The sequence below is a fragment of the Variovorax sp. HW608 genome (genome assembly GCF_900090195.1).
In the GTDB taxonomy this organism is placed as follows: Bacteria; Pseudomonadota; Gammaproteobacteria; order Burkholderiales; family Burkholderiaceae_C; genus Variovorax.
Genome location: NZ_LT607803.1, coordinates 4,289,225 through 4,401,424, shown reverse-complemented (window position 1 = coordinate 4,401,424; position 112,200 = coordinate 4,289,225). Strand labels below are relative to the sequence as shown.

107 protein-coding genes and 5 pseudogenes (2 of these 112 only partly in view) are annotated in these 112,200 nt (G+C 64.9%); 38 read left to right on the top strand and 74 right to left on the bottom strand.

Going from position 1 to position 112,200, the window contains the following annotated elements:
• The 14 genes from VAR608DRAFT_RS20705 to VAR608DRAFT_RS20640 all read right to left on the bottom strand — a co-directional run.
• Positions 1–914 carry the 5' portion of an arginine deiminase gene (locus tag VAR608DRAFT_RS20705; RefSeq protein ID WP_443082961.1) on the bottom strand. Its footprint begins 277 nt before the window's first position, so the window shows 914 of its 1,191 coding nt (coding positions 1–914); the start codon lies at positions 912–914; its stop codon lies off the left edge, out of view.
• Positions 915–1,015: 101 nt separating this feature from the next.
• Entirely contained in the window at positions 1,016–2,437 is a 1,422-nt protein-coding gene (locus tag VAR608DRAFT_RS20700) for a basic amino acid/polyamine antiporter (protein ID WP_088955765.1), read from the bottom strand.
• Between the two features lie 132 nt (positions 2,438–2,569).
• On the bottom strand, positions 2,570–3,919 hold the full coding sequence (locus VAR608DRAFT_RS20695) for a tetratricopeptide repeat protein (RefSeq protein ID WP_088955764.1): 1,350 nt from the start codon (positions 3,917–3,919) through the stop codon (positions 2,570–2,572).
• A 91-nt stretch (positions 3,920–4,010) separates the two neighbouring features.
• Positions 4,011–5,057: an AI-2E family transporter gene (locus VAR608DRAFT_RS20690; RefSeq protein ID WP_088955763.1), complete on the bottom strand. Its 1,047-nt coding sequence runs from the start codon at positions 5,055–5,057 to the stop codon at positions 4,011–4,013.
• Positions 5,058–5,178: 121 nt separating this feature from the next.
• Positions 5,179–5,784: a glutathione S-transferase gene (locus VAR608DRAFT_RS20685; protein WP_088955762.1), complete on the bottom strand. Its 606-nt coding sequence runs from the start codon at positions 5,782–5,784 to the stop codon at positions 5,179–5,181.
• Positions 5,785–5,814: 30 nt separating this feature from the next.
• A complete protein-coding gene (locus VAR608DRAFT_RS20680) occupies positions 5,815–7,515 on the bottom strand; it encodes an FAD-dependent oxidoreductase (protein ID WP_088955761.1) in 1,701 nt (566 codons plus the stop codon).
• On the bottom strand, positions 7,512–8,240 hold the full coding sequence (locus VAR608DRAFT_RS20675; protein WP_088955760.1) for an SDR family NAD(P)-dependent oxidoreductase: 729 nt from the start codon (positions 8,238–8,240) through the stop codon (positions 7,512–7,514). Before VAR608DRAFT_RS20675 ends, VAR608DRAFT_RS20680 begins: the two co-directional genes overlap by 4 nt.
• Positions 8,241–8,252: 12 nt before the next feature.
• On the bottom strand, positions 8,253–9,005 hold the full coding sequence (locus tag VAR608DRAFT_RS20670) for an SDR family NAD(P)-dependent oxidoreductase (RefSeq protein WP_088955759.1): 753 nt from the start codon (positions 9,003–9,005) through the stop codon (positions 8,253–8,255).
• A gap of 25 nt (positions 9,006–9,030) precedes the next feature.
• A complete protein-coding gene (locus VAR608DRAFT_RS20665) occupies positions 9,031–9,747 on the bottom strand; it encodes an ABC transporter ATP-binding protein (RefSeq protein ID WP_172843884.1) in 717 nt (238 codons plus the stop codon).
• The gene (locus VAR608DRAFT_RS20660) at positions 9,740–10,504 is read right to left on the bottom strand and encodes an ABC transporter ATP-binding protein (RefSeq protein WP_088955758.1); all 765 of its coding nucleotides are present in this window, start codon (positions 10,502–10,504) and stop codon (positions 9,740–9,742) included. Before VAR608DRAFT_RS20660 ends, VAR608DRAFT_RS20665 begins: the two co-directional genes overlap by 8 nt.
• On the bottom strand, positions 10,501–11,475 hold the full coding sequence (locus VAR608DRAFT_RS20655; RefSeq protein ID WP_088955757.1) for a branched-chain amino acid ABC transporter permease: 975 nt from the start codon (positions 11,473–11,475) through the stop codon (positions 10,501–10,503). Before VAR608DRAFT_RS20655 ends, VAR608DRAFT_RS20660 begins: the two co-directional genes overlap by 4 nt.
• On the bottom strand, positions 11,472–12,371 hold the full coding sequence (locus VAR608DRAFT_RS20650; RefSeq protein ID WP_088955756.1) for a branched-chain amino acid ABC transporter permease: 900 nt from the start codon (positions 12,369–12,371) through the stop codon (positions 11,472–11,474). Before VAR608DRAFT_RS20650 ends, VAR608DRAFT_RS20655 begins: the two co-directional genes overlap by 4 nt.
• Positions 12,372–12,406: 35 nt before the next feature.
• Complete coding sequence (locus tag VAR608DRAFT_RS20645; RefSeq protein ID WP_088955755.1) at positions 12,407–13,615, bottom strand: ABC transporter substrate-binding protein; 1,209 nt, start codon at positions 13,613–13,615, stop codon at positions 12,407–12,409.
• A gap of 67 nt (positions 13,616–13,682) precedes the next feature.
• Positions 13,683–14,456 carry an SDR family NAD(P)-dependent oxidoreductase gene (locus VAR608DRAFT_RS20640; protein ID WP_088955754.1) on the bottom strand — a complete coding sequence of 258 codons (774 nt, stop codon included), beginning with the start codon at positions 14,454–14,456 and terminating at the stop codon, positions 13,683–13,685.
• 153 nt (positions 14,457–14,609) lie between these two features.
• Between VAR608DRAFT_RS20640 and VAR608DRAFT_RS20635 the strand changes: the two genes are divergently transcribed.
• Positions 14,610–15,278 carry a GntR family transcriptional regulator gene (locus VAR608DRAFT_RS20635; protein WP_088955753.1) on the top strand — a complete coding sequence of 223 codons (669 nt, stop codon included), beginning with the start codon at positions 14,610–14,612 and terminating at the stop codon, positions 15,276–15,278.
• Between the two features lie 18 nt (positions 15,279–15,296).
• Here VAR608DRAFT_RS20635 and VAR608DRAFT_RS20630 read toward each other — a convergent pair whose 3' ends face one another.
• Both VAR608DRAFT_RS20630 and VAR608DRAFT_RS20625 read right to left on the bottom strand, forming a co-directional pair.
• On the bottom strand, positions 15,297–15,968 hold the full coding sequence (locus tag VAR608DRAFT_RS20630; protein WP_088955752.1) for an aromatic-ring-hydroxylating dioxygenase subunit beta: 672 nt from the start codon (positions 15,966–15,968) through the stop codon (positions 15,297–15,299).
• Between the two features lie 10 nt (positions 15,969–15,978).
• Entirely contained in the window at positions 15,979–17,280 is a 1,302-nt protein-coding gene (locus VAR608DRAFT_RS20625) for an aromatic ring-hydroxylating oxygenase subunit alpha (RefSeq protein WP_088955751.1), read from the bottom strand.
• Positions 17,281–17,421: 141 nt separating this feature from the next.
• Between VAR608DRAFT_RS20625 and VAR608DRAFT_RS20620 the strand changes: the two genes are divergently transcribed.
• Entirely contained in the window at positions 17,422–18,126 is a 705-nt protein-coding gene (locus tag VAR608DRAFT_RS20620) for a Crp/Fnr family transcriptional regulator (protein WP_088955750.1), read from the top strand.
• Between the two features lie 6 nt (positions 18,127–18,132).
• Here the strand turns inward: VAR608DRAFT_RS20620 and VAR608DRAFT_RS20615 are convergent, their stop codons facing one another.
• From VAR608DRAFT_RS20615 to VAR608DRAFT_RS20585, 7 genes are all read right to left on the bottom strand, one after another.
• Positions 18,133–19,104, bottom strand: coding sequence for a cation diffusion facilitator family transporter (locus VAR608DRAFT_RS20615; protein ID WP_088955749.1), 972 nt, complete (start codon positions 19,102–19,104; stop codon positions 18,133–18,135).
• A gap of 88 nt (positions 19,105–19,192) precedes the next feature.
• Positions 19,193–20,773, bottom strand: a complete 1,581-nt coding sequence (locus tag VAR608DRAFT_RS20610) for a hybrid sensor histidine kinase/response regulator (protein ID WP_088955748.1) — start codon at positions 20,771–20,773, stop codon at positions 19,193–19,195.
• Positions 20,770–22,218: an ATPase domain-containing protein gene (locus VAR608DRAFT_RS20605; protein ID WP_088958881.1), complete on the bottom strand. Its 1,449-nt coding sequence runs from the start codon at positions 22,216–22,218 to the stop codon at positions 20,770–20,772. The genes VAR608DRAFT_RS20610 and VAR608DRAFT_RS20605 overlap by 4 nt, the downstream gene beginning before the upstream one ends.
• Before the next feature lie 183 nt (positions 22,219–22,401).
• Positions 22,402–23,211 (bottom strand): hypothetical protein, encoded by an 810-nt coding sequence (locus VAR608DRAFT_RS20600; RefSeq protein WP_157731073.1) that lies wholly within the window; start codon positions 23,209–23,211, stop codon positions 22,402–22,404.
• A gap of 156 nt (positions 23,212–23,367) precedes the next feature.
• On the bottom strand, positions 23,368–24,411 hold the full coding sequence (locus VAR608DRAFT_RS20595; protein WP_231972910.1) for a Bug family tripartite tricarboxylate transporter substrate binding protein: 1,044 nt from the start codon (positions 24,409–24,411) through the stop codon (positions 23,368–23,370).
• 29 nt (positions 24,412–24,440) lie between these two features.
• Complete coding sequence (locus tag VAR608DRAFT_RS20590; protein ID WP_088955745.1) at positions 24,441–25,607, bottom strand: acyl-CoA dehydrogenase family protein; 1,167 nt, start codon at positions 25,605–25,607, stop codon at positions 24,441–24,443.
• A 27-nt stretch (positions 25,608–25,634) separates the two neighbouring features.
• Positions 25,635–26,879, bottom strand: coding sequence for a CaiB/BaiF CoA transferase family protein (locus VAR608DRAFT_RS20585; RefSeq protein WP_088955744.1), 1,245 nt, complete (start codon positions 26,877–26,879; stop codon positions 25,635–25,637).
• A 90-nt stretch (positions 26,880–26,969) separates the two neighbouring features.
• Between VAR608DRAFT_RS20585 and VAR608DRAFT_RS20580 the strand changes: the two genes are divergently transcribed.
• Positions 26,970–27,920, top strand: a complete 951-nt coding sequence (locus tag VAR608DRAFT_RS20580; protein ID WP_088955743.1) for a LysR family transcriptional regulator — start codon at positions 26,970–26,972, stop codon at positions 27,918–27,920.
• A 36-nt stretch (positions 27,921–27,956) separates the two neighbouring features.
• Here the strand turns inward: VAR608DRAFT_RS20580 and ppk2 are convergent, their stop codons facing one another.
• Both ppk2 and VAR608DRAFT_RS20570 read right to left on the bottom strand, forming a co-directional pair.
• Positions 27,957–28,754: a polyphosphate kinase 2 gene (gene ppk2 / locus VAR608DRAFT_RS20575; protein WP_088955742.1), complete on the bottom strand. Its 798-nt coding sequence runs from the start codon at positions 28,752–28,754 to the stop codon at positions 27,957–27,959.
• 87 nt (positions 28,755–28,841) lie between these two features.
• The gene (locus VAR608DRAFT_RS20570) at positions 28,842–29,309 is read right to left on the bottom strand and encodes a hypothetical protein (RefSeq protein ID WP_088955741.1); all 468 of its coding nucleotides are present in this window, start codon (positions 29,307–29,309) and stop codon (positions 28,842–28,844) included.
• A 215-nt stretch (positions 29,310–29,524) separates the two neighbouring features.
• Here VAR608DRAFT_RS20570 and VAR608DRAFT_RS20565 point away from each other — a divergent pair, with 215 nt between their 5' ends.
• From VAR608DRAFT_RS20565 to VAR608DRAFT_RS20510, 12 genes are all read left to right on the top strand, one after another.
• Positions 29,525–29,791: a heavy-metal-associated domain-containing protein gene (locus VAR608DRAFT_RS20565; RefSeq protein ID WP_088955740.1), complete on the top strand. Its 267-nt coding sequence runs from the start codon at positions 29,525–29,527 to the stop codon at positions 29,789–29,791.
• 25 nt (positions 29,792–29,816) lie between these two features.
• On the top strand, positions 29,817–30,068 hold the full coding sequence (locus VAR608DRAFT_RS20560; RefSeq protein ID WP_088955739.1) for a DUF2933 domain-containing protein: 252 nt from the start codon (positions 29,817–29,819) through the stop codon (positions 30,066–30,068).
• Between the two features lies 1 nt (position 30,069).
• Entirely contained in the window at positions 30,070–30,366 is a 297-nt protein-coding gene (locus VAR608DRAFT_RS20555; RefSeq protein ID WP_088955738.1) for a hypothetical protein, read from the top strand.
• Between the two features lie 68 nt (positions 30,367–30,434).
• Positions 30,435–30,788 (top strand): hypothetical protein, encoded by a 354-nt coding sequence (locus VAR608DRAFT_RS20550; RefSeq protein WP_231972909.1) that lies wholly within the window; start codon positions 30,435–30,437, stop codon positions 30,786–30,788.
• Positions 30,789–30,910: 122 nt separating this feature from the next.
• Complete coding sequence (locus VAR608DRAFT_RS20545; protein WP_088955736.1) at positions 30,911–31,360, top strand: MerR family DNA-binding protein; 450 nt, start codon at positions 30,911–30,913, stop codon at positions 31,358–31,360.
• Positions 31,361–31,534: 174 nt separating this feature from the next.
• The gene (locus tag VAR608DRAFT_RS20540) at positions 31,535–33,679 is read left to right on the top strand and encodes a copper-transporting P-type ATPase (protein ID WP_231972908.1); all 2,145 of its coding nucleotides are present in this window, start codon (positions 31,535–31,537) and stop codon (positions 33,677–33,679) included.
• 46 nt (positions 33,680–33,725) lie between these two features.
• On the top strand, positions 33,726–34,109 hold the full coding sequence (locus VAR608DRAFT_RS20535; RefSeq protein ID WP_088955735.1) for a hypothetical protein: 384 nt from the start codon (positions 33,726–33,728) through the stop codon (positions 34,107–34,109).
• A 126-nt stretch (positions 34,110–34,235) separates the two neighbouring features.
• On the top strand, positions 34,236–36,023 hold the full coding sequence (locus VAR608DRAFT_RS20530) for a copper resistance system multicopper oxidase (protein WP_088955734.1): 1,788 nt from the start codon (positions 34,236–34,238) through the stop codon (positions 36,021–36,023).
• Between the two features lie 8 nt (positions 36,024–36,031).
• Positions 36,032–36,934: a copper resistance protein B gene (locus VAR608DRAFT_RS20525; RefSeq protein WP_172843883.1), complete on the top strand. Its 903-nt coding sequence runs from the start codon at positions 36,032–36,034 to the stop codon at positions 36,932–36,934.
• Between the two features lie 52 nt (positions 36,935–36,986).
• The gene (gene copC / locus VAR608DRAFT_RS20520; protein WP_088955733.1) at positions 36,987–37,373 is read left to right on the top strand and encodes a copper homeostasis periplasmic binding protein CopC; all 387 of its coding nucleotides are present in this window, start codon (positions 36,987–36,989) and stop codon (positions 37,371–37,373) included.
• A 7-nt stretch (positions 37,374–37,380) separates the two neighbouring features.
• On the top strand, positions 37,381–38,301 hold the full coding sequence (gene copD, locus VAR608DRAFT_RS20515) for a copper homeostasis membrane protein CopD (protein WP_088955732.1): 921 nt from the start codon (positions 37,381–37,383) through the stop codon (positions 38,299–38,301).
• A 58-nt stretch (positions 38,302–38,359) separates the two neighbouring features.
• Positions 38,360–38,788, top strand: coding sequence for a universal stress protein (locus VAR608DRAFT_RS20510; protein ID WP_088955731.1), 429 nt, complete (start codon positions 38,360–38,362; stop codon positions 38,786–38,788).
• 25 nt (positions 38,789–38,813) lie between these two features.
• Here VAR608DRAFT_RS20510 and VAR608DRAFT_RS20505 read toward each other — a convergent pair whose 3' ends face one another.
• Positions 38,814–39,776, bottom strand: a complete 963-nt coding sequence (locus VAR608DRAFT_RS20505) for a LysR family transcriptional regulator (RefSeq protein ID WP_088955730.1) — start codon at positions 39,774–39,776, stop codon at positions 38,814–38,816.
• A gap of 100 nt (positions 39,777–39,876) precedes the next feature.
• Between VAR608DRAFT_RS20505 and VAR608DRAFT_RS20500 the strand changes: the two genes are divergently transcribed.
• The 3 genes from VAR608DRAFT_RS20500 to VAR608DRAFT_RS20490 all read left to right on the top strand — a co-directional run bounded on the left by VAR608DRAFT_RS20500 (position 39,877) and on the right by VAR608DRAFT_RS20490 (position 42,739).
• On the top strand, positions 39,877–41,106 hold the full coding sequence (locus VAR608DRAFT_RS20500; protein ID WP_088955729.1) for a M20 aminoacylase family protein: 1,230 nt from the start codon (positions 39,877–39,879) through the stop codon (positions 41,104–41,106).
• A 37-nt stretch (positions 41,107–41,143) separates the two neighbouring features.
• Positions 41,144–42,136, top strand: a complete 993-nt coding sequence (locus tag VAR608DRAFT_RS20495) for a Bug family tripartite tricarboxylate transporter substrate binding protein (protein ID WP_088955728.1) — start codon at positions 41,144–41,146, stop codon at positions 42,134–42,136.
• Between the two features lie 183 nt (positions 42,137–42,319).
• Entirely contained in the window at positions 42,320–42,739 is a 420-nt protein-coding gene (locus VAR608DRAFT_RS20490; protein WP_088955727.1) for a hypothetical protein, read from the top strand.
• A gap of 57 nt (positions 42,740–42,796) precedes the next feature.
• On the opposite strand, the gene VAR608DRAFT_RS20485 is transcribed toward VAR608DRAFT_RS20490, so the two are convergent.
• Both VAR608DRAFT_RS20485 and VAR608DRAFT_RS20480 read right to left on the bottom strand, forming a co-directional pair.
• Positions 42,797–43,126 carry a hypothetical protein gene (locus VAR608DRAFT_RS20485; RefSeq protein WP_157731071.1) on the bottom strand — a complete coding sequence of 110 codons (330 nt, stop codon included), beginning with the start codon at positions 43,124–43,126 and terminating at the stop codon, positions 42,797–42,799.
• Positions 43,127–43,207: 81 nt separating this feature from the next.
• Positions 43,208–43,483, bottom strand: coding sequence for an MFS transporter (locus VAR608DRAFT_RS20480; RefSeq protein WP_157731070.1), 276 nt, complete (start codon positions 43,481–43,483; stop codon positions 43,208–43,210).
• Between the two features lie 165 nt (positions 43,484–43,648).
• Here VAR608DRAFT_RS20480 and VAR608DRAFT_RS20475 point away from each other — a divergent pair, with 165 nt between their 5' ends.
• The 3 genes from VAR608DRAFT_RS20475 (at position 43,649) to VAR608DRAFT_RS20465 (ending at position 47,537) form a co-directional block, all read left to right on the top strand.
• Positions 43,649–44,533 carry a LysR substrate-binding domain-containing protein gene (locus tag VAR608DRAFT_RS20475; protein ID WP_088955724.1) on the top strand — a complete coding sequence of 295 codons (885 nt, stop codon included), beginning with the start codon at positions 43,649–43,651 and terminating at the stop codon, positions 44,531–44,533.
• Between the two features lie 169 nt (positions 44,534–44,702).
• A complete protein-coding gene (locus VAR608DRAFT_RS20470; RefSeq protein ID WP_088955723.1) occupies positions 44,703–46,364 on the top strand; it encodes an L-lactate permease in 1,662 nt (553 codons plus the stop codon).
• A gap of 18 nt (positions 46,365–46,382) precedes the next feature.
• On the top strand, positions 46,383–47,537 hold the full coding sequence (locus VAR608DRAFT_RS20465; RefSeq protein WP_088955722.1) for an alpha-hydroxy acid oxidase: 1,155 nt from the start codon (positions 46,383–46,385) through the stop codon (positions 47,535–47,537).
• A gap of 709 nt (positions 47,538–48,246) precedes the next feature.
• On the opposite strand, the pseudogene VAR608DRAFT_RS20460 reads toward VAR608DRAFT_RS20465, so the two are convergent.
• The 16 genes and pseudogenes from VAR608DRAFT_RS20460 to VAR608DRAFT_RS20385 form a co-directional block, all read right to left on the bottom strand.
• Positions 48,247–48,707 (bottom strand): annotated as a pseudogene (locus VAR608DRAFT_RS20460) (acyl-CoA dehydrogenase family protein); the annotation flags it as partial.
• Between the two features lie 34 nt (positions 48,708–48,741).
• The gene (locus tag VAR608DRAFT_RS20455) at positions 48,742–50,214 is read right to left on the bottom strand and encodes an NAD-dependent succinate-semialdehyde dehydrogenase (RefSeq protein WP_088955721.1); all 1,473 of its coding nucleotides are present in this window, start codon (positions 50,212–50,214) and stop codon (positions 48,742–48,744) included.
• 23 nt (positions 50,215–50,237) lie between these two features.
• Positions 50,238–51,326: a tartrate dehydrogenase gene (locus VAR608DRAFT_RS20450; protein ID WP_088955720.1), complete on the bottom strand. Its 1,089-nt coding sequence runs from the start codon at positions 51,324–51,326 to the stop codon at positions 50,238–50,240.
• A gap of 23 nt (positions 51,327–51,349) precedes the next feature.
• Complete coding sequence (locus VAR608DRAFT_RS20445) at positions 51,350–51,790, bottom strand: hypothetical protein (protein WP_088955719.1); 441 nt, start codon at positions 51,788–51,790, stop codon at positions 51,350–51,352.
• A gap of 18 nt (positions 51,791–51,808) precedes the next feature.
• Positions 51,809–53,521 carry a phytoene desaturase family protein gene (locus VAR608DRAFT_RS20440; RefSeq protein WP_088955718.1) on the bottom strand — a complete coding sequence of 571 codons (1,713 nt, stop codon included), beginning with the start codon at positions 53,519–53,521 and terminating at the stop codon, positions 51,809–51,811.
• A 13-nt stretch (positions 53,522–53,534) separates the two neighbouring features.
• On the bottom strand, positions 53,535–54,875 hold the full coding sequence (locus VAR608DRAFT_RS20435) for an aspartate aminotransferase family protein (RefSeq protein ID WP_443082960.1): 1,341 nt from the start codon (positions 54,873–54,875) through the stop codon (positions 53,535–53,537).
• A 2-nt stretch (positions 54,876–54,877) separates the two neighbouring features.
• Positions 54,878–55,951, bottom strand: coding sequence for a phosphotransferase (locus tag VAR608DRAFT_RS20430; protein WP_157731069.1), 1,074 nt, complete (start codon positions 55,949–55,951; stop codon positions 54,878–54,880).
• An 8-nt stretch (positions 55,952–55,959) separates the two neighbouring features.
• The gene (locus VAR608DRAFT_RS20425) at positions 55,960–57,375 is read right to left on the bottom strand and encodes a gamma-aminobutyraldehyde dehydrogenase (RefSeq protein ID WP_197700398.1); all 1,416 of its coding nucleotides are present in this window, start codon (positions 57,373–57,375) and stop codon (positions 55,960–55,962) included.
• A gap of 129 nt (positions 57,376–57,504) precedes the next feature.
• Complete coding sequence (gene ggt / locus VAR608DRAFT_RS20420; RefSeq protein WP_172843882.1) at positions 57,505–59,100, bottom strand: gamma-glutamyltransferase; 1,596 nt, start codon at positions 59,098–59,100, stop codon at positions 57,505–57,507.
• Positions 59,101–59,134: 34 nt separating this feature from the next.
• Entirely contained in the window at positions 59,135–60,001 is an 867-nt protein-coding gene (locus VAR608DRAFT_RS20415; protein WP_157731068.1) for a carbon-nitrogen hydrolase family protein, read from the bottom strand.
• Positions 60,002–60,067: 66 nt separating this feature from the next.
• Complete coding sequence (locus VAR608DRAFT_RS20410) at positions 60,068–61,510, bottom strand: amidase (protein ID WP_088955713.1); 1,443 nt, start codon at positions 61,508–61,510, stop codon at positions 60,068–60,070.
• Positions 61,507–63,207: an ABC transporter ATP-binding protein gene (locus VAR608DRAFT_RS20405; RefSeq protein ID WP_088955712.1), complete on the bottom strand. Its 1,701-nt coding sequence runs from the start codon at positions 63,205–63,207 to the stop codon at positions 61,507–61,509. Before VAR608DRAFT_RS20405 ends, VAR608DRAFT_RS20410 begins: the two co-directional genes overlap by 4 nt.
• Positions 63,204–64,094 (bottom strand): ABC transporter permease, encoded by an 891-nt coding sequence (locus tag VAR608DRAFT_RS20400; RefSeq protein ID WP_088955711.1) that lies wholly within the window; start codon positions 64,092–64,094, stop codon positions 63,204–63,206. Before VAR608DRAFT_RS20400 ends, VAR608DRAFT_RS20405 begins: the two co-directional genes overlap by 4 nt.
• Positions 64,094–65,035, bottom strand: coding sequence for an ABC transporter permease (locus tag VAR608DRAFT_RS20395; RefSeq protein WP_088955710.1), 942 nt, complete (start codon positions 65,033–65,035; stop codon positions 64,094–64,096). The genes VAR608DRAFT_RS20400 and VAR608DRAFT_RS20395 overlap by 1 nt, the downstream gene beginning before the upstream one ends.
• Positions 65,036–65,163: 128 nt before the next feature.
• Positions 65,164–66,726, bottom strand: a complete 1,563-nt coding sequence (locus tag VAR608DRAFT_RS20390) for an ABC transporter substrate-binding protein (RefSeq protein WP_197700397.1) — start codon at positions 66,724–66,726, stop codon at positions 65,164–65,166.
• Between the two features lie 75 nt (positions 66,727–66,801).
• Positions 66,802–67,587, bottom strand: a complete 786-nt coding sequence (locus VAR608DRAFT_RS20385) for an IclR family transcriptional regulator (protein WP_088955708.1) — start codon at positions 67,585–67,587, stop codon at positions 66,802–66,804.
• Between the two features lie 354 nt (positions 67,588–67,941).
• Between VAR608DRAFT_RS20385 and VAR608DRAFT_RS20380 the strand changes: the two are divergent.
• Together VAR608DRAFT_RS20380 and VAR608DRAFT_RS20375 are read left to right on the top strand one after the other, a co-directional pair.
• A pseudogene (locus VAR608DRAFT_RS20380) lies at positions 67,942–68,525 on the top strand (electron transfer flavoprotein subunit alpha/FixB family protein); the annotation flags it as partial.
• Between the two features lie 255 nt (positions 68,526–68,780).
• Positions 68,781–69,206, top strand: a complete 426-nt coding sequence (locus VAR608DRAFT_RS20375; RefSeq protein ID WP_088955707.1) for a hypothetical protein — start codon at positions 68,781–68,783, stop codon at positions 69,204–69,206.
• On the opposite strand, the gene VAR608DRAFT_RS20370 is transcribed toward VAR608DRAFT_RS20375, so the two are convergent.
• From VAR608DRAFT_RS20370 to VAR608DRAFT_RS20365, 3 genes are read right to left on the bottom strand one after another with little or no spacing between them, the layout of a single operon-like run.
• Entirely contained in the window at positions 69,203–69,613 is a 411-nt protein-coding gene (locus VAR608DRAFT_RS20370) for a DoxX family protein (RefSeq protein ID WP_088955706.1), read from the bottom strand. The two genes, VAR608DRAFT_RS20375 and VAR608DRAFT_RS20370, sit on opposite strands and share 4 nt — an antisense overlap.
• 24 nt (positions 69,614–69,637) lie before the next feature.
• Entirely contained in the window at positions 69,638–69,820 is a 183-nt protein-coding gene (locus VAR608DRAFT_RS38580; protein WP_443082959.1) for a TniB family NTP-binding protein, read from the bottom strand.
• A gap of 39 nt (positions 69,821–69,859) precedes the next feature.
• Positions 69,860–71,740: a tannase/feruloyl esterase family alpha/beta hydrolase gene (locus VAR608DRAFT_RS20365; protein WP_088955705.1), complete on the bottom strand. Its 1,881-nt coding sequence runs from the start codon at positions 71,738–71,740 to the stop codon at positions 69,860–69,862.
• 246 nt (positions 71,741–71,986) lie between these two features.
• Between VAR608DRAFT_RS20365 and VAR608DRAFT_RS20360 the strand changes: the two genes are divergently transcribed.
• The 6 genes and pseudogenes from VAR608DRAFT_RS20360 (at position 71,987) to VAR608DRAFT_RS20340 (ending at position 75,982) form a co-directional block, all read left to right on the top strand.
• Positions 71,987–72,469, top strand: a complete 483-nt coding sequence (locus VAR608DRAFT_RS20360) for a MarR family winged helix-turn-helix transcriptional regulator (RefSeq protein WP_231972907.1) — start codon at positions 71,987–71,989, stop codon at positions 72,467–72,469.
• A 19-nt stretch (positions 72,470–72,488) separates the two neighbouring features.
• A pseudogene (locus VAR608DRAFT_RS37170) lies at positions 72,489–72,617 on the top strand (ATP-binding protein); the annotation flags it as partial.
• Positions 72,618–72,966: 349 nt separating this feature from the next.
• On the top strand, positions 72,967–73,383 hold the full coding sequence (gene tnpA, locus VAR608DRAFT_RS20355) for an IS66-like element accessory protein TnpA (protein WP_088952445.1): 417 nt from the start codon (positions 72,967–72,969) through the stop codon (positions 73,381–73,383).
• Complete coding sequence (gene tnpB / locus VAR608DRAFT_RS20350; protein ID WP_088952444.1) at positions 73,380–73,727, top strand: IS66 family insertion sequence element accessory protein TnpB; 348 nt, start codon at positions 73,380–73,382, stop codon at positions 73,725–73,727. The genes tnpA and tnpB overlap by 4 nt, the downstream gene beginning before the upstream one ends.
• A 67-nt stretch (positions 73,728–73,794) precedes the next feature.
• Positions 73,795–75,426: an IS66 family transposase gene (gene tnpC, locus VAR608DRAFT_RS20345; protein WP_088952443.1), complete on the top strand. Its 1,632-nt coding sequence runs from the start codon at positions 73,795–73,797 to the stop codon at positions 75,424–75,426.
• A gap of 61 nt (positions 75,427–75,487) precedes the next feature.
• Positions 75,488–75,982, top strand: coding sequence for a hypothetical protein (locus tag VAR608DRAFT_RS20340; protein ID WP_231972906.1), 495 nt, complete (start codon positions 75,488–75,490; stop codon positions 75,980–75,982).
• Positions 75,983–76,084: 102 nt separating this feature from the next.
• On the opposite strand, the pseudogene VAR608DRAFT_RS38080 reads toward VAR608DRAFT_RS20340, so the two are convergent.
• From VAR608DRAFT_RS38080 to VAR608DRAFT_RS20320, 4 genes and pseudogenes are all read right to left on the bottom strand, one after another.
• Positions 76,085–76,243: pseudogene (locus VAR608DRAFT_RS38080) on the bottom strand (IS110 family transposase); the annotation flags it as partial.
• Between the two features lie 79 nt (positions 76,244–76,322).
• Complete coding sequence (locus VAR608DRAFT_RS20330) at positions 76,323–77,558, bottom strand: CaiB/BaiF CoA transferase family protein (protein ID WP_231972905.1); 1,236 nt, start codon at positions 77,556–77,558, stop codon at positions 76,323–76,325.
• Between the two features lie 204 nt (positions 77,559–77,762).
• Complete coding sequence (locus VAR608DRAFT_RS20325; protein ID WP_088955701.1) at positions 77,763–78,737, bottom strand: Bug family tripartite tricarboxylate transporter substrate binding protein; 975 nt, start codon at positions 78,735–78,737, stop codon at positions 77,763–77,765.
• A gap of 33 nt (positions 78,738–78,770) precedes the next feature.
• Positions 78,771–80,318, bottom strand: coding sequence for a carotenoid oxygenase family protein (locus tag VAR608DRAFT_RS20320; protein WP_157731067.1), 1,548 nt, complete (start codon positions 80,316–80,318; stop codon positions 78,771–78,773).
• A gap of 397 nt (positions 80,319–80,715) precedes the next feature.
• Here VAR608DRAFT_RS20320 and VAR608DRAFT_RS20315 point away from each other — a divergent pair, with 397 nt between their 5' ends.
• A complete protein-coding gene (locus VAR608DRAFT_RS20315; protein WP_088955699.1) occupies positions 80,716–81,492 on the top strand; it encodes a FadR/GntR family transcriptional regulator in 777 nt (258 codons plus the stop codon).
• 10 nt (positions 81,493–81,502) lie between these two features.
• Here VAR608DRAFT_RS20315 and VAR608DRAFT_RS20310 read toward each other — a convergent pair whose 3' ends face one another.
• The 3 genes from VAR608DRAFT_RS20310 to gcvA all read right to left on the bottom strand — a co-directional run bounded on the left by VAR608DRAFT_RS20310 (position 81,503) and on the right by gcvA (position 84,466).
• Positions 81,503–82,657 (bottom strand): acyl-CoA dehydrogenase family protein, encoded by a 1,155-nt coding sequence (locus VAR608DRAFT_RS20310; protein ID WP_088955698.1) that lies wholly within the window; start codon positions 82,655–82,657, stop codon positions 81,503–81,505.
• A 92-nt stretch (positions 82,658–82,749) separates the two neighbouring features.
• Complete coding sequence (locus VAR608DRAFT_RS20305) at positions 82,750–83,193, bottom strand: hotdog fold thioesterase (protein ID WP_088955697.1); 444 nt, start codon at positions 83,191–83,193, stop codon at positions 82,750–82,752.
• 313 nt (positions 83,194–83,506) lie between these two features.
• Positions 83,507–84,466, bottom strand: coding sequence for a transcriptional regulator GcvA (gcvA, locus tag VAR608DRAFT_RS20300; RefSeq protein WP_157731066.1), 960 nt, complete (start codon positions 84,464–84,466; stop codon positions 83,507–83,509).
• 241 nt (positions 84,467–84,707) lie between these two features.
• Between gcvA and VAR608DRAFT_RS20295 the strand changes: the two genes are divergently transcribed.
• The 8 genes from VAR608DRAFT_RS20295 to VAR608DRAFT_RS37165 all read left to right on the top strand — a co-directional run bounded on the left by VAR608DRAFT_RS20295 (position 84,708) and on the right by VAR608DRAFT_RS37165 (position 92,439).
• Positions 84,708–85,598: an FAD binding domain-containing protein gene (locus VAR608DRAFT_RS20295; RefSeq protein ID WP_088955695.1), complete on the top strand. Its 891-nt coding sequence runs from the start codon at positions 84,708–84,710 to the stop codon at positions 85,596–85,598.
• A gap of 20 nt (positions 85,599–85,618) precedes the next feature.
• The gene (locus tag VAR608DRAFT_RS20290) at positions 85,619–86,143 is read left to right on the top strand and encodes a (2Fe-2S)-binding protein (protein WP_088955694.1); all 525 of its coding nucleotides are present in this window, start codon (positions 85,619–85,621) and stop codon (positions 86,141–86,143) included.
• On the top strand, positions 86,136–88,553 hold the full coding sequence (locus VAR608DRAFT_RS20285) for a xanthine dehydrogenase family protein molybdopterin-binding subunit (protein WP_088955693.1): 2,418 nt from the start codon (positions 86,136–86,138) through the stop codon (positions 88,551–88,553). The genes VAR608DRAFT_RS20290 and VAR608DRAFT_RS20285 overlap by 8 nt, the downstream gene beginning before the upstream one ends.
• On the top strand, positions 88,550–89,374 hold the full coding sequence (locus VAR608DRAFT_RS20280; RefSeq protein ID WP_157731065.1) for an alpha/beta fold hydrolase: 825 nt from the start codon (positions 88,550–88,552) through the stop codon (positions 89,372–89,374). Before VAR608DRAFT_RS20285 ends, VAR608DRAFT_RS20280 begins: the two co-directional genes overlap by 4 nt.
• A gap of 32 nt (positions 89,375–89,406) precedes the next feature.
• Entirely contained in the window at positions 89,407–90,141 is a 735-nt protein-coding gene (locus tag VAR608DRAFT_RS20275) for an enoyl-CoA hydratase/isomerase family protein (RefSeq protein WP_088955691.1), read from the top strand.
• Between the two features lie 7 nt (positions 90,142–90,148).
• On the top strand, positions 90,149–90,853 hold the full coding sequence (locus VAR608DRAFT_RS20270; protein WP_088955690.1) for an SRPBCC family protein: 705 nt from the start codon (positions 90,149–90,151) through the stop codon (positions 90,851–90,853).
• Between the two features lie 44 nt (positions 90,854–90,897).
• Complete coding sequence (locus tag VAR608DRAFT_RS20265) at positions 90,898–91,884, top strand: Bug family tripartite tricarboxylate transporter substrate binding protein (RefSeq protein WP_088955689.1); 987 nt, start codon at positions 90,898–90,900, stop codon at positions 91,882–91,884.
• 351 nt (positions 91,885–92,235) lie between these two features.
• Positions 92,236–92,439: an H-NS family nucleoid-associated regulatory protein gene (locus VAR608DRAFT_RS37165; protein ID WP_157731064.1), complete on the top strand. Its 204-nt coding sequence runs from the start codon at positions 92,236–92,238 to the stop codon at positions 92,437–92,439.
• A 622-nt stretch (positions 92,440–93,061) separates the two neighbouring features.
• Here VAR608DRAFT_RS37165 and VAR608DRAFT_RS20255 read toward each other — a convergent pair.
• The 20 genes and pseudogenes from VAR608DRAFT_RS20255 to VAR608DRAFT_RS20160 form a co-directional block, all read right to left on the bottom strand.
• Positions 93,062–93,271: a hypothetical protein gene (locus tag VAR608DRAFT_RS20255; protein ID WP_088955687.1), complete on the bottom strand. Its 210-nt coding sequence runs from the start codon at positions 93,269–93,271 to the stop codon at positions 93,062–93,064.
• A gap of 484 nt (positions 93,272–93,755) precedes the next feature.
• Positions 93,756–94,592, bottom strand: coding sequence for an enoyl-CoA hydratase-related protein (locus tag VAR608DRAFT_RS20250; protein ID WP_088955686.1), 837 nt, complete (start codon positions 94,590–94,592; stop codon positions 93,756–93,758).
• A 581-nt stretch (positions 94,593–95,173) separates the two neighbouring features.
• A complete protein-coding gene (locus VAR608DRAFT_RS20245) occupies positions 95,174–96,307 on the bottom strand; it encodes a CaiB/BaiF CoA transferase family protein (protein WP_088955685.1) in 1,134 nt (377 codons plus the stop codon).
• A 2-nt stretch (positions 96,308–96,309) separates the two neighbouring features.
• Positions 96,310–97,275 carry a Bug family tripartite tricarboxylate transporter substrate binding protein gene (locus tag VAR608DRAFT_RS20240; protein ID WP_088955684.1) on the bottom strand — a complete coding sequence of 322 codons (966 nt, stop codon included), beginning with the start codon at positions 97,273–97,275 and terminating at the stop codon, positions 96,310–96,312.
• A 285-nt stretch (positions 97,276–97,560) separates the two neighbouring features.
• Complete coding sequence (locus VAR608DRAFT_RS20235; protein WP_172843880.1) at positions 97,561–98,496, bottom strand: LysR substrate-binding domain-containing protein; 936 nt, start codon at positions 98,494–98,496, stop codon at positions 97,561–97,563.
• 216 nt (positions 98,497–98,712) lie between these two features.
• Positions 98,713–98,760, bottom strand: a pseudogene (locus VAR608DRAFT_RS38070) (hypothetical protein); the annotation flags it as partial.
• Positions 98,761–98,892: 132 nt separating this feature from the next.
• Positions 98,893–99,837: an SDR family NAD(P)-dependent oxidoreductase gene (locus VAR608DRAFT_RS20225; protein ID WP_172843879.1), complete on the bottom strand. Its 945-nt coding sequence runs from the start codon at positions 99,835–99,837 to the stop codon at positions 98,893–98,895.
• 29 nt (positions 99,838–99,866) lie between these two features.
• On the bottom strand, positions 99,867–100,661 hold the full coding sequence (locus VAR608DRAFT_RS20220; protein ID WP_088955682.1) for an enoyl-CoA hydratase/isomerase family protein: 795 nt from the start codon (positions 100,659–100,661) through the stop codon (positions 99,867–99,869).
• Positions 100,658–101,086, bottom strand: a complete 429-nt coding sequence (locus VAR608DRAFT_RS20215; RefSeq protein WP_088955681.1) for a MaoC/PaaZ C-terminal domain-containing protein — start codon at positions 101,084–101,086, stop codon at positions 100,658–100,660. Before VAR608DRAFT_RS20215 ends, VAR608DRAFT_RS20220 begins: the two co-directional genes overlap by 4 nt.
• Positions 101,083–101,541 carry a MaoC family dehydratase N-terminal domain-containing protein gene (locus tag VAR608DRAFT_RS20210; protein ID WP_088955680.1) on the bottom strand — a complete coding sequence of 153 codons (459 nt, stop codon included), beginning with the start codon at positions 101,539–101,541 and terminating at the stop codon, positions 101,083–101,085. Before VAR608DRAFT_RS20210 ends, VAR608DRAFT_RS20215 begins: the two co-directional genes overlap by 4 nt.
• Before the next feature lie 10 nt (positions 101,542–101,551).
• The gene (locus VAR608DRAFT_RS20205) at positions 101,552–102,745 is read right to left on the bottom strand and encodes a lipid-transfer protein (protein ID WP_088955679.1); all 1,194 of its coding nucleotides are present in this window, start codon (positions 102,743–102,745) and stop codon (positions 101,552–101,554) included.
• A gap of 34 nt (positions 102,746–102,779) precedes the next feature.
• Complete coding sequence (locus VAR608DRAFT_RS20200) at positions 102,780–104,327, bottom strand: class I adenylate-forming enzyme family protein (RefSeq protein WP_088955678.1); 1,548 nt, start codon at positions 104,325–104,327, stop codon at positions 102,780–102,782.
• Positions 104,328–104,332: 5 nt separating this feature from the next.
• Entirely contained in the window at positions 104,333–105,334 is a 1,002-nt protein-coding gene (locus VAR608DRAFT_RS20195) for a Bug family tripartite tricarboxylate transporter substrate binding protein (RefSeq protein WP_157731063.1), read from the bottom strand.
• A gap of 127 nt (positions 105,335–105,461) precedes the next feature.
• A complete protein-coding gene (locus tag VAR608DRAFT_RS20190) occupies positions 105,462–106,556 on the bottom strand; it encodes a thiolase C-terminal domain-containing protein (RefSeq protein WP_231972904.1) in 1,095 nt (364 codons plus the stop codon).
• Between the two features lie 9 nt (positions 106,557–106,565).
• Entirely contained in the window at positions 106,566–106,970 is a 405-nt protein-coding gene (locus tag VAR608DRAFT_RS20185; RefSeq protein WP_088955677.1) for a hypothetical protein, read from the bottom strand.
• A gap of 36 nt (positions 106,971–107,006) precedes the next feature.
• Positions 107,007–107,843 (bottom strand): SDR family oxidoreductase, encoded by an 837-nt coding sequence (locus VAR608DRAFT_RS20180; RefSeq protein WP_088955676.1) that lies wholly within the window; start codon positions 107,841–107,843, stop codon positions 107,007–107,009.
• Between the two features lie 18 nt (positions 107,844–107,861).
• The gene (locus VAR608DRAFT_RS20175) at positions 107,862–108,728 is read right to left on the bottom strand and encodes an SDR family NAD(P)-dependent oxidoreductase (RefSeq protein ID WP_088955675.1); all 867 of its coding nucleotides are present in this window, start codon (positions 108,726–108,728) and stop codon (positions 107,862–107,864) included.
• Positions 108,729–108,731: 3 nt separating this feature from the next.
• Positions 108,732–109,931 (bottom strand): cytochrome P450, encoded by a 1,200-nt coding sequence (locus VAR608DRAFT_RS20170; protein WP_088955674.1) that lies wholly within the window; start codon positions 109,929–109,931, stop codon positions 108,732–108,734.
• Positions 109,932–109,962: 31 nt separating this feature from the next.
• Positions 109,963–111,480, bottom strand: a complete 1,518-nt coding sequence (locus VAR608DRAFT_RS20165) for an aldehyde dehydrogenase (protein WP_088955673.1) — start codon at positions 111,478–111,480, stop codon at positions 109,963–109,965.
• On the bottom strand, positions 111,477–112,200 hold the 3' portion of the coding sequence (locus VAR608DRAFT_RS20160) for an NAD(P)/FAD-dependent oxidoreductase (RefSeq protein ID WP_197700396.1). It continues 554 nt past the right edge of the window; the window shows 724 of its 1,278 coding nt (coding positions 555–1,278); its start codon lies beyond the right edge, outside the window — the gene reads right to left on this strand; its stop codon occupies positions 111,477–111,479. Before VAR608DRAFT_RS20160 ends, VAR608DRAFT_RS20165 begins: the two co-directional genes overlap by 4 nt.

Here is a 112,200-nt window from a genome sequence, read left to right as displayed (position 1 = left end):
TCGACGAAGGGCTTGTTCTCATTGCGCAGCTCGACCCCGCTCGCGTGCTCGCTCGGGTAGTACGAGAAGGTGCTGGTCTTGTTCATGAAGTCCGGCGCGAGCAGCACGCAGTCGCGGTCGGCGAAGGTGAACACCGTGTCCAGGTGCATCGCGGCACGGATCTTGGGCATCGCCGCGACGATCACGCGCTCTGCAGCGCCCTTCTCGAAGAGCGTGGCGGCGAGCTGGCTGATCGCCTGGCGCGAGGTGCGCTCGCTCATGCCGATGAGGACGACGCCCTTGCCGATCGGCATCACGTCGCCGCCCTCCAGCGTGGCCAGGCCATGGTCCTGCGTCGGATCGCCCCACCAGACGTTGACCTTGCCGGCGAAGTCGGGATGGAAGCGGTAGATCGAGGTGGTGAGGATGGTTTCCTCGTGCCGCGCGGGCCAGTAGAGCGGATTGAGCGTCACGCCGCCGTAGATCCAGCAGGTGGTGTCGCGCGTGTAGAGCGTGTTGGGCAGCGGCGGCAGCAGGTACTCGGTGCCGCCCGCGGCCTCCTTCGCGACCTTGAGCGCCTGACCGCCATGGGCCTCGGGGAAGTCATGGGTCGAAAGGCCGCCGATCAGCGTCTCGGCGAGGTCGCGATGGCTCAGCCCTTCGAGGTAGCTGCGCAGCTCGTCGATGAAGCCCAGGCCCACCTGGTTGGGCACCACCTGGTTGTCGAGGATCCACTTCTTGCCCTCGGGCACGGCCACCGTCTCGGCAAGCAGGTTGTGCATCTCGACGACTTCCACGCCGCGGTCGCGCATCTTGGTGACGAAGTCGAAGTGGTCGCGCTTGGCGTTCTCGACCCACAGCACGTCGTCGAAGAGCAGTTCGTCGCAGTTGCTCGGCGTCAGTCGCTGATGGGCACGCCCGGGGGCGCACACCATGACCTTGCGCAGTTGCCCGACTTCGGAGTGGACGCCGAACTCGCTCGTCCTGGTCTTGCTGGTCGCACTCGCACTTGCCTTGGCCATGGTGTGTCTCCTGTTCAGATGGTGATGGCGCCCGTGGCGAGGCCGAAGAGGCCCACGAGCGCACCGATGACGACGACGATGAGGATGACCCAGTCGATCGCTGCGAACACCGGCTTGCCCTGCTCGCGCCGCGCCCAGATGTAAAGGACCGTGCCCGGTGCATACAGCACGGCGGCCAGCAGGATGAACTTGAGGCCGCCCGCCCAGATCATGAAGACGGTGTAGATGATCGCCAGCGCCGCGATGACGAGGTCGCGCCCGCGCTCCTGCGGGCGCACCTGGTAGCTCTCGCCGCGCTTGGACAGCAGGAAGCCGTAGGCGGCCACGAAGAGATACGGAATCAGCGACATCGCGCTCGTGAGGTTCAGCATCAGCGCGAAGGCGTCGCGCGACCAGTAGGTCGTGATGACGATCAGCTGCACGATGGCGTTGGTCAGCCACAGCGCATTGGCCGGCACCCGGTTGGCGTTCTCGCGCGCGAAGACGGCCGGCATGTCGCGGGTCCGGGCGGCGGTGAACATCACTTCGGCGCAGATCAGCGACCAGGCCAGGTACGCCCCCAGCACCGAGACGATCAGCCCCAGGCTCACGAACACCGCGCCCCAGTGGCCCACCACCGCTTCGAGCACCGCGGCCATCGAGGGCTGGCGCATGCCGGCGATGTCCGCGCGCTGCAGCACCGCATAGGGCAGCATCGTCACCAGCACCATCAGGCCGGTGACGCCGATGAAGCCCATGATGGTGGCCCGGCCCACGTCCGAGCGCTCCTTCGCATAGCGCGAATAGACGCTGGCGCCCTCGATGCCGATGAAGACGAAGACCGTCACCAGCATGGTGGCGCGCACCTGCTCGAAGATGCCGCCCGTGAGGTCGCCCCCGTAGAGGTTGGCCTCGAACAGCTCGCCCCTGAAGGCGAAGGCCAGGATGACGATGAACACCAGGATCGGGATGATCTTGGCGAAGGTGACGATCGTGTTGATGAAGGCCGCCTGCTGCACGCCCTTGAGGATCATGAAGTGAAACAGCCAGATGCCGATGGAGGCCACGACGATGGCCACCACGGTGTTGCCGTCGCCGAAGACGGGGAAGAACGCCCCCAGCGTGGACTTGATGAGCACCCAGTAGGAGACGTTGCCGATGCAGCTGCTGATCCAGTAGCCGAAGGCCGAGAGAAAGCCCGGGTAGTCGCCGAAGCCGGCCTTGGCATAGGCGAAGACGCCGGCGTCGAGCTCGGGCTTGCGCTCGGCCAGGGACTGGAAGACGCGCGCCAGCATGTACATGCCGGTGCCCGCGACGATCCACGCGATGACCGCGCCCAACGGTCCGGTCGCAGCCGCGAAGGTGCGCGGCAGCGAGAAGATCCCTGCGCCCACCATCCCGCCCACCACCATCGCGGTGAGCTGCATGCGGGACATCTTTTGCTCTGTGGAAGCCATCCGATCCTCGCTCCGTCGTTGTGGTGAATGGCGCAGCGGGCGACATTCGCGGATCAGCATCAGACCCGGCTGAAAGCTTGTCAAGCGAGCACGAGATCGAGATGAATCGGCCTTTCGATGACTCGAAGCGCCCTAAAAACTCTTGCGCACGTTGACCCAGAACTCGGTCGAGCTGTAGTTGAAGCCGATCGCATTGCTCTGGTCGCGGATCCACAGCAGTTCGGGCCTGAGGGTCCAGGTGGGCACGAATTCCCACACCAGGTAGGCACCGGCTTCGTAGAGGTTGTCGCGCCGGCGCAGAAACACGGTGTTGTCGACTGTGTCCGGATGAAAGTGGATGTTGTCCGAGGCGTAGAAGTCGCGCTCCCACCACGCGAAGCCGCCCCAGCTCAGGGTCTTGTTCACCGTGAAGTCGAGCGCGGCAGTGGCGCCGAACACGTTGGAATCGCCATCGGGCCGGCTGGTCGCGTAGTTGCGCCCGGCATGGCCGGTGAGCGAGAAGCTGCCCACGCCGTCCATGAACGAATTCACCCAGCCGGCCGACACCAGCGCAGTGGTGCGGCTCAACGCGCGCTCGCGGCCCTCGGGATATCTGCGGCGGCGGATGTCGCCACCGAAGCTGAACTGGTTGTCCGGGTCGTAGCGCATCCGCAAGTCGGCGAAGATCGAGACGTCGTTGCGGTAGTTGCCGTCGCCGCGGTAGCTGGTGCGGCCCCTGAAGCCCGCCGAGAGGTTGTTCTCGCCGAATGCCTTGCTGCCCGCGAGCCGCCAGCGCAGGTCCTGATCGCTGCGGCTGTCCGAGTTGTCGTAATGGCGGTAGCGCAGATCCAGCGTGCCGTCGATCGCATAGCCGTTCTGCAGCGCGTAGTTGAAGCCGCCACCGGCGCGCGCGTTGTAGAAGGTGTCGCGGCGGTCGCCGCCGCCCAGCGCGTTGGTGCCGACCGTCTCGTTCACGCGGTACTGGCCGATGCCCGTCTCCGCATAGCCGAAGCCCGACAACGGCTTGTCGTCGTCGAGTGTCTGCCGCGCCGCCTGGTCGTAGACCTGGGCCTGCGAGCGCACGTCGGGCGGCAGGTTCTCGAAACGCAGCACGGTCTCGAACTCGATCTTCGCCTCCGCGTATTCGCCGAGCGCAAAGTACGAGCGGCCGAGGCCCAGGTGCGCGGCGACGAAGTCGGGGCGCGCGGCAAGACTGCGCTGGAACAGCGCCTTGGCCTTCCCGGGCTGCTGCGTGCCGAGCGCGGCACGGCCCATGAGGTAGCTGAATTCGGCATCGCCCGCACGGGTGCTCTCGAACGGCGAGAGCAGGCCATAGGCGTCCTGGTACTTGCCCTCGCGCACGAGTTGCCGTGCACGCGCAATGTCGGGATCGGCAGCGAAGACCGCGTTCGCAAACAACACCGACGTCAGGATGAAGACCTGCATGGCAGGCCGCCACGGCAAGCGCGCGACGCGGCGGCGTGCCATACGGGTTTCGATCATCTCGACTGCCTCCTCGGGTCTTGCGACACCACCCGACGCGCCGCATTTAACACGCGGCCCGCTCTGCGTGCAACGCGAACGAAGAAGAGTGCTAGGGCCTTCCGCTTTGCGACAGCAGCACCGCCACCGGCCGCGTGCCCGGGAACTCCGAGAAGATGATGGTGAGCATCGCCGTGATCGGCACCGCGAGGAACGCGCCCGCCACGCCCCACAGCGCCACCCACACCGCGAGGCTCACGAGGATCGCGAAGGGACTGAGGTTCAGCGAGTTCCCCATGATGTAGGGGTCGAGGAAGTTGCCGATCGCGAACTGCACCACCGTGAGCCACAGCATGATCGACAGCACATGGTTGGCGTCGCCGAACTGCGCCATCGCCATCGCGCCGGGCAGCAGCACGCTCAGCACCGAGCCGATGTAGGGCACGTAGTTCAAGAGCGCGATCACCACGGCCCAGAACGGCGCGAACTCCAGCCCCATGATGCGCATGATCACCCAGCTCAGCGCGCCGAGCAGCACACCCAGCAGCGTCTTGAGCGCCAGATAGGCGCCGACCCGCGCGTTGATGTCGGCGATCACCTGCCTGATGCGCTGCGCATGCTGCGGGCTCTGCGCGATCGCGTTGATCTTGGCCTCCAGGTGGCCTCGTTCGACCAGCAGGAAGCACGCATACAGCGCCACCACCACCACGCTGGCCACCAGCGACGACACCGATGACAAGGCCGAACCGACGATGCGCTGGATGCTCACCTGCGCGAACAGGTCGCGCCGCAGCGTGGTCCAGGTGGGCTCGGATTCGAAGCGCAGCCACACCGCCACCTTCTGCACCGCGGCGAGCAGCGACTCCTGGTAGCGCGGCGCCTGCGCGATCACGCTGTCCTTGTTGGCGATGAGGGTGTAGACCACCAGGCACAGGCCGAAGGCGATGATGAACACCGACAGTAGCGAGATGACCCACTGCGGCAGCTTCGCCCCCACCACCGGGATGCTCCGGATCAGCCGCGCGATGCCGAGGATCACGTACACCACGAAGACGCTGAACATGATCGGCACGAAGACGTCGCGCCCGACGTAGAACACCCACCCGATCATCAGCGCAATGGCGGTGCCATACACGAAGGTTTGGAATCGGTGATCCATCTTGGACGCGGCTCCTCGGGTTGTGCGTCGGCATGCGACGGGGCCCGATCTTATGCGCGTTGCGTGTCGCGCCGGCGGCAACGCACGCGAGGGAGGCGAACGCCTCCCTTGTCTCAAAGGATCAAAGCGACCAGCTCGCGCCCAGCGAAGGACGCTTGCGCGCTTCCTCGTACCACGCGGCGACCTTCGGCCGTGCCGCGCGCCAGTCGAAGTCGGGGAAGCGCAGGTCCAGGTACCAGAGCGCGCAGGCGACCGCGATGAGCCCGATGTGGAGCGGGCCGCCGAGGAGCGCCGGTTCGGCTTCGAGATGATCGAGCGAGGTCGTTGCCTTGTCGAGCTGGCCCGCGCGCCAGTCGGCCCAGCGCAGTTCCTCGGGCCGCGCGACGTCCTCGTAGCGCGCGAGCAGCGCGGCGTCGAGGATGCCGTCGCCGAGCGACTGCAGCGTCAGCGCGCGCCAGCGGTCCGCGCCGGCGGCGGGGAACAGGCTCCCCTTCGCGAGGTCGTCGAGGTACTCGCAGATCACGCGGCTGTCGTAGAGCACGAGCCCATCGTCGGTGATGAAGGTCGGCACCTTGCCCAGCGGGTTCTTCGCGATGATCTCGCGGTCGCGCGTGACCGGGTTGGCGTTGGACGGCAGCAGCCGCACGCGACCGTCGAGGCCGAGTTCATGCGCGGCGACGAGGCACTTGCGCACGTAGGGCGAGGTGGGAGAAAAGTAGATCTGCATGATGAAGCTCCAGATTTGCCGTGAACGGATTCAGAGCGCCGCGCCCGCCGCATGCCTTCCTGCGACCCAGCCGAAGGTGAGCGCGGGCCCGAGCGTGATGCCCGGCGCCGGATACTGGCCGCCCATCACCGAATGCATGTCGTTGCCGGCCATGTAGAGGCCCGGGATGGGCTGGCCGCTGGTGTCCAGCGCCTGCGCATTCTCGTTGCAGGCGATGGCGCACGCGGTGCCGATGTCGCCCGCGTAGACCTTCACCGCGTAGAACGGCCCGTTGCCAAGCGGGCCGAGGCAGGCATTGGGTCGGTGGTCGGGATCGCCGAGGTACTGGTTGTAGGCGGTGCCGCCCTTGCCGAAGTCCTCGTCCACGCCCGTGTCCGCGAACTGGTTGAAGCGCTGCGCCGATTGCGCGAGCCCCTTCGCGTCGATTTTCAACTGCGCGGCCAGCTGGTCCAGCGTGCCGGCCTTGTGGAGATAGCCCGCGCGCACCAGATGCTCGCGCGGCCGTCCGCCCGGCAGCGCGAGGCCCAGGCCCCAGCGTTCGATGAAGTCGTGGTCGCACACGAGGAAGGCCGGCAGCGTCGGCACGGTCTGGTTCGAGCGGTACATCGCCAGCACGAACTCGTGGTACGAGGTGGATTCGTTGACGAAGCGCTTGCCCGCCGCGTTGACCGCCATCAGGCCAGGCTTCGCGCGGTCCCACACCAGATGCGGATAGCGCACCTGCGTGCCGTCGGGCTTCTCGAGGATCGACACCGGCGCCCAGAAGGCCGGGCTCGCATGCCCGGTGCCGAGCGCCGCGCCAGCCTGCATCGCGATCACGATGCCATCGCCCCGGTTGCCCGCGGGCGACATCGACCACGGCCCGGTGGGCTGCGGATAGGTCTGCTTGCGCAGCGCCTCGTTCCACGGAAAGCCGCCGGTCGCGACGACCACGCCGCAGCGCGCCTGCACGTTCACCGGCTTGCCGCCCCGCAGCACCGCGACGCCCGTGGCGCGGCCATTCTCGACATGGATGCGCTGCAGCGGCGTGTTGAGCCAGTAGGGAATCTTGCGATCGAGCACGCTGCGGAACAGCCGCGCCGCCAGTGCATTGCCGAGCACCAGCCGCGTCCCCCGGTGGTAGCCCGAGAGCCGGTCGCCGAAGAAGCGCAGCACCAGCTTCATGCCCTCGCGCCACGAGGCGAACGACTTCGTGACCGCGAGCAGATGCTTGGCGTCGGTCATCGTGATCATCATCCCGCCGAGCACCATGAACTCGGGCAGCGGATCGCGCAGTTCGCGGAAGGCCTCCTTGCCGAGCAGGCGGCCGTCGAACATCAGCGGATCGAGCGAGCGCCCGCCCAGCGCCGCGCCTTCGCGGTCCGGGTAGTAGTCGGGCGAATAGCTGCGCGCGAGCAGCTTCACATGCGTGTTCTTCTCGAAGAAGTCGACCGCCTCCGCGCAATGCCGCAGGAAGGCCTGCTGCATCGCGACCGGCGAGGCATCGCCGACCGTGTTGCGCAGGTAGGTCGTGACTTTCTCGTGCGTATCGGGGTGGCCGACCTGGGCCGTCTGAGCATTGAGCGGCGCCCAGACCGCACCGCCCGAGATCGCGGTGGAGCCGCCCATGCGATCGGTCTTCTCGACCAGCAGCACGCTGCGTCCCGCGAAGCTCGCGGCGAGCGCAGCGGCCATGCCGCCGGTGCCGGCGCCGATCACGACGAGGTCGTAGGTCTCGCTCCAGTCCGTCATGCGCCCGACCCGCCCAGCGATTTGCCGCCGTCGACGAACAGCACCTGCCCGGTGATGAAGCCGGTCTGCGGCGAGACCAGGAAGGAGACGGCCTGCGCGATGTCCTCGGGACGGCCGGCCTTGCTCGTGGGCTGCAGCGCGAGCTGCGCCGCCAGCCGCTCGGGCGTGAGCGCGCGCAGGATCGGCGTGTCGATCAGCCCCGGCGCGATCGCGTTGACGAGGATGCCGCGCGGCGCCAGTTCCATCGCGCTGGCGCGTGTGTAGCCGACGATCGCTGCCTTCGAGGCCACGTAGTGCGGATGGTTCTTCGCGCCGAGGTAGGCGCGCGAGGCGATGTTCACGATGCGGCCGCCATCGGCCATGGTCTTCGCGACCTCCTGCGTGAGCGTCGCGGCCGCGATCAGGTTGACTTCGTAGGCGCGGCGGAAGTCGGCATTGCTCACTTCGAGGAACTTGCGCTCGTCGAAGATGCCGGCGTTGTTGACCAGCGCGCTCACCGGCGGCAGCGAGCGCACCAGCGCGCGCACCGCGTCTTCGTCGGTGAGGTCGAGCACCTGGCAGCGCACGCTGAGCCCCATGCCCGCGAGGCGCGCGGTCTCGCGCTGCGCGAGTGCCGCATCGCGGTCCACCATCACCGCATCGAAGCCGTCGCGCGCGAGGCGCTCGACGATCGCGAGGCCCATGCCGCTCGCGCCACCGGTGATCAAGGCAATCGGTTTGCTCATGTTTTGCGCTCCTCAGGCCGACAGGAAGCCGCCATCCACCGGCAGCACCACACCGTTCACATAGCTGGCCATCGGCGAACAGAGGAACACCACCGGCCCGACGATCTCCTCGACCTCGCCGCCGCGCGCCATCGGCACGCGGTGCATGTACCAGTCGGTGCCGCCGGGCACCGCGAGTTGCGGCGCGACCATCTCGGTCAGCATCAGCCCCGGCGCCACCGCATTGGTGCGCACGCCGAAAGGCGCGAGATCGCGCGCCAGCGCCTGCGTCAGCGAGCGCACCGCGCCCTTCGATGCGATGTAGCCCGCCGACGAGATGCCGCTGACGAAGGCGACGATCGACGACAGGTTGACGATGCAGCCGCGCGTCTCCTTGAGCTGGGGCACGAAGGCATGCGTGACGTTGAACAGGCCCTGCAGGTTCACGTCGATCAGCCGGTCCCACACCTCGGGCGCCTGTTCGTCGTCGATGCGCGAGCGTGCCGAGATGCCGGCGTTGTTCACCAGGATGTCGATCGCGCCGAAGCGCTCGCCCACCTGCGCCGCGAAGGCGCGCACGGCCGCGCGCTCGGTCACGTCGATCGCGAGCGGCCAAGCCTCGCCGCCCGCGGCGGTGATCGCATCGGCCGTGCGCGTCGCGCTTTCCAGCTGGATGTCGGCCACGATCACCCGCGCACCTTCGCGCGCGAAGCCGGCGGCGATCGCGCCGCCCAGCCCGCCGCCGGCGCCGGTGACCAGCGCCAGCTTGTCTTTCAGCAGTTCCATGGGGTTTCTCTGTGAGGAAGGGGATTCAGACGCCGAGGTAGGCGCGGCGGACTGCGGGGTCATCCATCAGTTGCTTCGATGGCCCTTGCACGCTGATCTCGCCGTTCTCGAGGATGTAGGCGTAGTCGGCCACCGCGAGCGCGAGCCGCACGTCCTGCTCGACCAGGAGGATGGTCAGGCCGCGTTCGCGGTTGAGCTTCCGGATCGCCTCGAAGATCTGCTCCACCAAGAGCGGCGACAGGCCCATCGAGGGCTCGTCGAACATGATCATGCGCGGACGCGCCATCAGCGCGCGGCCGATGGCGAGCATCTGCTGCTCGCCGCCCGAGAGCGTGGAGGCCTTCTGCTCGCGCCGCTCCTTCAGGCGCGGGAACATCGCGTAGACCTGCTCGAAGTCCTCGGCCGCCTCGCGCCGGTTGCCGCGCAGGTAGGCGCCGAGCTCGAGGTTCTCCTCGACGCTCATGTCCTTGAAGACCTGCCGGCCTTCGGGCACCTGCACCAGCCCCTTGGCGACGATCTGGTCGGAATGCAGCCGCGCGATCGACTGGCCTTCGAACAGCACCTCGCCGCGCGCCTCGACGAGGCGCGAGATCGCGTTGAGCGTGGTGCTCTTGCCCGCGCCGTTGCTGCCCAGGAGCGCGACGATGCCGCCCTGGGGCACCGCGAGCGAGACATTGGAAAGCGCCTGGATGGCGCCATACGAGGCGCTCACGCCCCGCAGTTCGAGCAGGTTGTCAGACACGGGCGGCTCCCTTGCCCAGGTAGGCTTCGATGACCCTCGGGTCCTGGCCGATCTCCTGCGGCGTGCCTTCCGCGAGCTTCTGGCCGAAGGACATCACGGTGATGCGATCGGAAATGGACATCACGAGCTGCATCACGTGCTCGACCAGCAGCACGGTGATGCCGTCGCGCCGCGACAGTTCGGTCAGGAGCTTGTCGAGGTGCTCGATGTCGGCATTGCGCAGACCGGCGGCCGGCTCGTCGAGCAGCAGCAGGCGCGGCTTGAGCGCGAGCGCGCGTGCAATCTCCAGCAGCTTCTGGTGGCCGAAGTCGAGCTCCTTCGCGCGGGTCATGCGGTCGTGCGTGAGGCCGACGCGCTCGATCAGGCTGTCGACCAGGTCGCGCGTCTGGCCGTCCGGCCGGCGCAGCAGCTTGCCCAGCGTGTTGGCGCTGTGCGCATGGCAGCCGAGCAGCACGTTCTCCCACACGCTCAGCTCGCCGAACAGTTCGAGGTTCTGGAAGGTGCGCGCGACGCCGAGGCCGGCCATCTGCGCCGGACGGTGGTTCGACACGTCCTGCCCGTCGAGATGGATGCGGCCCGAATTCGGCTGGTAGTAGCGCGAGATGCAGTTGAAGGTGGTCGATTTGCCCGCGCCGTTCGGCCCGATCAGCGCGTGGATGCTGCCGCGCCGGACCTGGAACGAGAGGTCGCTGACCGCGGTGAGGCCACCGAACTTGACCGTGATGCCCGAGACGTCGAGAAAGGGCGTCTGGCTCATTGCGCGGTCCTCCGCACGGCGGGCTGCTGGACAGGCGGCGCAGCGGCCGGTGCACGCCGCGAACGGTCCGCGAACAGCCCGCGCGGCTTGAACATCATGAAGCCCATGAGGATCACGCCGTAGATGATTTCCTGGATCGAGAGCGCCTGCCGCAGCAGTTCGGAGATCAGCCCGAAGACGATCGCGCCGGCAACCGCGCCGCGCACCGAGCCGATGCCGCCGACCACCACCATCGTGAGCACGAGGATCGTGGTCTGGAAGCCCAGGCTCTCGGGATGGATGAACGAGACGAACAGCGTGTACATGCCGCCCGCGATGCCCGCGAAGGCCGCCGAGACCGCGAACGCGCTCTGCTTCATCGCCTTGACGTCGATGCCCATCGCCATCGCGGCGACGTCGCTTTCGCGCACCGCGCGCAGCGACGCGCCGTACTGCGAGCGCGACAGCGCCACCGTGGCCCAGAGCATCAGCGCCGCAATGAGCACGACGAAGGGGTAAGCCTGGAGGTCGTTCGTGAGCTTGTAGCCGAACAGCTCGGCCGGCTGCATGCGCATGCCGTTCGATCCGCCGGTGACGTTCTCCCAGTTGAGGAACACCCACTGCATCGCCTCGCCGAAGGCGAAGGTCGCGAGCGCAAGATAGATGTCGCGCATGCGCAGCGCCAGCAGGCCGATGATGTAGCCGAGCAGCGCCGACAGGACGCCGCCCGCGATGATCGAGACGATGAACGGCGGATGCCACGCGGCATTGATGAGGCCGGCCGTGTAGATGCCGATGCCGTAGAACGCGGTGTGCGAGAGCGCGAACTGTCCCGCCTCGCCGATCACCACGTGCATGCCCAGCGAGAGCACGACGAACACCATCAGCAGGTTCGCGATGTAGAGCACGTAGCCCGACACGGTGAACGGCAACACCAGCAGGACCACGGCGCCGAGCAGCAGGGCCCAGCGGTCGGGATTCATGGACTTCATACCTTCTTGACCTGCAATGCGCCGCCGAGGATCCCTTGCGGACGGGCGATGAGCGTGACCAGGATCGCGAGGAAGGGCGCGACCACGATCGCGTTGGTGGAGATGAAGAGCCCCACGAGGTTCTCGATCACGCCGACGATGAGGCCGCCGAGCACCGCGCCCGGCAGGCTGTTGAAGCCGCCGACGATCGCCGCGGCGTAGGCCAGGATCGCGATGTGCGCGATGTCCGGCGTGATCAGGATCTTGGGCGTGATGAGCAGCGCAGCGAGCGCCGAGATCAGCCCCGACAGCGCCCACACCATCATGCGGATGCGCGAGAGCCGGATGCCCACGATCTGCGCCGCGCGCGGGTTCATGCCGACCGCCCGCATCGCCTTGCCGATGCGGGTCTTGTTGAACATCAGGTAGATCAGCAGCATCGTCACGACCGAGGTCGCGAAGATCGCGATGTCCAGCCAGGTCAGCGCGGCGTCGCCGATCAGCACCGGGTCGCTCGGAAAGAGCGAGGGCAGCGAGCGCGGCGTATCGCCGAGGCCGGTCTGGCGCACCAGCCCCTTGAGCGCATAGGCGAGGCCGAGCGTGGCGATCACGAACTGCACGCCGACGCCCTTCGATTGCGTGACGCGCTCCATCACCACGCGCTGGAACAGCGCCGCCAGCGCAGCGACCGCAACCAGCGTCAGCGGGATCACCAGCGCATACGAGAGATTCGCCGCCAGCAGCATCAGCGCGATGTAGCCGCCGGCCATGAAGATCTCGCCCTGCGCGAAGTTCGGCACGTCGGTGGTCTTGAACACCGCCACGATGGCGATGGCCAGCAGCGCGTACACGCTGCCCGTGACCAGGCCCGACAACACGCCCTGCTGCAGGAAGAGCCAGATGTCAGAGAGAGTCATGGTTCACACGCGAGCGGCCGCCGGCCGCCCGCCGCTCACTTGGGCTGCTGGTAGGTCCACTGGCTGGCGTAGGTGCCGGGCACCAGCGTCTTGTTCTCGCCGTCGAACTTCAGGTAGATCGCCGACTTCTGGCCCGCATGGTCCGCCGCGGTGAGCACGATCGGTCCGGCCATCACGCCGGTGTCGATCTTCGTCTGCGCGAGCGCGGTGAGGAACTTCTCGCGCGTCAGCTGCGGGCCGGCCGCCTTCAGCGCATCGACCACCACCATCGCGGGCGGGATGCCATAGGGCATGTAGGTCTGCGGATAGCCGGGCTTGGCGGCCAGCTCGGGGTAGTAGCTCTTGTACATGTCGTAGACCCACTTGAGCTTCGGGCCACCGGGCACGTCGGCCAGCACTTCCTGGATGTAGACGTTCTTGAAGGCTTCCTTGTTGCCGACGTTCTCCACCAGCTGCCTGAGGTCGGCGGTACCGTTGACGCCGATCACGATCGGCTTGTTCCAGCCCAGCTCCTGCGCCTTCTTCACCAGCAGGCCGACCGGGCGCGCATAGGTGGTGATGAGCAGCACGTCCGGGTTGGCAGCGCGGATCTTGAGCATCGGCGCCGTGACGTCGGTGAGGTTCGGGTTGATCGACTGCACCTGCAGGTCGACGCCGAGCTTCTTGGCCTGGAACTGCGCGGCCTCGAGGTTCCAGCCGCCGTAGGCGTCGTCGTGGTTGATGTAGCCGATCTTCTTGCCCTTGAGGTGCTCGGCCGCGAACTGCACCATCGAGCCGCCCACCGCACGCTGCGAGATCGAGAACGCGCCGTAGATGTACTTCGACGGCGGATACAGCGCGCCGTCGCCCGAGGCGTTGAGCATCACGAAGGGGATCTGCTCGCGCTCGACGTACTCGCGCGCACCGACCACCGCCGCAGAACAAGAGCCGCCGTTGAGCGCGAACACCTTGTCCTGCTCGGTGAGCTTCTTGACCGCGGCCAGCAGGTCGTTGGCGTTGCAGCGGTCGTCCTCGACCACGAGCTCGATCTTGCGGCCGTTGACGCCGCCTTCCTTGTTGACCTTGTCGTAGTACATCTTGGCCGCGTTCATCACGTCGAAGCCATAGGCCATCGAGTTGCCGGACAAGGGGCCGAACAGGCCGATCCTGATGGTCTTGTCGGTCACGCCGGGCTCGCCCTGGGCGTGCGCGGCGCAAAGGGCCAGCACGCAGGCGGCGGCGGCGAAGGTGCGAAGGAATTTCATGTTGTCTCCTGTGGGTCCTGTGGGCTGTGATTCGATTTGCAAAGGGATGGCGGGCCGGCGCGCGGCCTCACTGCATGCGGTAGCCGCCGTTCACGTCGATGACGTTGCCGGTGATGTACTCCGCCGCCGGCGAGACGAGGTAGGCCACTGCCGCCGCCACGTCGTCGACCCGGCCGACACGGCCCAGGGGGATGTTCTGCGCCGCCGCCGCGAGCGCGCCGCTGCTGGTGACGGTGGCGCGCAGCATGTCGGTGTCGATCAGCCCCGGCGCGATCACGTTGGCCGTGATGCGAAGGTGCGCCGATTCGCGCGCGAAGGCCTTCGCGTAGCCGTGCACCGCCGCCTTCGCGCCGATGTAGGCCGCGCTGGAGCGGTAGCCGCCCAGTTGGGCCGCGACCGAACCGAAGAAGACCACCCGGCCCTGCGCGAGCGGATTCGCCTCGCGGCGGCGCAGGTATTCACGGCTGCACAGGAAGGCGCCGCGGGTGTTCACCGCGAAGCTGCGCTCCCATGTATCCATGCTCATGTCCTTGATCAGCGGACGCTCGCCGTTCGGCAGGATCAGGAGGCCGGCCACGCAGACCAGCACCGCGACCGGGCCGTGGGCGGCTTCGACCCGCTCGAAAAGGCCGATCACGGCGGCTTCGTCGGCCACGTCCACCGTCTCCGCGGCGTGGCCCGCGCCGAGTTCCCGGGCGACGCGCGCCGCGTTGTCGCCATCGATGTCCGCCACCACCACGCGCAGCCCCTGGCTGGCGAGCTGCCGGCAGACCGCCTCGCCGATGCCACGGCCGCCGCCGGTGACCAGCGCGAGGCGCCGTTCCTTGCTGTCCTGACTCATCTTTGATGTGGCTCCGTTTGACTCGGCGCAATGCCGCTTTGATGGCCATTATGTATACATGATATGCCTCAATCTCTGGGGTTTACCCTGGAATCGGCCATTTCATGGCACGCATGTATACTTGCAGGCACTGCAGACGGAGGAAAACGAGACGTGCAAACGCTGTCCCAACAGGTCACCGAGACGGTGCGCGACTGGATCCTTCACGGCCGTTTCCAGGCCGGGGAGCGCATCGAGGAAATTCCGCTGGGCGAGGTGCTGGGGGTGTCACGCACCCCCGTGCGCGCGGCGCTCGCCACGCTGGCCAACGAGGGCCTGATCGTCCACCAGCCCAAGCGCGGCTACGTGGTGCGCGAGTTCGAACTCGACGACATCCTTGCCGCCTACGAGGTGCGCGCGGTGCTCGAGGGGCTGGCCTGCCGCAGCGCCGCGCAGCGCGGCCTGAGCGACGAGCAGGCGCGCATCGTGCTCGACTGCCTCGCCACCGGCGACCGCATCCTCTCGGGCGGCGCGCTGAATCCCGACGAGCACGAGCCCTACCAGAAGATGAACGTGGACCTGCACAACACGCTGCTCGCGGCCGCCGCGAACCCGTGGCTGGGGCGCTTCGCGGAGCAGGCCCACAACATCCCCTACGCCTCCGACCGCATCGTGCTGTGGGACGTGGAATACGGCGTGATCCTGCGCTCGCATGGCGACCACCACCGCATCGTCGAGGCGGTGCTGGCGCGCGATGCCGCCCGTGCCGAGCAGCTCATGCGCGAGCATGTCTACTACGCGGGCGTGATCTTCAAGAACAACTTCGAGCGGCGGAAGAAGTAGCGCCAGGGCGTGCTCACCCTACACCCAGATCTGCAGCACGTAGTCGAAGGGCGCCTGGCCGTTGAACAGGTCGACCCGCTGTAGCACGATGCGCAGCGCGCCGCCGGCATCGCGCCCCAGCGTGTGCCGGTAGGTGCCGCCGAAGTGCCGCACCGCGTCGCGGCGCAGCTCCATCATGTGGAAGCGCGAACGGACCTGGACGGTTCCGCCGTCCACCGATTCGATCGCGACGTTGCCGACGATGTGATTGGTCTCCCACATCGGCGCCTGCGACCACGCATTGGGATGCGAGACGCGGCCCTTGCGGATCTCCATCATCAGCTTGTCTTCGGCGAAGATCGAGGGCGAGCCTTCCCACTCGGTCTGCTCGGGCGCGGCGGGCATCCAGTAGATGCCGCGCTCGTCGAACAGGTCCATCCACGCCTGCCAGAGTTTGCGGTCGAGCAGCTCGGCCTGCAGGTAGAGCAGCTGCTCGACTTCGCGCTGCAGGTCGTTGCCGGCGACGAGGCCGGCGCGCGGCAACTCGGTGGCCGAAGGCAGCGGTGCGCGCGGCGAATGGTCGGGCGCCAGCGCCTGTGCACCAGTCGGCGCATCGCCGGTGCCGCCCTCGATCACCACGTCCTGGGCGAGCAGGTGTTCGAAGTCCGGCCCGGCATCGGGAATCGCGGAGGAGGTCTTGCGTGCGGTCATGGCCTTCTCCTCACTCGGCCGACAGGTAGGTCGACCAGGCGCGGAACTGGCTGCGCATCACCGCCTCGGAGGTGCCGTGGTTCGAATAGGTCACGCCGCCCTCCTCGCGGTCGTCGCCGAAGTAGCGGTGGAAGCTGACCCAGTCGCCGCCGTTGGATTGAAGTCCCCATTGGCCCTTGGTCCAGTTCTCGAGGTCGTCGGCATTGATCATCGTGGCCGGCGAGTTCACGAGGTTGTAGTACCAGAGGCTGCGGCGGTAGATCGCCTCGGGCGCCCCCTTCAGGCGGAAGTGCCAGATTTCCGAGAGCGTCTTGTCCGGCGAGATGGGCCTCAGGCAGCGCAACTGCTGCAGCGGCGACTGCACCGAGAGGTACGGATAGACCAGCACATGATGGATGCTGCGCGAGAGATATTCCTCCGCCCGCTGCTCGCCGTAGGCCTCTTTGAGCAGCGCCTCGTGTGCGAGCGTGTCCGGGTCCTGAGGGCGCAGCCCCATGTAGGCCTTGAGGATGCCGTGGCCGTGCGGGAAGTTGATGGTCTGCACCGAGTTCCACTGCTCGAAGCTCGACGCGAAGGCCGAGAGGTAGTGGTAGTACAGCGGCACCTTCTCCTGCTGCGCTTTCAGCCGCTTCTCCACGCGCCCCGCCGCGATGCCGGTCGACTGGTGCGTGACCGAGGGATGCAGCGCATCGAGCTGGTTCTCCATGAAGAACTTCCAGTTCGAATGCTGGATCACGCGGTGGCAGATCGGCACCACCTCGACCTCGCCGACCGGCGAGCGGTCGCACATGTCGTCGAAGGCGACCTTCGCCTCGCCGAGGAATTCCATCAGTGCCGGCCCGTCCTGGGCGAGGCTGGCGAAGACGAAGCCTCGGTAGCTGTCGACCCGCGCCGCCGGCTTCACGCCGCAGTCCGGGTTGTCGCGCGTCATGCGCGTGCCCTCGTAGCCCTGCGCGAGCGGGATCGCGCGCACCGAGCCATCGAGATGGAAGCTCCAGGCGTGGTAGGAGCACACGATGCTGCTGCCGGTGTTGCCCTTGAGATTGCCCACGAGCTGCACGCCGCGATGCGGGCAGCGGTTGTAGAGCACCCGCACCGAGCCGTCCTGCTGCCGCACCATGACCATCGGCTGGCGGCCGATGGTCACCGCGTAGTAGTCGCCGGGCCTGGGCACCTGCGAGACGTGGCCGCAGTAGACCCAGGTGCGCTCCCAGATCTTCTCCATCTCGGCATCGAAGATCGCCGGATCGGTGTAGACGGTCTTGTGGACCCGGTCGGGTTCGACCAGCGCGTTCAGATCGAAGTTCTTCATCGTGCCTGTCCTTTGTGGTGGCCGGGTCCGACCGGACCGGGAACGCAGTTTGCTCCCGGCACGGCGTGGGATGTCCCTGATTTACCCTCACGGCGCCGCCTCGATACGCTACGCTTTCGCCCGGCCGACACAAGGAGCCCCATGTCCTCCATCGCACTGCTCGACACCGCGCTCACCGCGCTCTACAAGGCGCTGGAGACGCCCGTCGGCATCGTCGCACTCGTTTCGGCGGGCATTGCCGGGGCGCTGGTCATCGTCAGCGCCTTCGTCAAGACCATGATCCCGCTGCGCTGCCTGGCGGTGGGCGGCAACCTGGGTTTCCTGATCTATGGCGCGCTGCATCCCTCGTTCATCATGGTGCTGCTGCACGGCACGATGCTGCCGATCAACCTCTACCGCACGGCCGAAATGGTGCGCCTCACGCGCCGCGTGCGGGCCTCGGCCGACTCCAGCGACCTCTCGGGCGTCTGGCTGCGGCCCTACATGCGCAAGAAGCGGCTGCGCAAGAACGGCGTGCTCTTCCACAAGGGCGACGAGGCCACGCACCTGTATTTCCTCGCGGAGGGGCAGATCGAGTTCGTGGAGATCGGCGAAGTCATGGACTCCGGGCGCCTGTTCGGCGAGATCGCCTTCTTCGCACCCAACAAGCGCCGCACCCTCACCGCGCGCTGCGTCACGCCCTGCACCGTGCTGCAGATCGACGAGAACACCTTCCGCCAGCTCTACTTCCAGAACCCGGCATTCGGCTTCGAGGTGGTGAAGCTCGTGGCCGGCCGGCTGCTGGCGGACCGGCAGCGGCTGGAGCAGCAGCTTGCCTCGGCCGAGGCGCACCCGCCCACGGCCTGAACGCGCTCAGCGCAGGCGCTCCCTTTCCTCCGGCGTCGCCAGCGCCACGATCGCGCGGGCCACGGACTTGTGCTCCATGATGCGCGTCTCCAGCGTGTGGAGGATGCGCGCGAGCGTCGCCTGGTCGTGTTCGCCCGCGATCACCACGCGCACCACCACGATCAGCCGGTCGGGCCCGACGAACTCCGCGAAGAAGAAAGTCACGCGCTCCACCAGCGGCTGGGCCTCCAGCGCCTTCACCGCCGCCGCGCTGTGTTCCTGCGAGAGCGGCATGCCCGCGAGGTAGTGCCGGTTGACGTTGATGAGGAACAGGCCCGCCACGCCCATCAGCACGCCGATCAGCATCGAGCCCGCCGCGTCGTACGCGACCTGCCCGGTCACCTGGTGCAGCGCCATGCCCATCGCGGCCACCGCGAGACCGACGAGCGCGATGAAGTCGCCGGTCACGACGGCGCGCAGTTGTGTATCCGAGGTGTCGAACACATGCTTGAACACGCCGAGGTCACGCTCGGCGGCCCGCTCGCGCACGAAGCGGATCGCCTGCATGAACGACACGAACTGCAGCCCGAACGACAGCGCGATCACGATGTAGCCGAAGCGGTAGTCGGTGCTCGCGTCCGGCAGGTCCAGCTGCCTGAGGCCGCGCCAGAAGCCCACCTGCGCGCCCACCACGAACATGCCGATCGAGGCGAACAGCGACCACACGTACGACTCGCGCCCATGGCCCAGCGGATGCCCGGTGTCGGCCGGCCGGCGCGCGGCGAGGTAGGCGGCGATGAGGAAGATCTCGGTCACCGTCGAGACCCACGAATGGACCGCCTCCGCCGACATCGAGGCCGAGCTGGTGTACATCGCGGCTGCCGTCTTGCCGATCGCCATCAGCGCGCCGGTGGTGAGCGCAACCGCAGCCGCGCGCGCCTGCCCGGGTGCGGGCGCATCGGTGCCGAGGCGGCGATGGAAACGGCTGAAGGTCCTCATCGCCGCGGGCTGGAGGACGAAAGGCAGGGAACGAGGCGCATGGACCCGATCCTCGCATCAATCCCCGCGGATTGCCCGCCGGGGCTCGTCAAGGCGTGGGCACCCTCTCGCGGCGGCCAGCGGGCCGCCCGTTCTTCAGCAGCGTCATGAATTCGGGCAGGTTCAAGGGCTTGAGCAGGTGGTAATCGAAGCCCGCCGCCGCGATGCGTTCGCGGTCGCCGGACTGTCCCCAGCCGGTGAGCGCAACGAGCAGCAGCGCATCGCTCCACGGTTCGGCGCGCAGGCGGCGGGCCAGCTCGCAGCCGTCCATGGCCGGCATGCCGATGTCCAGCACCGCGATTGCCGGCCTCGTCTCGCGCGCGATCCTGAGTGCTTCCTGACCGCTGTAGGCCACGAAGGGTGTCGCGCCCAGCGATCCCAGCAGATCCGCGAGGCTGTCGGCGGCATCGTGGTTGTCGTCGACCACGAGCAGCGTGCCCTGGAGCACGGACAGCGCCCCGTCCCGCGCGATGCGCGCCGGCCGGTCGGGGACTTGCGCCAGCCGCGCGAGCGGCAGCCGCACGGTGAAGGTCGCCCCGCGGCCCAGGCCGTCGCTCGCCGCCTCGATGCTGCCGCCGTGCAGCTCCACCAGGCTCCTGACCAGCGTGAGGCCGATGCCCAGGCCGCCCTGCGCGGCCTTGGCGGTCCCGCTGACCTGGACGAACATGTCGAAGATCGACTGCAGCATGTCGGGCGCGATGCCGGTGCCGGTGTCGATGACCTGCACCACCGCCTGCTGGCCCTCCTGCCGCGCGATCACGCTGACCTTGCCGGGCGCCGGCGAGTACTTCGCCGCGTTGTTGAGCAGGTTCGAGAACACCTGCGTCAGGCGCACGGCGTCGCCGCGCACCACCAGCGGCACCGGCGACAGGTCCAGCACCAGCTCGTGGCCGCCGCGCTCGACCAGCGGCCGGCTCAGCTCGACCGCCTCGTCGATCACCGCATCGAGCGGCACCTGCGCCAGCTTCAGGGCGATCTTGCCGCGCGTGATGCGCGACACCTCCATGAGATCGTCCACCAGGCGCACCATGTGGTCCACCTGGCGGGTCATGAGCTCGTAGTACCTGCCGGCTTCCCCGGGCGGCGGCTTCTTGCGCGCGAGCAGCGACAGCGCGGTGCTCAGCGGCGCGAGCGGATTGCGCAGCTCGTGCGCCAAGGTGGCGAGGAACTCGGTCTTGCGCTGGTCCGCTTCGCGCAGGCCATCGAGCAGGCTGCGCAGCTCGTACTGGCGGCGCCGCGCGCGCAAGGCGGTGCGCAGCGCGCTCACCAGCGCCGACACGCGCATCGGCCGCTCGATCACCGTGACGTTGGCGAACTCCTCCATCGCATTGGCGATCGCGCGCGAGTCGGCGCCCTGCCGCGCCAGCACGAGCACGGGCACGTCGGACCAGGGCGGCTGCAGGGCCAGCGCCACGGCCAGCTCGGTCGCGGCCGCCTCGCCGATCGCCTCCTCCGCGAGCATGACGGCGCCGGCGCCGCGCGACAGCTCTTCCACCAGCGCCGGCATGTCGTCGCAAGCATGGGCTTCGAGGCCCGCGCGCTTCAGCACCGCCTGCGCCAGCCGCGCATCCCGCGAGGTCGCGGTGCGCAGGAGGATGCGCTCGTTGCACGCCGGCGCGCCTGTGCTCATGATGTGGGCGGCGCCTTGTCGACAAAAACCGGAACGCCGGTGAGGATGCCGCGGAAGTTGCGCAGCGGCTCGCCGATGCGGATGCCGTCGCGGCCCAGCGTCAGGGCGCGGATCGTCCGCTCGTGCGCGCCGCCGCGCTTCTTGACGACGGATATGGCCTGCCGCACTTCGCCATGGACCTCGAAATAGCGCAGCAGCACCACCGCGTCCGCGAGGTAGCTCGCATCGACCGGCGTCTGCATCTGGGCGCCGATCAGTCCCTGCTGCGCGCCGACCAGCATCGTCGCCACGCCGCTTTGGCCGAGGAAGGTCAGGAGCTCGTGGAGCTGCACGATGAGAAAGCGTTCGTCGGGCATCGCGTTCAGGTAGCCGTTGAGGCTGTCGATCACGATCACTGTCGCATCGAACTCCGTTACCGCCGTGCGAATCTCGTGGACGAACTCGCCCGGCGACAGCTCGGCCGGGTCGACCTGCCGCACGCGGATATGGCCCGAGTCGATGAAGGGCCCGAGGTCCATGCCCAGGCCCTCGCAGCGCGTTCGCAAGGTGCCGATGCTCTCGTCGAAGATGAACAGCGCGGCATGCTCGCCGCGCCGCGCGGCCGTCACAGCGAACTGCACCGCCATGCTGGACTTGCCCGTGCCCGGCGCGCCGACGAAGAGCGTGCTGGTGCCCTTCTCGATGCCGCCGCCCAGCAACTCGTCGAGCGCGGCCAATCCGCTGGGAATGCGCGTCTGCTCGAGCGGCTGCGTGTGCTCCGAGGCCACGAGGCGCGGAAAGACCTGCAGCCCGCCGCGCACGATCTTGAAGTCGTGGTAGCCGCCACGAATCTCCCTGCCGCGGTACTTGGTGACCACGAGCCGGCGCCGCGAGGCGCCGTAGTCGGGATTGACCACCTCCAGGCGGATCACCGCGTGCGCGATGCTCTGCACCTGCAGGTCCTGCTCGGTGGCGGTGAGGTCGTCGAGCAGCAGCACCGTGCACTGGCGGCCGGCGAAGAAGTGCTTGAGCGCGAGGAGCTGCCGCCGGTAGCGCAGCGATCCGCCCGCCAGCAGCCGCAGCTCCGACAGCGAATCGAAGACCACGCGGGTCGGCTTGATCTCGTCGACCTCGGCCAGGATGCGCATCGTGGTCTCGCTGAGCTCGACTTCGGAGGGATGGAACATCGTGTACTGGTCGTCGGGCACGAGGGCCTCTTCCGTCGGCAGCATCTCGCGCACCTCGATGCCGTCCAGGCCCCAGCCGTGCGAGCGCGCCACATCGGCCAGTTCGGTCGCGCTTTCGGACAGCGTGATGTAGAGCGCGCGCTCGCCTCGCGCCGCCCCTTCGCGCAGGAACTGGATCGCCAGCGTCGTCTTGCCGGCGCCGGGCGCGCCTTCCACCAGGTAGAGGCGTTCGGCGCTGAGTCCGCCGCCCAGGACGTCGTCGAGGCCGGGCACGCCCATCTGCAGCAGCGGGATCGTCGGTTGGAGGTCATCGGGCTCGGACAAGGCAGGGTCCTTTCCTCGGATGCAACACCAGACAAATAGCATGCGCGACGCGCGCCGAACATTCGCGCGATGTTGTTGAGTGGCGTAAGGCGGCTCCTACGTCTTTGGTTTGCCAGGGAAATCCCGCCTGCGCCGTCTTCAGGCCACGGCGGTCGAGTAGCGCGCGAGCAGCGCCTGCACCTGGGTCTCGACTTCGTCGAAGCGCGCGATCGCCTCTTCGCGCTCCACGCGCAGGCGGCGCAGGCGCTGGCTGGCTTCCGACCACATCCGGTTTTCGCCCTCGTCGGCCAGGAAGCGCAGCGGAAAGCGCACGGTGCGGGTGGCGACGCGCGACCCGGCCCGACGCGCCCGGCGTTCGACGACGGCGACGAGCTCGTCGCCCTCGACGCGGCAGGCGAAGAGCGCGTCGCGCGTGGGGTCGAGCGGCCGGAAGCGCGTGTCGTAGTGCTCGCCGTTGCCGGCCGCCAGCCATTGCGGGCGGAACAGCTCGCGATGCATCCGCATGCGGCCGAAGAGCTTGGCGCCCAGCCAGTCCAGCAGCTCATCGGAGTACCTTCGCGCAGCAGCGCTTCGGTATTCGCCTTCGGAGCGGCCGGGCGGCTCATGCCGCTTCGCGCTGCTGGCGCTGCCCTTGCCGCGCAGGCGGTCGAGTTCCAGCAAGCGGTCCATGAAGGCGGAAGCCTCGAGGCCCTCTGCCTTCGGCAGCACCGGGCGGCTCGCCGCCAGGGCGCGCGAGAACGGCGCCTGCGACTTCGTCGGCGGCCACTCGGTGCCCGCCCGCAGATGCGCGTGCAAGGCACTGCGCGCGGACGGCGGCCGGGCCGGCGTCGTGGCCGCCGGGGTCCGCCGGAGGCGCGACGCCCGCGCGAAGAGCCAGCCCTCGCCCATCAGGAACCTCAGCAGGCTCCTCGGACCGGCAACTGTCGTTTCAGAAGAAGCATTCGGCATGCGCAACATCCTCTCTCCATCAGCTTTCCCGGGCCCCGGGGGGCCCGCCATCGATGAGAGCTAGGCTATCCGAACGTGCCCGAAACGAATTGGGCGAGCTTCGATGGAAAGACCGCTCGGTTCGAGCAATCGATCCGGTGTCGCGGCGGGAAACACTCAGCCCGCGGGCTTGAGCCCAGCCGCACGGATGAGACTGCCCCACTTCTCGCGCTCCGCCTGGGCAAAGCTGCGCAGTTCTTCAGGCGTCATGCTTCTGGGCTCCATGCCCAGTTGCAGCAGCTTCTCATGCGTCGCCGGCCTGGCCAGGACGGCCTGGGTGGCCGCGGAGAGCGTGCGCAGCACCTCCGGCGGCGTGCCCTTGGGTGCGTAGAAGACGGTCCAGCCCACCAGCTCATAGCCCGCGATGCCCTGCTCCGCCAGTGACTTCACGCCCGGCAGGAGCTTGCTGGCGCTGGCCGAGGTCACGCCCAGCGGCTTGACCTGCTGATTCAGGATCGCGCCGCGCAGTGAGGTGATGGTGTCCACCATGAACTCCACCTGCCCACCGATGACCGCCGTGAGCGCCTGCGCGCTGCCCTTGAAGTCCACCGGGAACATGGCGGCGCCAGCCTTGGACTTGAGAAGTTCCTGGGCCACGCGGCAGGTCGTGGTCGAGATCGCGACGTTCAGGCCCTCCGGCTTGGCGCGCACGGCGCGCACCAGGTCCTGCATGCCGTTGATCGCACTGGCGGGCTGCGTGACATACACCAGCGGAAGAATGCCCACCATGGCCACGGGTTCGAAGTCGGCTTGCGGGTCGAATCCCGGGTTGCCGTACAGGAAGCCGTTGGCGGCATGCGTGGCATTGGTTCCGATCAACAGCGTGTAGCCATCGGCCGGCGAACGGGCCGCAGCCTGCGTGCCGATGTTGCCGCCGGCGCCCGGGCGGTTGTCGACGATGACGGCCTGGTGCAGTTCCCTGCCCAGTTCGTCGCCGACATAGCGCGCCACGATGTCCGTCCCCTGGCCCACGGCATAGGGAACGCTGATCCTGATGGGTTTGGCCGGCCATCCCTGCGCGGCCACTGCCTGCGCAGCCGCGGCGCACAGGCCGGCGAGAAGCCAGCGCATGGCCCGTGCGAATCCCGGGCTGCGCACGCCGGCGACGGCCGGGTGCGGAACGCCGGCAAGCTGCCGTGGTCGTGCTTTCTGGTGTGTCACGTCTGTCTCCTTTTTTCGTTGGGTTCAAGCTAGTACGACTTGGGCAGGCCCAGCGCCTTCTCGGCAATGAACGACAGGATCAGCTGCTCGGTGATCGGCGCGATGCGCGTCACCGTCACCTCGCGGAACAGGCGCTCGACGTGGTATTCCTTGGCGTAGCCGAAGCCGCCATGCGTGAAGATCGCCTGCTGCGCCGCCTCGTAGCCTGCGCGCGCACCGAGGAACTTGGCGGTGTTGGCCTCGGCCCCGCAGGATTCGTCCTGGTCGTACAGCCAGGCCGCCTTCATGGTCATGGCCCAGGCCGCTTCGAGCGCCATCCAGCGTTCGGCCAACGGATGCTGGATGCCCTGGTTCTGGCCGATCGGCCGATCGAAAACGACTCGCTCCCGTGCGTACCTGGCAGCGCGGGCCAGCGCGTCGTGCCCGATGCCGACCGCCTCGGCGGCGATCAGCACGCGCTCGGGATTCAGGCTGTGCAGGATGTAGCCGAAGCCCTTGCCCTCCTCGCCGATGCGGTCGGCCTCCGGAATGAACAGACCGTCGATGAAGATCGCGTTCGAATCGACGGCCTTGCGTCCCATCTTGGGAATGCGGTGCACATCGATCTTGCTGCGGTCAAGGTCGGTGTAGAAGATGGTGATGCCATCGGTCGGGCGCTTGCAGTCCTGCAACCGGGTGGTGCGCGTGAGCAGCATGATCTTGTTGGCGACCTGGGCGGTCGAGGTCCAGACCTTCTGCCCGTGCACTCTGTAGCCACCCGGCACCTTCTCGGCGAAGGTCTTGATGGCCGTGGTGTCGAGGCCCGCGTCCGGCTCGGTGATGCCGAAGCAGCACTGGTCGGACCCGTCGATCAGGCGCGGCAGCCAGCGCTCGCGCTGCGCATCGGTGCCGAAGACCACGATGGGATGCGGTCCGAACAGGTTGATGTGCACGGTGGAGGCCGCGGCCATGCCTCCGCCATGGCTGGCGACCTCGTTCATCATGATCGCCGCCTCGGTCACGCCCAGGCCCGCGCCGCCATATGCCGTGGGCATCGTGATGCCGAGCCAGCCGGCGTCGGCCATGGCGCGGTGGAAGGCGAACGGGAACTCGCCATCCTCGTCGCGCGCCAGCCAGTAGTCGTCGTCGAAACGCCTGACCACTGCGGCAACGCCATCGCGGATGGCCCGGTGGTCGTCGCTGATGGAAAAATCCAATTCCTGTCTCCTCGTGCCTCGGTGGCGTCAACCGGTGGCGGCCTGGGCCGCGACCCCCTGCTCCAGCAAGGCGCTGATCGCGTCGTCCGAACATCCCGCCTCGCGCAGAACCTCGACCGTGTGCTCGCCACAGCGCGGCGGCTCCTGGCGTTGGCCAAGACGTTCGCCGTCGAAACGCAGGGGCTGGGCGACGCCCTTGAGCGCACCGAAATGGCTGTGCTCGTAGTGCAGCACCATCCCCGATGCCTCGGTGTGCGGGTGGGCCGACATCTCGGCCAGCGAATGCACGGCCGTGCAAGGGATGCCGGCATCGTCGAGCAGCGCCAGCCAGTGGCCGCGGCCATGCTTGCGCAAGGCCTGCGTCACCAGCGCTTCGGTCTGCGCCCGGTGGGCCACGCGCGCACCATTGCTCGCATACAGGGGGTCCGCCACGGCGTCGCCGAGACCGGCCAGCGCGCAGAACCTGCGCCACAGCGCGTCGTTGGCGATGCCCAGGATGAGCGGGCGGTCAGCGGTGTCGAACACGCCATAGGGACACAGCGACACATGGCTCACCCCCGCCTTGGCAGGCTCGCGCTCGCTGTTCCAGTAGTTCTGGAGGAAGTAGGCGAGGAATGCCGCCGAGGTGTCGAACAGCGAGGCTTCGACGCTGCACCCCTGGCCGGTGCGATCGCGGCGCAGCAATGCCGCCAGAATGCCGATCAGCGCATGCATGCCGGTGCCCTGGTCGACCGGCGAGAACGGGCTGCGCATCGGCGGACTGCCCGGGTCGCCGGTGAGCGAGAGCATGCCGCTGAACGCCTGCAGGATCAGGTCGTAGCCTTTGCCATGCCGCATCGGACCGACGCTGCCGAAGCCCGAGATGCTGCAATGGACGAGGCGCGGATTCAGCGCGCGAAGCTGCGCCGCGTCGACACCGAGGCGCGCGGCGACGCCCGGGGCGAAGCTCTCCACGGCAATGTCGGCCGACTGCGCCAGCCGGTGCACCACCGCGCGTCCGGCATCGCTCTTGAGATCCAGCGCGATGCTGCGCTTGTTGCGGTTGCAGCTCAGGAAGTGGCCCGAAGCACGCGCGCCATCGGCCGCGAACTTGAACTCGGGCCAGCTCCGGGTGTCGTCGCCATGGCCCGGCGTCTCGACCTTGATGACCTCCGCCCCCATGTCGCCCAGGTATTGCGTGCACAGGGGGCCGGCCAGCACCCGGGAAAGGTCCAGGACGCGCACCCCCGTCAGTGGCAGCGTGTCGGACCTGGTAGTGTGGTTTGCGCTCATCGTCGCCGATTCTGCAAACCCCGGGACAATCTGCAAAATTAAATTGTTAACTCAATCTATTAATTTCTCTAATTTCAGAGAGGCTCTGACGTGCACATCTCCGACCACGTGCTGCGCTGCTTCCTCGCGCTGGCCGATGCGGGCCAGTTCACCGTGGCGGCGGAGCGCTGCCACCTGACGCAGTCGGCCTTGAGCCAGATGATTTCGCGGCTGGAGGAGCGGGTCGGCATGCAGCTGTTCAACCGCGACGCGCGCTCGGTCACTCCCACGGACGAAGGCCGCCGCTTTGCCGAGACGGCGCGGCGCATCACCGCGGATCTCGACCGGGCCATCGCCGACCTGCGCGACATCGCCACGCTGCAGGCCGGGCAGGTGGCCCTGGCCGTCGTTCCATCCTTGGCCGTGGTCTGGTTGCCGCAGGTGCTGCAGCAATTCCATCAACGCCATCCGGCGGTACGGCTGCAGCTGCACGACCAGTCTTCCGTGCGCTGCCTGGAGCTGGTGCGCCAGGGGGTCGTGGACTTCGCCCTCAATTCGCAACCAGGAACGCCTCACGAGATGGATGCGGAACTGCTCTTCGAGGAATCGCTGTATCTGGTCTGCCCGCCGAACCATCCACTGGCACGGGAAACCCAGGTAACGGCGCGGAGCCTGACCGGATTGCCCCTGCTGCACACGCAGGGCACGGACAACATGCTGGTGCGCACCGGCAAGGGCATGCGCGGCGCACGCCGTGCGCTGTACGAAGCCGGCGCGGTGGATTCCGGCTTCGAGGTGGCCAGCCTGGCCACGCTGGCCGGCCTGGTGGCATCGGGCCTGGGCGCCTGCCTCGCGCCTGAATCGGCGTTGCCGCAGTTCAGCCTGCTGCCGACACGGGCCGTGCGCATCAGCCCCAGGATGATGACTCGCCCGATCTATTTCGTGCACCAGAAGGGCCGCACCTTGAGCCATGCCGCGCGCGGCATGCGAGAGCTGCTGTTCCGCAGCCCGCGCCCAGGAAGCGTCGGCGCATCGACGGCACGCGCCAGATCGAAGAAATAGGCAAGCTGGGACTTGGCCCTCAGTCTGCCGTCCGCGCTACTTCGCAATAGCCCCGCTCAGAAGATGTTCCTCGGCATAGGGAAACACGACATCCGGATTCGGCCGTATCAGCTCCGAATCCTTGTACGCGTAGTGCAGCCGTGAAAGCAGATCCCTGATGACATTGAGGCGCGCGACGCGCTTGTCGTCGGCCCGGACGACATTCCATGGAACCACGCTGCTGGTCCGCTCGAACATCGCGTTTCGAGCCTTGCTGTACTTCTTCCATAGCGAAACAGCCTGCTCGTCGATGGGGCTCACTTTCCACTGCTTCAGAGGATCTCGCCGACGGCTTTCCAGGCGTGCCTTCTGTTCTTCCTTGGAAATGTCCAGGTAGTACTTGATGAGACGAATGCCCGAGCGCACCAGCATGCCTTCGAACTCCGGGACACTCGACATGAATTCGTCGTATTCCGCGTCGGTACAGAAGCCCATCACATGCTCGACACCCGCCCGGTTGTACCAACTGCGATTGAACAGCGTGAATTCGCCGGCCGAAGGCAGTTCGGCCGTATAGCGCCGGAAATACCAGGAACCTCGGTCGCGATCGGATGGCTTCCCGAGCGCGACCACGCGGGTTTCGCGTGGACTGAGGTGCTCGACGATGCGTTTGATGGTGCCGTCCTTGCCAGAGGCATCCCTTCCTTCAAAGACGACCAGTATTCTGTCGTTGCAACAGAGAAAGTGATTCTGCAGCTTGACCAGCTCGATTTGAAGCAGGTGCAGACTCTCCTCGTACTCCTCGCGGGACAGGATGCTTTTCTCGGCCAGAGTATCTTTCCTGCCCGCTGTCATTTTCATGACTCCCTCGGCCGGCGTCATACGCGCGATTTGGAAGTCGGGATGAAGACAGGCGGCCTGCCCCGATACTGCTCTGGGAGTTCACTTGGTCGCCGGTGCGGGGATCGACTCGCGGTCGATCATCATTTGCATCATGTGTTCCATCATGTCCATCCGCCTGGACATCATGTCGTGGTCGCCGTGCATGGCACCCATGCCCTCCATGCTCATGCCGCCCATGCCGGAGCCGGGCTTGCCCATTCTCATCTGACCCATCATCGCCATCCCGTCGTGCATGATCTTCATGTGGTCAGCCATCAGCGCCTGTCGCTCCTCGGGAGTCTTGGCGGCCAGCATCTTCGCGTGCATCTCCTCCATGGCTTTCATCTGCATGTTCATCTGAGACGGCGTGGGCGCGGTCGACTTGGCCGCGGGCTTTTGCGCCTTCGGACTCGCGGGCTTTGCCGCGGCGCTGGAGGGGTGATGGGTAGCGTGCTCCGCATCCGACGACTGGGCGATGGCACCCGTCGAGAAGACCGCGGCAGCCGCGAGAAGAAGAATTGGACGCATGTGGGCTCCTTGTTGGGTCCTAGGATCGCAGCATCATCAGTCGCCCGGCTTGACGCGCATCAAGCCCAGCGCCGCACGTCCAACTGAAGCTGTGTGCGGGGAGCGAATATGACTGCAAGCAGTTGACCTGCATCAATCCGCCCGCTTCAAACGCATTGACCTTCCAACGGTAGGAGGGTTCAAAGTCGGCGCATCAACAGCAAAAGGAGTTTGCGATGCTCACCTATCGAGTCGAAGACATGAGCTGCGGCCACTGCGCCAGCACCATCACCAAGGCCGTTCGCCTGGTCGACTCCGGCGCGAAGGTCGACGTGGACCTGTCGCAGCACCTGGTTCGCATCGAGCCCACCGAGGCTGCCGTCGATGAGCTGCAGAACGCCATCGCCGAAGCGGGCTACACCCCCGTGCACGTTTCGACGGAGTCGGCACCGACAACCCGGCAAGCCACGCGCAGCGGCGGGTGCTGTGGCTGCTGCGGCTGACACGCCTGACCGGATGTCATGGACCATGAACCACAACCCCACCCCTCCATCGCGCTGGCGCTCGCCGCTGGGCATCTTCATGCTCGTGGCGGGTGCGGTCGGCGTCTATTACCTGCTCACCGAGCACCTCACCCACGTCAGGCAAGCGATTCCCTTCCTCATTCTTCTGGCGTGCCCGTTGATGCATCTGTTCGGCCATCACCATGGCGGTCACGGCAGTCATGGCGGCGGGCACGACGGTCATCCGCAGGTCGACGAGGAAGAAAAGAAGGTCTGAGATGCGTGGGGGCGGCCACGAGACCGGTACAGCCAAGGCGGCGGAACTGGCTTCCGGCCTTGGCGCCATCGTTCTGGGCGCCGGTTTGGCGCTGATGTTGCCTTCGTGGCTGCGCGAATACGCGATACCGCTTCTGGTCGTCGGCCTCGTCGTCCATGGCCTGGGCATGAGCCTGAACTACAGGCTCCAGAGCCGGGACGGCCCGCCGCTTTGGTGGGAGCGGGCATTGTTCTGGGCCTGCTGGGCTTGCCTGGTGGGACTAGGGATCTGGATTGCAGCCTCCGTCGTCAGCAAATGACTACACCGTCCAGAAGTCCGGCCGAGCGGCTCATCGTTTCGTGCGGCTTGTGGCACATCGGGCTCGGCTTGTACTTCATCTTCGTCCGCCCGGCTCTGCTGCCGGAGGACCTGGGCTACATCGGAGTCGACGCGCAGGTTCTGCACGCGGCGGCACCGCGACTGGCTGATTGGCTCGCCAAGGTCTTTACCGTCATGGGCGGCTTCATGACGGGTGCGGGAGTTCTCATCGCCTATTTGGGATGGAAGGTGATGCCTCTGCGCACCCAGGGAATTACAGCGGCGCTGGCGCTGGCCGGCGCGGCGACCTTGGTGTTGATGAGTGCGGTGAACTTTGCGTTGCAGTCGGACTTCCGCTGGCTCCTGGCGCTGCCGCCCATCGCGTGGTTCGTGGCGCTTGGACTTTACGCTCACGCCCCGTAGGCAGGATGCCGCTGCAGGTCAATCAGCACTGGTGACCAAAGCCCCTTGACCCTCCCATCGCCGGAAGGTCGACATTCGCGGCTTCGAAATCGATTTCCCGATTTCTCGACAGGAGATGTGTGATGTGCAAGACCATGGACAAGAATCTGAGTGCCGGCGATGCTGCCAGCCTCGCCGGCGTTACCGTCAAGCTGATCCAGCAATCCGAATCCTTGGGCCTTCTGGCGCTCGACGGGACCAGACCGAACTCGAACCCAGGCCTCTATACCGAAGATGACGTTCAGAGGCTCCGGTTCATACGCAGAGGTCAGGCGTTCGGCTTCAGCGTGCGCGAGACCGGCGATCTCCTCAGGCTCTGGCAAGACAACGAGCGGGCAAGCTCGGACGTGAAGCGCATCGTGCTCGAGCATATCGAAGAGCTCTGCCGCCGGATCGAGGAGCTGGAGGCTACCAGGCGATCGCTCGAGCGGCTGGCGGCTTGCTGCAGCGGCGATCAGCGGTCAGACTGCCCGATCATCGATGAGTTGTCGGAGCTCACCGGCTTTGCGAAATGCATCACGCGCCTGGATTGACCCGGCTTGACCTTGCCACAGTGGCAAGGATGAGACTCCGCACAACAAAAGGAATCACTCATGCCCTCGACGAGCACTGAGCGCCACGATCACTCGGGGCACGAGCACGCTCACCACGTCCCTGCAGGACACGAACACGGACTTCACGAACACCATGCGCATTCGCAGGACTCGATGACGCCACCGCCTGCCGGCGACCCACGCCAGGTCGAATACACCTGCCCGATGCATCCGCAGGTGCGGCAGATGGGGCCTGGCCACTGCCCCATCTGCGGCATGGCACTGGAGCCGGTGCTGGCGACGGCCCAGACGGGTGAAAGCCCCGAGCTGCGCGACATGACGCACCGCTTCTGGATCGGCACCGCACTGACGCTGCCGGTCTTCGCGCTCGAGATGGGCGGGCACCTTTTCAACATCCATCACCTCATCGCGCAGCAGACCTCGAACTGGGTCCAGCTGCTGCTCGGAACGCCGGTCGTCCTCTGGGCCGGCTGGCCCTTCTTCACGCGGGCCGTTGCCTCGGTGAAGAACCTGAGCCTCAACATGTTCACCCTCATCGCGCTGGGCACCGGCGCGGCGTGGCTCTACAGCATCGTCGCGACGCTGGCGCCCGGACTGTTCCCTGCGGCGCTCAGGGGCGAGGACGGCGCCGTCGCCGTGTACTTCGAAGCCGCCGCGGTCATCACGGTGCTGGTCCTTCTGGGGCAGGTGCTGGAGCTCCGGGCGCGCGAGAAGACCTCCGGCGCCATCAAGGCCCTGCTCGGGCTCGCACCGAAGACGGCCGTGAAGGTCGATGCCGACGGCAGCGACAGGACCGTCGAGGTCGAAACGATCGAGGTCGGCGACCTGCTGCGCGTGCGGCCGGGCGAAAAGGTGCCGGGGGACGGCGAGCTGACGGAGGGCAAGGCCAATCTCGACGAATCGATGGTGACCGGCGAGCCGATGCCGGTTGCCAAGGCGGTGGGGTCCAAGGTGACGGCCGGCACCTTGAACCAGACCGGCAGCTTCGTGATGCGCGCCGAAAAGGTCGGCGCCGACACCCTGCTCTCGCAAATCGTGCACATGGTGGCCGCGGCGCAGCGCAGCCGGGCGCCCATCCAGCGCATGGCCGACCAGGTGGCCGGCTGGTTCGTGCCGGTCGTCATCGGGGTGGCGGTTCTCACTTTCGCGGCCTGGCTGGTGTGGGGGCCATCGCCGGCGTTCAGCTACGCGCTCATCACCGCGGTGGCGGTCCTCATCATCGCCTGCCCGTGTGCGCTCGGCCTGGCGACGCCGATGTCGATCATGGTCGGCGTCGGCAAGGGGGCGCAGCACGGCGTCCTCATTCGCGACGCCGAAGCGCTCGAGAAGATGGAGAAGGTCGACACGCTGGTGGTCGACAAGACGGGCACCTTGACCGAGGGCCGGCCCAAGGTGGTGCACGTCGAACCGGCCGGCGGCTTCTCCGCGGACGACGTGCTGCAGAAGCTGGCGAGCGTCGAGCGTGCCAGCGAGCACCCGTTGGCGATGGCCATCGTGGCGGACGCTCAGGAGCGCAAGCTGCCTCTGTCGCCGGTGACGGATTTCGATTCGCCGCTCGGCAAGGGCGTCGTCGGCACGCTGGACGGCCTGGCGGTCGTCTCGGGCAGCGCCAAGTTCCTGTCGGAGCTGGGCATCGACACTTCGAGCCTCGCAGCAGCCGCCGAGGCCCAGCGCCAGCGGGCGGCGACCGTCATCTTCGTCGGCGTCGGCGGCCGCTTGGCCGGATTCGTGGCCATTGCCGACCCGATCAAGGCGACGACGCCAGAGGCGCTGAAGGCCCTGCAGAGTGCCGGCGTGCGCGTGGTGATGCTGACGGGTGACGGCAAGACCACGGCAGAGGCCGTTGGACGTCAGCTCGGCATCGACGAGGTGGTGGCGGAGGTGTTCCCCGAAGACAAGGCAGCGGTCGTCCAGCGCCTCCAGTCCGTAGGCCGGATCGTCGCGATGGCCGGCGACGGGGTGAACGATGCACCGGCGCTGGCGCGGGCCACCGTGGGCGTCGCGATGGGCACGGGGACGGACGTCGCGATGGAAAGCGCCGGCATCACCTTGCTGAAGGGCGACCTGATGGGCATCGTGCGCGCGCGGACCCTCTCGCAGGCGACGATGCGGAACATCCGCCAGAACCTGTTCCTGTCCTTTGCCTACAACGTGGCGGGCATCCCGCTGGCGGCCGGCGTGCTCTACCCGTTCTTCGGGCTGCTGCTGTCGCCGGTCGTCGCGGCGGCGGCCATGGCGCTGTCGTCGGTGAGCGTCATCACGAATGCGCTGCGCTTGCGCGCCGTCGAGGTGGACTGAAGTGTCGACACCCTAGAATTGCGGCATGCGACGCGTTCGTATCTGGATGATCTGGCTGTTGATGCTGGCACTGCCCTTCCAAGGGTACGCCGCTGCCTCGATGCTCGCGTGCATGGCGCAGAACGCCGTCGTCGCGGCGAACGCCATGACGCCCATGTCGGCGGCCCCCGATCAGGCACTCGATGCCGACCACGGCGGGGCGCACGGCAGCGTTGCGAAAAGCGCCGCCGACACACCGGGCGCCGCTTCTCCCGATGTCGATCATGGCTGCAGTCTCTGCAATCTTTGCAGCGCCTGTCATGGCATCGCCTTCATCGACGCCCCATCGTTCGCCACCGGGTCACCTCTTCCGCAAGCCGACCTGATCGAGCCCGAGGCCGCGCCCGCCGCGGTGCCTGCTCGCCCTCTCGAGAAGCCCCCGCGCGCCTGAGAAGCAATGGCCGCGCTGGCTGAATGGACCCTCGGGGGTCGTCAGCCTCCGGCACCCCCATCCGCGTACTCACTGCGCGGGCGCCTGCGTGCCTGGCACGCGCTCATCGAATCGACCCTTTCCATCATGCAATTCAGCGCACCTCGACGAACATTCCTGCATCGCGTCGCAGCGAGCGGCGTGGCCGGCGGCCTGGCCCTGTGGCGGCCCCCGGCGCTTGCCATCCCGCGAATGTCCGAACCCGCCACCCTGAGCGGCACGGAGTTCGACCTCTCCATCTCCGAAGTGCCGGTGAACATCACCGGCCAGGCCCGCAGCGCGACCCTGATCAACGGCAGTTTGCCCGGACCGACCTTGCGCTGGCGCGAGGGCGATGTCGTGACCCTTCGGGTCCGCAACGAGCTCCCGGTCCCCACCTCGATCCACTGGCACGGCATCCTGCTGCCCTCGACCATGGACGGCGTCCCGGGACTCAGCTTCCACGGCATCGCCCCGGGCGAGACCTTCAGCTATCGCTTCAAGGTCAGGCAGCACGGCACCTACTGGTACCACAGCCATTCAGGGTTCCAGGAGCAGACCGGCGTCTATGGCGCCCTGCTGATCGAGCCCCGGCAGCCGGAGCCGGTCGGGCACGACCGCGACTACGTGATCATGCTGTCCGACTGGACCGATGAAGATCCGGCCCGGATCAAGGCCAAGCTCAAGAAGCAGTCGAACTACTACAACTTCCATCAGCGAACGCTAGCCGACCTGGTCCAGGACGTGCGGGACAAAGGCTGGAAAGCTTCCCTCGACGATCGGTGGATGTGGTCGAACATGCGCATGAACCCGACCGACCTCGCCGACGTCAGCGGGTCCACGTACACCTATCTGATGAACGGGCAGAGCTCGGAAGGCAATTGGACGGCGACCTTCCGGCCCGGCGAGCGCGTGCGCCTGAGATTCATCAACGCCGCCGCCATGACCTACTTCGACGTGCGCATACCGGGAACGAAGATCACCGTGATCGCAGCGGACGGCCAGCCCGTCCGGCCGGTCACGGTCGACGAGTTCCGCATGGCGGTGGCGGAAACCTACGACGTCATCGTCGAGCCGGAAGCCGGCGTGCAGGCCTGCACGATCTTCGCCCAGTCGATGGATCGCACCGGCTACGTGCGAGGAACGCTTGCCGTGCGCGAGGGCCTCGCCGCAGCCGTGCCCGCGTTGGACGTGCGTCCACTGCTGACCATGGATGACATGGGGATGAGCCATGGCGGCATGGATCACGGTTCGATGCAGGACATGACGGGCATGGATCACGGCGCGATGCAGGGCATGGCAGGCATGGACCACGGCGCGATGCAGGGCATGGCAGGCATGGACCACGGCGCGATGCATTCAGGGCAGCAGATGCAGGCGCACCCCGCATCGGAGACCGGCAACCCGCTGGTGGACATGCAGGCCATGAGTCCGAAGCCCAGGCTCGACGATCCCGGAATCGGATTGCGGAGCAACGGCCGCAGGGTGCTCAGCTACAGCGACCTGCGCAGCAGCTTCGATGACCCCGACGGTCGCGCGCCGGGCCGAACGATCGAACTGCACCTGACGGGCCACATGGAAAAGTTCGCCTGGTCCTTCGACGGGGTCAAGTTCTCCGACGCGAAGCCCGTGCGCCTGAAGTACGGAGAGCGCATCCGGCTGGTGCTGGTGAACGACACCATGATGAGCCACCCAATCCATCTGCACGGCATGTGGAGCGATCTGGAGGACGAACAGGGCCGGTTCATGGTGCGCAAGCACACCATCGACATGCCGCCCGGCTCCCGCCGCAGCTACCGCGTCACGGCCGACGCGCTCGGCCGCTGGGCCTATCACTGCCACCTGATGTTCCATATGGAGACGGGCATGTTTCGCGAAGTCCGGGTCGAGGAATGAGGCACGCCATGAAGCACGGACGCTTTCGAGGCGCACACCTTCACGCGCTGATGCTCGCGCTGGCATCGGCTTCCTTCCTGCCCGCCGGTGCGCAGGCAGCGGACCCTGCGCATGCGCCGGATGACGCCATGCAGACGATGGAACCCATGGAGCCCATGGAACCGATGGAACCGATGGAACCCATGGCGCCCTCGCAGCCTGTGAAGTCCCCGGTTGCACCGCTCACCGACGAAGACCGCGCGGCTGTCTTCCACGATCCCGGCCTGCACGACATGGGCGACCGGGACATCCACTCGTTCTTCGTGGTCGACAAGCTCGAATGGCAGGACGTCAACGCCGGCGGCCTGCTGCACTGGAGCGCGTCGGGCTGGATCGGCGGCGACGTCGACCGGCTATGGATCCGAACCGAAGGCAAGCGCCACGACGGCAAGACGGAAGACGCCGAACTGCAGCTGCTCTGGGGCCACGCCTTGAGCCCTTGGTGGGATGTGGTCGGCGGCATTCGCCAGACCTTCAAGCCGGGCCCGTCGCGGACATGGGCCGCGCTCGGCCTGCAGGGGCTGGCGCTGTACAACTTCGACGCAGAGGCCACGATGTTCGTGGGCAATGGAGGCCAGTCGGCAGCCCGCCTGGCCGGGACCTATGATTTCCTGCTCACGAACCGGCTCGTTCTCCAGCCATCGGTCGAAGTGAATTTCTACGGCAAGGACGACCGGCAGCGCGGAATCGGCTCCGGGCTTTCGAGCAGTTCGCTCGGCCTGCGCCTGCGCTACGAGATCCGGCGCGAATTCGCGCCCTACCTGGGCGTAACCTGGGACCGCTCGCACGGACGCACCGCCGACTTCGAACGGCTGAAGGGCCAGGACCTTCGGCAATTCAGGTGGGTCGCGGGCGTACGGCTCTGGTTCTAGACGACGCCGCGTTCCATCCCTTTTCAACTTCACAACTTCACGAGGACTTTCCATGCCATCCCTTCTCAACACCCTCAAATGCGCCTTCGCCGGCTTCGCGATCCTGGCGGCGAACGCTGCGCTCGCCCATCCGAAGCTGCTGTCTTCCACACCCGATGCAAACGCCGAAGTCCCGGCGCCCGAAAGCATCGAACTGCGCTTCTCGGAAGACCTCATGCCCCAGTTCTCGGCAGCCAGCCTCGTCATGACCGGCATGCCGGGGATGACCGGGCATCCGCCCATGAAGATGACCATCAAGGTCTCGGCCACCAAGGACCCGAAGACCATGGTGATCACGCCGACCCAGGCGCTGCCGGCCGGGAGCTACCGGGTCGACTGGCGGGCCGTGTCGTCGGACACCCATCCCGTCACGGGAAGCGTTCCCTTCAGCGTGAAGTAGCCGCGAGATGGGTGACGACTGGCAGGCCATCGCGGTCCGCTTCGGCCTCTACCTGGACCTCATGCTCCTGTGCGGCGTGCCGCTGTTCGGGTTGTGCGCTCTTCGCCGCCGCGAGCGCGCCTCGTGGGCCGGCAGCCGCATGGGCCGCCTGCTGGCGGCAACGGCGATGCTCGGCATCGCGCTTTCGCTCGTCGGCATGGCGGTGATGGCCAGATCCATGAGCGGCGCGGAGGACTATGCGTCCGTGGAGCGCCATGTCTACGAGATGGTCGTCATGCACACCCATGTCGGCCTGTCCTGGCTGGTACGCATGGGTGCGCTGGCGGCGGCGATCTGCGCCGCGCTGTGGCTCAGGCCTTGGCCGACGCTGTGGCTTTGCGCCACCGCGGGATTCGGCGCCGTGGCGCTCTCGAGCCTGGCCTGGGCCGGACACGGTGCGATGGACGACGGTGCGAAAGGCTTCATGCACCTGTCGGCAGACATCCTCCATCTCCTCGCGGCGGCTGCCTGGGTGGGCGCGCTGGCGATCTTCGTGCTGCTGTCGGTGCGTGCGCGCACCGGCGATCCGGATGAGATGGAACTGCTCGGCAGGCTGGTCAATGGCTTCGCCAGCATGGGCACGCTCGCTGTCGCGACCTTGGTGATCACCGGCGCGATCAACTACTTGCTGATCAATGGGTGGGCACTTCGGGCGTTGACATCCACCGCCTACGGAGCGCTGCTGATGTGCAAGCTCCTGGCCTTCGTCCTGATGCTTGGCCTGGCGGCGTCCCATCGGTATCGGCTCGGCCCCCGCCTGGAGATGGCGCTGCGCACTGGCGGTGCACCGGGCGCGGTGACGGCATTGCGAAGAAGCCTCGCCATCGAGTTCGCGGCCGCGACCGTGGTCCTGTTGCTGGTGGCATGGCTCGGGACGCTTTCACCCTGACCTCAAGCTGACTCGCAGCCTACACTTCGCAGTCCAACAACAACCGGAGGTCCGTTCCATGAAGATCCTCGTCGCCACCGACGGGTCCAAGAACTCGCTGCGCGCGGTCAAGTACGCGGCCAGGCTCGCGCATCTGCTGCGCACCGCGTCGAACAAGATCACGCTGATCAGCGTCCACGACGACATCGGCCTGCGCCATGCCAAGGCCTTCGTCGGCAAAGCGGAAGTCGCGGACTACCTGCGCGAACTCAGCGAGAAGGAGCTCAAGCCGGCCCGCGAACTGCTGCAGGCCGACGGCATCGGCTACGACATGGAGATCCGCACCGGCCACGTGGCCCAGGAGATCGTGGCTTGCGCCGACAAGGGCAAGTTCGACATGATCGTGCTGGGCTCGAAGGGCCGCAGCGCGGTGGCCGACCTGCTGATGGGCTCGGTGGCGCAACGCGTGCTCGCCACCGCGAAGCAGCCCGTCGTGGTGGTGAAGTGACCGCCCGGCCTAACTCGCCCCGGGCTTAGTCACCGTCCTCGCCCACCAGCTCCACCGACCGGAACACCCGCCGCAGCTGCGGGTCGTCGGAGGCGAGGCAGGCGCGCGTCTGGTCCATGAAGTGCGCGAGAAAGCGCGCCGCCGCATGCGGCAGTGCTTCGTTGGCGCGGCGCACGATGCCGACCCGGCTCGCGTGGAAGCGCTCGCGCAGTGGCAGCGGCACCAGGCCACTGCGCAGGCTTTCCACCAGCGGCCACGGGCACAGGCTCAGCATGTCGGTCTGCTGCACGAGCGCCAGCGACAACGCCGCCGAATGCGCCAGGTGGATGCGATGGCGCGGCGCCTCCAGGCCATGCTGGCCAAACAGGTTGTCCATCAGCGCGGCCCGCTCGGTGGGCGCAAAGTTCAGGATCCAGTCCTGGTCCAGCAGTTCGGCCATGGCCCGGGCGCCGGCGCGCGGATGGCCGTTTCGCGCAACCACCGTCGTGTCGTAGGTGAAGAGGGCAGTCGCCTGCAGGCCCTCCATCGCCTCGGGCGGCGCGATGCGCCCGATCATCAGGTCCAGGCCGCCCTCGCGCAGCATGGGGTAGCTCAGGCGCGAGAAGCCGTCGAAGAACTCCAGCTGCACATGCGGCAGCTCGGCGCGAAACGGTGGCAGCACGCGCGCGAGCAGCGTCTGGGCGACCCACGCCGTGACGCCGATGGCGAGCCGCTGCGTCGATGCGCCGTCGCGATGGCGCGCCAGCGCGTCTTCGGCCTGGCGGATCTGCGTCATCACCCGCTGCGCGTATTCCAGCAGTTCCTGGCCGGCGGACGTGAATGCGATGCCGCCGCTGCCGCGCGTGAGCAGGGCGATCCGGGATTCGGCTTCGAGCTCGCGCAGGCCCTGCGTCACCGTGGCCTGCGTGACGCCGAGCGATCGCGCCGCCGCGCGGATGCTGCCGTCGGCTGCGATGGCGACGAGATAGCGCAGCTGGTGCAGCTTCATCGCCGCATTATCCGCGGCCTCCGCGGCGGACAGGCAGGGCCGCGCGGCGCATGGCGCTGCCTGTCTGCCGGCCGGCGCGGCCGCCGCCTAGACTGGCCGCATGACCGAGACACTCGAACACCCCGCCCGCCCCGCCGCCCAGGCCGACCACGTGCTGCCGGCGGTGCGCAGCATCGCGGCAGAGATGGTGCAGGTGCGCCGGCACCTGCACGCGCACCCGGAGCTTGCCTACCAGGAATTCGAGACCAGCGAGCTGGTCGCCGCGCGCCTGGCCGAATGGGGCTACGAGGTGCACCGCGGCCTGGCCGGCACCGGCGTCGTCGGCACGCTCAAGCTGGGTCCGGGCACGCGCCGGCTGGGCATCCGCGCCGACATGGACGCCTTGCCGATCCACGAAACGACGGGCCTGCCCTATGCGAGCCGGCACGCCGGGCGCATGCACGCCTGTGGCCACGACGGGCATACGGCCATCCTGCTGGCGGCGGCGCGCGTCCTCGCGCAGGAGCGCGGCTTCGACGGCACCTTGCACCTGATCTTCCAGCCGGCCGAGGAGGGCCTGGGCGGCGCGCGCCGCATGGTCGAAGAGGGCCTGTTCGAACGCTTCCCCTGCGACGCCATCTTCGCGCTGCACAACATGCCGGGATTCCCAGCTGGCCGCTTCGGTTTCCGCGAAGGGCAGTTCACGGCGTCGTCGGATTCGGTGACGATCAACGTCGTCGGCCGCGGGGGCCATGGCTCGACGCCGCACCTGGTGGCCGACCCGGTCGTCGCGGCGGCGCACATCGTCATCGCGTTGCAGACCATCGTCTCGCGCAATGTCGATCCGCGCGACACGGCGGTGGTCTCGGTCGGCGCCATCCACGGCGGCGATGCGCCCAACGTCATTCCCGGAACCGTGACCCTGCGCCTGACGGTGCGCGCCTATCGGCCCGAGACCCGCGCCATGCTGCGCGAACGCATCACCGAGCTGGTGCAGGCACAGGCCGCGACGCTGGGCGTGCGGGCCGAGGTCGATTACCACTGGCGCTATCCCGCCGTCATCAACGACGCCCTGTGCACGCGCCTGGCACGCGAGGTCGCGCGCGAGTGGCTGGGTGATCAGGGCATCGTGCAGGACCTGCAGCCCGTGACCGGCAGCGAGGACTTCTCCTTCATGCTCGAACGCTGCCCCGGCAGTTACCTCATCGTCGGCAACGGCGAGGGCGACACGCACGGCACCGGCGGCTGCCAGGTGCACAACCCCGGCTACGACTTCAATGATTCGATCCTGCCCATCGCGGCCAGCTACTGGGTGCGCCTCGTGCGGCGCTTCCTGGCCCCGCAGGGCTGAGTGCTTCTTCCGCCAACCATCACGCCTCGAGGCCATCATGCGCGCCCATCCCTCCACGCTGCTGTCCCGCCGCCAGGTCCTCGCCGGGCTCGGCGCCGCCGGCCTCGCCTTCGCCTCCCCGGCATTGGGCGAGACGTATCCCTCGCATGCCATCAGGCTGGTGGTCGGCTACGCGGCGGGCGGCTCGGTGGACGTGATCGGCCGCATCGTCGCCGACCTGCTGGCTGCGAAGCTCGGATCGGCGGTGATCGTGGAGAACCAGGCCGGCGCGGCCGGCGCCATCGGCGCACTGCGCGTCGCCAGGAGTCCCGCGGACGGCTACACGCTGCTGGCCGGCAGCAGCAACGAGCTCGCGGCCACCATCACGGTGAACCCGGCGCAGAAATACGATCCGCGCAAGGACTTCGCGCCGATCGCGCTGATCGCGACCGCGCCGGTGCTGCTGGTCGCCAGCGCGAACACCCAGGTGAAGAACCTCGACCAATTCTTCGATCGCGTGAAGAGGAATCCGGGCAAGTCCAGCTACGGCACCTCCGGCGTGGGCTCGCTGCAGCACTTCGTCGGCGAGCTGATCAAGCAGCGCGCGGGCGTGGCGTTCATCCACGCGCCCTATCGCAGCGGCGGCGCGCTGGTGAGCGATCTGGTCGGCGGCGCGGTCGATTTTGCCGGCCTGTCGCCCACCATCGCCGCGCCCTTCCTGCAGGATGGGCGCATGGTGGCCCTGGGCGTGAGCTCAGCGTCCCGCTGGCCCGGCCTGCCGCAGGTGCCGTCGCTCGGCGAGCATCCGCTGCTCCAGGGCTTCGATCTTTCCGGCTGGTTCGCGCTCGCCGGCCCGCGCAACATGCCGTCCGGCGTCGTGCAGCACCTGCGTGCGCAGATGCAGGCGGGACTGCAGGATCCGCTGGTGCGCCGGCGGCTGCAGGAGAACGGAGCGCTCCCCGCCACGGGCACCGAGGACATGGCGCGCCTGATCGACCAGGACGTGGCGCGCTATGCGGCGCTGGTGAAGTTCGCGAACATCCGCGAGTGAGCGCTGCGCGGGCGGGCACTCAGCCCGCGCCGGAGCAAGACGTGAGCCCCGACCTCGAACGCAATCTCGCTAAGAAACGTTCGCTTGATCGTCAGTCAGAAAGCCGCGACCGGATGTGCGTCAACGTCGGAGGATCCGCCGCCGTTGAGGATGGGCCGTACCTCAACTCTTCCAGGGGTCAATATGAGCAAATTTCTAGCGATCGCAATCGCAAGCCTGTTCGCGGCGGGCGCCTATGCGCAGAATCCACCCGGAGCATCTTCGGAGCAACAACCGGTCACAAACAGCAAGCCGCAGAATCGCGCCGAATCCAAGGCGGAGGCGCGCCCTCAAGGCATGGTGAAGACGCCAACCGGCGATTCGGCGAGCAACACTGAAGTCAACCCCCTGGCGACTGGAAAGTCCGGCAACAAGGCCCAACAGCGCGTCGACTCACGGCCCCAAGGCATGGTGAAGGCGCCGACCGGCGACTCAGCCAACAATGCTGAAGTCAATCCGGTCGGGAATGGCAAGGCTGCGAACGCCGGGCAGGCGCGCGTCGAAGCACGCAACGCGAAGGCGGCGGCCAAGAAGGCGGTCCCGCAAGGAACTACGCCGAACTGAGCGTTGAGTCTCAGTGCGGCGAGAGGCACCACCTTCCACCGGATGACCGCGAATGCGTCATGCATGGCTGCCGTAGACCAGGGCCGCGATGAGCACGACGCGCCGGAACACGGCGATTCCCATGAGCTCCCTGATGGCTCTGAAGGACGATGTCCCGGCATTTGCGTGGGTGTCCTGATCACGCGCAGGCAACCGCAAGGCGCTCGCCGCGGCCAGCAGGAGCAAGCCGCCCTGCATCCATGCGATCGATGCGAGTACCGTCCAGCCAATGACCTGGCCGGCAGCGAGCGTGCCGAACACGAAGGCAGCCGACGCCGAACCTCGCACCCAGCCATACTCGAAGCTCATGCCTGTCGAAGCGCGCGCCTTCGAGGCATTGAGCGCCAAGGCATCGGCAAGCGACGTGGTCGGTGTGAGTGCAGCTTCATGGCAGAGGCGAACCACCAGAATGATCCCGAAGCCTGCGATTCAGGGCAGGGCCCATGCAAGGCACGCCGCAAGGGCGGCCGCCGCGGCCAGTACCTGGCGCAATCGCCGCCACCGATCTGCGACGCTCGCCGCGACGGATCCGGCAACCAGACGGACGATCGTGCTCAGTCCCAGCAAGACCCCGATCTGCTCGGGTGACATCCCTCGCGTTTCGAAGAAGCGAGGCCAGAACGGCGACGCCACGCCAAATGCGGCGTACATGAGCACGTACAGGAGCACGAATGAGCGCAACGCGCGAGGCTGGGGCGTTTGCATGGTGGCATGCGCGAGCTGGCTCCTCGGCTGGTGAATCAAGGATCGTATGCCCTCTCCCGAACGACATCCGTTTGCAGGCCATCCGCCGCCGCCGTCGGCCGCATTCATCCGCGCGAGCGGCCGAGCGCGAGGCTTCACAATGCGGACTTCGAGCTTCCGACTGCCATGCCCCCGCCACGCATCCCCCCCATCCAAGGCCTCCTTGCCTTCGAGGCGGTGTCGCGCCTGCGCAGCGTGACGCTGGCCTCCGAAGAACTCAGCGTGACGCCCAGCGCGGTGAGCCACCGCATCCGGCAGCTCGAGACGCAACTCGGCCTGAAGCTTTTCGCGCGCAACGATTTCAGCCTCAGCCCCGACGGCGCCGCCTACCTGGCGCGCGTTCGCGAGGCGCTGGCAGCGCTGCAGGAAGTGCCCAGCCAGACCGGCGCGTCCGGCACGGTCCGGCTGCGCGTGGCGGTCACGCCCACCTTCTCCCGCCAGTTGCTGCTGCCGCGGCTGGCGCTGTTTCGCCACGCCTACCCCGAGATCGAGCTGAGCCTGCAGGTGGCCATTCCGGTGCTGAACCTCACGGCCGAAGAGTCCGACATCGAGTTGCGGTTCGGCACCGGGCCCTTTCCGGATCGCGAGTCGATGCACCTGCTGTCGGACGAGGTGACACCGGTCTGCAGCCCGGACTACCTGCACGAAGCCGGCCCTTTCGACAGCTTCGAGACCGCCGAAGCGGTCTCGCGCGCACGGCTGATCCGCACCCCCCTGGAGCCCTGGCGCACCTGGTTCAGGGCCTGCGACATCACGCAGGCGGAGCCTCGCGCAGGCGACCAGTTCAACGACCTCGGCCTGGTGCTCGACGCCGCCGTCGCCGGTTTCGGCGTGGCATTGATGCGGCTCAAGCTCGGCCAGGCCTGGCTCGACAGCGGGCGGCTCGTGCGCCTGTCGCGCAGGAGCGTGCGTTCGCCGCACGACTACTTCCTGTGCTGGAAACCCGGCACGCTGGAACGCTGGGAATGCGCGGCCTTCGTCGACTGGCTGCGCCAGTCATTGCGCGACTGAGACCGATCTTGACGCGGCGCTGACGCCGTTTGAAAAAGCTTCACGCAACGGCCCAGCGCTTTTCACGCCGGCCCTCGACCGGCGTTCCTACAGTCGGTGCCTCGCGCTGCCGCGGCCGCCCTCACCCCGGCCTGGCGGCGCTCCCGAACAACGACACCGGAGACAAGCCATGACCTGGCAGCAAATCTACGACCCCTTCGGCAACATGATCATCTCGACCGCGCTGGCCGCGATCCCGGTGGTGCTGATGCTGGCGTGCCTCGGCTTCTTCCACATCAAGGCGCACATCGCCGCCGGCCTGGGCCTGATCGCCGCCCTCGCCGTGGCCGTGTTCGCCTACGGCATGCCGGCCGGAATGGCCGGCCGCGCCGCGCTGTTCGGCGGCTTCACCGGCCTGCTGCCGATCGGCTGGATCGTGCTGAACATCATCTTCCTGCAGCAACTGGCGGAGCAGAACGGCAGCTTCAAGGTGCTGCAGGATTCGCTCTCGGGCATCACCGAGGACCGCCGCATCCAGTTGCTGCTGATCGCCTTCTGTTTCGGCGCCTTCTTCGAGGGCGCGGCCGGCTTCGGCACGCCGGTCGCCGTCACGGCCGGCATCCTGATCGGACTGGGCTTCTCGCCGCTGGCGGCCTCGGGCCTGAGCCTGATCGCCAACACCGCCCCGGTGGCCTTCGGCGCGCTCGGCACGCCGGTCATCACGCTGGCCAAGGTGCATGGCTACGACCTGATGGAGGTCACCGCGATGATCGGCCGCCAGCTCCCTTTCTTCTCGCTGATGGTCCCGTTCTGGCTGATCTGGGCCTTCGCGGGGCGCAAGGCGATGATGGAGATCTGGCCCGCGATCCTCGTGACGGGCCTGTCCTTCGCGATCCCGCAGTACCTGGTGTCCAACTTCATCGGTCCCGAGCTGGTGGACATCATCGCCGCCATCGTCTCGATGGTGTCGCTGGTGCTGTTCCTGCGCGTGTGGCAGCCCAGGAAGATCTGGACTTCGCCTTCGCTGCGCGGCCACGACGCCAGCGCCGCCGAGGCGAAGCCGCCGGCCCCGGTGGTGACCCACAGCCGGGCGGCGCTGGTTCGCGCCTGGACGCCCTGGCTGATCCTGTCGGTGTTCGTCTTCGTCTGGGGACTGCCCTCGGTCAAGACTGCGCTGAACGGCATCTTCGCGCCCTCCTTCCCGATGGCCGGGCTGCACGACATGATCCAGAAGATGCCTCCGGTGGTGCCCACTCCGCACCCCGAAAGCGCCGTCTACGTGCTCAACCTGCTGTCGGCCACCGGCACCGGCATCCTGCTGGCAGCCGTCGTCGGCGCGCTGTTCATGAAGTACCACCCGCTGGAGATCGTGCGCACCTTCTTGCGCACGCTGTGGCTGGTGCGCTACTCGCTGCTGACCATCGTGCTGATGCTCGCGCTCGGCACGCTCACGCGCTACTCGGGCACCGACACCACGCTGGGCCTGGCCTTCGCGAACACCGGCGTGCTCTACCCGTTCTTCGGCACGCTGATGGGCTGGATCGGCGTGGCCATGACCGGCTCCGACACCGCGAGCAACGTGCTCTTCGGCGGCATGCAGAAGGTCGCGGCCGAGCAACTGGGCCTCTCGCCCAACCTCATGGGCGCAGCCAACAGTTCGGGCGGCGTGATGGGCAAGATGATCGACGCCCAATCGATCGTGGTCGCCTCCACCGCCACGCGCTGGTTCGACCACGAGGGCGACATCCTGCGCTACGTCTTCTTCCACTCCATCGCGCTGGCCTGCCTGGTCGGCATCTTCGTGACCCTCCAAGCCTATTTGTGGCCCTTCACACAGATGGTGATCCGCTGAACCCGGGAGACATCCGCCATGACCGTCATCACCACCATCGAAGACCTGCGCGTGCTGGCCGAGCGCCGCGTCCCGCGCATGTTCTACGACTATGCCGACTCCGGCTCCTGGACCGAGAGCACCTATCGGGCCAACGAGAGCGACTTCCAGAAGATCAAGCTGCGCCAGCGCGTCGCCGTCAACATGGAGGGCCGCAGCACGCGCAGCACCATGATCGGGCAGGACGTGGCCATGCCGGTAGCCATCGCGCCGACCGGCTTCACCGGCATGCAGCATGCCGACGGCGAGATCCTCGCGGCACGGGCGGCCGAGCAGTTCGGCATTCCGTTCTCGCTCTCGACGATGAGCATCTGCTCGATCGAGGACGTGGCCGCCCACACGACGGCGCCGTTCTGGTTCCAGCTCTACGTGATGCGCGACAAGGACTTCGTCGACCGGCTGATCGATCGCGCCAAGGCCGCCCGCTGCTCGGCGCTGATGCTCACCCTGGACCTGCAGGTGCTGGGGCAACGCCACAAGGACCTCAAGAACGGCCTGTCGGCACCGCCCAAGCCCACCCTTGCCAACCTGATCAACCTGGCAACCAAGCCGCGCTGGTGCATGGGGATGCTCGGCACCAGGCGCCGCACCTTCGGCAACATCGTGGGCCATGCGAAAGGCGTGGGTGACCTGTCGTCGCTCAGTTCATGGACGGCGGAGCAGTTCGATCCCGCCTTGAGCTGGGCGGATGTCGAGCGGATCAAGAAGCGCTGGGGCGGCAAGCTCGTCCTCAAGGGCATCATGGACGCGGAGGATGCGCGCCTTGCGGCCGCCAGCGGCGCCGATGCGCTGATCGTCAGCAACCACGGCGGGCGCCAGCTCGACGGCGCGCCCTCGACCATCGAGGCGCTGCCGGCCATCGTCGAAGCGATCGGATCGCAACCCATCGAAGTCTGGCTCGACAGCGGCGTGCGCTCGGGGCAAGACGTGCTCAAGGCGCTGGCGCTCGGCGCCCGCGGCACGATGATCGGCCGCGCCTTTCTCTACGGCCTCGGCGCCCTGGGCCAGGCGGGCGTCACCAGGGCACTGGAAATCATCCACAAGGAACTCGATGTCACGATGGCCTTTTGCGGCCACACCGACATCCGCAACGTGGATCGCAGCATCCTGCTGCCGGGGACCATTCCGGGCTGAGCGCCGGGCCAAGGCGGGGTGGCCGGGGGCGGCGTTCGCTCGCTCGCCGCCGCCGCGCGCGCGCGCGCGCGTTAGCTAACTAAAGTTGTGGAATTTTCGACTAACACTGGGTGCTAGATGCGGAATCTTTGGCAAAACGCGTCGCACCAAACCAACAGCCGAGCGGGCAGCGCTAAGAAGTAAAACGGTAGTGCTCACTGAGGCGGACGCCGTTGGCGGTCCGTCCGCCACGGTGCATCGCTTAGGACCTTGGTCTGGCGAGTAAGTCGTTCGACGAGTTCAGGTGGCCGCGGCAGGCTCGACCGCCGTTCCCGAGTTCGCCTTACTTCACACTCACACCGCAAAGACCACGGCAAAATCGCATCATCATGATGACCCAGCCTGGAAACCTCTCCGACGAGGATCTTCTCGATCGTGCGCATCAGCTTCGCCTTTTGGCACTTCGCGGCCACGTGGAAGCTCGCGGGCCTGCTCACGAGCACGAACGGGAAGTCCGGCGCCGGTTTGGCAGTGGGACCACGCAGAGTGCGCCGTTAGAAGCGCCTGCACCCAGCCGTTCCTTTTGGCGGTTTTGGTAGAAGCGAATGGCCACAGGTTGGCTGTCGCACCTAGGTACAGGGCGACCGGCCAGTTTGGGGCGTCCCTCGCGTCTGCTGTCCGGCCGGTGTATGCCCCGGTCATTAGGCGATGACGGGCCCGCCCATCTAGTTGCCTCGGTCTTCTCGGCCAGGTGGACCGACTTGCGCGTCATGCTCCAGCGATGAACCTCGCTGGCCCATCGTAGATGCGGAGGGCGCGGATGTCGGTGAAGATGCGCATCACGGGCGATTCACCCGTCACTCCCTGCCCGCCCAAGATCTGCACGCAGCGGTGGTCCCCACGCGCCATTCAGCCTCGGGGCAAACGACCTTGGCGCGGCTCGACTCGAAGTTGCACTTTTCGCCCTGGTCCAGCATCCAGGCGGTATGCCATATGTGCAGGCGCGCCGTGTGCAGGTCCATATCGTTGTCGGCCAGCATGAAGCCCACGCCCTCGTGTTGGGCCAGCGACTGTCCGAAGGCTTGGCGCTTGTGCGCGTAGGCCAGCGCAGTGTCGTGGGCCCGGCGCCAAACGTACTTGCGCATAGCGAAAGCCCCTATCCGCCTCGCCCAGCACGTCGGCGGCCGGCACGACGTATTCGTCCAAGTCCAGCGGTAAGCATTCGTCAATGAAGCTGGCCTTGACACAAGTATTTGACGTGCATGTAGTCATCGAGACCATGCACGGAGCCTTCGCGACCATAGCCAGAGGCCTTCACCCCACCGAAAGGAGCGGCTTCGGCCGCAAGCACGCCCTCGTTGATGCCGACAATTCCACTCTCCAGCGCATCAGCAACCCTCCAGATACGACGGACGTCACTTGAATAAAAGTAGGCCGCTAATCCAAAGGGCGTGGCATTTGCCAAGGCGATCACATCGGCCTCATTGCTGAAACGTGTAATCGGCACTACCGGCCCGAATGTCTCCTCATTGCTACAAGCCATGGTGGAATCGACGTTGACCAGCACCGTGGGCGCATAGTAGTTCGGGCCAAGCGCGCTGAGACGAATCCCTCCTGTGAGGACCTTGGCTCCCTTCGCGATTGCATCTTGTACGTGGCGCTCGATCTTCTCCGCTGCGCGCGCGTTGATCATCGGGCCTATCTGCGAGTTTTGATTGCTCGCGGGCCCCACCTTGAGCGCGGCGACGTATCCGGTCAGCCGATCGGTGAAGGCATCATGCACACGCTCATGCAAGAACACCCGGTTCGGGCACACGCACGTCTGGCCGCCATTGCGGAACTTGGCTGCCATCAGGCCCTCCACCGCAGCGTCAATATCCGCATCCTCAAAAATAATGAAGGGTGCATTTCCGCCAAGCTCGAGAGAGAGCTTCTTGAGCGTATCTGCCGAACGGCGCGCCAAGTGCTGGCCCACGGGTGTCGACCCAGTGAAGCTGATCTTGCGAACGCGCGCGTCATCGAGCCAAACGTCCACCACCTCTGGCGTTCGCTCGCGCGAGGCAGTCACAATGTTGATCACGCCGGGCGGTACGCCAGCCCGCTGCGCAAGCTTGACCAAAGCCAGCGATGTCAGCGGAGTATCCTCCGCAGGCTTGCACACCACCGTGCACCCCGCCGCGAGCGCGGGAGCGATTTTGCGAGCGATCATCGCCGCCGGAAAGTTCCAAGGCGTGATCGCCGCGACCACACCCACGGGCTCCTTCAGTGCAAGCATGCGCCGGCCCGTCACCGGGGCGGGGATGACGTCGCCGTTGGCGCGCGTGGCCTCCTCGGCGAACCACTCGATGTAGCTGGCCGCATAGGCGACCTCGCCGCGCCCCTCGGCCAGCGGTTTTCCCTGCTCGCGCGAGATCAACCGACCGAGGTCTTCTTGGTTGGCCATCACCAGGTCGTTCCAGCGCTTGATGATCTGTGCCCGCTGCTTCGCGGGCACAGCGCGCCAGATGGTGAAGGCTGCATGCGCGGCATCGACAGCCGCGCGCGCATCGGCCGCACTGCCGTCCGGCACGCTCGCGAACACGGTGTCTGTGGCGGGGTCGGTTACGTCGAAGCGGCGCGCATCGCTCGCCTCGCGCCATTCGGCGCCGATCAGCTGGCGTCCAGGCATCAGGTCCTGGCACTCAATGGACAGTGTCATGGTATTTGTCATGTAGGGGCTTTTCAGGCAGCAGTGACCCGCTCGGCGATGGCCAAGCCCACCTCGGTGGTCGAAGCCGTGCCGCCGAGATCGCGCGTGCGCGGGCCATCGCGTAGCACCGTCTCGACGGCATCGAGGATCGCGTCGTGCGCGGCGCAGCCCGCACCTTGGCCTTGCGTGAGGAAGTCCAGCATCAGCGCGCCGGACCAGATCATTGCGATCGGATTGGCGATGTTCTGCCCGTAAATATCGGGCGCCGAGCCGTGCACGGGCTCAAACAACGACGGGAACCTGCGTTCTGGATTGAGGTTGGCCGAGGGCGCGAGGCCTATGGTTCCAGTGGTCGCAGGCCCGAGGTCGGAGAGGATGTCGCCGAACAGGTTGCTCGCCACCACCACGTCAAAGCGCGTAGGTTGGAGCACAAAACGCGCCGACAAGATGTCGATATGCTGCTTGTCGAGCGTTACCTCAGGATAGTCGAGGCCAACGGCATCTGCGCGTTTGTCCCACCAAGGCATGCTGATTGCGATGCCATTACTCTTAGTGGCCAGCGTCAGGTGCTTGCGCTTGCGCCCGCGGGCGGTCTCGTAGGCGTACCTCAGAACGCGATCGGCGCCGTGGCGCGAGAAGACCGACTCCTGAATCACGATCTCGCGCTCGGTGCCCTCGTACATCACACCTCCGAGCGAGGTGTACTCGCCCTCGGTGTTCTCACGCACCACGAGGTAGTCGATGTCGCCTGCCTTGCGGCCGGCCAGGGGGCAAGGCACGCCCTCAAAAAGGCGCACCGGGCGCAAGTTGATGTACTGGTCGAATTCGCGGCGGAACTTCAGCAGCGATCCCCAGAGCGACACGTGGTCGGGCACAGTCGCGGGCCAGCCGACGGCACCAAAGTACACCGCATCGACGCCCCTGAGTTGGTCCTTCCAGTCGTTCGGCATCATTTGGCCGTGCGCAGCATAGTAGTCAGCACTGGCCCAGTCGATGGTGCGACAGTCGAGTTCAAGACCGAAGCGCGCAGCGGCCGCATGCACCACGCGCAGGCCTTCGGGCATCACCTCCCTCCCGATACCGTCGCCGGCGATCGATGCGATGCAGAATGTTTGGGTCATAGTGTTTACTGCAGCGACGATGCTCAGGCTGGCAGGACGAGCTTGAACAACTGGTGATCTGTGAACGTGCCGTCCGGATGCCCAACGAAGTTACCGGTCACAATTCCAGTCGCGCCCTCAAAGTGCCCGCTTCCGCCGGTCACCCGCCACGAGATGGAGCCGGTACTCAAGCCGTCCTCGCGGACGCTGAATCGGCCCGGCACGACCGTGTCAACATTCAGATGGCTGTCGATCCCCGGGAAATCGACCCGCCCCGATTCCCAGGTCCGATCGTCCTGCACCATGACCACCGTTTCGAATCGCGCGTCCCCAGCGGGAGCCTGCAACGATCCTTCAACATCGATTCGCAGCATCGGGTCGAGCGCTAGCACCCGTCCCGTGGCACGCGACTTGACGAATCCGGCCGCACTGCCGATAGGTTCGCCCTTGCCGGAGAAGAAGATGAGCATCGTGTATGTTTTCATGGCACGGAGTTCCTTTCGTCAATGCTTGCTGAGACGCTCGGTGAGGCTGCGCAGGATGCGCGATCGCGCCACCTGATAGCCCAAGCGCTGCCCTACATCGGTGTTAAGCAACCGGCCGATGACGCCTGGCTCGGCCTTGTCGATCTTGCGGCCAGCGGCGCTGTCCGTCTGTCCCGCCAGATCCGCGAGGATGCGCGCAGCTGCGTTGTGGCCTGGCATACCACTCACGCCACCGCCCGGGTGGCTGCCCGAACCGCAGAGGTAATAGCCCGCCAACGGGGTGCGATAGTGCGAGACCCCGTGGATCGGGCGGTTGTCGAAGAGGTTCTGCAGGCCGATCATCGACCCGTGGAAGATATTGCCCCCTGTGATGTGGTACGTGCGCTCAAGGTCGAGCGGCGTAATGATGTGGCGCCCCAGTATGTGGTGGCGCATATTCGGTGCGTAACGGAAGTAGGCCTCCAATACTCGATCCGCCCACTCTTCCCGCCGATCGTCCCAGGTGCCCGTCGAGAGTTCAAAGGGCAGTTGCTGAACGCCGAGCGACAGCGTGTGCGTACCAGGCCGCGCAAGGCCTGGATGAGTCACCGACGGAATCAGCGCCTCGATCACGAAGTCGTCCGGGAACCCACCGCGCCGTTGCGCTTCCCAAGCTTTCTCGTACATCGCAGGCGTGGGGCCGAGGATGTTGAGCCCCTGGTGCTGGGGACCAGTCGTGCCCGGCTCGAAGCCGACGTAGTCCGGCAAAGCATCGACTAGCAAGTGAATGCGCGCCATAGACCCGCGCTGATCGATCGCCTTGGCCTGCTCGCGCATCGGCGCTGGCAAGGCCCCCTCCGGCAGCAGCCCGACCAGCGAGCGAATCGGGTCCGCGTTGGAAACGATCAGTGGTGCGCGGATTACCTCACCGGTCTTGAGAACCACGCCAACGGCACGTCCGTCCTCGATCAGCACCCGCTCGACCGCCGCGCCGGTGCGAATCTCACCGCCATGCGCGCGCAGGCCGTTCGCCATCGACTCGCTGATCATCCCCATGCCGCCCTCGGGCAGGCCGTAGCGCCCAAACTGCCCCTCGAATTCGCCGAGCGCGTGATAGCCGTACACGTAGGCTGTCCCCTTAGTCGTTGGACTGCCCCAGGTCGAAACCAGTCCCATGAACATCATGAAACCGCGCAGCCGATCAGACTGTATGTAGTCCTTCAGCAGGTCCTCTGCGGAGGCAATCATGAATTCGTCGAAGAGCTTTTCTTCGCCGGCCTCAGAGAAGATCCTGCGCAACGCCTCGGCAGAAGGCGGGTCGCTCAGTTGCACCGCATGCGTCAGTTCACCGAAGCGCCGTAGCCTGGTGGCGAAGCGCATGAAGTTCGCGCCATCGGCCTTGTTGTGGCGCTCGATGGAGCGCAGCGTGCGGTCAATCTCCTGCCAGAACATCACGTGGTCGCCGTCATCCCACAGCGCCATCTCCTGCATGCGCGGCGCGACCGAAACAAGGCCGTGCTTGCCCAGTTCCAGGTCATCCACCACCTCCTGGCGCAGCATCATCTGGATATACGAGCAAGACGAGAAGGTGCCGCCCTGCACGAGTTCCTCGCTCGTGCAGGCACCGCCGATTACCGCCCTCGCCTCGATGACCAGAACCGTGAGTCCAGCACGTGCGAGATAGTTGGCGCAGACCAAGCCGTTGTGGCCCGCACCGATAACGATGGCATCGTAGTTGAGAGATGTACTCATGTCCGCTCCGGTTTCAAAGTGCATGGCCCAGCCTGCGGGCGTCAGCCATTACATCTGCAAGAATTTCAAGGAAGTAGGCGGCGTTCGCTTCGGTGAACGGAAGCGGCGGCCTGATCTTCAGCACGTTGCCGAAAGGACTCGACGCGCTGATCAATACCTTGCGGTCACGCAGCCTGTTCACCACATGAAGCGCAAGGTCAGCATGCGGCTCGCGTGTGACGGGGTCCTTCACGAACTCGGCTCCGATGAAGAGGCCTGCACCCCGGACATCGCCGATTTGGGGATAGTCCGCTGCCAGTTCGCACAGCCCCTTCTGAAGGAAAGCCCCGACCCGCGCCGCTTGCGCCATCAGTCCTTCCTGCTGGATGACATCGAGAACGGCATTGGCCGCGGCGCAGCACACCGGGTTGCCGCCAAAGGTATTGAAGTAACGAGCATCCCGAGCGAACTCCGCCAGCAGGTGGGGGCGCGCTACCACACCACCGATGGGCAGGCCGTTGCCCATCGGCTTACCCATCGTGACCAGGTCGGGGACGACGCCGTGACGCTGGAAGCCCCACATCGCATCGCCCGTGCGGGCGAATCCAGGCTGTACCTCGTCGGCGATGAAGAGACCGCCGGCCGCGCGCATGGCCTCGACCCCCCGCTGCAGGAACCCGGGCGGATCCGAGAAGACGCCGTCACTGGAGAAGATGGTGTCCGTCACTAGCGCGGCCGGTCGAATGCCGTGGCGTGCAAGATCGGCGATGGCAGCCTCAACCGCCTGGCCGAAACACTCACCTACGTCGCGCCCGCCAGCGCGGTATGCATCAGGCGCCGCCACCGTGCGCACGTGGTTGCCCAACGGGACACCATTGCCGAGGGACGGGGACATCTCCGCGATCGCCGCGGTGATGCCGTGGTATCCGTTCGCCGTGACGACAATGCCCTGCGCCCTTGTGTAGCGCTTGGCGACCCGAACCGCCAGGTCCGACGATTCGCTCCCGGTGCAGGTGAACATCACGTTGGACAGCTCACTCGGGAAAGTCGCCAGCAGCTTTTCTGCGTACGTCAGAACGATGTCGTAGAGGTAACGGGTATGAGTGTTCAGAACCCCCATCTGACGCGTGACGGCCTCCACCACCGCAGGATGGCAGTGACCGACAGAGGGAACGTTGTTGTAGACGTCAAGATAGGGCTCCCCCTCCTCGTCGTAGAGCCACACGCCTTCGCTTCGCACAACGTGCACAGGTCGTTCGTAGAAGAGCTTGTAGGAAGGTCCAAGAACGCGAGTACGTCGCTCCAGCAGTTTTTCGACGACCGGGCTAAGGTCTTCTGCGTGGGCAGGGTCGAAGGAATTGATCATCAAAGGCATGTTCATGTGGTTCTCTCCATGTAGCAGGCATCGCGCAGCGTGTTCGATGCCTGCGCACGATCCATCTCCGCGAGACGCTGGAGGCCCTGCCAGGCGATGGTGGTGTTCTTGAGGATGTAGGTGCTGTTGCCCGGATTGGCGCGTGCGCGCCATTCCGTGATCGCCACGGCCGCGCACAATCGCGTGGCCATGAGGTCGATGAAAAGATCGAGCTCCTCCGGCCGCAGCGGCAGCACGCTGTGGAAGCCCGTCACGATGTCAGCGACCGAATGCATCGCCTCGCCGTCGAGGTGGTAACAGGCTGCGATAGCCAGGTCATTCACGAGCGGCGCGCGCACCATGTCGCCGAAGTCCATGATCCCGCTAACGATGCCAGGATCATCCGCTCGCACCATTACGTTGTGGGGATTGAAGTCGCCGTGGATCACCTGGGCTCGCAGTCCGGCAAGGCGCGGCTGAACCTCGGCCTCGAAATGACGCAATGCGTCGCGCACCAGATTCCACGGCCTGGGCGGGTTCGAGCCTGAGATCGTCGTTTCCGGAATGATTTCATTGAGAAAGGCGGCACGCTGTATGTCCCACAACAGTTCGTGATCAGCGCCTTGATGGGCAAAGTCTTGCAATGCCGTGTCGAAGCTCGCAATGGCGGCGCCGAGCGCGCGTCGCTGACGACTGGATCGTGGCGCCTTCGAGAGAAGCTGTCCTTCGAGAAAGCTGCTCAAAGTCATGACGCGCGGCGCAGCGTCGCCCACCGAAACCGGTCGCGCGATGCAACCCTCACTGTCCTTGAGCAATGCCGGGATCGGGAGGGTCGAATCCGCTGCAGCGATCCACTGCAGCGCTTGCACCTGCATATCGAGCACGGAGGGATCGTCGGCAGGATGGGCGAAGCGAAGCACCAATCTGCCGCCATCCGCCGCGGTCAGCAAGAACAACTCATCGCGCTCGCTGGCCAGCCGGACCGCCCGGGCATCGACGCCATAGCGCTCCCGCACCAGGGCCTCGACCAGACCCTGCGGGGTCGGTGGCAGCCCCTGCGTCAGGCAAGCACCGAAGATGGAACTCAGGGTGGTCACGCCAAGTCTCACCCGAAGTTCATCATCACGTGGCGGATCGCGGTGTAGTCCTCCAGACTGAAGATCGACTGATCCTTGCCGTAGCCGGACATCTTCATGCCGCCGTGCGGCATCTCGCTGATCAGCGTGAAGTGCTGGTTGACCCAGGTCGTGCCGTACTGCAGCCGTGCGCTCAGATGACCGGCCGTCTTGACGTCGCGAGTCCAGACGGACGATGCCAGTCCGTAGCGGCTGTCGTTCGCCCATTCCAGCACCTGCTCCATCGTCTTGAAGGGCGTTACCGACACGACCGGACCGAACACCTCACGCTGGACAATCTCGTCGTCGTGCCTTGCACCCGCGAGGATCGTGGGCTCATAGAAGAATCCGGGGCGCTCGGGGCTGCGCCCACCGGTGAGCAGCTCAACATGCGTCAGGTCGGCCGCGCGTTCCACGAACCCGGCCACGCGATCGCGCTGACGCGCGCTCACGAGGGGTCCGAGTTCAGTGTCCTCGTCTGCAGGCGAACCGAGACGGATGGTCTTCACTGCGCCATGAAGTGCGGCCACGAACTTGTCGTACACCTTCTCATGCACGTACACGCGGCAGGCTGCACAGCAATCCTGTCCGGCGTTGTAGAAGCCGGCACTGCGTACGGAAGCGACGGCAGCATCAAGATCTGCGTCGTCCATCACGATGACCGGCGCCTTGCCGCCGAGCTCGAGATGCGTGCGCTTGAGGTTACCGGTTGCGGCCTGTAGCACCTTCTGGCCGGTCGCAATGTCACCGGTGATCGACGTCATCGCGACGCCAGGGTGGCCGCACAGCTGCGCACCCACCGAAGCACCCTGCCCCGTCACGATATTGACCACACCCGCTGGAAGCATCTGCGCCAGCAGGCTGCCCAGTTTCAAGGCGGTCAGGGGCGTTTGCTCCGAGGGCTTCATCACCACCGTGTTGCCGACGACGATCGGAGCGAAGATCTTCCAGGTTGCCATCGCAAGCGGAAAATTCCACGGCGCGATCGAACCGATCACGCCCAGCGGATCGCGGCGGATGACGCTCGTATGGCCAGGCACATACTCGCCGGCCGCAAGGCCCGTCATGCAGCGCGCAGCCCCGGCAAAGAAGCGGATGTTGTCGACGATGCCGGGAATCTCATCGTTCAGCATGCGCACGTAGGGCTTGCCGACATTGAGCGATTCGACGCGCGCGAAGTCCGTGCCCTGCTGCTCGATCTTGTCGGCAATCTTCAAGAGCAACGCAGATCGCGCGCCCGGCGTCATCTGCGACCACAATGGGAAGGCCTTCTTCGCCGCAGCGACCGCTTGGTCGACCTGTTCCGGCGAGGCCTCTCGGACTTCGGCGATCCGTGTACCGGTCGACGGATCGAGGATTGCCTCGCGTTGGCCTTCCCCCTGCACCAGCTTGCCGTCGATGAGCATGTCGGTCGTGAAGTTGTGAACCTGGGTAACGTTCATGGTGTGTTCCTTTGAGAAAAAGCAGCGGCTGACCCGCCCTGTCGGGCGGATTCGGCAGCGGGTGAGAAGAAGAGAGAGCGCGCGCTCAGGCGGTCAGACAGCCATGGCAACTCCGTCGTGACCCGGATCGGCAGCGCCGTCCAATCCGTCAGGTGCGACCTTGATGCCATGCACCGCGGCAAATCCGAAGCCATAGGGGCTTCGCACGACCTCATAGCCTTGCGCCGTAAGCTCGTCGGTGGCGCGGAAGGAGATCCGGTTGGAAACGTCAACCGCGTTGCTCGTGGCGGAGAAGCGCGGCGCGCTGACTGCCTCGGTCATCGTCATGCCGAAATCGAGCACGTTGAGGGTGGCCTGCAGCACGCCCATGGCGATCTGTGTGGCCCCGGGTGCACCGATCACCAGGCACGGCCTGTCATTCTTGAACACGATCGAGGGGCAGATGGAGCTAAAGCGCGCCTTGCCGGGCGCGATGGACCCGGCGCGCCCGGGGCGCGGGTCGAAGACGCCCATGCAGCCGTTGTACATGAAGCCCAGTCCCTCGGTGATGACGCCCGAAGGCATACCCAGGGAATGAGTCATGTTGACGCAGCCGCCGGCGGCGTCCACCACGCACAGGTGCGTCGTATCCTTCGATGGCAGGCCGCCGTTGAAGCGCGGGACCTCGCACCGAACGCCGCGACGGATCTCATCAGCCATCTTGCGCGCGTAGTCCTTGGACAGCAACGCCTCCATCGGCACCGACACGAATCTGGGATCGCCGACGTGCACATCCTTGTCGCACGTGGCGCGCTTCATCGCCTCCGCGACGACTCGCATGTAGTCCGCCGAGTTGTGCTCCAGCGCGCGCAGGTCGAAGTTTTCCAGGATGTTGAGCATCTCGATCAGCATCAAGCCGCCACCGGGCGGCTGATTGCTCGATACGGAGAAATCCCGGTAGGTCCCCCAGACCGGGTCGCTGCGCAGCGGCCGGTAGGCGGCCAGGTCCTCGCGCGAAACCAGTCCACCATTCTTGCGCATGTCCTCAGCGATACGCCCGGCGATCTCGCCCTCGTAGAAAATCTCGACGCCGTGCCGCGCGATCAGATGCAAGGTGTTTGCGAGGTCCGGGTTGTTGACCCGGTCACCGACCTGCTTGGGCGTTCCGTCGTCCCGGCAGTACAAGCGCCGTCCCGTCGCGCTGAAAGCCAGGCGTTCAGGATTCGACACCCGCCCCATCTGGTCTTCTTGCGTCCAGAACCAGTGCATGTGCGGACGTACCAGCCAACCTTTTTCCGCCCAGGCAATCGCAGGCTGCAGAACCTCTTCCCAGCTGAGCGTTCCGAATTCGACCTGCGCTTCATGGTAGGCCCTGAGCGATGCGGGAACGCACACCGACTGGTAGCCAATGTCGTTCACGCGGCCCTTGAGAATGAAGCCATATCCGTCGCGTGTCTCAGACTGGATCAGTGCTTCCCACATCTCTGGGCGCGCCGCCGCTGGCGCGGGCGAATGGAAATCGATGTAGCCGTGGTAGTTTCGTTCGGGGAGGTAGATGGCCATGCTGCCGAAACCAGCCACGCCGCACATCAAAGGGTCCACAACGCCCTGGACCAGCGCGCTCGCGATAGCAGCATCGACGGCATTACCTCCCGCGCGGAGAATCTCCGCACCGGCCTCGGACGCCTCCGGTTGGGGCGTCACGATCATTGATCGTTTGTTCACATGCACAATGATTCCTCGGTTAGTTGCAGGTCGCGGATGCCTTGGCGTGCCGTGCGCTCAGGGCGGCCTGAGCAACATAGAGTTCGGGACGGCGCAGATCGCCCAGCGGGTACCAGTCGCGCACCTTCTGGACATCGCCCAGATCGATCTCGGTCGTGGCGCAGACTTCACCGTCCGAGGCGCAGGTGAGCACGATGCCCCATGGATCCACCACCATGCTGCGACCGACGAAACGCGCCCCAGAGATCGGCTCCTGGCCATACATGCCTGTGGCCGCGATGAAGAGTTGGTTATCAGTGGCGCGCGTGCGCAGGGTGAACTCCCAATGGTCGAGCCTCGGATTAGGAAAGGCGGTCGGCAAGGCGATCACTTCGGCGCCTTGCAACGCGAGTTCGCGGATCACCTCGTGGAAGCGTAGATCTGCGCAGATCGCAATGCCGAGCCGGCACTTGCCGATGTCGAACACATGGAGCGAATCACCCGCGGTGATCTTCTGCGCCTCGCTCAGCCCATTGGCAATATCGGGGCCGCTGCCCGGTGAAAATAGGTGCGTCTTCCTGTAGCAGCCGACGATCTCGCCGGCAGGCGAGATGAGCGGCGCGGTGTTGTAGATCTTCCCATCCGCTGACCGCTCGAACATCGATCCCGTGATGTACATGCCGTGCTCGCGCGCCTTGGCGCACAGCATGTCAGTCGTCGGACCGGGGATCGGCTCGGCGATACGCTGGTAGGCTGTGGGATGGCTCGCACCACAACCGGTCATGGCTTCGGGCAGCACGGCAAGGTCGGATCGGCGCCGACCCGCAACGTCGAGCAGTCGGCGCATGCTCGCCAGGTTTGACTCGCTGTTGTCGATCGCGGTGAACTGGATCACCGAGATCGTCATGGTCCGATCGGATGGGAGATTGGTTGGTTTCATCAGATGAGGTCCGTCGTGAGGATGGGCGAACGATCAGTTCCAGATCGCGGGCTTGAGCGCATTCCAAGGCTGCGCCTCTTCGAGTTGGGCGGCCAGTCCGAGCAGCGTGTCCTCTGCGCCGACGGAGCCGACGAAGTGCACACCCATGGGCAGGCCACCAGACGATCGGTGCAGTGGTAGGCTGATTGCCGGCTGGCCCGTCATGTTCTGCAGTCCGGTGTAAGGGCAGTACTCACGCATTGGCTGATAGGCGCTGCGCCGGTCCGTCTTCTCGAGATCCAGATGACCAATGGGCCATGGCGGAGTGCTCAGCGTCGGGGTGATCCATACGTCGTAGTTGGCGTGCCATGCAGCGACGCGTCGCGCGGCAGCATGCAACGTCATCCATGACTTCTGATAATCGATCGCACTGACCCGCACGCCCGCTTCGTAGACGGACCAGACCATGCCCTGGAGGTCTTCCCTTCTTGGCTCGCGGCCGACAGTGAGGGCGGCCGCCTGTTGCATCAGCATTGCGTGCCCTGAGATCCAGATCTGCTCGAAGGCGGCTCGGACGGCTTCATACGGCATGCCAAGATCTGGCGAGGATTCCTCGACCACGTGCCCGAGTTGCTCGCAAAGTTGGGCCGCGCGATGCACCGCCGCCTTGCTCTCGGAGCTGGCGGCGTTGCCGTAGAGGTCACCGGTTGCGAAGCCGATCCGCAAAGGCTGCCTGCAGCGGTGCATGGCGTCGACGAAGCTCATTGCGGCGGCGGGTGCGGCATAGGGATCACCGGGCTCCGCGCCCGCCGTAACGTCCAGCATGGCAGCCGAGTCACGGACCGTGCGCGTAAGCACGTGGTCGATGACGATGCCATTCATGATGTCACCCAGTTCGGGGCCCACCGGCGTTCGAGCGCGCGTGGGCTTCAGTCCCACTAGACCGCAGCAGGAGGCCGGTATGCGGATCGAACCGCCCCCATCACCTGCATGGGCGATCGGGACCAGGCCTGCCGCCACCGCCGCGGCAGATCCGCCGGATGAGCCACCTGGCGAATGAGCGAGGTTCCAAGGGTTGCGTGCCGGACCGTACAGCGCCGGCTCGGTGATGGCCATGATTCCGAATTCCGGGACGTTGGTCTTGCCCAGAAGAACGGCGCCGGCTTCTTCGTAGCGACGCACGATGGTCGAATCGCGGGAGGAAGCTGTCGCCGGCGTCAAGTTCGCGCCTTGGCGCGTAGGCCACCCGCTTCTTTGCGCGCCAATGTCCTTCAAGAGCATTGGAACACCCGCGAACGGCAGGTTCATCGACACACACTTCGCACGCTCACGTGCCTCTTCGAACGCTGTGAACACGACGGCGTTGAGGGCCGGATTGTGGCGCTCGATGCGCTCGATCGCCGCTTCGACGATCTCAGAGGGATGAACATCTTTGCGTCGCACAAGCTCGGCGAGGCCGACGGCATCGTAGTTGGCGTAGTCGCTGAAAGAAGTCACAGTGCCTCCACCATTGGCGGCGACGCGATCACACGGGCAAGCGATCCGCCGCCCTGCGCCGGTTCCACGGGGCGGAAGTTTGGGAAATCCCAATGCCGCCCGGGCGCCGCCTGGATCAGGCTACGCGTATATGGATCCTTCGGGTCGACGAGAACTTCGGACGTCGGGCCTTGTTCGACGATTCGGCCGCTTTTCATCACGACAATCTCATCGCAGATCTGTGCCGCCACGCGGAGATCGTGCGTGATGAACAGCGTGCCAACACCCAGCCTCCGTTGGACGTCGTTGAGCAGTTCCAGGACCTGCGCCTGAACCGAGACATCAAGGGCCGAGACGGCCTCGTCGGCGATCAAGATGTCCGGTTTCATCGCCAGCGCGCGCGCGATGGCGATGCGCTGCCTCTGACCACCTGAGAACTGATGCGGATAGCGCGATACCGCATCCGCCGGAAGCCCCACCATCTCGAGCAGTGCGGCGGCTTCCGCCAAGGCCTGGGCGCGCGCCATGCCGAAATTGATCAATCCTTCGATGACCGATTCACCAACGCGGACTCGCGGGTTGAGGGAACGGTACGGGTCTTGGAAGACGACCTGGATGCGGCGGCGGTGCTGTTTCAGGGCCGCGCCCCGCAGTCGCGAGATGTCTTGCCCGCCGACAAGGATCGAGCCCTCGCTCGGCTCAATGAGACGAATTGCGCAGCGGCCCACCGTCGACTTGCCCGAACCCGATTCGCCGACGATTCCAAGGGTCTGACCGCGGCGCACCGCGAGCGTCACATCGGCCGCCGCCTTGACCTCTCTCACCTTGCCCAACAGCGAGCGAGTGCTATAGGTCTTTCCGAGGTCGTTAATCTGAAGGAGCACCTCTGCATCAGCGGCCCCCACCGCTGTGCGCGGCACCAGGCTGGGCACGGCAGACAGAAGCCTGCGCGTGTAGGCTTCGGCGGGATAGCGCAGGATCTGGTCGAGCGGCCCTGTTTCCACGAGGCTACCTTGGCGCATGACGGCCACGCGATCGGCGATCTCTGCCACGACGCCCATGTCGTGCGTGATGAACAGCACCGCCGTGCCCCGGTTGTCGCGCAATTCACGGATCAACGAGAGGATCTGCTTTTGCGTCGTGACATCGAGCGCTGTCGTGGGCTCGTCCGCGATCAGCAGGCGCGGGCGCAGGATGAGCGCCATCGCGATCATGATCCGCTGCCGCTGGCCGCCAGAGAGTTGATGCGGGTAGGAGCGATAGATGCGATCTACGTTCGGCAGATGAACCTCTTCCAGCATTGCCAGGATGCGTTTCCTGCGCTCCGCGCCACGCAGCGGCGTGTGAGCCTTGAGCACCTCATCGATCTGGTCGCCCACCCTGGCCACGGGATTCAGCGCTGTCACCGGTTCCTGGAAGACCATCGCCATCGAGGTGGCGCGCAGCGCCTCGAGGCGCTTCTCTGAGGCCCCGAGCAACTCCTCGCCCTCTAGTCGGATACTGCCACCCGCCGGCATCAGGCTGCCCCTTGGCAGCAGGCCCATGACTGAAAGCGAGGTGACGGACTTGCCTGAGCCCGACTCCCCCACCACACAGAGCATCTCGCCTTCACGTATTTCGAGCGAGATGCCGTCGATGACCTTCCGACCGTCCGCGCGCTCCACGGCCACGCACAGGTCGCTGATTTGCAGGATGGGCTCCTTCGTGATCTTGCTCATCGTCCAACCCCCCGCTTCGCCATCCGAGGATCCAGTGCATCGCGTGCCGCATCGCCAATCAGGTTGATCGACAAGATGGTGAGCGACACGCACAGGCCGGGCCAGAAGATCAAACCGGGCATGATGCGGAAATACGCTCGCCCATCCGCCATGATGTTGCCCCACGTCGGCGTAACCGGGTTGATACCTGCGCCGAGGAAGGAAAGGATGGATTCCGTCAGGATCGCCGACGCGCAGACATAGCTACCCTGCACGATCAGGGGCGCGATGGTGTTGGGCATCAAATGGCGCCACAGGATGCGCGAGGTCGAACTGCCGAGCGTGATCGCCGCCTCAACATAGGCCTCCTCCCGCGTCCCGAGCGTGACCGATCTCACAAGCCGGATCACGCGCGGAACCTCGGGAATCGTGATCGCGAGCATGACTGTCCAGATGTTCGCGCCGACGAGCGTGACGATCGAGATGGCAAGCAGTGTGTTCGGGATCGCCATCATCCCGTCGACGAATCGCATCAGCACCGCATCGACCCTGCGCATGTAGCCGGCGATGAGGCCGAGCATCATCCCGATGGCGACGCTTAGCAGTGCCGCCCCCAAGCCGATGACCAGCGAGATCCGCGCACCGTAGAAGATCCGCGACAGCAGGTCTCGACCATAGGCATCCGTGCCCAGCCAGTGGGTTTCACTAGCTGGCCTCAGGCGCATGACAGGTTGCAGCTCGAAGGGGTCGTGGGGCGAGAGCCACGGCGCAAAGATGGCCACCAGGACGATTGCGACCAAGAGCAGCGCAGACAGCGCCACGAGCGGATTGCGCACGCAGTAGCGTACGACGGCCTCCACAGCAGTGTTTGAGCCGGGAGGTAGAGTGAGGGGGGCGGCGTGGTTCATCAGTAGCGAATCCGCGGATCGAGCAAGGCGTAGCTCAGGTCGATCAAGAGGTTGATGACGACGTACAGCATGCTCGACAACAGCGTGATGGCCTGGATCACCGGGTAGTCCCGTGCCAGCACCGCGTCGATCGTGAGGCGCCCGATGCCGGGCAAGTTGAAGACGCTCTCTGTGACCACGACACCCGTGATCAGAAGAGCCAAGCCGATGCCCACCACCGTGATGATGGGTACGGCGGCATTGCGAAGCGCGTGGCGCAATAGCACGGCCAACTGACCGATTCCCTTGGCGCGTGCGGTCCGGATGTAGTCCTCGCCCAGTACTTCCAGCAGGCTCGTACGCGTGATGCGCGTGATGAGAGCGATGTACAGCAAGGTCAGTGTCAGCGTCGGCAGGACAATCCGCTCTGCAAAGGGTACCAACCCATCGGAGATGCTTTTAAAGCCTTGCACTGGTAGCCACTTGAGCTGGACCGAGAACACCTGGATCAGCGCGTAGCCGATGACGAAAACCGGAACCGAGAATCCGATGACGGATACAGCGACTACGGCGCGATCAATCCAGCTTCCGCGATGAGCCGCTGCCAACACACCGAGCGGAACGGCGATCAGGTTCGACAGGATGAGCGTGGCGACCGCGACGCAGAGGGTCGGCTCAAGACGACTCTGAATCATCTGCAGGACTGGCGTTCCGGAAATGATCGAGGTACCGAAATCGCCCTGAAGAAGATGCCCGATCCAGCGGAAGAACTGGATGTACAAGGCTTCGTTCAGTCCAAGCTGCTCGCGAATCATCGCAAGCTGTTGCGGCTGGACGTTGTCACCCGCAATGATGGCAGCGGGATCACCAGGCGTTAGCCGCAGAAGCAGAAAGATCATGACTGCGACGGCGCCCATGACGGGAATCGCAGCAAGGATCCGACGCATCAAGTAAATCAACATGGCAGTGCTCCGCCAATCCGTGTCGCCAGCGCAGGCGGCACGGACTGCAAAGAGAGGAAAGATCGGTTGGCCTGGGAATGTGGGCAGCGCGGGATCGCCCCTTCATGCGACCCTTGGCCGCGGTGCCGTCAGTCGGCTTTTTCCACGCCCCAGAAGTACGGCGAGGCAGGTCCCGCCGGCACGTTCTTGAGCTTGGCGCTCCATGCGGCAGGTGTCGCGAGTTGTCCCAGTGGGACGTAGATCACCCGCTCGTAGGCCAGCCTCTGCAGATCGACCGCAATGGCTTTGCGCTCCTCGGGCGTCTTGGCGCGGCCGAACTTGTCCCGGAGCGCTTCAATGTCGGCATCCTCCGGCCAACCTGCCCAGGCGCTGCCGTTCTTGCCGGTGGCGTTCAACGTCGGGCTCGTGAGCGGATTTGAAACATCCGCGCCACCCCAGGCCGAGAAGAACATGTTCCAGCCGCCTTCGCTGGCCGGCTTCTGGTTGTTGCGCATGCCCAGGGCCGCCTGCCAGTCAAGCGTAATCAGTTCAACCTTGAAGCCGGCCTCCTTGAGCAGTTGCATCGCGATCACCGGCTGCGTCTTCTGCGTGTTCACGTCCGTCGGGTGAATGATGCGGATTGGCGTGCCGTCATAACCTGACTCCTTCAGCACTTTCTTGGCTTCGGCCATGCCCCCGCCCTTGACCAAGGTCTCGGAACCCACGTCGGTGGCGAGCGGCGTTCCGCAAACAAACATCGCACCGCAGACCTTGTAGAACTTCGAGTCTCCCGCGATCGCTGCCAGGAAGTTCTCTTGCTTGAGCGCCAGCATCGCTGCGCGGCGAACCTTGACATTGTCGAATGGCGGATTGAGAAAGTTCATCCGCCCGACGACCTGGAGGCCATAGGGGTTCGGATTGCCGATGACCACCGACTTCTCGCCTTCAAGCAGCTTGAGGAGATCGATCTGCGGCTCGTCGATGTAGTCGATCTCCCCGGAGGTGAGGGCGTTGATGGCGGTCTGGGCGTCTGGCACTACAACCCACTCGACGCGATCCACCTTCACGGCTTTGCCCCCTGCGGCCCAACTGGACTTCTCGCTGCGCGGGACGTACTTCTCATTCTTCACGAACACCGCTTTGACACCGGGCTGGAACTCCTCCTTCACGAACTTGAAGGGCCCAGATCCAATCGACTCGGTGATGGCTGTCGTCGCCGGCGTGCTCGCGATGCGTTTCGGCATCATGAAAGGTACCAGTGACGACGGCTTGCCCAATGCCTGCAGAACGAAGCCCACCGGCTCCTTCATCGTGATCGTGATGACCTTGGGCGTGGTGGCCGTGATGCTGCTTATGTAGGAGAAGAGCTTCTGCCCCATGCTGTCGCGCTGGCGCCAGCGCTCGAGCGAAGCAATGCAGTCCTCGGCCGTCACTGGCGTTCCGTCGTGCCACAACAAGCCGTCTCTCAGCGTGAAGGTGTAGACGAGGTTGTCGGGCGAGACTTTCCAGTCGGCCATCTGCGGCCGGACTTCGAAGTTCTCATCCATGGCCACCAGCGTGTCATAGACCATGTAGCCGTAGTCACGTGTAATGTAGGCGGTGGTCGTCACCGGATCGAGAATTCGTAGCGGCGCATGCATCACCGCACGCACGGTTTTCGTTGCCGCCCAAGACGGCCCGACGATGGCCAGACTCCCGACCGCCAGCACCATGACAAAAACCGCCTTGAGCCTCGAGGCCCAACCGATGCCGGGAATATTCCGTTTCATAAATGCACTCCTCGATGGTTAAAGACTTCTTGCCTTGGCGACCAGCCACTCGCCGACTTCCTTGATGCGCTTTTCTGTGTAGCGCGGCTTGACACCACCCACACTGATGGAGCCGAGCAGGGCTCCGTTCGGGCCAAAGATCGGCACACCGATTGCCACCAGGTGTTCGTAGATGTCCTCGTCGCCGACCGTGTAGCCACGTGCCCTTGCCTCGTTGATGCGCGTGCGGATCTTCTTGGGGTCAACGACCGAACGGGAAGTCTTCTTCTCGAGCGACCGCGCGAGGTATTCATCGACGAAATCGTCGGGCGAGAAGGCGAGGATGGCGAAGGGGCCGCCGCCCAAATGCATGGGTTGGCGGCTCCCGATGTGCGTGCCGAGCGAGATGACCGGTGCGTCGCCCTCTTTGCGATCGATACACAAGGCCTTCTCGCCATCGGGGACCATCAACAACGCCACGTCACTCAGTTCTCGGGCCGCGTCTGCCAGCATCTTCGCCGTTAGGGTCCCGATCAACTGCTGGTGCAGGGTGTGACGGGTGAGAGCGATCAGCCCGAAGCCAAGCTTGTATCGACCCGTCGCCGCCTCCTTGTCAACGAAGCGCTCCGCTTCCAACGTCGACAGCATACGAAAGCACACGGTGGTCGAAATGCCCGTGGCCGCGACGACCTCCATCAAGGTTCGCCCCTCGGAGGAGTTACCTATTTCTCTCAGGATAGCCGCGGCCTTCACGATGGATAGGCTGGTGTCCTTATCGGCCACCTTCGGCTTGACCAGCTTTGTCGTTGCCACGTCACGCTTCATCTTGGGTCCTTTTGATTGATTTCCGATAATCGGAAACGGCTTCCGATAATTCTAAGGACGGCCGTTCTTGGCTGTCAACAGCCTTTTTGCTCATGTGCCACTACGCCGCTCCTGCCCCGGAGCGCTACCAAGTGCGCAGAGCCCAGATGCTCAATGGACAGTCCGATGAAGTTCCGGCGCGAGCACCTTCCTCGACGCCAACGTCTGGTGCAGATCAAGTGCGTAACGCCGTGTGTTCGGGCGGCGCCAATCGGTTCTTCAAGAGTCAACGCCTGCTACGTCCACTGCGTCATCGTCATGACGAGGAAGCGGCCAGCCTGTAGTTCAGAACTGCCCGGTTTCCCAGGGAACTTCAAGGTGGACAGCGCCGACACGTTCAAGCATCCGATCTATGCGGGCACCGCGATTGCCACCGTGCAGAGCGCAGATCCGATCAAGGTCGTCACCGTGCGCACGACCGGCTTTGATGCCGCAGCCGCCACCGGCGGCAGCGCAGCCGTCGAGAACGCGGAAGGCGTTGCCGACAGCGGCAATAGCTTCGTGGGCCGAGAAGACACGAAGAGCGATCGCCCCGAACTGACGGGCAGCCAAGATCATCGTCTCGGGCGGCCAGGCGCTCGGCTGCGCCGAAAAGTTCAACGGAGTGATGACGCCTCTCGCAGACAAGCTCTGAGTCGCCCTCGGCGCTACCCGCGCAGCCGTGGACGCGGGCTATGCCCCCAAACGACTGGCAAGTGGGCAGACCGGCAAGATCGTCGCCCCACAGCGGTACATCGCAGTAGGCATCTCTGGCGCCATCCAGCAGCTCGCGGCCATGAAGGACCCAAGGTCATCGTCGCGATCAACAAGGACGAAGAGGCCCGATCTTCTCGGTGGCTGACTACGGCCTCGTGGCCGACCTCTTCACGGCCGCGCCGGAACTCGTCATGGCGCTTTGACGCGCGGATATCAGAACGGCGCCTCCGATGCGCGAGCACATGCGCAAACTGAATCAGCCGCTCCGCAGTCATTGCCTTCAAGGCACTCGGGGTGGTTGGCAACCCAACAAGCCCGACGCGGGGTCACTTGAGAATTTAGTCCCGACCGATCCGCCCAACACGGTCAGATCCATCCTGTCCACTATCCTGTCGCTTAACGCCGCGCGAGCAGCCGGGAGCTCCCTTCAATGCTTGAAAAGATTGCCCTGTTCGGCAATGCCCGACCTGTCCACGTTCCTTCAGGGCCTGGCCACCGCGTGGAAGGACGCCGAGGTGCGCCCGACACACCGAACGAAGCCGGCAGCCGAGCGGTGGTGGAGAGCGCGACCAGGTCCCTTTGAGCATGCTTGGCAAGTCGTCGAAGGTTGGCTTGAAGCCGAGCCCACGACCATGGCGAAGGCACTCATGGATCGACTGGCACATGCAGTGCCTGACGCCTACACCAGCAAAGCGCAGTTGCGCACCTTGCAGCAACGAATCAAGGCATGGCTCGCCGAAAAAGCGAAGGACCTCATTCTCGGAAAGCTGAGGAACCTCGCTATTGCACGCACCGCGTACTCGGCGCTTGTCGTTCGTCGCTCAATTGCCGAGGCACAGAAAATCAAGTCCGAACGGGTCGCGACGGCGCGACAATGCACTTAGGCGCGCGCCTTCTTCGCAGTTTTCAGTGCCAAGACGCCATCACCGAGCAAGAACAGCGCAACCAGGCCGACGGCCCAGAACGCAGGATATTCCCAGCCGCCGCCCTTGTTGGTGAAGAGCCAGCCATTGGCGCGATGCACGAGGGCAATCGTGCCGAGCATCTCAAGTGCCAGAGGCAACGCGACTATCGGAGCATAAATGCCGAGAATCAGAGCAAAACCGCCGAGAAGCTCCAACGCGATCACGGCATACGCCAGGACGGCCGGTAGCCCCAGAGAGGCAAAGTAGCCGACGAATCCTGGAACGGAAAAGACAAACAGCTTTAGGCCAACATGAGCCAAGAACATGACTCCGAGGGTCACACGCAGCAGGAGCGCGGCATAGGGGGCTGTAGATGTATTGATCATGAGAAAGATTGGATGCAAAGGACGTTAGCAAAGATGACGCGAACAGATGGGGCCGGCAGCCTCCGCTCCGAAGCGCGACGCGAACTGCGGATTCGATTGCATCTCGCAAGGCACCTCACTCGCTCCCAGTACGATGACGGGCAGGCCCAACTCGCTGCTGAGGAGCTTGAGCGTTTCGGGACTGGCACTGCTCGCGTGCGGTGCCAGCCATAAGGTTGCCTTTCGGGATGGCTATTGGAAATTGGCCTACTGACAGGCGAAATTCGCTGCGTCATCGAGACTTCCGGTTCCCTTGTACTTCGGGAACTTCGGGTATGGGCACAACGGGCGGGTACGGCCGGCCGCGATGCCTGAGCCGGTCATGTCCGGGTTCTGCGCCGCGGTTCGCGCCGTGCCGATCACGCTGTCGGGTGCCCGGCCTTGCTCGACCCATGCGACCAGGGCGGTCACGAAATCGAACTGGTCGGTCGACGGTCCGCCTTGCGTGTGGGTCATGCCCGCCACGTTGAAGACGCGCGCGAAGTTGCTGGCGTCGCCATTGTTGGCGGCCGTTAGGCCCTCGTACCAGGCGATCGTGTCGTTGTAGGAGAACACCGGATCGGCCGTGCCATGGAACACGATCAACTTGGCGCCGCGATCGCGCAGCTTGGTCAGGTTGGTGGGGTCGGGGGGCGTCATGAACGACATAGACGATTCGGTGAATACCGGAGTCGTCCCGTTGATCAGCGCTTCTGCCTTGTCGAAGTCATAGTTCAACGTCCAATCGATCATTGTGGAGCCCAGGCCGGTCATCACGGTCGGGTCGGCGGGCGGCGTGCTGAAGATGAACGCTGCCGCCGACACGAAGCCCACGTTATTGCCGTACTTGTTCGTGCCGACGCCCGCACCGTTGGTGACGCCGGTCATGTAGCCGCGCCAGTTGGCACCGTAGATTCCGTTGGTCCAGGGCCAATCGGAGTAGAGGGCCTTGCCGGCCGAGTTCTTCGGCCCCGCGAAGATCTTGGCCAACGCCGTCTTCTGCACGAGGCTCAGGCAGGTGCCGTCGGGCGCCTGGCCTGGCGCGCAGATGGCGACATCGTTGTCCAGCGAGAACGCGCTCTGGCACCCCTGCACGTCCTGCACCATGCCGTCGACCACGCCGTCCAGCGCGTCGCATTTGGCGAGCACGCGATTGCTCACGTAGGTGAGGTCTGCCAGCGACAGGGAGCTCCAGATGGCGGGCCGGTTGGTCACCGGGTCCACGGAGGTCGCGGCAGCCATCAGGATCTGGTTGGCCCATTCCTCCGCGATGCGGGACTTGGGTAGGTTGAAGCCGGGTGATCCCGCCAGGATGCCGTCGTAGTCGGCCGCAAAGCGGGCCGCGGCCACCATCGCGTGGCGCCCCCCATTGGATGCCCCCACCATGTAGGAACGATCGGGCCCGCGGCCGTAGGCGGCGGCGATGAGGCTCTTGGCCATCGGCGTGAGCGAACCCACGGCGGCGTAGCCATAGTCCTTGCGCGCCTGCGGGTCGAGGCCGAAGACCTGACCGGAGATGCCCAGCCCGGTGGCCGGATCGTTGGGGTATGAGGCGCTGTCCGGCGCATGGCCGGCATCGGAGGTCAGCACCGCGAAGCCCTCGATCAAACCGTTGCTGGTCGGGCTGCCGCCGAGCTTGCGGCCGAAGGCGCGCGTGGTGTCGGTCGTGATGAAGCCATCGTTGCCACCATTGACCTGATGGAAGAAGCGGCCGCTCCAACTGGTGGGCAATCGCATCTCGAAGTTGATCGCATAGCTCTTGCCGTCGATACCAGTGCGCGGATTCATCTTGCCGACGACGACGCAGTGGGCCGGCAGCTTCAGGGTCACGCCGTCGGCGGTGGAGGTCACCGCGTCCGCAGCCACCAGAGTCGCGGACGTGACGGTCGTGTTGGCGAAGGTGAATCCGCTCAGTGATGTGCAGTTCGCGAGCTTGCCGGGCTGCGCTGCTGCGAGCTGCGGGAGGGCGGTGGCGGTGACGCTCGCGATGCCGCTGCCACCGCCCCCGCCGCCGCAGGCGGAAAGCATGGCGGCAGCACCGCATGCGGTGATGGCGGCCCAGGCGAGGAATCGCTTCGGGCGGGCGACGGCGAACGGATGAGTGGTCATTGGATTGCTCCAGTCGATGTTCCTTGTCCCGGCAATGCGGTGCGCTGGATCCAAAGTGCTGCCGGGGGCCGAGATGGAGAGAGAGGCGATCAGCCGCCTCGCGGGCTCCATGTAGTTACTTAATATACTTAAGTACTTTGGCCCATATCTCGGTGATTTCCCTGAGGAAACGCGGCTCCGTTAACAAACTTAGTTTGTTAATCGATCCCCCGCGCGGACGGGCACTGTCCCGGCGAGAATGGCCGCATGATTCGAGAAGAACGACAAGTCGATGAACTCACCCCCCTGGGCGGCCTTGACGAAGGAGGTATGCACCGGCTGCTCGGCTACCAGCTCGCGCAGGCCGCGATCCTCACAACAGAAGCCTTTGTGAGCGTCGCGGGCAAGCCGCTGCGCCTGCGGCCGGTCGAATTCACGATCCTTCAACTGGTTCACGAAAACGCCCCTGTGACGGCGACGAAGCTGGCGAAAGCGCTGGGGATCACGGCCCCTGGGGTCACCATCTGGCTGGATCGTCTTGAGAAGCGCGGGCTGCTTAAGCGCGAGCGCAACGAGGCTGACCGCCGGACTCAGAATGTAGGTGTCACACGCAAGGGCGCCGAACTCGTTGCCACGGCAACTGAGCGGCTGCTGCTGGCCGATCGCGACCTCCTCAAGCACTTGAGCGAAGGCGAGCGGCACATGCTGTTGGAGTTGCTGCACAAAGTGGCGCGCGCCCGAAAGCGCTGAGCCCGGAATGAGGGGCAGCGGCGACGCGACCATGGGCACTACCATCCTCGATCGATTCATGCATCGTGCCATGGTGCTCGAGTTCGAGGGCAGGGGCTATCGACTCAAGGAGGCCGCCGCACGCCTGGCGATCGCCGCCGACGCATGACCGATCAATAATGCAACCCTCGTCCTGCCTGGAGGAATTTAAGTATCCACGGGTGGAGAGTTTGAAGTGTCGATCGGGGGTCGCATTGCCTTCATGGTTCTGAAGTTGTCCACACTGGCCAACGCTGGGCCGATCGAACCGTGCCATCTTCACGCGCTGAGGAATGCGCTCATATCGCGGACCACCACGGGCAAGGAAGCCGAAAGCTGGCAAGGCTCCCCATCTCGGCATTGCGGCTTCAGATGATTGTAATAGTCCGACGTAGGCCGTTCTTGTTTAACTTGGCGAGGCCAGACAGCATGTGACCTGAAGAAATGGCGCACCAATAGGTGTCCATCAACAGGAGTGCATGTACATCATGAAGAGTGAGGCGGAGCCGAGACGGCGGCATCACGATCGAGCGTTCAAGGCCAAGCTCGTCGAGCAGAGCATGCAACCCGGGGCGTCGGCATCGGCCGTTGCGCGGGAGCATGGCATCAATGCCAACTTGTTGTTCACCTGGCGGCGCGAGCACGCGCGCGCAGGGACCGTGGCCAGGTCTGCGGAATCCGCGGTGTTGTTGCCTGTGCGGCTTGCTGGCCCCGCTGAGGAGATGCTCGCAGAGCAAGGCGCGCAGGAGTCGTCCGGGTTGGCGCCGGCGACGAATCGCTCGTCGCGTCCAGGCGTCATCGAACTGGAGCTCGCCGGAGCCCACCTTCGCCTGCGCGGTACTGTCGACGAAGCCAGTCTGTGCAGCGTCTTGCGCGCGCTGCGCCAATCGGCATGATCGGCCCACGCGCGGGCACCCGGATCTGGCTGGCCGCGGGGGTCACCGACATGCGCTGCGGCATGGACTCGCTCGCCGTCAAAGTGCAGACCGTGCTCACTGAAGATCCTTACGGTGGTCACGTCTTCGTCTTCCGCGGCCGCCGCGGGGATCTGGTCAAGCTGCTGTGGAGCGATGGAGACGGCATGTACCTGCTGGCCCGGCGGCTGGAGCGCGGCCGCTTCGTCTGGCCGCAGGCCGAATCCGGTTCGATCGCGCTGAGCGCGGCACAGCTGTCGATGCTGCTGGAGGGCATCGATTGGCGCCGCCCCGAACGGACCTGGCGGCCACGCGCCGCGGCATAGCCGACACATCGACGTTGACAGGGCAACTCCCGTTGGTGGTGCCGGGTGTGCCTGGCACAGTCATGCTGTGACTCCCGAAGAACTGCTCGCCAGCAACGCCGCCCTCAGCGGCGAGGTGCTGCGTTCGCAGGAGGCGTTGAAGATCGCGCTGCTCACCATCGACAAGCTGAAGGTTGAGCTGGCCTATCTGCGGCGCATGAAGTACGGCCGCTCCAGCGAGCAGCTCGAGCACGCTCAACTCGAACTGGTGGGTGGGCAGGCATCGCCGCCCGTGCCGTTCGAAACTGCTCCGGCGATCGACACCGAGAACGCCGCGGACGGTGCGCAAGGTACGGCCAACATCAGCTCGCTGCAGGACGCTCGCGACAAGCGCAAGGCCCGCCAGCAAGCCGCCGCGCGTGGACTGCCCGATCATCTGCCGCGGCGCACCGTGATGCACATGCCCAGCGAAGCCGGCGGTTGCAAGTGCGAAACCTGCGGCAGTGGGCTGCGCGAGATTGGCCAGGACGTCTCGGAGGTTCTCGATTACGAACCCGGCACCTTCCACGTGGTGCGGCATGTTCGCCCCAAGCTGGCCTGTGGCGGCTGCCGTACGATCTCGCAGGCGCCAGCCGCGAGCCGCCCCATTGCACGCGGCCTGGCCGGCAGCGGCCTGCTCGCCCACATGCTGACGAGCAAGTTCGCCGACCACACACCCCTGTATCGGCTGTGCCAGATCTATGCCCGCGAGGGTGTGGAGCTGTCGCGCTCCACGCTGACGGATTGGGTTGGCCAGGCCGCACGTTTGATGACGCCTCTGGCCGACGCGGTGGGCCGGTATGTTCTACGCGCCGGGAAGATTCACGGCGACGACACGCCCATCCGGGTGCTCGGCGGCAAGGGCAGCCAGGCGCGCACCGGGCGGCTGTGGGTCTACGTGCGCGATGATCGACCTAGTGGCGAGCCGGCCGCTCCTGCGGTTTGGTTCCAGTACTCGGCTAACCGCAAGGGCGAACATCCCGTGCGCCATCTGGAGAGCTTCCGGGGCATCCTGCAAGCGGACGCCTTCGCCGGCTATCACCCACTCTACGAGAACGGCCAGGTCATCGAGGCTGCATGCTGGAGCCACGCGCGCCGTAAGGTGTGGGACATCCACGAACGCCAGCACAAGCTGGCCGGCACCTTGGCGCACCAGGCGCTGCTGCGCATCGGCAAGCTCTTCAAGGTGGAGGCCGAGATCAATGGCAAGCCCCCTGAGGAGCGCCTGCGGGTGCGGCAGGCGCGTACGCGCCCGATGCTCGACGATCTGAAGCTCTGGCTGAACACCGCCTTGGCGCAGCTCTCGGCGAAAGCGCCCATGGCGCTGGCCATCGGCTACACGCTTGGCAACTGGACGGCACTCACGCGCTTCCTGGATGACGGGCGGATCGAGGCACATAACAATGCCGCCGAGCGTGCGTTGCGAGGCGTCGCGATCGGAAGAAAAAATTATTTGCATCTGGGATCGGACACTGGCGGTCACAGCGCAGCGGTGATTTACACCTTGATCGGCACGGCAAAGCTCAGCGGGATCGACCCTCAGGCGTATCTGCGTCACGTGCTCGATCGCATCGCCGACCACCCAGTCAACCGTATCGACGAGTTGCTGCCCTGGATCGTGGCGCCGCAGCTCCAGCAGGCGCGCCCCGCCCGGCACGAGGACCTCGCTCAAGCCGCCTGAGTCCGGCGCGCCGGGCAAAATGACGCCCATGCTGAGCATCTCGCGGATCGAAGACTTGCCCATGGCCACCAGCGCCGAGCTGTACCACCTCAGCTGGGTGATCGAGCAACTGCTGGCCGACCCGCGGCGCATCGTCCAGGCGCGCAGCCAATTGCATCTCGGCCAGCAGGTCCACTACCTGGACTGGGGTGATGGCAAGTGGCGCAAGGTCAGGGTCGTGTCCATGAAGAACGATCGAGTGACGGTACTCGACGAGGCCAGCGCCAAGCAGTTCAGCTTGCCGTACGCGGCCATCATGACCACGGATCCGACCGCGACGCCGAAGGGAGAGCAAGGCGCGGCTCCAACCCAATCAAAGCCCAGCCCACCGCCAGAGGTCTCGCGGCGCGAAAACGTCCATGTCGGCCAGCGCGTGAGCTTCGTCGACCAGAACCTGCAGCGACACGTTGGACAGGTCACGCGCATCAACCAGCGCACGGCCACCGTCCATGCCGACGGGCGCGCTTGGCGGGTCGCCTTCGCGCTGCTCCAGCCCGTCATCAACGTCCCCGTCTGACGCTCAGCAGACCCGGTCCGTCGGCAGCGACAACGGCACTGATCGGACTATTACAGATGATTTCGTCTTCGACGGGAATGAACGTGCATGGACGTCCCCAGCGATCAGTCCGAACTCGCCCAGCAGGCCGCGGATCTGTTTGGCCTGCGGTGCGGGCCTTGACGAACCCTTGCGAGCTCGATGTAGCGACAACACGGACTGATGCTCAATGTTCTTGATCTGCACGAAGGGCATGGAGCGCCGCCCGACGGCCTCACAGATTCAAGCGCCGTGCGCTCCTTGCCGAAGGGCGAGAGACTGAAGAAAAGCACGCTAGCAGTGCACAACACCTCCAACGAGTTCAGCCCTTCCCAGTTTTCGGCGTTGAAATCACTCCATGGGATGTCAACGTGTCAATAGCAAGCGCGTCCATTCCCAACCAATCAGCGAGAATTTCCGCCGTATGCTCGCCCAACTCCGGGGCCGGCTCAAGCTTTCGAGTTGGCGTATTCGACATTCTGGGGACGACCGCTGGGACCTTCAACGGGCCTAGACGTGGATGGTCCATCGTCGCAATACTGCCACGCGCGTTGTAGTGTTCGTTCTCGGCGATTTCTTGCACGGACAGGATCAGGGAAAAAGCAAGCCCTGCCTTCTCGAGCGACGCGATAAGAGCCGCGACAGGTTGCTGGAATATCCAATCTGCCACTATTGCGTTGATCGCGTCCAAATTCTCGACGCGGAGGGCGTGACTGGTGAACCTTTCGTCCGTGGCCAACGACGGCATTCCCATTAGATCGCAAAGGCGCTTAAAGACAGTGTCCGCGGACACCGTCAGAGCAATATATCGCCCATCGGAAGTTGGGAAATGATCCCCGGGGGCAGCGGCGAAGTGCTTATTGCCCTGACGCTCCCGTTTGGCACCAGATTTCTCGTAGGCAGTCACCATGACATCGGTGAAGCGGAAGACCGCTTCGTAAAGCGCCAAGTCGATGTGCTGTCCAGTGCCCCCGGCGGCGTCGCGCCCGTAGAGCGCAAGCATGGCGCCGAATGCACCAAAAATTGCAGCCTGATAGTCGGCCATTGCGACCCCCGGCCTGACCGGAGGGCGGTCAGGGTATCCCGTAATATTTAGGATGCCGGCGAAAGCCAAGGCGATCCGGTCATAGGCCGCTCGAGAAGAGTAGGGACCGGTTTGCCCATAGCCAGAAATGCTGAGCAAGATCAACCTGGGATTGACCTTGCTAAGTGTGTCATACCCAATCCCCCATTTCTCCATCGTGCCCGGACGGAAGTTCTCAACTACGACATCCGCCTTGGAAGCCAACTCGAGGAGCAACTTTTGCCCGGCAGAAACCCGCAGGTCGATCGTTACTGACTTCTTATTTCTGCCTTCTATGTGCCAGCTCAGACTCTCGCCATCTGCGAACGGCCCCAGCTTCCTGAGCGTGTCCCCTCCTGTAGGCTGTTCGACTTTGATTACGTCGGCGCCAAAGTCACCCAGCAAGGTGGCTGCCACGGGTCCTGCGAGCATGGTCCCTAGGTCAAGGACACGCACACCTTTCAACGGATACGGCTTCTCGGAAGAGGAGTTCACGAATATTCACCTTAAGCATTGAGGCTCGCAGGGCTCGGTAGCGAGCAAGTGTTGGACAGATTGCGACGCGAACCCGCGGTCGGTTCGTTCGTTCAAGCGGGACCGTCGCGTGGGGTGGACTAAGCGCGGTCGGCTCACAACTGCTCGCTGGGTCCGGCAGCGCGGCGATGGCCGGGCCCCTGCAAGACATGCGGACGCGTGCGCTCAGTTCAGCTGGATGTTTGCACTGCGAATGACTTTCCCGTACACATCTGCGTCGTTCCGCATGACAGTCAAGAGTTCCTCCGGCGTGCTGCCAACGGGACTGATCCCCATGCTCTCGATCTTTGCGGCCACTTCAGGCGTTGCGATGATCTTGGCCAACTCGCTTGAGAGTTTTGCGATGATTGGCTTGGGTGTGCCAGCCGGCGCGAGAACACCTAGCCAGCCATCTTGCTCAAACGAGCGGTAGCCCAACTCACGGAAGTTTCGCAGTTCAGGCAGACCTGGAAGTCGCCGAGTGCCGGTGACGGCCAAGAAGCGGAACTTTTCTCCGAACTGACGCGCGGTTACGCTGTCGATGAAACCTGCGCTCACCTGCTCGCCTATCAAGTTGGTGGCCAACGGCGCGCTTCCTTGAAAGGCGATGAGAGGCAAGTCCATTCCCGCTTGTTGATTGAGCATGATCCCCAACAAGTGCGACGGTGTACCCACGCCATAGTTGCCGATGCTGAAGCGACGAGGATCGGCCTTGGCCTGACGCACGAATTCCTCGAGCGAAGGTGGCCCACTCTTTGGCACAGCGAGCAGCAGGGGGAGGCGAGCGATGAGCGTGATTGGTGCGAGTTCCTTGAAGGGATCGACCGTGGCGGTTTGTACCAGCAGAGGCTGGAGCACCAATCCGGAGACCCCCAACAGAATCGTGTACCCGTCGGCCGGAGCGCGGGCCACAGCACGGGCCCCCACCATCCCGCCTGCTCCAGTCCGATTGTCAACGACCACAGGCTGATGCAAGGAGTCCTGAAGTTTCTGGCCGACCAGCCGCGCTGTCTGGTCGGCAACTCCGCCCGCGGGATAGGGAACGACCAGCGTGATGGGCTTAGTCGGATAGGGTGTGGCGCTGCCTTGAGCCAAGGAAGCAGCGGCGACCGTCGCGGCCCCGAGGGCGAGGCAAAGCCTCGCCAGTGACAAGAATCGCATTTTGAGAGCCTCCGTGACGGTGCCGGCTAGTTGTTAGAGTTGCTGAACCTTTTCTTCGTCGAGCCACACGGCATGCACGCCGAACGGAACACGCTGCGGAAGGTGTAGACGACACACTTCTTCCATGGTCTTGGCATCCAGCACGAGCACCTCGGCCTTGTCCTTCTCCATCATGAGGTCCAAGATGTAGCCGTCGTCCTCGCTGACCGCCCCCTTCTTCGGAACGAACAACGGCTCTCCGCCGTACTGGTTTCCGTAGTCCACATACTTGACTTCGCGCTCGTCCAAGATGTCGTACTTGAGGGTTCCCTTGCCCATGTAGCCCTCCTTCTGTTCATCGAGGAGATAGCAGTAGCGCATCTTCTTGCCGCGGTATCCAACGTGGAACGAGCACCGTTCATAGCCCCAGTCGACGAGCACGCGGTCTTCCAACACCTCATCGGCTTCCGGATCGAACACCCACCGTGATAGTTGGGCGTGCGACTCCTCCGGTGTATGGATTGGAACCGTGGCAGAATATTCGTGGAATCGCGGCCCATACATCACGATGTTCGTGCCACCGTCGGGCCTCTTTTCTTCCCAGGCGTTGAGCAAGTGCCAGATCGCACCAGGTTTGCTCGTCGAAACCCAACGGATCGGGGTGTCGCTGTCGAACTTGCGCGGAAGCACGCCGAAACGCATGTTGTATCCGGCGTCCCAGTAGTACATGCTTCCGTTGTCTTTTTTCAGCCCTTCCCTGTCGACCCGCATCGAGATGTCCGGAAAGATGATGTAATTTTCGGTGATGCAGCATTCGTGAATCCAAGCCATGTGCTTTGGCGGCTGCTGATACGTGAGAGACCGAACCACTTCATTGTTCGACACCTGCACAATGGTGATGCTTCCGTCATAGCGATTGGTCGCGACGCTGTACATGTCCCCCGTGTCCGGGTCGATCGCGGGATGTGCGGAGAAAGGGCCGGTCAACTTGCCGCCCCAAGTGGTGGGCTCGCCGGTGCCATCGATGACCAGCTCCCCGTTTTCCTTGCGCACATACAGCAGGAACGGGTAGCCCGCCTCATTGAAGGTGTACAGCTGGCCTTGGTGGAACTGGATTGCGGTGCCGTTGCCGGTGCCGCTGAATTTGAGCTCCGGCAAGGCGCCTTCCTTGTACTGTTTTTGCAGCCACTCCATTTTTGCCAAGGTTGCCTTGCCGCCGGTCAGCAATTCACCCATGCTGATATAGACGTCGCGGCCCAGCGCCCGTTCGACTTGAAAGCGTTTCGATCGGACGTACGAATTGGTGTAGGTGGCTTGACCGTTCTTGATGTGGACTTGGTGCAGCATTCCGGGCCCGTCGAACATCTGATAGCGGATCGCCATCGGATCGAACTGAGGGTTAGTTCCGTTGCGGATATACACGCCCTCGAGATCCACCGGGAGGGTGCCCGTGATCGTTACCGGAGCGCGCTGCAACTCAGTATGAATCGCACGGAAGCCCCAATGACTGTAGGCGCTCTGCCGGTTGTAGTTCTGCGCCCCAATTGCGGCATCGATAGTCTCAAGTTCTCTTTTCTGGGTTTCAGTAAGTTGCATGATCATGGGTTCCAAGAATTCTTCGAAAGAAGTAATACAACAAGGCCCCGAGAGGGCTGCGGCATGAGCCGGTAGTTGCATTTGGTCGCACTCACGGGCAGGTGATGGGGCTCACAGGTGATTCCGAGGGGAGCATCAGTCGACGCAACGGTGCGAAGTCAGAGCCTTGAAACAGCGTCGCCGCCTCTGTTGGTATGACCATTGCATATTGTTATGATAGTCCGCCGGGAGCACCCCCTCAAGCCCCACCAGCGTGAGGTTTTCTAGCGGTGCCTGAGTTTTCTTGTTACCGCTCGGCATCGCCGGGGTCAATCGATTCAGCGAACTATGCATTGGTAAGATGGTTGATTGTTAGACCAATCTAGTTCGACTCGGACTGTGGACTTTTGCTTTGGAAAACTCGATGCAGGAATACGCAATGGATCAGTCGGCAACCCAAGCGTCCTCGATGTTTGAGCCCATACCGGCGCAGCGCGCGTTTGAAGTTGTCTGCGAGCGAATCCGCGAACTTGTCGCAAGCGGCAGACTGAAGAAGGGGGACAAGCTGCCTCCCGAGCGGGAGTTGGCGATTCAACTTGGCGTCAGCCGTCTTGCCATACGCGAAGCCTTCAGAAGCCTTGAGAACGCTGGCCTCATCGTCCTGCAGAGGGGCCCAAAAGGTGGCGCCTTTATTCAGGCCAGCTCGGATCGCAAGATGACAGAACTGATGCAGGACATGCTCAACTTGGGGTCAATTACCTTGAGCGAGTTGACTGAAGCACGCATATTCATACTCGCCTCCGTGGCACGCCTGGCGTGTGAGCGGGCCAGCACCGAAGACCTCGCGCAGATTGAGGAGAACGTGAGACTCAACGATGCAGCGCTTCAATCGGGAAGCAGGGCAATTCGTTTGCAGCATGCGACCGAGTTCTACGAGCTGCTGGCGTCGGCGACCAAGAACAAGGTGATGATCTTGGTCGTTCGCTCCTTGACCGACGTGATCAGAGTCATCCTGCAGCGCATCGAGATCTATCCAACACAAGATCTAGCGTTGTCAAGAAGGCGATTCGTTGAAGCGCTCCAAGCCCGAGATGGCGATCGGGCGGCTCAAGAAATACACGCGCATCTTCGCAAGTTGCATGAGCACATCGTCAAGCACGCCGTAGAGCAAAAGAAGTCGCCAGATTTGACGAGGCCGTAGTCGGTGTTGATCAGAGAATGTCTCGCGCAATGATCTCCTTCATGATCTCGTTGGACCCTCCGTAAATGGGACCAACGCGCACATTCGCGTACATTCTCGCGATCGGGTAGTCCATGATGAAACCGTTGCCTCCATGCAATTGAAGGCATTCATAGACCACTTCATTGCACCTCTGCGTACTCCACCATTTCGCCATTGCCGCCGCGGGTCCGTCGAGATCGCCCGCCAGGCACCTGACAAGGCAGTTGTCTAGAAAAACGCGCCCGATCGTCGCTTGCGTCGCGCATTCAGCGAGCTTGAATCGCGTGTTCTGAAGCTCAGACAGGGATTTTCCGAAGACCTTGCGGCTCTTGACGTAGTCGACGGTCATTGCCACCGCGCGCTCCATTTGGGCAACGGCGTTCATCGCGATATAGAGCCGCTCCGCTGGCAATTGCGCCATCAGCTGAGTGAAACCGTTGTTCTCGTCGGTGCCCAGAAGATTGTTCAAGGGCACCTTGACTTCGTCGAAGAAGAGCTCTGCAGTATCGGAGCCCTTGTTGCCCAGCTTCTCCAATACACGCCCTCTTCGGAACCCCTGAAGCTCCTTGGTCTCCACAACGATGATGGACAACCCGCGCGACCCTTTGGCGTCTGGATCGGTGCGCGCGACCAAGAATATCAGGTCGGCATGATGCCCATTCGTGATGAAAGTCTTGGACCCGTTGATCACATAGTGGTCGCCCTGTCGCCGCGCTCGCGTCTTGATCGCCTGAAGATCGGAACCCGCATCCGGCTCGGACATGGCGATCGCGCCCACCAGATCCCCCGTTGCCATGCCCGGCAGCCAACGGCGCTTCTGCTCCTCAGTTCCATAGTGCAGCAGATAGTGGGCAACGATGCCGCTGTGTACCGTATTGCTGAAGCTTCCGATCAATGCGCGCGACTGCTCGCTGAAGATGACAATGTCGTGCGCTAGGTTTCCGCCCCCTCCACCGTATTCCTCAGGTATGCTCGCGCAAAGCAGACCCATGGCGCCTGCTTCGTTCCATGCACCTCGGTCCATCAACATGTTGTGGGCCCATTCCTCTTCCCGGGGCACGAATCGCTCCTCGAAGAAACGCCGACTCGCTTCTTGAAGCATTTCCAGTTCCGGGGTCAGCCAAGGCGACTTGTACGGTTGCATTCTTGATCCTAGGATTTGTCTCTTGGTTAAATTGCCACGGTCATTCTTTAGTCCGAAGCGCTGGATCCATTGCGGCATCCACAGGGAGGTTGTTAGTCCCGATTCGGGACTCCGGCCAGAGTTGGAATGACCGCCATCGTCAGGCGGGAAGCGCAACAAGGTTTGCCCGCCTCATCGGACAGGTCGATCTGCCAGACCTGAGTGGTTCGCCCGAGATGAATCGGCACGGCGCGCCCGGTCACCCAGCCCTCTCGAACCGCGCGCAGGTGATTGGCATTGATATCGAGACCCACGACACTGCTTCCTTCGGGGCAACAATGGGCCGCGCCGATGGATCCCAAGGTCTCAGCCAGCACTACGGAGACACCACCGTGCAACAGGCCCATCGGCTGGCATGTTTGCCGGTTCACCGGAAGCCGTGCGGTAAGGAAATCGTCTCCCACCTCCAGGAACTCGATTCCCAGATGCGTTATGGCGGTGTTGGCCGCTCGCCGAGTGAGGGACTCGACAGAAACCGGTCTTTTCCAGATCAACATGTTCGATGCGACATTCTTCTAGTTGGACTTGCTTGGACGGATGACTGCAAGGCAGACCGCGTGGGTGAGCGATCGCAACAGCGATGAGTCCTTCCAGACGCGGGCGGCGGTGGGCATGTGAGAGTTCATGGGCAAGAGCTTTGAGATCTGGAGTTTCGGCCAGCGGGTCCCGTCATACAAGCGAGCGTTGCTCATGCTGAATCACTAAAACTCACACACGAGAATCCCCAGCGTCTATGCCAGCGCCGATGACGTGGGGCGCCGAACGGACGCAGCATCTGCAGCCTTCCGTTCACGACGCGCTATGCCAGTGCTACATCTGTTCTTGCCTGCTTTCCGGCGGCGTGATCTGATTCATCGTCTCCTGAGCCCAGGTGTTGATTGCCTTTTCAGTGCTGCGTCCCTCCTCAATCAGCCAAGCGCGAAACTCCGCGATGGCTGGGTTGTGCTTCGACGCGGGCGAGGTGTTGGCGTAGTAGTGTCGATGCATCGCGCCGTGCAGGCCGAACGGTGCACACAGCTTTCCGGTCACGATGTCGTCTGCGACTAAAAAGAGCGGCACGAGCACTACCCCAAGCCCTTCTGCGGCGGCCTGCAGGGCGAAGTACATTTGTTCGAAGTGAAGCGTGCCGGCCCCGGCAGTTTCGGCGATGCCAGCGGCGTCAAACCATGTCGACCAAGTGTACGGCTCGGTCGTGTAGCGAATAAGAGTCTGTCGCGCCAGGTCCACCGGGCTTCGCAGGCCGCCCGATTCCACGATGTCCGCGTGACAGACCGGAACGATGATTTCGGTCATGAAGGGTACCGACTCGCAACCGATCATGGGCTCCAGCGCGCCGCGTATCGCGATGTCGTAGTTGTTCTCCTGGAAATGCACGGGTGCGATCGACGTCGTCAGTCGGACCTCGATGCCGGGTCGCTTTCTTTGATAGACCGATAACCGAGGAATCAACCAACGCATCGTGAAGGTTGGCGGGGCGCTCACGCTGATGGCCGAAGATGCCGCCTTCTCCATTGCCTGCGCAGTCACCACGCTGAGGCGATCAAGGAGCGATGTGACCTCCTGCGCATAGGCACGACCACTGTCGGTGAGTCCGATCTGCGAAGCGCCACGCTGAAAGAGCGGCGTGCCCAACCATTCCTCAAGAAGCGAGACCTGCCGGCTGACAGCCCCATGGGTGACGTGTAGTTCCACTGCAGCCTTAGTGAAGCTGACGTGGCGGGCGGCGGCCTCGAAGGCCTTTAAGGCATTCAGTGGAGGGAGCTTTCTCATTGCAATCCCCGCGAACGTGCGGGCACCCCAGAAGTTTCGACTATGAGATCTTCTCACGCTCCTCCAGATTTGATCGATTGTTCCGTATGGGGGTGCGGAAACAGAATCCTTCCACCAAATAGTCAAGCAACAAACAGTGTGCCTCACGGTTCGCCCCGCAGAGGAGGAGATTTTCCGGTCTCGAGGGGCGGCAGCGCCGCCCTCTTCTTCGCCCAACGACAGTGCAAGCACCGCTGAATCCATGAAAGCAGCCCCCTTCGAATACGTCCGCGCGGAATCCCTCGAGCACGCGCTGGACTGCCTGAACCAGAACGGCATGGACGCCAAGGCCATCGCCGGTGGCCAGAGCCTGGTCCCGATGATGGCGATGCGCCTAGCGCGTCCCACGGTGCTTCTCGACATCTATCGGCTACCCGAACTGCGCCAGGTGAGCATCGAGGCGGGCCGGGTACGGATGGGCGCGACCACCCGACAGCGCACGGTGGAGCATGGAACGGAACTTCATGCGGCACTCCCTCTGGTGCGGGACGCGCTGCGTTGGGTGGGACATATCCAGACGCGCAATCGCGGGACGGTGGGCGGCAGCCTGGTCCACGCTGATCCTTCGGCCGAATTGCCGCTCGCTGCAGCGGTCCTCGATGCGACGCTTCGCCTGCAGAGTCATGCCGATGGCGAGCGGCAGGTTTCCGCGCGGGAGTTCTTCCTCGGCCCCATGTTCACCGCGACCGGCGAGACCGAATGCCTGGTCGAGATCGAGTGGCCCGTGTGGCACGGCCGTGTCACGACTGCCTTCGACGAAACCGCGATGCGCCATGGCGACTTCGCCATGGCCTCTGCCGCCTGCCAGCTCGAATTGGATGTGGACGGCGTCTGCCGACGCGCGGCATTCGGTGTCGGCGGCGTCGATGGCACCCCGCGCGCTTTCCCCGAGCTGGCGCAGCAACTGGTCGGCTATCGCATCGATCCGGGCATGGCCAAGGAGATGGCTCATGCCGCCCTGCAGCAGACCGAACCGGGGTCGGACCTGCATGCCAACGCCGACTACCGGCGGCACCTGGGCGTCGTGATGCTCACGCGCGTCCTGCTGAAGGCCGCCGGGGCGCATCACGCCTCCCCCGAATTTCAACGCTGAGACGAGAAAGCCGAATCACCATGTCTTCCTCCCTGGTCACGGTCGAAATCAAGGTCAACGGAGTGATCCAGCCGCGGGCCGTCGAGCCGCGCACCACGCTGGTCGATTTCCTGCGCGACCATCTGGGCCTCACCGGCACCCACGTCGGCTGCGAGCACGGCATCTGCGGTGCATGCTCCGTCCTGCTTGACGGCGAGCCCGTGCGTTCGTGCTGCATGTTTGCCGTGCAGGCTGACGGCATGTCGGTGACCACCGTCGAGGGTCTGGCGCCGCAGCGCGGGTGCCTGTCCAAGCTCCAGGACGCGTTCTGCGAGACCCACGCGCTGCAGTGCGGGTACTGCACCCCGGGAATGCTGGTCGCCTGCCATGCGCTGGTGGAGCACACTCCGCAGCCCGATGAGGCGCAGATCCGCGATGCAATCGGCGGCAACCTCTGCCGCTGCACGGGCTATCAGCAGATAGTCGACGCCGTCAAGCTGGCCACCTCCCCCGGCTACCAGGTGAAGGATGCGCAAGGCAAGGCCAAGGAGGCTTCCCATGGCTGACCCGAAGCACCCCGCCTACCAGGCCTTCAAGTACATCGGCCGGCATCGCCGTGCCGTCGAGCACCGGCGCTTCGTGACAGGCAACGGCCACTATGCGGCCGATGTCGTCCCGCCGGGCCTGCTTCATTTGGCCATCGTGGCCAGTCCGTATGCGAGCGCACGGATCCTGTCGGTCGACGCCTCTGCCGCGTTGGACATGCCGGGCGTGCATGCGGTGCTGACCGGCGAGGAACTCAATGACGCCGTCGATCCCATGCTGCCGGGCGTCGATGCACCGAAGGTCGCGCGCTATCCGTTGGCGCGCGGCGTAGTCCGCTATGCCGGCGAATGGGTGGTGGCCGTTGTCGCGGAGTCTCGCGCGCTCGCCGAGGACGCTGCCGAGATGGTCAACGTCGAGTACGAGCCGACCCCGCACGTGGTTGATCCCGAAGCGGCCATGGCGCCCGATGCACCCAAAGTGCACCCGGCCCATGGCGGCAACATCATCTGGCAGCGCAAGTTCACCTGGGGCTCAGTCGACGAGCACTTCGCGGCGTCCGAGCACCAGCTGAGCTACCGGGTGCGTTGGGCCCGCAGCTCCACCGTGCCGATCGAGACCTTCGTCGCGACCTGCAGCTGGAACGACGCCACGCAGATCCTGGATGTCTGGGCCTCGATCCAGATGCCCAAGTATCCGGACCTGTTGGCCAAATGCCTGCGCCTGCCGGGCAATGGCGTTCGCGTGCACTACGACGTCGATGTGGGCGGAAGCTACGGCGTCAAGCGGGGTCTGAAGCACACGATCCTCGTGGGCTTCCTAGCCCGCAAGCTCGGCCGCCCGGTGCGCTTCCTGGAAGACCGGCTGGAGAACATGCGCGGCGGCGACATGCAGGGGCCCGATCGCATCTTCGACGTCACGCTCGCCTTCGACGGCGACGGAACGATTCGTTCGATGCGTATGCGCGCCATCGATGACATCGGCGCGTACTCGGGACGCTCGCCTCTTCAGCTAGGCAAGCCTGTGGGCGCCATCGTGGGGCCGTACAAGATCGCCAGCGTCGAGTACGACGCCTACTCGGTGATGACGAACAAGACGCCCCAGGAAGCGGTGCGCGGCTTCGGTCAAGCGCCGACCAACTACGCCATCGAAACGGGGATCGACAGGGTCGCGCGGCATCTCGGAATGGACCGCGTCGAGTTGCGCCGCAAGAACCTGATCCACAAGGATTCCTTCCCCTACCTGATCCCGAGCGGCACGTACTACGACTCGGGCGACTACGAAGCGGTGATGGACAAGGCGCTCGCTGCCGCGCCGTATGACGAGTTGGTCAGGCAACGCGACGCGCTGCGTGCCAAAGGCATGCTGGCCGGAATCGGCGTATCCACCTGCCTGGAGCCTTCGGGCGGCAACTCGGCCTTCGAGCCTCTGTTCAACCCGAAGAACGAGACCACGACCTGGATGGACTCGTGCCTCATCCGCATCGACCTCAACGGCGCGGTGACTGCCTTGATGGGCACATCCACTTCGGGGCAGGCGCACGAGACGCTGGTGTCGACAGTGGTCGGTGAAGTGTTGCAGCGTGAGCCGGACAGCATCCGTGTGCTGCACGCAGACTCGCTCAACTCGCTTCCCTCGAACAGCCCGGTGGGCAGCCGAATGGCCATCATGCTGGGAGGCGCGGCTGCCGGTGCCGCAAAGATCCTCAAGGACAAGCTGCTCACCATCGCGGCTCATAACCTGGGGGCTGCGAAGGAAGCCCTGACCTATGCGGACGGCAACGTCTTTATCCAGGCCGATCCCGCGCGCCGATTGAGCTGGGAAGCACTGGTCGAGATCGCCCACCGCAAGTACCACTGTATGCCCGAGGGCATGGAGCCCGGCCTGCAGGAGAAGTTCTGCTGGGAAGTGCCGACGGGCGGGAAGATGCCGACGGAGGACGGTCGGGTCCAGATGTACCCCTGCCACTCCTTCGAGTCGCATGTCGTGCTCGCGAGCATCGACCCCCAGACGGGCAAGACGCACCTGCATCGATACGCCGTCGGCCACGACTGCGGCGTGATGATCAGCCCCGACGTGGTCCACGGCATGACCTATGGCGGCGTCGCCCATGGCCTGGGGGCCGCACTGCTGGAGAAGTTCGCCTTCTCCGAGGAGGGGCAGCTCCTGTCGGGCACCTTCATGGACTACCTTCTGCCCAGTGCGGAAGAAGTGCCCTCGATCACCATCGTCGACCACTGCACGCCATCGCCGCTCACAGCCTTCGGCCAGAAGGGCTCGGGGGAAGCCGGCTATCTCGGTGGTCCGGCGGCGATCGCCAGCGCGATCAACGACGCACTCGCTCCGGTCGGTGCAGACATCAATGAGCTTCCCATGACCCCACAAGCCGTATGGCGCGCGCTCCGCGCTGCCGGCGTGAAGGAATCCGAATGAACAATGCAGACATCCAGCACCGCCGCGTGCGCGCCCACCACGCGGCAGTGGCCGTGAGGCTGCAGGGCAATCCGAAGAATCCGGCGGTCGTCATGACCCATTCCATTCTTTCGTCCGCAGCCATGTGGGACGAGCAGGCCACGCTACTGGCCGGGCAGGGGTGGTACGTGGTACGCGTGGACACGACGGGCCACGGCGATTCACCCGCGCCGACGGCCGCAGAAGTGACCATGGACGGTCTCGCCGCAGACACGGTTGCGGTGCTGGACGCCTTGGACATCGCGCGTGCGCACTACGTCGGGCTCTCCCTCGGAGCGATGAGCGGCTTCGGGCTCGCCATTCAACATGGCGCACGGCTCCTGAGCCTGGTCCTATGCGACGGAAGAGCGGATGCCCCGCCGGCGGTGGCCATGCCGTGGGATGAGCGCATCGCCATTGCCGAGCAGGACGGGACCTGCGCGCCGCTTGCTGCGCCCACCATTGAGCGCTGGTTCGGCAAGGCGTTCGTGGCCGCGAACACCGAGATCGCCGAACGCTTCCAGGGCATCGCTGCCGCCACCTCCGTCAAGGGATTCGTTGGTTGCGCCCGAGCGATTCAGGGCCTCGACTACCTGGCGGACGTGACCCGCATCGCAACGCCCGCGACCTTGATCGTCGGCTCGAACGACGGCGTGCTGCCCGATGCCATGCGCGACCTGCAGCAGCGCATCGCCGGCTCGGTCCTCGAGGTGATCCCGAGCGCGGGGCACCTGCCCAACGTCGATCAACCGGCTGCGTTCAACGCGGCCCTGCTGCGGCACTTCGAACGCGTTCGCAACTGATTCCCTTTTCCAACCACCCCACGGAGACCTTCATGCATCCGCATCTGATCATCGAGCAGCAGGACCGCCTTCTGTCTGTGACCCTCAACCGCACCGACGACAACGGCGTCTCAGACAGCATGGCCTCGGCACTCTCTCAACTGCTGGCAAAGGCACACGAGACCGCCGATGCCGTCCTGCTTCGCAGCGCCGGCCCCGACTTCTGCACCGGCCGCATCCGCGATGCGGGCACCACGCCGCCCACGTCCGAGGCCTACACCCGCCGCGACGAGTACGACGGGATCTTCGGCAGCTACCAGGCCATGCGCGGCGCGAAGGTGCCGATCATTGGCGTCATCAAAGGGCGCTGCATGGGCTTCGGCACCGCCATCGCTTCTCTCTGCGATGTCAGTTTCGCCAGCGACACCGCCACCTTCAACATTCCCGAAATCGGCCACAACGTCATGCCGACGATGGTGATGTCAGCGGTGTACGACCGCATGAACCGGAACGCGATCCTCTGGATGGCCTACTCCACCGACTTCATCGACGCGCAGCGCGCGTTGGCCTATGGGCTCGTGAGCCAGGTTGTCCCGGACGCGAAGCTGGACGCGGAGGTCGCTCGCTTCGTGGACGTGCTGCTTTCTCGCCCGCGTCCTGCGATCCTGGGGCTCAAGGAGTACCTGCGCGTGGCGCCTCGCATGGACGAGCAGGGCGCCATCGACTACGCACGCAGCCTGCACTCCATGGTGAACACGGCCGCTGCCATGAAGAAGAACGCGCATTGAGGCCACCATGGAAATCACCGGAACCCAAACCATCGCAGCGCCTCGCCAGCGGGTCTGGGACGCCCTGAACGACCCTGACACCCTTAAGAGGAGCTTGCCCGGCTGCGAGTCGGTGGAGCGCACATCCGCCGACGAATTCAAGGTGATCATGGCTGCAGCCATCGGCCCTCTGCGTGCGCGCTTCAATGGCCTCCTCAGGATGTCCGACATTCAGGCGCCAGCATCATGCACCATGGTCTTCGAAGGACAAGGAGGCGCGGTCGGCTTCGGAAAGGGCAATTCGGCAGTAAAGCTGACCGAGTCGAACGGTGAGACGGAACTCACCTATACCGCGCAGGCGCAGGTGGGCGGCAAGCTCGCACAGGTCGGGTCGCGCCTCATCGATAGCGTCGCACGCAAGATGGCCGATGACTTCTTCAAGGCTTTCAAGACACAGCTGGCCGGAGTTCCTGCTGCGGTGAATAGCGTGGGCGTAGCACCCGTTGCTGCAGTGGTAGAGGAGTTAGCAACTGCCTCGATCGACGCAGCTGCGAAGAGGCCAGCGGCACACTCAACGTCAAGCGCTTTATTCGCACCAACACCGGCAGCCGTCGCAGCGTCCCGATCCGATGCATACGCCGTCACGGCGGTGATGGTCCCCGGTTGGTGGCTTGCCCTCTCGGCCGTTATCGGTTCGGCAGCCACCCTGGCGGGTGTTCTGTTTGCGCGCTGATCGGCAAATCATTCTCTAAAAAGAAGCGGGGGAAGGAGACAACTATGACGAATGCCGGTATCAATCGGCGCACTATGGTCCTGGCAACAGCTGGAATGGGTGTCGTCGACCCTCTGCAGGCCGAGCCGACCAAGGGGGCCCCAGTCGCGAAGATCATCGTCGGGTTCCCTGCCGGGCAGGCGACCGACATTTTGGCCCGGATGCTCGCTGATAAATTGCCGGCGGTGACAGGCAAAAACTACATCGTCGATAACAAGCCGGGCCAGGGCGGAAGTCTCGCCATGGGGGCGCTTGCCAAATCGCCAGCCGATGGCAGCGTCATGATGCTCACGCATATGTCCGCCGTCGCGACCAATCCCCATATGTACAAGTCGGTGCCCTACGACTCCCTGAAGGATTTCGAGCCCGTCGGTTTGCTCGGCGACCTGCCGTTCGTGCTCGTGTGTCATCCGTCAATGCCGTTCAACAACGTCGAGCAACTGGTGCGCTACGCCAAGGACAACCCAAAGAAGTTGACAAACGCGTCCTCGGGAAACGGCACTGTCTCTCATCTGGCCATGGAAGACTTGAAGTCTCGTGCGGGCGTCGAAATCCTGCATGTGCCCTACAAAGGAAGCGGCCCGGGATTGACAGACGTGGTTGCGGGGCAAGTGTCGCTTGCGTTGGAAACTGCGGCCGCCGTGCAGCCGTTCGTTCAGTCCGGTCGCCTCAAGGCACTTGGTGCCGGAACGACAAAGCGGCTGAGCATGATGCCGAACGTGCCCACCATCGCGGAGCAGGGCTTCGAGGACTTCAGCGCGGTCACATGGCTCATGCTCCTCTACCCTGCCACTACCGACAAGCAATTGGTGGCAGGCACGTTCGGTGCCATGAACAAGACCATGCAGACCCCTGATGTGGATGCCAGGATGCGCCAGATTGGCGCCCTTCCGCGATTCAGCGCCAGTCCCGCAGAAGCAGCGGCTTTTGTCCAGAGCGAGTACGCCAAGTGGGGAAAAGCGGTCAGGCGTAGCGGGGTTCGACTCGACTAGGCGTGTTGGTCGCTCGATAGGCATCGAGTGATGCAATCCCAGATCAACGAAAGCGTGGAAGTGGCGGGCGCCATCGGCGTTGTCGCACCGGATGAGCCGAGACCTAGCAAAGGCAAGCTTCTTGCCACGACGCTCGATCTCACCCCATCCCGATACCGCTCCTTTGGCACGGCGCGCCGGCAGCAGTCGTCATGGTCACGCACGAGACGACGCTGGGCAAGAAGCGCACGGCGAACACACCTTGACCTGGAGGTCGAGGTTGGCACTGACGACTAGCTACGTAAGCGGCTTTTCCCAGCCCTTCGCCTCATCATCGCCCTATGGTCCAATGTTCACAAACGTCATATTGCAATGGCAACTCTAACTCTAGCCGAAATCGAAGCGCAGATTCAGGAGCACGAGAACCAAAAGGCGCAACTTAGATCTGCGGCCAAGACGCAGCGGAAAGAAGAAGTCGGCGCGGTGGTTCAGGAACTGCGGCGGAAGATCGTCGAATACGGTATCTCAGCGAAAGAATTAGGTCTAAGCGGCAAGTCGTCCTCGCGTCGCCTGTGACTAGGTCCGACGACGGCAGGGCGCGCACAAGTGACTGGCCTTGGCCTGCGCCACCGGGAACCGCCTCACTCCTTGTCTTTCCACGAACGCCTGGCTAGAACCAAGACTCGGAGACAACGTCTCGCGGGCGTAGTGCGTCCTGCACCACGACCAGTCCGGGAAGTGGTACGCGGGACGCTTCAACTCGAATGGGCGAACTGGGGCGAGTACTCTCGTGCGTTCTCGAACACCTCGGACAGGACCGCCTCTCCTGACTGCAGTGGCGCACACAGTGGCAAGGACCGCAAGGCCATGGCGAGCATCGCCGACACGGCGCTCCCCTGGAGCGTCCCGGCCCCCCGGATGAAGAGCGGATCGGAATCAAACTGGACGACCACCTGCTGCTGCGTCAAATTGACCGCTCAACTCTCCGAGTCGAGTGCTCGGGCAAGCGGGTTCGACACCATCGGGAGCGGGCTGCCATCACCTGATAGGAATTTGTGGATTCGTGCTTAGTCCGGATTGGAGAACGCTGACTCTTACCGACTCACCGCGCGTCTTGCGCTAGTTCACATAAACTGAATATCCGCTGCGAGGCCAGCTCGGTGACCGTCAGTCATGGGTTCTTGCGTCGCATGCATCCTCACATGCGCATACCGATAGGCTGTACCTCCGGCGCCGCCAGTTCCCGGCCGACTACTGCGCGGGCAAAGAGGTATTTGATGCGCGCGCGGTCGCTTAGCTCGTTCAGATCGACGCGGCCTCTGGAGTCGCAGGGAAATGCATAGCCGCAGCGGCTGTCGAACAGTGACTGGAAGCGCAACTCGTATTGCATGGGTGAGGAACCGATCATTTCATGTCTCCTGTGCTTTCCGTGATGAAGGATAGTCGCGAGTGCCTGGGATGAATAATGATCTGTTGCGATAGCGAGCATCATCAAGATTGATCGCCGTCTCATCGGTGCACTCCGGGCGCTTAGCCAAAGTCGCGAAGGGTCAAAGTCCCTCACCAAGCCGCTCAGGATGCTCCATTGAGGATCGCCCAGGGGAAGGCACGCTCCTGTCTCACCGCCAAACGAGCGGTGCGGGGAGAGAGTTCAAATTCATGGAGGCGTTGGCATGAATGGCGAACTCGACATCGGCCTGTTCATGAAACGGGCGCGGGTGCTGCAGGAGTTGTTTGGCGACGCGATGTTCGACACAGGGCGGGCCGCCTCTCGGCTCAACGAAAGTTGATCGCGACACCCGCGCCCGCCTCGGTCAGTGCGAGCGCCGTGGCCTGCCCGATACCCCGGCCTCCGGCCGTCACGAGCGCCACGCGCCCTTCGAATGACAGATTCACTTCGATCCTCCCCCGCTTTCTCGATAGTCCCCGAATTTCCCGTCGCGCACGGAAAGGGCATGCCGCACTCCCTTGGAGAATTCTTCCCGATAGGCGATGCTTGACTGCGTGAAGAACGCGAGTGCCTGCATCTCGGTACCTGCACGGATGGCGGCGCGGACGCCCATGATCTCCATGGCTCTGTGGGTCGCGCGCTTGTTGAATTGCTGAACGTCGGGGGGGACCTTTGCGACACGCTCGGCCATATCGAGCACCTTTTCCTCGAGTTCCTCAGGAGCGAAAGCGCGATTTGCAAAGCCTTTCGCGACGGCTTCCGCTCCGCTAATGGAGTCTCCGGTGAGCATCATCTCCATCGCGTTGCGCAGCCCCATCAGCCATGGGTGGAACTGCATGTCAGGCGGGCTCATGCTCCGCACCGGCGGATAACCGATCTGTGCGTCGCTCGCGACGTAGACCAGATCGCAGGCAGTTGCGAGCTCGCTGCCGCCTGCGAGGCAATATCCGTGGACCTGGGCGATCACCGGCTTCGCGAGATCCCAGATCCGGAACGCCCCTTCGACGACATGCCGCGGCCACTGGCCGAGCCCGTCTGGCGTGTAGTACGGTTGGCCCTGGTCGTTTCCTCCACCCAGTTGATAACCTGAAGAGAAGCAAGTACCGGCGCCGCGGATGATGCTCACACGCACGGAATCGTCCCGGTCGGCCGCCTCGAGCGCCGCGAACAACTCAGTTCGGAGAGCGTTGGAGAGCGCATTGCGCTTGTCGGCTCTGTTGAGGGTCAACCTGCGGACCAGGGGGCGCGGGTTGTCGATGAGAAGTAGGGATTCGGACATAGATCACTCAAAGAGTTGAGGGGTTCAGTTCGGCTTGAACTTCACACGTTCGATCTGCCTCGCCCAGATCGAACGGTCACGGTTCAGATCCGTTCCAGTACACGTCCGGTGGAACTGGCTCAGGCAGCTCGTAACTAATCCCGTCTACAGCAGCCTGGAAGGACTGGTCCTGCAACAGCGCATTGATTGCGGCATTGAGTTTCAGGATACGGTTGGCGGGTGTGCCGGACCTGGCAGCAATCCGACTTTTTGGGCTTACAAGGACGGCACCTGCGCAGTGGCCGCTATGTTGAATCACACCACAGCTGCTGCCCCCCCGAAAGCAGCGCTCGTCTCAGGGCATCGGACACAAGACGCTGGCCGTGCTTTCCGACACGCCGTTGTCTCGCGAGCTGTCGAAGGTGACGCGCGGGATGGGACTCTCTTGTTCAATTCGTATCGTTCACTCATTGGTGTCTCAGGGTACTAGAGGCAGTTTGTCCGCGGGCCATTCCGCTGCTCAAATGAGGATCTGTCACATGGCACGAGGCTGGCTCACGAGGGGCTCGCCAGCGCTTGGCTCAGATGTCAGCCGCGAAATTTCAGCAGACGCCGTTGACGCGAAATTCATCTATCTCCTCGCCGCTGAACCCGAGGTCTGCAAGGATGGACATCGTGTGCTCACCTGGTGCGGCGATGCGGCCCGCATAGCCGGGTGTTCCGCTCATCCGTGGCGCAGGGGCGGGCTGCGTGATACCGTCGATTTCCAGGAACGCGCCCCGTGCCACGTTGTGCGGGAACGCCGGCGCCTCGCGCATGTCCAGTACCGGTGCGATGCAGGTGTCCGCACAGCCCAACAACTCGCACCATTCGTCGCGTGTACGCGTGAGAAAGGTCTCCTCGAACACCCGCCGGGTCTCCGGCCAGCGCTGTTCATCCCACTGGCTCTCGACCAGCGCTTCAGGCAAGCCGCAGCGGCGCAGCAGCTCACGATAGAAGTTTCCTTCGACCGCCCCGACCGCCAGCCACTTGCCGTCGGCGCACCGGTAGCAGCGATAAAACGGCGAACTGCCATCGAGGAAGTTCGCACCTCGCTCCGCTTTCCAGCGCCCCATGGCAAGGTACCCGTACAACATGCTCATGAGGAGCGCGGAGCCATCGCTCATCGCCGCGTCGACCACTTGCCCGCGACCGCTGCGCTGCGCTTCGATCAGCGCGCAAGCCATGCCAAAGGCAAGGAGCATGCCGCCGCCACCGAAGTCTCCGACCAGGTTCAATGGCGGCATCGGCGGTCGGTCCGGATCGCCCATGCCATACAGCGCGCCGGAGATGGCCATGAAGTCGATGTCGTGGCCGGCCCGGTGGGCCAACGGCCCCTGCTGACCCCAGCCTGTCACTCGCCCATATACGAGAGCCGGATTGCGAGCCATGCAGGTGTCCGGCCCCAGGCCTATACGCTCCATCACGCCCGGCCGAAAGCCCTCTACCAACATGTGAGACTGCTCCACGAGTTTGAGAACCACCGAAGCGGCGCCTGGACGCTTCAGGTCCAGCGCGATCGATCTGCGCCCGCGCTGCAAGACATCCGCCGCGCCGGACCCTGCGCGCGGCCGCTCGCCCTTGCGCTCAACGCGGATCACGTCCGCGCCCATGTCGGCCAGCAACATCGCGCAGAACGGAGCTGGACCGATCGCGGCGATCTCGACGACTCGCGTTCCCTTGAGTGGCCCCTGCATGTCTATTCGGGAAGGATGCCGGCTCGCTGAACCACGGACGTCCACTTCTTCGTTTCGGCGGCCTGGAACGTGGCTAGCTCCGACGGAGTTGTCAGCGCTACTTCAGCTCCTTGCGAAGCCAAGCGTGATTTCAGTTCGGGCTGACTCAGCACCCTTGCCGTTTCGGCGTACAGCTTTTGCACAATGTCCGATGGGGTGCCGGCCGGTGCATACAGCGCGAACCAGGTATAGGCGTCGAAGCCCTTGACGCCGCTCTCGTTCAGAGTTGGCACTTCCGGCATAGCTTCGGTTCGCGTCCCGGTACTCGCGGCCAGTACCTTCAACCGCCCCGCCTTGACGTGCGGAATCACGACCGGACCGAGCTCGATCATCATCTGAACTTGGCCGCCGATGAGGTCCGTCATCGCTGGGCCGCTTCCGCGATAAGTGATCGGCACGACAAACAGGTTTGCCATGCTCTTGAGCAGCTCCATGTTGGTGTGCTGCGAGAACCCGTTTCCCGTCGACGCGTAGGAGTACTTGCCTGGATCGGCGCGAACCTTCGTGAGGAATTCCTTCATACTGTCGACGCCCAGACTGGGATGCACGACGAGGTAACCAGGCATCTTCACCAGCCTGGCCACGGGGGCGAAGTCCTTGTCAGGGTCGTAGCGCAGCTTCTTGAACATCCCCGGGGCCACTGACATTGGCCCCGTGGAGCCCACCACTAGCGTATAGCCGTCGGGGGCAGACTTCGATGCCGCCTCCATACCGATGGCCCCCCCTGCCCCGGCACGATTCTCAACCACGAACGGCTGGCCCAATGCCCGTTGCAAGCCTTCTGCCAGCGCCCGCGCCACATAGTCATAAGGACCACCCGGTGGAGCAGGCGCGATGATCTTGATAGGGCGGCTTGGCCACGTGTCCGCGTACGCAGCGACGGAGATCGTCATCGCAGCGGCTACGGCAAGTATTCGAAATGCTTTCATGCCAGTCTCCTTCGGTAGCTCTTGTTGAAGGGGCAAATCGGCGTCAGCGGAAAGATGACCAATACGACTGCCGTTACCGCAGGCGCGGTACACCGCCGATCATCGGTACCGAAGGCGATCGCGGCAAAGGACGATTCGTCACGTGGCGTGAGCTTTAGTCACGCGACCAGCAGCGCGCCTATGTCCCACGATAAAGCCTTGAAGGCGAACGGTTAGCACCCGGCTCAGTATTGCGCGGGGATAGGGGCCGAGATGCTAGGGCTGGGCTAGAAGGCGCCCAGTCACCTACAGATTCCACCCTCTGGACCGGGCCCATTCCTCGATCGATCGTTCGGTATCACAGCCTTCCTGCTCCAGCCATCCGCAGAACGTGGCGATGAGGGGGTAGGCGTCGGATTCTGTGGCGAAGCTGGCGTAGTAGTCGCGGCGCTTGATACCCAGCGGGCCGAAGGGCGCGCACAGCTTGCCGGAGATGATGTCGTCGAGGACGAGGAACAGCGGAACGAGCACGATGCCGAGCCCCTCGCAGGCCGCCTGCAACGCGAAGTACATCTGCTCGAACTTCAGCGAGTTGGCCGGACGCACCTCGCAGACTCCGGCTGATTGCAGCCACTCGTGCCAGGGATAAGATTCGGTCGCGTAGTTGATGATCGTATGTCGCGCGATGTCCTTCGGCTCGAGCAAAGCCCCTCCTTTGAGTAAGTCGACGTGGCATACGGGAAGGATGTGCTCCGACATGAACCGGGCCGCGCCACAGTCCGCCGCCATGGCTTCATGTGCACCCCGAATGGCAACGTCGTAAAGGTCGGCCTGGAGATTCGGTCGTTCCAACGACGTCATGAGACGGATCTCGACGTCCCGGCGGCGGCGCTGGAACCCTGACATTCTGGGAATCAGCCAGCGCATGGTGAAGGCGGGGGGCGCGCTCACGCGCAGGCTCGTCGATGACCGCTGCCCCAGGACGTACATTGATGCCAACGCAAGCCGATCCAGCGCGGCGGTGACCTCCGGCAGATACCTTCGCCCCGCGTCGGTGAGTGTCAGTTGCCACGATGATCGTCGGAACAGAGGCCGGCCGAACCATTCTTCGAGCAGCGCCACCTCTCGGCTGATCGCACCGTGTGTGACGCAGAGTTCTTCGGCCGCCTCGGTGAAGCTGACATGCCTCGCCGCGGCTTCAAAAGCGCGCACCGCATTCAACGACGGAAGTTTCCTGATCATGTCCCCTCCTTGCAGAGACTGGTTGCTTCGGAATGGCCAAACTTGCATGGCGACCTCGCCCTCTAGGCAGCGGAGGACTCTGCAGGCCCGCCCCGAATAGCGCAAGATTCTGGAAAGTGCGGTCAATGCCAAGCGCTGCGCGGCGATGACTGGACTGCGCGCGAGCGAGTGCCCATTGAATTCGATGGCCCCGGCCTGGCAGGGGTAGAGACCCGACAGGCAATTGAACAGGGTGCTCTTCCCGGCGCCATTCGGGCCGATCACCCCCAGATTTGCCCGCGCTGGAAATTGAACGAAACACCATCGAGAGCGACGATCCCGCCAAAGCGCACCGTCACTCCATCTATGCGCAGCAAAGGTTCACGAGGTGCTCTGCGGTTCAAGGCGTCCGACCACTCAGATAGGGTCCCAGCGGAACACGTCACCCGAGCGGTCCAGGCTGTGGTACTGCGCCCGCAGCGCCGGCAATGCGTGATCGGCCACGCTGCGGGGGGTCCAGCCCTCCCCTCGGTGCACCGAGCGCACCGGCCGCGGCTGGCTCATGAGAAAGATTTCGTTGTTGCGCACAGCGAAGATCTGGCCCGTGGTGTCCGCTGCGAAATCGCTTGCGAGGCACACAGCCAGCGGTGCGATCTTCGCCGGCGTCATCTCCTTCAGGCGATCCACGCGTGCTTGCTGCTCCGGCGTGTCCGTGGGCATCGAGGCGATCATTCGGCTGAAGGCGAACGGCGCAATGCAATTGGAACGCACGTTGAACTTGCGCATGTCCAATGCGATCGACTTGGATAGTGCGGCAATGCCCATCTTGGCGGCCGCATAGTTCGCCTGACCTATCTCGCCGATCAGCCCCGAGGTCGAGGTCATGTGGACGAAGCAGCCGGACTCATGGTCCTTGAAATGGTTTGCGGCCGCGCGGCTCACGTGGTAGCTGCCGTAAAGGTGCACCTTGATGACCGCGTCCCACTGGTCATCACCCATCTTGTGGAAGAAGCCGTCGCGCAGAATGCCTGCGTTGTTGACGACGATGTCGAGGCGACCGAAAGCATCCAGCGCGCACTCCACCATGCGCCGTCCGCCCGCCGCATCGGCCACGCTGTCGGTGTTCGCGGCGGCCTGACCGCCCAATGCCTTGATCTCGTCCACCACGGCCTGGGCCGGCCCCGCGTCGCGGCCTTCGCCATTGAGGGCCGCGCCAATGTCGTTCACGACCACCCGCGCACCTTCGCGCGCCATGGCCAAGGCAATGTCACGGCCGATGCCGCCGCCCGCGCCCGTGACCACGGCCACCTTGCCTTGCAGAATTCCGTCGGCGCCCGCCGGCGCTTCCTGTGTGCTGTCCATATGATTGCTCCAGTTGGGTCTTGCCGCGGTCATGTCGCGGCGGGCCAGTTGAAAAGGGGTGCCTGTTTTTCCAGCAGGCGATTGACAGCGGTGCGATGACCCGGGGTGCCCATGGCCAGCGCCTGCGCCTGGGCCTCCGCGTCCATCAGGGCAGCGAGTTCGCCGCCTTGCGGCGCCAGGTTGCGCTTGATCATGCTCACGGCAGCCGGTGAAGCCTGGACGAGGCTGCACGCGATTGCACGGGCGCGCACGAGCAGAGCGTCGGCAGCGACGATCTCCATCACGATACCGAGGCGCTGCGCCTCCTCGGCATCGAATTCCCGGGCTGACAGCATCAGTTCCTTGGCTCGCTGCACGCCGACCACTCGAGGCAGCGTGTAGAGGCAGCCGCAGTCAGGCACGAGGCCGACGCGCAAGAACGACGCGCTGAATCGCGCGCGCGGCGTGGCGAGCACGAGGTCCGCCGTGAGAGCGAGGCTCAGACCTGCGCCAGTCGCCATGCCGTCCACAGCCGCAACTATCGGGCGGTCGAGCGAGATCAGGTCGCGCACCCAATCGTTCATATCCTGGAACCGCTGCAGCCAGCCCTCGTTATCCAGGCCCGCGCCAGCAAGCGCCCGCAGGTCGCCACCTGCACAGAAGTGCCCTTTCGAGCCGGCCAGGATCACAGCCCGCACGTTGCGGTCACGCCGGATGGCAATGATGGCTTCCGCCAACTGTGCGCGCATGATGGGATCGAGCGCATTGCGGCGCTCGGGCTGGTTGAGCGTCAGCTCGGCAACGCCTTCGTTAACGTTGAGCATTACGCTTCGCAGTTCGCTCATGGCGCCTCCACCTGTTGCAGCGAAACCAGCGCCTCGCCTTCGAGCTTGATCTCGCCCTGCTCGTTGGTACTGGTGAGCGCCACGCGCGCCAAGCGCTCCGGCGCCTGCTCGACGATCTCGACAACGTGCCCGCTACAGCGGATGCATTCGCCGATTCGCGTGATCGCCGCGAAGCGCACCTCCAGACTGCGGATCGCACGCTGGGGTACCCAGCGCGTGAGCACGTGGCCAAGCCAGGCCATGGAAAGCATGCCATGCGCGAAGACGTCCTGCGTGCCGGCTGATCGGGCGTAGTCGATGTCTACGTGAATCGGGTTATGGTCCCCCGACGCTCCGCAATAGAGCGCGAGCGCGAGGCGTGAGACTGGCTCCGGCTCGAAAGCGGGCAGTTCAGCCCCCACTTGCAAGGATTCGAATACCTTCATGCGTGTGCTCCGACTGGATGGCGCACGACGGTCACGAATCGCAAGTCAGCGACGTGCGTGCCCGCCTGGTTGCTGACGCGCGTAACACGCGCGACGAATTCGAGCGCGCCGCCCTTCTTGTCCCAGATGTTCTCGATGCGCGGCTCGAAAGTGAGCACATCGCCCGCATAGGCCATCGCGTGATACCGGAAGCCCTGCTCGCCGTGCAGCAGGAAGCGATAGTCGAGGCCCAACAATTCGCGCACGGCGGCCGGATTTGGCCCGTCCATCTCGAGGCAGAACAGGAAGGTGGGCGGCACGGGCAAGCCGCGGTGCCCTACGGCGCGAGCGGCCGTCTCGTCCGTGTAGATTGGGTCCGGCTGGCTCGTTGCCTTGGCAAAAAACCGCAAGCGGCCAGCTTCTACAGCCACCGAGAATGGTGCCAGAGCATGCCCGATGAAGCGCTTGTCGATCACGCTGCTGCCCTCAAGCGCGCTGGTAGAGCGTGACGACGCAGGCTCCGCCAAGCCCCAGGTTGTGCTGCAGCGCCACGCGCGCGCCTTCGACCTGGCGCTGATCGGCCTGTCCCCTCAACTGCCACACCAGCTCTGCGCACTGCGCCAGGCCAGTGGCGCCGAGTGGGTGGCCCTTGGACAGCAGCCCGCCCGAGGGATTGACGACATAGCGGCCGCCGTAGGTGTTGTCGCCATCGAGCACGAACTTCTCCGCCGTGCCGGGTGCGGTCAGGCCCAGCGCCTCGTACGAGATGAGTTCGTTGGCCGTGAAGCAGTCGTGCAGTTCGACGACATCCACATCTTCGGGACCGACGCCACTGCGCTCGTAGACCCACTTCACCGCTTGCGCTGTCATGTCATACCCGACCAGCTTCCGCATGTCGTTGCTTTCGAAACTGGACGGCGTATCGGTGGTCATGGCTTGGGCTGCGATCACCACGCTCATGTCCAGACCATGCTTGCGCGCGAAATCAGCCGAACACACGATGGCCGCTGCCGCGCCGCAAGTTGGCGGGCAGCATTGGTAGCGCGTCAGCGGATCGAACACCTTGGGCGATGCCATCACCTCTTCGAGCGAGAGCACTTGTCGGAACACGGCCAGCGGGTTACGTGCCGCATGCTGGCGCGCCTTGACGGAGATGCGCCCAAACGTCTCGGGCTGAGTCCCGTACTGCGCCATGTAGTCGCGCCCTGCGCCGCCGAAGAACTGGGCGGCGCGCGGGGTCTGCGGCTCGTAGCCCTGGTGCGCGGCCATCGTGTCGGCAAAGCGCTGCATGGGCGACGGGCGATCGTCAAAAGCACCCTTCAGTGCGCCGGGAACCATCTGGTCCATGCCCAACGCCAGTGCGCACTCCACCGCGCCGCTCTCCACCGCCTGACGCGCCAGGAACAGCGCGCTGGAGCCGGTGGCGCAATTGTTGTTGACGTTGAAGACCGGGATGCCGCTCAGCCCGACCTGGTACAGGGCTGCCTGGCCGGCGGTGGAGTCGCCATAGACGTAGCCGACATGTGCTTGCTCCACGAGCTGGTAATCCAGCCGGGCGTCATCGAGGGCAAGCTTCACTGCCCGCGCGCCCATGACGTCGTAGGGTTCGCTGGTGCCCGGCTTGGTGAATTGAATCATGCCGACGCCCACGACGTGGACGGGGCGGTTTTGGTAGTTCATCGATCTTCCTTGGAGGAAATGCAAAAAAAGGGGATCACACGGTTGCGCGGGACAGGTACTCATCGCGCAACCGAGTCTTCAGGACCTTGCCGGCCGCCGAGAGCGGCAGGCTTTCGACAAAGGCGAAGCTTTTCGGGCACTTGTAGCCTGCGAGGCGTGTGCGGCAGTGGTCGCGCAGGGACTCGCCATCCGACGTTGCGCCCGGCCGCAGGATGACGACGGCGTGCACGGCTTCGCCCCACAAAGCGCTCGGCACGCCGATCACGGCGCAGGCGGACACGGCCGGGTGCGCCATCAGCGCCGCCTCGACCTCCGCGGAGTAGACGTTCTCGCCGCCGGTGATCACCATGTCCTTGAGCCGATCTACCACGTAGATGTGGCCGGCGTCATCGCGCCATCCTGCGTCGCCCGTATACAGCCAGCCGTCGCGTAGCGCGGCTGCGGTTTCGGAGGGCTTGTTCCAATAGCCTTGCATGACGGCCACGCCGCGCAGCACGATTTCACCGACGTCTCCCGGTGGCAAGTCGCGACCACCGGAGTCGATGATGCGGAGTTCGGCGCCGAGGCCGACACGCCCCACGGAGCGCACTGCCTCGCCCATCTCCTTGCGGTCTGCCTCGGTGAAGGGGCCCAGCACACTCACCACGCCGGAGGTCTCGGTCATGCCGTAAGAACTGCAGAAGCCAACATGCGGGAGCGCGTGCATGGCCCGATCTAGCAGCGCAGGAGGCATGGGCGACGCACCGTAGGAGAGCCGTTGCAGGCTGCGCAGCCGGCCGGCGTGGAACGCGGGATGGTCCAGCAGCATCTGAAGCATGCTGGGCACGAGCACGATGTCCGTTACGCCGTGGCGCTCGATCGCCTCAATCACGGTTTCAGGGCGGAACTGCGGCTCCATGACATTGCTCGCGCCGAGCACGAGCTGCATGACAAACCGAAATAGCCCGGAGACGTGAAAGAACGGCGTCACCAGCAAGGCCACGCTGTCGCGTGGGCTGAACATTTCCGCCAAGCGCGTGAGCGCACCACACCAGAGATTCGCGTGCGAAAGCATCACGCCCTTCGGGAAGCCGGTGGTGCCGCCCGTGTACAGGATGGCCGCCAGTTCATTGCCGCCGCGCCGCACATCGGTGATCGGTTCGCAGGACTGCAGCAGCGCTTCGTAAGAAAGAAGCCCTTCCGCATGAGATGCGTTGCCGGCATGCACGACCTGGCGCACGACTGCCGCGGCAGCCCGGATCGCATCAACGAGCGGCAGGAAGGCGTCATCCACTACCAGAACGGCCGAGCCGCAGTCAGTGAGCGAGTACGCTATTTCGGTCACGCTCCAGCGCGTGTTCACGGGCGCCGCGACCGCACCGGCCCACCAGATCCCCAGCAGCAATTCGACATAGCTGTCGGAGTTGTGCGCCAGGATCGCGACACGGTCGCCGGCGCGCACGTCCAGGCCCTGGAGCATGCCCGCGACCCGGCCGGCGCGTTCAGCCAGCTCGCGAAACGAGTGCGTCTTGCCCGCGTAGATGGTTGCGGGCTTTTCCGGAAACTGCTGCACGGCCCGATGCAGTCCTTGGGTGAGGTACATCGTCGTCATTCCAGTGTGATGCCCAGTTCTTGCACGAAGGCCTTCTCTCGAGCGAACTCGCGCGCTGCGGATTGCGCATAGGCTTCACTACCCAAGTACTCGGGCACCTGGTCGTTCTGTTCCATCAGACGAAGGTAGGCAGGATCGCCCATCGCCTTATGGAAGGCGTCGTGCAGGCGCGCCACGATCGCAGGATCCATATTCCGCGGGCCGATCAGGCCAATCGGTGAGGTAACGACGATGTCGTAGCCCAATTCCTTCAGTGTTGGAATCTGCGGCCAGCGCTTCGGCCGCGTCTCGCCCATCGTTGCCAGGACGCGCACTTTGCCCGACTCGAGCAGCCCCCCCCAGCCGGCGTCCGAATACACGGCAAGGTGGCCACCCAGCAGGTCGTTTGCCACTTCCGCCGTTCCCTTGTAAGGCACGAAATTCAGGCGCACGCCGGCTGCCCGGGCGAGGCGCTCCAGGGCCACATGGCCGCTGCTGCCACGACCGGTCGCACCGTAGGCGATGGCGCCGGGCCGGGCGTGGGCGTCATCGAGCATGTCCTTGAGGGTCCTCCAGGGAGCATCGTCGCGCACGACGATCCCGAACGAGAACCCGCTCAAGCCAATGATGTAAGTGAAGTCGTGCAAGGGGTCGTAGCTCACCTTGGTGAGGTGCGGCAAGCGCAACAGGGTGCGCACCGCCAACGCGATCGTGTAGCCATCGGGTGCCGAGTTGCGAGCCATCGCGACCGGCGCGAGCGTGCCGCCATTGCCCGGCCGGTTCACAACGACGATAGGCTGGCCAAGGTCCTTCGAGGCCGCAGCGGCGAGCGCACGCAGCTGTCCATCGGAAACTCCGCCGGCCGGAAACGGCAGGATGAGCGTGATCGGGCGGGCGGGAAAGTGATCGGCCGCACGCGTCGGCACGGAGGCCAGCAGCGTGCAAGCTGATGCAAGGGCGAGAAACAGCCTGCGACCACGCAGGGTCGGAAAGGCGGCATGTGTCGTGATGCGGTGCATGGTCAATCCTGTTAACCGTTGTGAGAACGTGCAGAGCGAACGCTGCGCAATGTAGGTCCGCCAGCACGAACACGCGAGACAAGAACGCTCAAGCTGCATGAGATTTCCTGACAACTAAGCATTGCACTCACCTCTCTTCGGCCCGATACAGCGTCACGACGCAAGTGCCGCTCTTGTGATCCACGGAGTGCTGCAACGCCGTGCGGGCGCCGTCCACCTGCCGCAGGCGAGCCGCGCCACGAAGCTGCCACACCAACTCAGTGCACTGCGCCAGCGCGTTCGCCGCCCCGGCGTTGCCAAGGCCCAGCAATCCCCCAGATGGATTGGTGACCACGAGCCCCCCGTAAGTGTTCTCGCCGTCGAGCACGAATTGTTCTGCGCTGCCCTTCGGCACAAGGTGCAACGACTCATAGGCGAGCAGTTCGCTCGCAGCGCAGTCGTCATGCAATTCGACCAAGTCGAGATGCTCCGGCCCGACGCCAGCCTCCGCATACGCCTTCCGCGCTGCGCACTCGCTGGCCCGCGGCACATCGTCGCCACCGACCATTCGTTCGACGCCCTGAGCGGCAATGGACACACGCTTGTCGAGCCGATGCCGGCGCGCGAAGTCCGCGCTGCACAAGACCGCGGCCGCAGCGCCCGCGCGGGGCACACTGCATGTCAAACGCACAAGCAGCTCCTCGAATGCGTCCGACCTCGGGATCTCTGACAGTTCCATGCCACGCCGCTCGGGCGCTAGCGGATTCCGCGCGGCATGCAACCGGGCCTTCCCCGCGATGCGCGCGAACGTTTCCTTGCGCGCTCCAATCAGCCTCATTTCAGTGCATGGGGAGCAGGCCGGGGCTTCGACGTGGGCGCCGCTTGGCTTGGAACAGGCGCCGCCCGCCTGCACGCCCAGGACGAGCGCGCACTCCAATGACCCCTTCGCGACTGCTTCGCGAGCCCGACATAACGCCTGGGCACCGCCGATGTCATCTGGGCTCACACGGAATGCAGGAATACCGGCCATCTCCGCAGCACAGGTCGCGGCGAAAGGCCAATCCGCGCCCTGGTTTGCGGAGGCCACCAATGCGCGTTGCACCAGGCTGCCGTTCAGTGATGCGTCGGCCAGCGCCGCGCTAGCGGCGTGTGCGCCCAGCAAAGCGGCATTGGTGTCCGGCTGCGGGACAATGAAAGGGGCCAGGCCCACGCCGGCCACATGTACGCTGCGGTTCATTGCCATTGCAGCCGATCAACGTCCGTAGACCTTCCCAAACAGCTCCCAGTAGGTGCCGGTGAAGCGCATCATCTTCATGCGTTCGAGCGGAAAGTAGTCATCGGCGCTTGTCTTCACGTTGATGCCCGGCAGCAACATGGGCAGGGTGACATCAAGGTTAGCCGCGTGCTTCATGATGTTCTCATGCGTCAGGTCGTCGCCTGTTTGGCGAATCACCTGCACCGTGGCCTGGACGAAGTACGCCTTCATCGCCTTCGGACCGGAGCTTGCATTGGAGAGCGCCCCGGAATATGGAGCGGTGTTGCCAATCCTGATCTCTGTGTCCGACGCGCCGGCGTCGTACTTTTTCTGCGCGAAAGTCGTCGTATAGGCGGCCAGCGCCAAGACCGCGGCCCACGCCGCGAATCTGAACATGATCATTTTGTCTCCTCGTTAATTGGGAATGTTCGCGCTCGCCTAGACGTCTACGTCGGTGGACAGCGCGATCGCCTTCTGCTCCTCGAGCGCAGTCAGGCGCGCGAACAAGGCCGAATGCAGGGCTTCGTAGGCATCGCTGCCCAGGGCTAGGCGGCGCGGCGCCTGTGGTTGGTCGGCACAGGCGATCATGGCCTTCGCAATCTTCTGCGGGTCTCCGCGGAAGGCCTGCAACCCGGCGGCGGCCATGCGACGCCGCATCGCGCCCACGGTCGACTCTTCATAGGCGGGCAGCGGTTGCGCGCGCTCGGCGCTCGATCCCGCCCAATCCGTGCGCGCGCCGCCCGGCTCCACCAGCGTAGCCTGGATGCCGAAGGCCGCGACCTCGGGAATGAGCGCTTCGATGAAGCCTTCGATGCCCCACTTGCTCGCGTGGTACACGCTCAGACTGGGATAGGCCACCTGCCCTCCCACGCTGGATACCTGCAAGATGCGCCCACCGCCTTGCGCCCGCAGGTGCGGCAACACCGCCCGCACCAACCGCATCGAGCCCAGCAGGTTCACGTCGAGCTGGCGGAGCAGCTGCTCGTCGCTCACCTCCTCGGCCGCGCCAAAGAGCCCGTAGCCCGCGTTGCTCACGACCACGTCGATGCGGCCAAGGTCGGCGAAGGCTTTGTCGACAACGAATCCGATCGCCGCGTTGTCAGTAATGTCGAGTTCGCTGCGCCAGAGGCGATCGCCGAATCGCACTGCAAGCTCACCGAGCGCGCTGAGCTTGCGCGTGGTGGCAGCCACCCGGTCACCCCGGGCGAGGAGCTGTTCCGCCAGCGCGCGCCCGAAGCCGCCGCTGGTTCCGGTAATGAGCCAGGTCTTGTTCATTTGCTTGTCCGTTCAAGATCAGGGATTGCCGTGCATGAAGGGGCAGCGGCCCTTAGTTTCCGTCGCTGTGTTCTCGTGTTCAGGGTGGCCTGCGAGCAGAGGAAGACGCTGGACCTCCGCCATCAACTGACGGGCGTGAGCCATCGCGAACTCCCGACTTGCGGGATTCGTCGCGATGATCAGATGCCCGGCTGCGAGGCCGTCGAACGCTTTGGCAGCGACCTCCGCGGAATCCTGCGCATAGGGCTCGATCCGCGCGGCAGCCTCGACGGACGAACCGATTAAGGCCGCGACGCGCTCGGTGCGCACCCACCCTGGAGTCAGCAACGACACCTTGATGCCGAGTGGAGCGAGATCCCGCGCCGCTGTTTCTGTCAGCCCCAGGGCCGCGAACTTGCTGGCCGTATACACACTCATCGGTCCGACATGAGGCGGCACTCCCAGCGAGTGCTCGGACCCGGTGTTCAGGATGAACGCTGGGCGGCCGGCACTGGCGGCCGCCTGCAGTTGCGATGTAAAGGCATGGATGCCATGGAAGAGTCCCAACACGTTGAGGTCGAGCACCTGGCGGGCCATAGCGGGATCGGTCGCATGCAATGCGCCTGGAACACCCCGACCGGCGTTGTTGCACAGTACGTTGACGCCGCCGAATCGCTTCACGACATACGCCGCAAGGTTGGCAACGTCCGAGTACTGCGTCATGTCGCAACGCCGCCACTCGGCCCGGCCGCCGCTGATGGTGATTGCATCCACCGTGGGCTGGGCGTCCTGCACGTCGCCAATGAGAACGGCCGCTCCGCGGGCCGCTGCTTCGATCGCAAGTGCGCGACCGATGCCGGCAGCCCCTCCGGTGACGACGACGACCGCGTTGTCCAGCGTCTTCATGGCTCAGGCAACCGCCAGCGGCAGCGACAGCAGTTGGTTGATCATCGTATTGCGGCCACGGCGCGGCTCGCCGTCCGGCCGCAGGCGGATACCGCGGCGATGCATCTCCTCGAACAGGATGCGCAGCTCCAGCTTGGCGAGAGGCGCGCCCAGGCATGCATGGCAACCGCCGCCGAAGGCCATGTGGTTCTTCCGCGAGCGTGACGGATTGAAGCGATGCGGCTCCTCGAAGATCTCGGGGTCACGATTGGCCGAGACAAAGTACAGCTGCATTACGTCCCCTTCGCGGATCTTCGTGCCGGCGAACTCCAGATCCCGCGTAGCGACGCGCGCCATGTTCATGGCCGGCGTGATGTAGCGTAGGAACTCGTCCACGAGAGCGTCGAGCGTGCCGTTGGCAACTGCTTCGTCGGTCATCCGGGCGATCGCCTCGTCTTCCACGATCATGCGCATCGCTTGGGCCATGGCCGTGTGAGTCGTCTCGAAGCCGGCCAGTAGCAGCACGCTGGTGAAGGAACGGTACTCTGCCTCACTCAATTCGCCACGTTCCTGCGCCTGCGCAAGCGCGGTGGCCATGTCATCGACAGGCTCCCTCAGCTTCGCGGCTCGCAGTTCCCACATGTAGTCGCGGATTGGGTTATTCACCGCCCAGAAGGTCTTGCCGCCGTCCGGCACCTGCATGGCGGCGAAGATGTCGAACGTCCACTTTACGACCCGCAATTCCTCGTTGCGAGGCACGCCAATCACCCGCGCCATCACGCGCGATGGGATCAACGCCGCCACCTCCGGCACAAAATCGCCACCGCCCTTGGCGACGTAGGCATCCAACGCCTCGATCACGATCGGCCGCACCCAGCCGTCGAAATTCGCGACCACCCGGGGGCCGAAAGTCTTCGCCACCCCCCGGCGGAGTTCCCCGTGCTTGGGAGGGTCATTCCAGAGGATGTTCTCGGGGTTCTTCCCCGGAAGTGGAAAGTAGGGGCCATGGTTGGACGTGAACGTCGCGGGATCACTTTCCACCGCAGCGATGTCCTTGGCCCGCGTCACGGCCCAGAAGCCGCCGTTGAGCGTGCCGCGCTCAACCGGTTGCCAATAGAGGCCCGACATGGCACGAATGGCATCGAAGGCTTCGTGAGGCACGCCGGCCACGAAGGTTTCCTGGTTGGCCAGGTTGGGAATCTGTACGGCGGCTGCGGCGCTCATGCTGGTCTCCTTTGTCGCGATTCGCGGCCGCTCAACGGCGGCCGAAGGTTTGCCGGTTGCCCAAGTCGATCCAGATCGACTTGGTTTCGGTGTATTCGTCAAGCGCGTGCGGGCCGAGTTCACGGCCCAGACCGCTCTGCTTGAACCCGCCGAACGGCATCGTGTGGTGAACCATGCGGTAGGTATTGACCCACACCGTTCCGGCGCGCAGCCGGCGCGCCATGCGTTGGGCCAGGGCGGAGTCGCGCGTCCATACCGCTGCCGCAAGGCCGAAGTCGACGTCGTTAGCGAGCGCGACGGCCTCAGCTTCATCAGTGAAGCGGATCGCGGCCACGACCGGGCCGAAGATCTCCTCCTGGGCCAGACGCGACCGGTTGTCCACGTCGGCAAATACCGTGGGCCGCACAAAGAATCCCGCGCGGGTGGCCGACGCATGGTCGCGATAGCCACCGGCCAGGAGGCGCGCGCCTTCCGACTTGCCGATGTCGATGTACTCCAGTACTTTGCCCAGTTGCGCACGACACGCCAGCGGGCCAACCTCCGTCGTCGGATCCAGCGGATCGCCGAGACGCAGGGTCTCCGCTGCGGCAGCTAGCCGGCGCGTGAATTCGTCATAGATGCTGTCCTCGACCAGCAGCCGCGAGCCACCCATGCAGGTCTGGCCGGTGGCCGCAAAGATGCCGGCCATCGCGCCATGCACGGCGTTGTCGATGTCCGCGTCCTTGAAGACGATGTTGGGCGACTTCCCACCGAGCTCGAGCGTCACGCGACCGATGCGGTCAGCAGCGGACTTCAGCATGGCGCGGCCGCCCTGCGTGGACCCGGTGAAAGCGATCTTGTCCACACCCGGATGAGCTACGAGCGGAGCGCCCGCGGTCTGGCCATAGCCGGTAAGCACGTTCACTACCCCCGGCGGAAAGCCAGCTTGCATGCAGAGCTCCGCCAGGCGCAGCGTGGAGGTCGGCGTCACTTCCGACGGTTTGATCACAAGCGTGCAACCGGCGCCCAGTGCCGGGAACAGCTTCCAGGCGAGCAGCCCGAGCGGCGTGTTCCACGGCGTGACGGCCGCCACGACGCCGAGCGGCTCGCGCACGGTGCTCGTGCTCATGTTCGGGAAGCCGGTTTCGATGGTCTCGCCGTGCAGGTTCTCCACCAAGCCGGCGACGTAGCGTGCGTGCGCGCCGAGCATGAACGTGCCACGGCTCATCTCACCGATTAGCTTGCCGTTCTCCTGAATCTGGATCCTCGCGAGTTCGTCAGCGTGCTGCTCGATGAGATCTCCCAATCGACGCAGCAACGCGGCGCGTTGCGCCGGTGGCGTCTGAGGCCAGCCGCCACTGTCGAATGCACGGCGTGCAGCTCTCACGGCACGGTCCACGTCCTCCGCCCCCGCTGAGGGAATGCGGCCCCATTCGCGGTCCTCGTAGGGATCGACGCAGCGGAACGTTTCACCGCTTTGCGCAGTGACCCATTCGCCATCGATCAGCATCCGGTAGTCGCGATCCGAGCTGGCGTCGAATCGAGTAGAAACATGGGAAAGGTTGCTCATACAGGTACTTGAATGGGTGAAGGGGTGGAGGGGTTTTGCCACGCGGCGCACGCCCCATTGGCTCCGCTCGCCAGGTAGTTCAGCGGCACTGAGATGTCGGCCAGCATCGAGGCCGCAACGCTCGCTTCGCTGCCGACGAGCTTGCGCGCAGCAGCAAAGTCCCGCGGACTGGACACGACGTCGGCTGCAACCGGGACGCCTGCCTTCAGGTACCAGACGCTGAAGCGGCTGTCGGCCTGCGGGTCTCCGCGCACCACGCGCTCGCAATCGGGCGTGTAGATGCCCACGCTTTGCAGCCGCGCGTCGTACTGGTTCGACCAGAACCATGGGGCCGCGCGAACAGGAAGCGGCCTTCCGGTGAGCGCGGCCGCGGCGATGCGCGCCTGCTGCAAGGCGTTGTCCACCGACTCGATACGGCGCAGCGCCCGATCCGGTCCGCAGTGCTGCCGTGCGCAATCTCCGATGGCGAGGATGCAGGGGTCGCTGGAGCGGCAGGCCGCATCCACGAGAACACCCTCGGCCACCTCGAGCCCGGCCGCTTCCGCCAGTTCCGTTCGTGGCTGCTGGCCGATTCCCACCAGCAGGGCGTCGCACGCAACACGCTCTCCGCCCGCGAGGACGACCGCCGTCACGCGCCCGTCCGCTGCGAACTCGAATGAGGAAATCTGCACCGCCAGCCGGACATCGACGCCGCGCGATTCGTGCAGGCGCCGATAGAAG

Bases quoted from the DNA above. Each gene is read 5' to 3' on its own strand.
- VAR608DRAFT_RS20700 (WP_088955765.1), bottom strand. From the start codon at position 2,437: ATGGCTTCCACAGAGCAAAAGATGTCCCGCATGCAGCTCACCGCGATG.
- VAR608DRAFT_RS20695 (WP_088955764.1), bottom strand. From the start codon at position 3,919: ATGATCGAAACCCGTATGGCACGCCGCCGCGTCGCGCGCTTGCCGTGG.
- VAR608DRAFT_RS20690 (WP_088955763.1), bottom strand. From the start codon at position 5,057: ATGGATCACCGATTCCAAACCTTCGTGTATGGCACCGCCATTGCGCTG.
- VAR608DRAFT_RS20685 (WP_088955762.1), bottom strand. From the start codon at position 5,784: ATGCAGATCTACTTTTCTCCCACCTCGCCCTACGTGCGCAAGTGCCTC.
- VAR608DRAFT_RS20680 (WP_088955761.1), bottom strand. From the start codon at position 7,515: ATGACGGACTGGAGCGAGACCTACGACCTCGTCGTGATCGGCGCCGGC.
- VAR608DRAFT_RS20675 (WP_088955760.1), bottom strand. From the start codon at position 8,240: ATGAGCAAACCGATTGCCTTGATCACCGGTGGCGCGAGCGGCATGGGC.
- VAR608DRAFT_RS20670 (WP_088955759.1), bottom strand. From the start codon at position 9,005: ATGGAACTGCTGAAAGACAAGCTGGCGCTGGTCACCGGCGCCGGCGGC.
- VAR608DRAFT_RS20660 (WP_088955758.1), bottom strand. From the start codon at position 10,504: ATGAGCCAGACGCCCTTTCTCGACGTCTCGGGCATCACGGTCAAGTTC.
- VAR608DRAFT_RS20655 (WP_088955757.1), bottom strand. From the start codon at position 11,475: ATGAAGTCCATGAATCCCGACCGCTGGGCCCTGCTGCTCGGCGCCGTG.
- VAR608DRAFT_RS20650 (WP_088955756.1), bottom strand. From the start codon at position 12,371: ATGACTCTCTCTGACATCTGGCTCTTCCTGCAGCAGGGCGTGTTGTCG.
- VAR608DRAFT_RS20645 (WP_088955755.1), bottom strand. From the start codon at position 13,615: ATGAAATTCCTTCGCACCTTCGCCGCCGCCGCCTGCGTGCTGGCCCTT.
- VAR608DRAFT_RS20640 (WP_088955754.1), bottom strand. From the start codon at position 14,456: ATGAGTCAGGACAGCAAGGAACGGCGCCTCGCGCTGGTCACCGGCGGC.
- VAR608DRAFT_RS20630 (WP_088955752.1), bottom strand. From the start codon at position 15,968: ATGACCGCACGCAAGACCTCCTCCGCGATTCCCGATGCCGGGCCGGAC.
- VAR608DRAFT_RS20625 (WP_088955751.1), bottom strand. From the start codon at position 17,280: ATGAAGAACTTCGATCTGAACGCGCTGGTCGAACCCGACCGGGTCCAC.
- VAR608DRAFT_RS20620 (WP_088955750.1), top strand. From the start codon at position 17,422: ATGTCCTCCATCGCACTGCTCGACACCGCGCTCACCGCGCTCTACAAG.
- VAR608DRAFT_RS20615 (WP_088955749.1), bottom strand. From the start codon at position 19,104: ATGAGGACCTTCAGCCGTTTCCATCGCCGCCTCGGCACCGATGCGCCC.
- VAR608DRAFT_RS20610 (WP_088955748.1), bottom strand. From the start codon at position 20,773: ATGAGCACAGGCGCGCCGGCGTGCAACGAGCGCATCCTCCTGCGCACC.
- VAR608DRAFT_RS20605 (WP_088958881.1), bottom strand. From the start codon at position 22,218: ATGGGCGTGCCCGGCCTCGACGACGTCCTGGGCGGCGGACTCAGCGCC.
- VAR608DRAFT_RS20600 (WP_157731073.1), bottom strand. From the start codon at position 23,211: ATGCCGAATGCTTCTTCTGAAACGACAGTTGCCGGTCCGAGGAGCCTG.
- VAR608DRAFT_RS20585 (WP_088955744.1), bottom strand. From the start codon at position 26,879: ATGAGCGCAAACCACACTACCAGGTCCGACACGCTGCCACTGACGGGG.
- ppk2 (WP_088955742.1), bottom strand. From the start codon at position 28,754: ATGACAGCGGGCAGGAAAGATACTCTGGCCGAGAAAAGCATCCTGTCC.
- VAR608DRAFT_RS20570 (WP_088955741.1), bottom strand. From the start codon at position 29,309: ATGCGTCCAATTCTTCTTCTCGCGGCTGCCGCGGTCTTCTCGACGGGT.
- VAR608DRAFT_RS20565 (WP_088955740.1), top strand. From the start codon at position 29,525: ATGCTCACCTATCGAGTCGAAGACATGAGCTGCGGCCACTGCGCCAGC.
- VAR608DRAFT_RS20560 (WP_088955739.1), top strand. From the start codon at position 29,817: ATGAACCACAACCCCACCCCTCCATCGCGCTGGCGCTCGCCGCTGGGC.
- VAR608DRAFT_RS20555 (WP_088955738.1), top strand. From the start codon at position 30,070: ATGCGTGGGGGCGGCCACGAGACCGGTACAGCCAAGGCGGCGGAACTG.
- VAR608DRAFT_RS20545 (WP_088955736.1), top strand. From the start codon at position 30,911: ATGTGCAAGACCATGGACAAGAATCTGAGTGCCGGCGATGCTGCCAGC.
- VAR608DRAFT_RS20540 (WP_231972908.1), top strand. From the start codon at position 31,535: ATGACGCCACCGCCTGCCGGCGACCCACGCCAGGTCGAATACACCTGC.
- VAR608DRAFT_RS20535 (WP_088955735.1), top strand. From the start codon at position 33,726: ATGATCTGGCTGTTGATGCTGGCACTGCCCTTCCAAGGGTACGCCGCT.
- VAR608DRAFT_RS20530 (WP_088955734.1), top strand. From the start codon at position 34,236: ATGCAATTCAGCGCACCTCGACGAACATTCCTGCATCGCGTCGCAGCG.
- VAR608DRAFT_RS20525 (WP_172843883.1), top strand. From the start codon at position 36,032: ATGAAGCACGGACGCTTTCGAGGCGCACACCTTCACGCGCTGATGCTC.
- copC (WP_088955733.1), top strand. From the start codon at position 36,987: ATGCCATCCCTTCTCAACACCCTCAAATGCGCCTTCGCCGGCTTCGCG.
- copD (WP_088955732.1), top strand. From the start codon at position 37,381: ATGGGTGACGACTGGCAGGCCATCGCGGTCCGCTTCGGCCTCTACCTG.
- VAR608DRAFT_RS20510 (WP_088955731.1), top strand. From the start codon at position 38,360: ATGAAGATCCTCGTCGCCACCGACGGGTCCAAGAACTCGCTGCGCGCG.
- VAR608DRAFT_RS20505 (WP_088955730.1), bottom strand. From the start codon at position 39,776: ATGAAGCTGCACCAGCTGCGCTATCTCGTCGCCATCGCAGCCGACGGC.
- VAR608DRAFT_RS20500 (WP_088955729.1), top strand. From the start codon at position 39,877: ATGACCGAGACACTCGAACACCCCGCCCGCCCCGCCGCCCAGGCCGAC.
- VAR608DRAFT_RS20495 (WP_088955728.1), top strand. From the start codon at position 41,144: ATGCGCGCCCATCCCTCCACGCTGCTGTCCCGCCGCCAGGTCCTCGCC.
- VAR608DRAFT_RS20490 (WP_088955727.1), top strand. From the start codon at position 42,320: ATGAGCAAATTTCTAGCGATCGCAATCGCAAGCCTGTTCGCGGCGGGC.
- VAR608DRAFT_RS20480 (WP_157731070.1), bottom strand. From the start codon at position 43,483: ATGCAAACGCCCCAGCCTCGCGCGTTGCGCTCATTCGTGCTCCTGTAC.
- VAR608DRAFT_RS20475 (WP_088955724.1), top strand. From the start codon at position 43,649: ATGCCCCCGCCACGCATCCCCCCCATCCAAGGCCTCCTTGCCTTCGAG.
- VAR608DRAFT_RS20470 (WP_088955723.1), top strand. From the start codon at position 44,703: ATGACCTGGCAGCAAATCTACGACCCCTTCGGCAACATGATCATCTCG.
- VAR608DRAFT_RS20465 (WP_088955722.1), top strand. From the start codon at position 46,383: ATGACCGTCATCACCACCATCGAAGACCTGCGCGTGCTGGCCGAGCGC.
- VAR608DRAFT_RS20455 (WP_088955721.1), bottom strand. From the start codon at position 50,214: ATGACACTGTCCATTGAGTGCCAGGACCTGATGCCTGGACGCCAGCTG.
- VAR608DRAFT_RS20450 (WP_088955720.1), bottom strand. From the start codon at position 51,326: ATGACCCAAACATTCTGCATCGCATCGATCGCCGGCGACGGTATCGGG.
- VAR608DRAFT_RS20445 (WP_088955719.1), bottom strand. From the start codon at position 51,790: ATGAAAACATACACGATGCTCATCTTCTTCTCCGGCAAGGGCGAACCT.
- VAR608DRAFT_RS20440 (WP_088955718.1), bottom strand. From the start codon at position 53,521: ATGAGTACATCTCTCAACTACGATGCCATCGTTATCGGTGCGGGCCAC.
- VAR608DRAFT_RS20435 (WP_443082960.1), bottom strand. From the start codon at position 54,875: ATGCCTTTGATGATCAATTCCTTCGACCCTGCCCACGCAGAAGACCTT.
- VAR608DRAFT_RS20425 (WP_197700398.1), bottom strand. From the start codon at position 57,375: ATGCTCATCGACGGCAAGCTGGTGCAGGGGGAAGGCCAACGCGAGGCA.
- ggt (WP_172843882.1), bottom strand. From the start codon at position 59,100: ATGATCGTGACGCCCCAACCGGAGGCGTCCGAGGCCGGTGCGGAGATT.
- VAR608DRAFT_RS20415 (WP_157731068.1), bottom strand. From the start codon at position 60,001: ATGACGATCTCGGTGATCCAGTTCACCGCGATCGACAACAGCGAGTCA.
- VAR608DRAFT_RS20405 (WP_088955712.1), bottom strand. From the start codon at position 63,207: ATGAGCAAGATCACGAAGGAGCCCATCCTGCAAATCAGCGACCTGTGC.
- VAR608DRAFT_RS20400 (WP_088955711.1), bottom strand. From the start codon at position 64,094: ATGAACCACGCCGCCCCCCTCACTCTACCTCCCGGCTCAAACACTGCT.
- VAR608DRAFT_RS20395 (WP_088955710.1), bottom strand. From the start codon at position 65,035: ATGTTGATTTACTTGATGCGTCGGATCCTTGCTGCGATTCCCGTCATG.
- VAR608DRAFT_RS20390 (WP_197700397.1), bottom strand. From the start codon at position 66,726: ATGGTGCTGGCGGTCGGGAGTCTGGCCATCGTCGGGCCGTCTTGGGCG.
- VAR608DRAFT_RS20385 (WP_088955708.1), bottom strand. From the start codon at position 67,587: ATGAAGCGTGACGTGGCAACGACAAAGCTGGTCAAGCCGAAGGTGGCC.
- VAR608DRAFT_RS20375 (WP_088955707.1), top strand. From the start codon at position 68,781: ATGCCCGACCTGTCCACGTTCCTTCAGGGCCTGGCCACCGCGTGGAAG.
- VAR608DRAFT_RS20370 (WP_088955706.1), bottom strand. From the start codon at position 69,613: ATGATCAATACATCTACAGCCCCCTATGCCGCGCTCCTGCTGCGTGTG.
- VAR608DRAFT_RS20365 (WP_088955705.1), bottom strand. From the start codon at position 71,740: ATGACCACTCATCCGTTCGCCGTCGCCCGCCCGAAGCGATTCCTCGCC.
- VAR608DRAFT_RS20360 (WP_231972907.1), top strand. From the start codon at position 71,987: ATGATTCGAGAAGAACGACAAGTCGATGAACTCACCCCCCTGGGCGGC.
- tnpA (WP_088952445.1), top strand. From the start codon at position 72,967: ATGTACATCATGAAGAGTGAGGCGGAGCCGAGACGGCGGCATCACGAT.
- tnpB (WP_088952444.1), top strand. From the start codon at position 73,380: ATGATCGGCCCACGCGCGGGCACCCGGATCTGGCTGGCCGCGGGGGTC.
- VAR608DRAFT_RS20340 (WP_231972906.1), top strand. From the start codon at position 75,488: ATGGCCACCAGCGCCGAGCTGTACCACCTCAGCTGGGTGATCGAGCAA.
- VAR608DRAFT_RS20325 (WP_088955701.1), bottom strand. From the start codon at position 78,737: ATGCGATTCTTGTCACTGGCGAGGCTTTGCCTCGCCCTCGGGGCCGCG.
- VAR608DRAFT_RS20320 (WP_157731067.1), bottom strand. From the start codon at position 80,318: ATGATCATGCAACTTACTGAAACCCAGAAAAGAGAACTTGAGACTATC.
- VAR608DRAFT_RS20315 (WP_088955699.1), top strand. From the start codon at position 80,716: ATGCAGGAATACGCAATGGATCAGTCGGCAACCCAAGCGTCCTCGATG.
- VAR608DRAFT_RS20310 (WP_088955698.1), bottom strand. From the start codon at position 82,657: ATGCAACCGTACAAGTCGCCTTGGCTGACCCCGGAACTGGAAATGCTT.
- VAR608DRAFT_RS20305 (WP_088955697.1), bottom strand. From the start codon at position 83,193: ATGTTGATCTGGAAAAGACCGGTTTCTGTCGAGTCCCTCACTCGGCGA.
- gcvA (WP_157731066.1), bottom strand. From the start codon at position 84,466: ATGAGAAAGCTCCCTCCACTGAATGCCTTAAAGGCCTTCGAGGCCGCC.
- VAR608DRAFT_RS20295 (WP_088955695.1), top strand. From the start codon at position 84,708: ATGAAAGCAGCCCCCTTCGAATACGTCCGCGCGGAATCCCTCGAGCAC.
- VAR608DRAFT_RS20290 (WP_088955694.1), top strand. From the start codon at position 85,619: ATGTCTTCCTCCCTGGTCACGGTCGAAATCAAGGTCAACGGAGTGATC.
- VAR608DRAFT_RS20285 (WP_088955693.1), top strand. From the start codon at position 86,136: ATGGCTGACCCGAAGCACCCCGCCTACCAGGCCTTCAAGTACATCGGC.
- VAR608DRAFT_RS20280 (WP_157731065.1), top strand. From the start codon at position 88,550: ATGAACAATGCAGACATCCAGCACCGCCGCGTGCGCGCCCACCACGCG.
- VAR608DRAFT_RS20275 (WP_088955691.1), top strand. From the start codon at position 89,407: ATGCATCCGCATCTGATCATCGAGCAGCAGGACCGCCTTCTGTCTGTG.
- VAR608DRAFT_RS20270 (WP_088955690.1), top strand. From the start codon at position 90,149: ATGGAAATCACCGGAACCCAAACCATCGCAGCGCCTCGCCAGCGGGTC.
- VAR608DRAFT_RS20265 (WP_088955689.1), top strand. From the start codon at position 90,898: ATGACGAATGCCGGTATCAATCGGCGCACTATGGTCCTGGCAACAGCT.
- VAR608DRAFT_RS37165 (WP_157731064.1), top strand. From the start codon at position 92,236: ATGGCAACTCTAACTCTAGCCGAAATCGAAGCGCAGATTCAGGAGCAC.
- VAR608DRAFT_RS20255 (WP_088955687.1), bottom strand. From the start codon at position 93,271: ATGATCGGTTCCTCACCCATGCAATACGAGTTGCGCTTCCAGTCACTG.
- VAR608DRAFT_RS20250 (WP_088955686.1), bottom strand. From the start codon at position 94,592: ATGTCCGAATCCCTACTTCTCATCGACAACCCGCGCCCCCTGGTCCGC.
- VAR608DRAFT_RS20245 (WP_088955685.1), bottom strand. From the start codon at position 96,307: ATGCAGGGGCCACTCAAGGGAACGCGAGTCGTCGAGATCGCCGCGATC.
- VAR608DRAFT_RS20240 (WP_088955684.1), bottom strand. From the start codon at position 97,275: ATGAAAGCATTTCGAATACTTGCCGTAGCCGCTGCGATGACGATCTCC.
- VAR608DRAFT_RS20235 (WP_172843880.1), bottom strand. From the start codon at position 98,496: ATGATCAGGAAACTTCCGTCGTTGAATGCGGTGCGCGCTTTTGAAGCC.
- VAR608DRAFT_RS20225 (WP_172843879.1), bottom strand. From the start codon at position 99,837: ATGGACAGCACACAGGAAGCGCCGGCGGGCGCCGACGGAATTCTGCAA.
- VAR608DRAFT_RS20220 (WP_088955682.1), bottom strand. From the start codon at position 100,661: ATGAGCGAACTGCGAAGCGTAATGCTCAACGTTAACGAAGGCGTTGCC.
- VAR608DRAFT_RS20215 (WP_088955681.1), bottom strand. From the start codon at position 101,086: ATGAAGGTATTCGAATCCTTGCAAGTGGGGGCTGAACTGCCCGCTTTC.
- VAR608DRAFT_RS20205 (WP_088955679.1), bottom strand. From the start codon at position 102,745: ATGAACTACCAAAACCGCCCCGTCCACGTCGTGGGCGTCGGCATGATT.
- VAR608DRAFT_RS20200 (WP_088955678.1), bottom strand. From the start codon at position 104,327: ATGTACCTCACCCAAGGACTGCATCGGGCCGTGCAGCAGTTTCCGGAA.
- VAR608DRAFT_RS20195 (WP_157731063.1), bottom strand. From the start codon at position 105,334: ATGCACCGCATCACGACACATGCCGCCTTTCCGACCCTGCGTGGTCGC.
- VAR608DRAFT_RS20190 (WP_231972904.1), bottom strand. From the start codon at position 106,556: ATGGCAATGAACCGCAGCGTACATGTGGCCGGCGTGGGCCTGGCCCCT.
- VAR608DRAFT_RS20185 (WP_088955677.1), bottom strand. From the start codon at position 106,970: ATGATCATGTTCAGATTCGCGGCGTGGGCCGCGGTCTTGGCGCTGGCC.
- VAR608DRAFT_RS20180 (WP_088955676.1), bottom strand. From the start codon at position 107,843: ATGAACAAGACCTGGCTCATTACCGGAACCAGCGGCGGCTTCGGGCGC.
- VAR608DRAFT_RS20175 (WP_088955675.1), bottom strand. From the start codon at position 108,728: ATGAAGACGCTGGACAACGCGGTCGTCGTCGTCACCGGAGGGGCTGCC.
- VAR608DRAFT_RS20170 (WP_088955674.1), bottom strand. From the start codon at position 109,931: ATGAGCGCCGCAGCCGCCGTACAGATTCCCAACCTGGCCAACCAGGAA.
- VAR608DRAFT_RS20165 (WP_088955673.1), bottom strand. From the start codon at position 111,480: ATGAGCAACCTTTCCCATGTTTCTACTCGATTCGACGCCAGCTCGGAT.